Origin of the sequence: Bacillus sp. N5-665 (genome assembly GCF_022637375.2) — a bacterium.
Taxonomy (GTDB): Bacteria; Bacillota; Bacilli; order Bacillales; family Bacillaceae_G; genus Bacillus_A; species Bacillus_A wiedmannii.
On record NZ_CP093325.1, the window covers coordinates 5,255,001 to 5,367,500 of the forward strand.

At 37.1% G+C, this 112,500-nt stretch carries 99 protein-coding genes, 23 tRNA genes, 5 rRNA genes, 3 pseudogenes and 5 riboswitches (2 of these 135 running past the window's edge); of the genes and pseudogenes, 27 read left to right on the forward strand and 103 right to left on the reverse strand.

Going from position 1 to position 112,500, the window contains the following annotated elements; translation table 11 throughout:
* From MNO09_RS29420 to groES, 6 genes are all read right to left on the reverse strand, one after another.
* Positions 1-1,347, reverse strand: the 5' portion of a protein-coding gene (locus MNO09_RS29420; RefSeq protein WP_088106790.1) for a sensor histidine kinase. The gene continues 159 nt to the left of window position 1, outside the view; 1,347 of the gene's 1,506 nt are visible here — the first part of the coding sequence; its start codon is at positions 1,345-1,347; its stop codon lies beyond the left edge, outside the window.
* Complete coding sequence (locus MNO09_RS29425) at positions 1,331-2,032, reverse strand: response regulator transcription factor (RefSeq protein WP_000190041.1); 702 nt, start codon at positions 2,030-2,032, stop codon at positions 1,331-1,333. The genes MNO09_RS29420 and MNO09_RS29425 overlap by 17 nt, the downstream gene beginning before the upstream one ends.
* A gap of 145 nt (positions 2,033-2,177) precedes the next feature.
* Entirely contained in the window at positions 2,178-3,503 is a 1,326-nt protein-coding gene (locus MNO09_RS29430) for an NCS2 family permease (RefSeq protein WP_000833102.1), read from the reverse strand.
* A gap of 128 nt (positions 3,504-3,631) precedes the next feature.
* Positions 3,632-3,733: riboswitch (purine riboswitch) on the reverse strand.
* A gap of 154 nt (positions 3,734-3,887) precedes the next feature.
* Positions 3,888-5,426 (reverse strand): glutamine-hydrolyzing GMP synthase, encoded by a 1,539-nt coding sequence (gene guaA / locus MNO09_RS29435; RefSeq protein ID WP_000743915.1) that lies wholly within the window; start codon positions 5,424-5,426, stop codon positions 3,888-3,890.
* A gap of 165 nt (positions 5,427-5,591) precedes the next feature.
* Positions 5,592-5,693, reverse strand: a riboswitch (purine riboswitch).
* Positions 5,694-5,833: 140 nt separating this feature from the next.
* Positions 5,834-7,468 (reverse strand): chaperonin GroEL, encoded by a 1,635-nt coding sequence (gene groL, locus MNO09_RS29440; RefSeq protein ID WP_001029985.1) that lies wholly within the window; start codon positions 7,466-7,468, stop codon positions 5,834-5,836.
* Between the two features lie 38 nt (positions 7,469-7,506).
* On the reverse strand, positions 7,507-7,791 hold the full coding sequence (gene groES / locus MNO09_RS29445) for a co-chaperone GroES (RefSeq protein WP_000917306.1): 285 nt from the start codon (positions 7,789-7,791) through the stop codon (positions 7,507-7,509).
* A gap of 401 nt (positions 7,792-8,192) precedes the next feature.
* On the opposite strand from groES, the gene MNO09_RS29450 reads away from it, so the two are divergent.
* Together MNO09_RS29450 and MNO09_RS29455 are read left to right on the forward strand one after the other, a co-directional pair.
* Positions 8,193-8,942, forward strand: coding sequence for a CPBP family intramembrane glutamic endopeptidase (locus MNO09_RS29450; protein WP_000745348.1), 750 nt, complete (start codon positions 8,193-8,195; stop codon positions 8,940-8,942).
* Entirely contained in the window at positions 8,939-9,130 is a 192-nt protein-coding gene (locus MNO09_RS29455) for a YdiK family protein (protein ID WP_001246201.1), read from the forward strand. Before MNO09_RS29450 ends, MNO09_RS29455 begins: the two co-directional genes overlap by 4 nt.
* A gap of 29 nt (positions 9,131-9,159) precedes the next feature.
* Here the strand turns inward: MNO09_RS29455 and MNO09_RS29460 are convergent, their stop codons facing one another.
* Positions 9,160-9,789: a redox-sensing transcriptional repressor Rex gene (locus MNO09_RS29460; protein ID WP_000372703.1), complete on the reverse strand. Its 630-nt coding sequence runs from the start codon at positions 9,787-9,789 to the stop codon at positions 9,160-9,162.
* Between the two features lie 187 nt (positions 9,790-9,976).
* Here MNO09_RS29460 and MNO09_RS29465 point away from each other — a divergent pair, with 187 nt between their 5' ends.
* On the forward strand, positions 9,977-11,911 hold the full coding sequence (locus MNO09_RS29465; protein ID WP_000602169.1) for an ABC-F family ATP-binding cassette domain-containing protein: 1,935 nt from the start codon (positions 9,977-9,979) through the stop codon (positions 11,909-11,911).
* 407 nt (positions 11,912-12,318) lie between these two features.
* Here the strand turns inward: MNO09_RS29465 and tsaD are convergent, their stop codons facing one another.
* The 22 genes from tsaD to MNO09_RS29575 form a co-directional block, all read right to left on the reverse strand.
* Positions 12,319-13,335 carry a tRNA (adenosine(37)-N6)-threonylcarbamoyltransferase complex transferase subunit TsaD gene (gene tsaD / locus MNO09_RS29470; protein WP_000414581.1) on the reverse strand — a complete coding sequence of 339 codons (1,017 nt, stop codon included), beginning with the start codon at positions 13,333-13,335 and terminating at the stop codon, positions 12,319-12,321.
* Positions 13,335-13,778 carry a ribosomal protein S18-alanine N-acetyltransferase gene (gene rimI / locus MNO09_RS29475; RefSeq protein ID WP_000367199.1) on the reverse strand — a complete coding sequence of 148 codons (444 nt, stop codon included), beginning with the start codon at positions 13,776-13,778 and terminating at the stop codon, positions 13,335-13,337. The genes tsaD and rimI overlap by 1 nt, the downstream gene beginning before the upstream one ends.
* 13 nt (positions 13,779-13,791) lie before the next feature.
* Entirely contained in the window at positions 13,792-14,484 is a 693-nt protein-coding gene (gene tsaB, locus MNO09_RS29480; RefSeq protein ID WP_000865751.1) for a tRNA (adenosine(37)-N6)-threonylcarbamoyltransferase complex dimerization subunit type 1 TsaB, read from the reverse strand.
* The gene (tsaE, locus tag MNO09_RS29485) at positions 14,465-14,938 is read right to left on the reverse strand and encodes a tRNA (adenosine(37)-N6)-threonylcarbamoyltransferase complex ATPase subunit type 1 TsaE (RefSeq protein ID WP_000049636.1); all 474 of its coding nucleotides are present in this window, start codon (positions 14,936-14,938) and stop codon (positions 14,465-14,467) included. Before tsaE ends, tsaB begins: the two co-directional genes overlap by 20 nt.
* Positions 14,939-15,112: 174 nt before the next feature.
* A tRNA-Asp gene (locus MNO09_RS29490) sits at positions 15,113-15,188 on the reverse strand.
* A 3-nt stretch (positions 15,189-15,191) separates the two neighbouring features.
* Positions 15,192-15,268: transfer RNA gene (locus MNO09_RS29495), tRNA-Met, on the reverse strand.
* Between the two features lie 12 nt (positions 15,269-15,280).
* A 5S ribosomal RNA gene (gene rrf, locus MNO09_RS29500) occupies positions 15,281-15,396 on the reverse strand.
* A gap of 101 nt (positions 15,397-15,497) precedes the next feature.
* Positions 15,498-18,419 (reverse strand): 23S ribosomal RNA (locus tag MNO09_RS29505).
* Positions 18,420-18,565: 146 nt separating this feature from the next.
* A 16S ribosomal RNA gene (locus MNO09_RS29510) occupies positions 18,566-20,117 on the reverse strand.
* Together the 16S, 23S and 5S rRNA genes with 14 tRNA genes alongside form the textbook arrangement of a ribosomal RNA operon.
* Positions 20,118-20,194: 77 nt before the next feature.
* A tRNA-Gly gene (locus MNO09_RS29515) sits at positions 20,195-20,265 on the reverse strand.
* 1 nt (position 20,266) lies between these two features.
* Positions 20,267-20,343 (reverse strand) — tRNA-Pro (locus tag MNO09_RS29520).
* Between the two features lie 3 nt (positions 20,344-20,346).
* Positions 20,347-20,423, reverse strand: a tRNA-Arg gene (locus MNO09_RS29525).
* A 97-nt stretch (positions 20,424-20,520) separates the two neighbouring features.
* Positions 20,521-20,603 (reverse strand) — tRNA-Leu (locus MNO09_RS29530).
* Positions 20,604-20,619: 16 nt separating this feature from the next.
* A tRNA-Lys gene (locus MNO09_RS29535) sits at positions 20,620-20,692 on the reverse strand.
* Between the two features lie 5 nt (positions 20,693-20,697).
* Positions 20,698-20,772 (reverse strand) — tRNA-Gln (locus MNO09_RS29540).
* An 87-nt stretch (positions 20,773-20,859) separates the two neighbouring features.
* A tRNA-Asp gene (locus MNO09_RS29545) sits at positions 20,860-20,935 on the reverse strand.
* Positions 20,936-20,938: 3 nt separating this feature from the next.
* Positions 20,939-21,015, reverse strand: a tRNA-Met gene (locus MNO09_RS29550).
* Between the two features lie 24 nt (positions 21,016-21,039).
* Positions 21,040-21,115 (reverse strand) — tRNA-Val (locus tag MNO09_RS29555).
* 4 nt (positions 21,116-21,119) lie between these two features.
* A tRNA-Glu gene (locus MNO09_RS29560) sits at positions 21,120-21,194 on the reverse strand.
* An 8-nt stretch (positions 21,195-21,202) separates the two neighbouring features.
* A tRNA-Ser gene (locus MNO09_RS29565) sits at positions 21,203-21,293 on the reverse strand.
* 3 nt (positions 21,294-21,296) lie between these two features.
* Positions 21,297-21,371 (reverse strand) — tRNA-Asn (locus MNO09_RS29570).
* 114 nt (positions 21,372-21,485) lie between these two features.
* Complete coding sequence (locus MNO09_RS29575) at positions 21,486-21,944, reverse strand: SprT family protein (RefSeq protein ID WP_000344252.1); 459 nt, start codon at positions 21,942-21,944, stop codon at positions 21,486-21,488.
* Between the two features lie 195 nt (positions 21,945-22,139).
* Between MNO09_RS29575 and cmpA the strand changes: the two genes are divergently transcribed.
* Positions 22,140-22,256, forward strand: a complete 117-nt coding sequence (gene cmpA, locus MNO09_RS29580) for a cortex morphogenetic protein CmpA (protein ID WP_001143642.1) — start codon at positions 22,140-22,142, stop codon at positions 22,254-22,256.
* Between the two features lie 59 nt (positions 22,257-22,315).
* Here cmpA and MNO09_RS29585 read toward each other — a convergent pair whose 3' ends face one another.
* The 6 genes from MNO09_RS29585 to acpS form a co-directional block, all read right to left on the reverse strand.
* The gene (locus MNO09_RS29585) at positions 22,316-24,484 is read right to left on the reverse strand and encodes a Tex family protein (RefSeq protein ID WP_000426249.1); all 2,169 of its coding nucleotides are present in this window, start codon (positions 24,482-24,484) and stop codon (positions 22,316-22,318) included.
* A 68-nt stretch (positions 24,485-24,552) separates the two neighbouring features.
* Entirely contained in the window at positions 24,553-24,903 is a 351-nt protein-coding gene (gene ndoA, locus MNO09_RS29590) for a type II toxin-antitoxin system endoribonuclease NdoA (protein WP_000635963.1), read from the reverse strand.
* Positions 24,904-24,907: 4 nt separating this feature from the next.
* Positions 24,908-25,195, reverse strand: a complete 288-nt coding sequence (locus MNO09_RS29595; protein ID WP_000004570.1) for an antitoxin EndoAI — start codon at positions 25,193-25,195, stop codon at positions 24,908-24,910.
* A 309-nt stretch (positions 25,196-25,504) separates the two neighbouring features.
* The gene (alr, locus tag MNO09_RS29600) at positions 25,505-26,674 is read right to left on the reverse strand and encodes an alanine racemase (protein WP_000398151.1); all 1,170 of its coding nucleotides are present in this window, start codon (positions 26,672-26,674) and stop codon (positions 25,505-25,507) included.
* 118 nt (positions 26,675-26,792) lie between these two features.
* Positions 26,793-27,743 carry a LolA family protein gene (locus MNO09_RS29605; RefSeq protein ID WP_002096914.1) on the reverse strand — a complete coding sequence of 317 codons (951 nt, stop codon included), beginning with the start codon at positions 27,741-27,743 and terminating at the stop codon, positions 26,793-26,795.
* Between the two features lie 156 nt (positions 27,744-27,899).
* Positions 27,900-28,259, reverse strand: a complete 360-nt coding sequence (acpS, locus tag MNO09_RS29610; protein WP_000635044.1) for a holo-ACP synthase — start codon at positions 28,257-28,259, stop codon at positions 27,900-27,902.
* Positions 28,260-28,351: 92 nt separating this feature from the next.
* On the opposite strand from acpS, the gene MNO09_RS29615 reads away from it, so the two are divergent.
* Positions 28,352-28,924, forward strand: a complete 573-nt coding sequence (locus tag MNO09_RS29615; RefSeq protein WP_000906923.1) for a rhomboid family intramembrane serine protease — start codon at positions 28,352-28,354, stop codon at positions 28,922-28,924.
* Here the strand turns inward: MNO09_RS29615 and uvsE are convergent.
* The 14 genes from uvsE to MNO09_RS29685 form a co-directional block, all read right to left on the reverse strand.
* Positions 28,917-29,879, reverse strand: coding sequence for a UV DNA damage repair endonuclease UvsE (gene uvsE, locus MNO09_RS29620; RefSeq protein ID WP_000961177.1), 963 nt, complete (start codon positions 29,877-29,879; stop codon positions 28,917-28,919). The genes MNO09_RS29615 and uvsE overlap by 8 nt on opposite strands.
* 93 nt (positions 29,880-29,972) lie before the next feature.
* Complete coding sequence (gene cshA / locus MNO09_RS29625) at positions 29,973-31,556, reverse strand: degradosome RNA helicase CshA (protein ID WP_000206597.1); 1,584 nt, start codon at positions 31,554-31,556, stop codon at positions 29,973-29,975.
* A 305-nt stretch (positions 31,557-31,861) separates the two neighbouring features.
* Complete coding sequence (murF, locus tag MNO09_RS29630; RefSeq protein WP_000610688.1) at positions 31,862-33,238, reverse strand: UDP-N-acetylmuramoyl-tripeptide--D-alanyl-D-alanine ligase; 1,377 nt, start codon at positions 33,236-33,238, stop codon at positions 31,862-31,864.
* Positions 33,239-33,298: 60 nt separating this feature from the next.
* Positions 33,299-34,384, reverse strand: a complete 1,086-nt coding sequence (locus MNO09_RS29635) for a D-alanine--D-alanine ligase (protein ID WP_000161438.1) — start codon at positions 34,382-34,384, stop codon at positions 33,299-33,301.
* 369 nt (positions 34,385-34,753) lie between these two features.
* Positions 34,754-36,025 carry an MDR family MFS transporter gene (locus tag MNO09_RS29640; RefSeq protein ID WP_000799711.1) on the reverse strand — a complete coding sequence of 424 codons (1,272 nt, stop codon included), beginning with the start codon at positions 36,023-36,025 and terminating at the stop codon, positions 34,754-34,756.
* 108 nt (positions 36,026-36,133) lie between these two features.
* On the reverse strand, positions 36,134-37,549 hold the full coding sequence (bcaP, locus tag MNO09_RS29645; protein ID WP_000809356.1) for a branched-chain amino acid transporter BcaP: 1,416 nt from the start codon (positions 37,547-37,549) through the stop codon (positions 36,134-36,136).
* A gap of 230 nt (positions 37,550-37,779) precedes the next feature.
* Positions 37,780-38,952 (reverse strand): homogentisate 1,2-dioxygenase, encoded by a 1,173-nt coding sequence (locus MNO09_RS29650; protein WP_000499910.1) that lies wholly within the window; start codon positions 38,950-38,952, stop codon positions 37,780-37,782.
* Positions 38,918-39,874, reverse strand: coding sequence for a fumarylacetoacetate hydrolase family protein (locus MNO09_RS29655; protein ID WP_000674018.1), 957 nt, complete (start codon positions 39,872-39,874; stop codon positions 38,918-38,920). Before MNO09_RS29655 ends, MNO09_RS29650 begins: the two co-directional genes overlap by 35 nt.
* A 66-nt stretch (positions 39,875-39,940) precedes the next feature.
* Positions 39,941-41,059, reverse strand: a complete 1,119-nt coding sequence (gene hppD / locus MNO09_RS29660) for a 4-hydroxyphenylpyruvate dioxygenase (protein WP_088106814.1) — start codon at positions 41,057-41,059, stop codon at positions 39,941-39,943.
* A gap of 310 nt (positions 41,060-41,369) precedes the next feature.
* Positions 41,370-41,480 carry a DUF3948 family protein gene (locus MNO09_RS29665; protein WP_001083700.1) on the reverse strand — a complete coding sequence of 37 codons (111 nt, stop codon included), beginning with the start codon at positions 41,478-41,480 and terminating at the stop codon, positions 41,370-41,372.
* Between the two features lie 42 nt (positions 41,481-41,522).
* Complete coding sequence (locus MNO09_RS29670; protein WP_000654250.1) at positions 41,523-41,639, reverse strand: DUF3948 family protein; 117 nt, start codon at positions 41,637-41,639, stop codon at positions 41,523-41,525.
* A 35-nt stretch (positions 41,640-41,674) separates the two neighbouring features.
* On the reverse strand, positions 41,675-41,791 hold the full coding sequence (locus MNO09_RS29675) for a DUF3948 family protein (protein ID WP_000654250.1): 117 nt from the start codon (positions 41,789-41,791) through the stop codon (positions 41,675-41,677).
* 35 nt (positions 41,792-41,826) lie between these two features.
* Positions 41,827-41,934: a DUF3948 family protein gene (locus MNO09_RS29680; RefSeq protein ID WP_000664237.1), complete on the reverse strand. Its 108-nt coding sequence runs from the start codon at positions 41,932-41,934 to the stop codon at positions 41,827-41,829.
* Positions 41,935-41,975: 41 nt separating this feature from the next.
* Entirely contained in the window at positions 41,976-42,083 is a 108-nt protein-coding gene (locus MNO09_RS29685) for a DUF3948 family protein (protein WP_000664237.1), read from the reverse strand.
* 451 nt (positions 42,084-42,534) lie between these two features.
* Between MNO09_RS29685 and MNO09_RS29690 the strand changes: the two genes are divergently transcribed.
* On the forward strand, positions 42,535-43,407 hold the full coding sequence (locus MNO09_RS29690; RefSeq protein ID WP_000766409.1) for a Cof-type HAD-IIB family hydrolase: 873 nt from the start codon (positions 42,535-42,537) through the stop codon (positions 43,405-43,407).
* Positions 43,408-43,444: 37 nt separating this feature from the next.
* Here the strand turns inward: MNO09_RS29690 and MNO09_RS29695 are convergent, their stop codons facing one another.
* From MNO09_RS29695 to MNO09_RS29720, 6 genes are all read right to left on the reverse strand, one after another.
* Positions 43,445-44,410 carry an ABC transporter ATP-binding protein gene (locus MNO09_RS29695; RefSeq protein ID WP_001294493.1) on the reverse strand — a complete coding sequence of 322 codons (966 nt, stop codon included), beginning with the start codon at positions 44,408-44,410 and terminating at the stop codon, positions 43,445-43,447.
* Positions 44,407-45,387, reverse strand: coding sequence for an ABC transporter ATP-binding protein (locus tag MNO09_RS29700; protein WP_000030797.1), 981 nt, complete (start codon positions 45,385-45,387; stop codon positions 44,407-44,409). The genes MNO09_RS29695 and MNO09_RS29700 overlap by 4 nt, the downstream gene beginning before the upstream one ends.
* Positions 45,388-45,397: 10 nt before the next feature.
* Complete coding sequence (opp4C, locus tag MNO09_RS29705) at positions 45,398-46,321, reverse strand: oligopeptide ABC transporter permease (RefSeq protein WP_000451061.1); 924 nt, start codon at positions 46,319-46,321, stop codon at positions 45,398-45,400.
* A 12-nt stretch (positions 46,322-46,333) separates the two neighbouring features.
* Complete coding sequence (locus MNO09_RS29710; RefSeq protein ID WP_000860699.1) at positions 46,334-47,290, reverse strand: ABC transporter permease; 957 nt, start codon at positions 47,288-47,290, stop codon at positions 46,334-46,336.
* A 103-nt stretch (positions 47,291-47,393) separates the two neighbouring features.
* On the reverse strand, positions 47,394-49,121 hold the full coding sequence (locus MNO09_RS29715) for an ABC transporter substrate-binding protein (RefSeq protein WP_048563008.1): 1,728 nt from the start codon (positions 49,119-49,121) through the stop codon (positions 47,394-47,396).
* Positions 49,122-49,361: 240 nt separating this feature from the next.
* Positions 49,362-51,062, reverse strand: a complete 1,701-nt coding sequence (locus MNO09_RS29720) for an ABC transporter substrate-binding protein (protein WP_088106813.1) — start codon at positions 51,060-51,062, stop codon at positions 49,362-49,364.
* 237 nt (positions 51,063-51,299) lie between these two features.
* Here MNO09_RS29720 and MNO09_RS29725 point away from each other — a divergent pair, with 237 nt between their 5' ends.
* Positions 51,300-51,497 (forward strand): hypothetical protein, encoded by a 198-nt coding sequence (locus MNO09_RS29725; protein ID WP_000369259.1) that lies wholly within the window; start codon positions 51,300-51,302, stop codon positions 51,495-51,497.
* A 245-nt stretch (positions 51,498-51,742) separates the two neighbouring features.
* Here MNO09_RS29725 and abc-f read toward each other — a convergent pair whose 3' ends face one another.
* Positions 51,743-53,623, reverse strand: coding sequence for a ribosomal protection-like ABC-F family protein (abc-f, locus tag MNO09_RS29730; RefSeq protein ID WP_088106812.1), 1,881 nt, complete (start codon positions 53,621-53,623; stop codon positions 51,743-51,745).
* A gap of 124 nt (positions 53,624-53,747) precedes the next feature.
* Positions 53,748-53,882, reverse strand: a complete 135-nt coding sequence (locus MNO09_RS29735) for an RAxF-45 family protein (protein WP_282914464.1) — start codon at positions 53,880-53,882, stop codon at positions 53,748-53,750.
* A 421-nt stretch (positions 53,883-54,303) separates the two neighbouring features.
* On the opposite strand from MNO09_RS29735, the gene MNO09_RS29740 reads away from it, so the two are divergent.
* Both MNO09_RS29740 and MNO09_RS29745 read left to right on the forward strand, forming a co-directional pair.
* Positions 54,304-54,432 (forward strand): hypothetical protein, encoded by a 129-nt coding sequence (locus MNO09_RS29740; RefSeq protein WP_002096919.1) that lies wholly within the window; start codon positions 54,304-54,306, stop codon positions 54,430-54,432.
* Between the two features lie 134 nt (positions 54,433-54,566).
* Complete coding sequence (locus MNO09_RS29745; RefSeq protein ID WP_241950079.1) at positions 54,567-55,337, forward strand: DUF4931 domain-containing protein; 771 nt, start codon at positions 54,567-54,569, stop codon at positions 55,335-55,337.
* An 11-nt stretch (positions 55,338-55,348) separates the two neighbouring features.
* On the opposite strand, the gene MNO09_RS29750 is transcribed toward MNO09_RS29745, so the two are convergent.
* Positions 55,349-55,882: a transglycosylase SLT domain-containing protein gene (locus MNO09_RS29750; RefSeq protein ID WP_033657844.1), complete on the reverse strand. Its 534-nt coding sequence runs from the start codon at positions 55,880-55,882 to the stop codon at positions 55,349-55,351.
* Positions 55,883-56,132: 250 nt separating this feature from the next.
* Between MNO09_RS29750 and MNO09_RS29755 the strand changes: the two genes are divergently transcribed.
* The gene (locus MNO09_RS29755; protein ID WP_088106810.1) at positions 56,133-57,782 is read left to right on the forward strand and encodes a DUF2334 domain-containing protein; all 1,650 of its coding nucleotides are present in this window, start codon (positions 56,133-56,135) and stop codon (positions 57,780-57,782) included.
* 35 nt (positions 57,783-57,817) lie between these two features.
* On the opposite strand, the pseudogene MNO09_RS29760 reads toward MNO09_RS29755, so the two are convergent.
* From MNO09_RS29760 to MNO09_RS29785, 6 genes and pseudogenes are all read right to left on the reverse strand, one after another.
* A pseudogene (locus MNO09_RS29760) lies at positions 57,818-59,167 on the reverse strand (DL-endopeptidase inhibitor IseA family protein); the annotation flags it as partial.
* A gap of 200 nt (positions 59,168-59,367) precedes the next feature.
* The gene (locus MNO09_RS29765) at positions 59,368-60,165 is read right to left on the reverse strand and encodes a TatD family hydrolase (protein ID WP_088106809.1); all 798 of its coding nucleotides are present in this window, start codon (positions 60,163-60,165) and stop codon (positions 59,368-59,370) included.
* A 744-nt stretch (positions 60,166-60,909) separates the two neighbouring features.
* A complete protein-coding gene (locus tag MNO09_RS29770) occupies positions 60,910-61,266 on the reverse strand; it encodes a YxeA family protein (RefSeq protein ID WP_000728427.1) in 357 nt (118 codons plus the stop codon).
* A 139-nt stretch (positions 61,267-61,405) separates the two neighbouring features.
* A complete protein-coding gene (locus MNO09_RS29775; protein ID WP_000248056.1) occupies positions 61,406-62,242 on the reverse strand; it encodes a YitT family protein in 837 nt (278 codons plus the stop codon).
* 117 nt (positions 62,243-62,359) lie between these two features.
* The gene (locus tag MNO09_RS29780; RefSeq protein ID WP_001004213.1) at positions 62,360-62,689 is read right to left on the reverse strand and encodes a PH domain-containing protein; all 330 of its coding nucleotides are present in this window, start codon (positions 62,687-62,689) and stop codon (positions 62,360-62,362) included.
* 147 nt (positions 62,690-62,836) lie between these two features.
* A complete protein-coding gene (locus MNO09_RS29785; protein WP_070169279.1) occupies positions 62,837-63,814 on the reverse strand; it encodes a LacI family DNA-binding transcriptional regulator in 978 nt (325 codons plus the stop codon).
* A gap of 305 nt (positions 63,815-64,119) precedes the next feature.
* Between MNO09_RS29785 and MNO09_RS29790 the strand changes: the two genes are divergently transcribed.
* Entirely contained in the window at positions 64,120-64,215 is a 96-nt protein-coding gene (locus MNO09_RS29790) for a DUF3948 family protein (RefSeq protein ID WP_001060007.1), read from the forward strand.
* A 73-nt stretch (positions 64,216-64,288) separates the two neighbouring features.
* On the opposite strand, the gene MNO09_RS29795 is transcribed toward MNO09_RS29790, so the two are convergent.
* A complete protein-coding gene (locus tag MNO09_RS29795; RefSeq protein ID WP_000277785.1) occupies positions 64,289-64,894 on the reverse strand; it encodes a lysophospholipid acyltransferase family protein in 606 nt (201 codons plus the stop codon).
* Positions 64,895-65,230: 336 nt separating this feature from the next.
* On the opposite strand from MNO09_RS29795, the gene MNO09_RS29800 reads away from it, so the two are divergent.
* Positions 65,231-65,326: a DUF3948 family protein gene (locus MNO09_RS29800; protein WP_001060007.1), complete on the forward strand. Its 96-nt coding sequence runs from the start codon at positions 65,231-65,233 to the stop codon at positions 65,324-65,326.
* Positions 65,327-65,386: 60 nt separating this feature from the next.
* On the opposite strand, the gene MNO09_RS29805 is transcribed toward MNO09_RS29800, so the two are convergent.
* Both MNO09_RS29805 and MNO09_RS29810 read right to left on the reverse strand, forming a co-directional pair.
* Entirely contained in the window at positions 65,387-65,527 is a 141-nt protein-coding gene (locus MNO09_RS29805) for a YrzO family protein (protein ID WP_000894064.1), read from the reverse strand.
* 21 nt (positions 65,528-65,548) lie between these two features.
* A complete protein-coding gene (locus MNO09_RS29810) occupies positions 65,549-66,517 on the reverse strand; it encodes a DMT family transporter (protein ID WP_001225442.1) in 969 nt (322 codons plus the stop codon).
* Positions 66,518-66,645: 128 nt separating this feature from the next.
* Here MNO09_RS29810 and MNO09_RS29815 point away from each other — a divergent pair, with 128 nt between their 5' ends.
* Both MNO09_RS29815 and MNO09_RS29820 read left to right on the forward strand, forming a co-directional pair.
* Complete coding sequence (locus tag MNO09_RS29815; protein ID WP_000423062.1) at positions 66,646-67,512, forward strand: LysR family transcriptional regulator; 867 nt, start codon at positions 66,646-66,648, stop codon at positions 67,510-67,512.
* A gap of 427 nt (positions 67,513-67,939) precedes the next feature.
* Positions 67,940-68,020, forward strand: a pseudogene (locus tag MNO09_RS29820) (DUF3948 family protein); the annotation flags it as partial.
* A 65-nt stretch (positions 68,021-68,085) separates the two neighbouring features.
* On the opposite strand, the gene MNO09_RS29825 reads toward MNO09_RS29820, so the two are convergent.
* Entirely contained in the window at positions 68,086-69,033 is a 948-nt protein-coding gene (locus MNO09_RS29825) for a substrate-binding domain-containing protein (RefSeq protein WP_000657105.1), read from the reverse strand.
* Between the two features lie 132 nt (positions 69,034-69,165).
* Between MNO09_RS29825 and modA the strand changes: the two genes are divergently transcribed.
* From modA to MNO09_RS29860, 7 genes are all read left to right on the forward strand, one after another.
* Complete coding sequence (gene modA, locus MNO09_RS29830) at positions 69,166-69,972, forward strand: molybdate ABC transporter substrate-binding protein (RefSeq protein WP_001032227.1); 807 nt, start codon at positions 69,166-69,168, stop codon at positions 69,970-69,972.
* 5 nt (positions 69,973-69,977) lie between these two features.
* Complete coding sequence (gene modB / locus MNO09_RS29835) at positions 69,978-70,652, forward strand: molybdate ABC transporter permease subunit (RefSeq protein WP_002096926.1); 675 nt, start codon at positions 69,978-69,980, stop codon at positions 70,650-70,652.
* Between the two features lie 300 nt (positions 70,653-70,952).
* Positions 70,953-71,804, forward strand: a complete 852-nt coding sequence (locus MNO09_RS29840) for a GRP family sugar transporter (protein WP_000353549.1) — start codon at positions 70,953-70,955, stop codon at positions 71,802-71,804.
* A 212-nt stretch (positions 71,805-72,016) separates the two neighbouring features.
* Positions 72,017-72,820 (forward strand): pyrroline-5-carboxylate reductase, encoded by an 804-nt coding sequence (gene proC, locus MNO09_RS29845; protein ID WP_000956271.1) that lies wholly within the window; start codon positions 72,017-72,019, stop codon positions 72,818-72,820.
* A gap of 1 nt (position 72,821) precedes the next feature.
* Complete coding sequence (gene pgoN, locus MNO09_RS29850) at positions 72,822-73,655, forward strand: glyoxal/methylglyoxal reductase (RefSeq protein WP_000060175.1); 834 nt, start codon at positions 72,822-72,824, stop codon at positions 73,653-73,655.
* Between the two features lie 153 nt (positions 73,656-73,808).
* Positions 73,809-73,913: riboswitch (SAM riboswitch) on the forward strand.
* Positions 73,914-74,045: 132 nt separating this feature from the next.
* A complete protein-coding gene (locus tag MNO09_RS29855) occupies positions 74,046-75,686 on the forward strand; it encodes a peptide ABC transporter substrate-binding protein (RefSeq protein ID WP_000726490.1) in 1,641 nt (546 codons plus the stop codon).
* A gap of 407 nt (positions 75,687-76,093) precedes the next feature.
* Positions 76,094-77,734 carry a peptide ABC transporter substrate-binding protein gene (locus MNO09_RS29860; RefSeq protein WP_000731055.1) on the forward strand — a complete coding sequence of 547 codons (1,641 nt, stop codon included), beginning with the start codon at positions 76,094-76,096 and terminating at the stop codon, positions 77,732-77,734.
* A gap of 41 nt (positions 77,735-77,775) precedes the next feature.
* Here the strand turns inward: MNO09_RS29860 and MNO09_RS29865 are convergent, their stop codons facing one another.
* From MNO09_RS29865 to MNO09_RS29875, 3 genes are read right to left on the reverse strand one after another with little or no spacing between them, the layout of a single operon-like run.
* Entirely contained in the window at positions 77,776-78,123 is a 348-nt protein-coding gene (locus MNO09_RS29865) for an ABC-2 transporter permease (RefSeq protein ID WP_000156937.1), read from the reverse strand.
* Complete coding sequence (locus tag MNO09_RS29870) at positions 78,120-78,311, reverse strand: hypothetical protein (RefSeq protein WP_000922555.1); 192 nt, start codon at positions 78,309-78,311, stop codon at positions 78,120-78,122. The genes MNO09_RS29865 and MNO09_RS29870 overlap by 4 nt, the downstream gene beginning before the upstream one ends.
* A gap of 11 nt (positions 78,312-78,322) precedes the next feature.
* On the reverse strand, positions 78,323-79,222 hold the full coding sequence (locus tag MNO09_RS29875; RefSeq protein ID WP_000544212.1) for a helix-turn-helix domain-containing protein: 900 nt from the start codon (positions 79,220-79,222) through the stop codon (positions 78,323-78,325).
* Between the two features lie 172 nt (positions 79,223-79,394).
* Between MNO09_RS29875 and MNO09_RS29880 the strand changes: the two genes are divergently transcribed.
* On the forward strand, positions 79,395-79,862 hold the full coding sequence (locus tag MNO09_RS29880; RefSeq protein WP_001221562.1) for a YusW family protein: 468 nt from the start codon (positions 79,395-79,397) through the stop codon (positions 79,860-79,862).
* Between the two features lie 16 nt (positions 79,863-79,878).
* Here the strand turns inward: MNO09_RS29880 and MNO09_RS29885 are convergent, their stop codons facing one another.
* From MNO09_RS29885 to MNO09_RS29905, 5 genes are read right to left on the reverse strand one after another with little or no spacing between them, the layout of a single operon-like run.
* The gene (locus MNO09_RS29885; RefSeq protein ID WP_070169278.1) at positions 79,879-81,489 is read right to left on the reverse strand and encodes a peptide ABC transporter substrate-binding protein; all 1,611 of its coding nucleotides are present in this window, start codon (positions 81,487-81,489) and stop codon (positions 79,879-79,881) included.
* Between the two features lie 13 nt (positions 81,490-81,502).
* A complete protein-coding gene (locus tag MNO09_RS29890) occupies positions 81,503-82,276 on the reverse strand; it encodes an ABC transporter ATP-binding protein (RefSeq protein ID WP_070169277.1) in 774 nt (257 codons plus the stop codon).
* Complete coding sequence (locus tag MNO09_RS29895; RefSeq protein ID WP_000531251.1) at positions 82,273-83,283, reverse strand: ABC transporter ATP-binding protein; 1,011 nt, start codon at positions 83,281-83,283, stop codon at positions 82,273-82,275. The genes MNO09_RS29890 and MNO09_RS29895 overlap by 4 nt, the downstream gene beginning before the upstream one ends.
* Positions 83,240-84,244, reverse strand: coding sequence for an ABC transporter permease (locus MNO09_RS29900; RefSeq protein ID WP_000501543.1), 1,005 nt, complete (start codon positions 84,242-84,244; stop codon positions 83,240-83,242). Before MNO09_RS29900 ends, MNO09_RS29895 begins: the two co-directional genes overlap by 44 nt.
* A gap of 17 nt (positions 84,245-84,261) precedes the next feature.
* Positions 84,262-85,179 (reverse strand): ABC transporter permease, encoded by a 918-nt coding sequence (locus tag MNO09_RS29905; protein ID WP_000289321.1) that lies wholly within the window; start codon positions 85,177-85,179, stop codon positions 84,262-84,264.
* A 134-nt stretch (positions 85,180-85,313) separates the two neighbouring features.
* Positions 85,314-85,419, reverse strand: a riboswitch (SAM riboswitch).
* Positions 85,420-85,601: 182 nt separating this feature from the next.
* On the opposite strand from MNO09_RS29905, the gene MNO09_RS29910 reads away from it, so the two are divergent.
* Positions 85,602-85,763, forward strand: a complete 162-nt coding sequence (locus tag MNO09_RS29910; protein ID WP_098656609.1) for a DUF3951 domain-containing protein — start codon at positions 85,602-85,604, stop codon at positions 85,761-85,763.
* Between the two features lie 18 nt (positions 85,764-85,781).
* Here the strand turns inward: MNO09_RS29910 and MNO09_RS29915 are convergent, their stop codons facing one another.
* The 6 genes from MNO09_RS29915 to MNO09_RS29940 form a co-directional block, all read right to left on the reverse strand.
* Positions 85,782-86,285 (reverse strand): hypothetical protein, encoded by a 504-nt coding sequence (locus MNO09_RS29915; protein ID WP_000756531.1) that lies wholly within the window; start codon positions 86,283-86,285, stop codon positions 85,782-85,784.
* A 247-nt stretch (positions 86,286-86,532) separates the two neighbouring features.
* Entirely contained in the window at positions 86,533-87,783 is a 1,251-nt protein-coding gene (locus MNO09_RS29920; RefSeq protein ID WP_001014693.1) for a multidrug effflux MFS transporter, read from the reverse strand.
* A 126-nt stretch (positions 87,784-87,909) separates the two neighbouring features.
* Positions 87,910-89,628 carry a DUF3981 domain-containing protein gene (locus tag MNO09_RS29925; RefSeq protein ID WP_241950205.1) on the reverse strand — a complete coding sequence of 573 codons (1,719 nt, stop codon included), beginning with the start codon at positions 89,626-89,628 and terminating at the stop codon, positions 87,910-87,912.
* Between the two features lie 78 nt (positions 89,629-89,706).
* A complete protein-coding gene (locus tag MNO09_RS29930; protein WP_000222364.1) occupies positions 89,707-90,240 on the reverse strand; it encodes an MFS transporter in 534 nt (177 codons plus the stop codon).
* Positions 90,237-91,673, reverse strand: a complete 1,437-nt coding sequence (locus tag MNO09_RS29935; protein ID WP_000746270.1) for an FAD-binding oxidoreductase — start codon at positions 91,671-91,673, stop codon at positions 90,237-90,239. Before MNO09_RS29935 ends, MNO09_RS29930 begins: the two co-directional genes overlap by 4 nt.
* Before the next feature lie 112 nt (positions 91,674-91,785).
* Positions 91,786-92,550, reverse strand: coding sequence for a DUF6612 family protein (locus MNO09_RS29940; RefSeq protein WP_000750885.1), 765 nt, complete (start codon positions 92,548-92,550; stop codon positions 91,786-91,788).
* Positions 92,551-92,695: 145 nt separating this feature from the next.
* Between MNO09_RS29940 and MNO09_RS29945 the strand changes: the two genes are divergently transcribed.
* From MNO09_RS29945 to MNO09_RS29960, 4 genes are all read left to right on the forward strand, one after another.
* Entirely contained in the window at positions 92,696-93,604 is a 909-nt protein-coding gene (locus MNO09_RS29945; RefSeq protein WP_000643894.1) for an NAD(P)-dependent alcohol dehydrogenase, read from the forward strand.
* Positions 93,605-93,685: 81 nt separating this feature from the next.
* Positions 93,686-93,800, forward strand: a riboswitch (SAM riboswitch).
* Between the two features lie 85 nt (positions 93,801-93,885).
* Positions 93,886-94,698 (forward strand): MetQ/NlpA family ABC transporter substrate-binding protein, encoded by an 813-nt coding sequence (locus MNO09_RS29950; RefSeq protein WP_000756983.1) that lies wholly within the window; start codon positions 93,886-93,888, stop codon positions 94,696-94,698.
* A gap of 12 nt (positions 94,699-94,710) precedes the next feature.
* Entirely contained in the window at positions 94,711-95,751 is a 1,041-nt protein-coding gene (locus tag MNO09_RS29955; protein WP_000571344.1) for a methionine ABC transporter ATP-binding protein, read from the forward strand.
* Entirely contained in the window at positions 95,726-96,394 is a 669-nt protein-coding gene (locus MNO09_RS29960) for a methionine ABC transporter permease (RefSeq protein WP_000527134.1), read from the forward strand. The genes MNO09_RS29955 and MNO09_RS29960 overlap by 26 nt, the downstream gene beginning before the upstream one ends.
* Before the next feature lie 103 nt (positions 96,395-96,497).
* Here MNO09_RS29960 and MNO09_RS29965 read toward each other — a convergent pair whose 3' ends face one another.
* From MNO09_RS29965 to MNO09_RS30065, 21 genes and pseudogenes are all read right to left on the reverse strand, one after another.
* Complete coding sequence (locus MNO09_RS29965; RefSeq protein WP_000028730.1) at positions 96,498-98,117, reverse strand: S-layer homology domain-containing protein; 1,620 nt, start codon at positions 98,115-98,117, stop codon at positions 96,498-96,500.
* Positions 98,118-98,502: 385 nt separating this feature from the next.
* Entirely contained in the window at positions 98,503-99,069 is a 567-nt protein-coding gene (locus MNO09_RS29970) for a DUF4256 domain-containing protein (protein WP_000138388.1), read from the reverse strand.
* Between the two features lie 151 nt (positions 99,070-99,220).
* Positions 99,221-101,191: pseudogene (locus MNO09_RS29975) on the reverse strand (S9 family peptidase).
* A gap of 285 nt (positions 101,192-101,476) precedes the next feature.
* The gene (gene glmS, locus MNO09_RS29980; RefSeq protein ID WP_000334152.1) at positions 101,477-103,279 is read right to left on the reverse strand and encodes a glutamine--fructose-6-phosphate transaminase (isomerizing); all 1,803 of its coding nucleotides are present in this window, start codon (positions 103,277-103,279) and stop codon (positions 101,477-101,479) included.
* Positions 103,280-103,291: 12 nt separating this feature from the next.
* A complete protein-coding gene (locus MNO09_RS29985; protein WP_001208183.1) occupies positions 103,292-103,477 on the reverse strand; it encodes a hypothetical protein in 186 nt (61 codons plus the stop codon).
* A gap of 286 nt (positions 103,478-103,763) precedes the next feature.
* Positions 103,764-105,110: a phosphoglucosamine mutase gene (gene glmM / locus MNO09_RS29990; RefSeq protein WP_000521480.1), complete on the reverse strand. Its 1,347-nt coding sequence runs from the start codon at positions 105,108-105,110 to the stop codon at positions 103,764-103,766.
* The gene (locus MNO09_RS29995) at positions 105,103-106,578 is read right to left on the reverse strand and encodes a CdaR family protein (RefSeq protein ID WP_000359562.1); all 1,476 of its coding nucleotides are present in this window, start codon (positions 106,576-106,578) and stop codon (positions 105,103-105,105) included. Before MNO09_RS29995 ends, glmM begins: the two co-directional genes overlap by 8 nt.
* Positions 106,571-107,392 carry a diadenylate cyclase CdaA gene (gene cdaA / locus MNO09_RS30000; RefSeq protein ID WP_001115707.1) on the reverse strand — a complete coding sequence of 274 codons (822 nt, stop codon included), beginning with the start codon at positions 107,390-107,392 and terminating at the stop codon, positions 106,571-106,573. The genes MNO09_RS29995 and cdaA overlap by 8 nt, the downstream gene beginning before the upstream one ends.
* 249 nt (positions 107,393-107,641) lie before the next feature.
* Positions 107,642-108,535 carry an arginase gene (gene rocF, locus MNO09_RS30005; RefSeq protein ID WP_000711562.1) on the reverse strand — a complete coding sequence of 298 codons (894 nt, stop codon included), beginning with the start codon at positions 108,533-108,535 and terminating at the stop codon, positions 107,642-107,644.
* Positions 108,536-108,744: 209 nt separating this feature from the next.
* Positions 108,745-109,890, reverse strand: a complete 1,146-nt coding sequence (locus MNO09_RS30010; protein ID WP_000869597.1) for a glycerate kinase — start codon at positions 109,888-109,890, stop codon at positions 108,745-108,747.
* Between the two features lie 115 nt (positions 109,891-110,005).
* A tRNA-Ala gene (locus MNO09_RS30015) sits at positions 110,006-110,078 on the reverse strand.
* Between the two features lie 10 nt (positions 110,079-110,088).
* Positions 110,089-110,160: transfer RNA gene (locus MNO09_RS30020), tRNA-Gly, on the reverse strand.
* 5 nt (positions 110,161-110,165) lie between these two features.
* Positions 110,166-110,241 (reverse strand) — tRNA-Lys (locus MNO09_RS30025).
* A 5-nt stretch (positions 110,242-110,246) separates the two neighbouring features.
* Positions 110,247-110,321, reverse strand: a tRNA-Gln gene (locus tag MNO09_RS30030).
* 65 nt (positions 110,322-110,386) lie between these two features.
* Positions 110,387-110,470, reverse strand: a tRNA-Tyr gene (locus MNO09_RS30035).
* Between the two features lie 17 nt (positions 110,471-110,487).
* Positions 110,488-110,563 (reverse strand) — tRNA-Val (locus MNO09_RS30040).
* Between the two features lie 5 nt (positions 110,564-110,568).
* Positions 110,569-110,643 (reverse strand) — tRNA-Glu (locus MNO09_RS30045).
* 22 nt (positions 110,644-110,665) lie between these two features.
* Positions 110,666-110,738, reverse strand: a tRNA-Thr gene (locus MNO09_RS30050).
* Between the two features lie 4 nt (positions 110,739-110,742).
* Positions 110,743-110,817, reverse strand: a tRNA-Asn gene (locus MNO09_RS30055).
* 9 nt (positions 110,818-110,826) lie between these two features.
* Positions 110,827-110,942 (reverse strand): 5S ribosomal RNA (gene rrf / locus MNO09_RS30060).
* A gap of 50 nt (positions 110,943-110,992) precedes the next feature.
* Positions 110,993-112,500, reverse strand: a 23S ribosomal RNA gene (locus tag MNO09_RS30065); it runs 1,414 nt beyond the window's last position.

Below are 112,500 nucleotides of genomic sequence, written 5' to 3' on the forward strand. Positions count from 1 at the left end.
AAAGCGTTCAAACAAACTCCCTAACTCTTCTCTCGTAAACTCTTCACTATGATTCGCAATTACAATTTGTATATCCCGGCGCTGCCTTTGAAGAGAAACTTTTATCTCCCCATCATCTTTACTATACTTAATCGCGTTCATTAATAGATTATCAAATACACGAACCATCTTTTCCGAATCAATCGCCGCATAGGTACGTTCCTCAGGAAACTTCTTAACAAACGTAAGTCCATGCTCTTCCGCCTGCGGTACTAACTCTTCTATTAATTGCTCCAATAACTCATTTATACAAACCTCTTGTTTTTCTAATATAACTTGCTCGTTTGTTAACTTCGTATACTCAAATAAATCTTCTATTAAATTTTTTAACTGCTCCGACTTTGCAAAAGCAATTCTCGTATATTCATCATGTTGTTCTTTATTTTCATATTTAGAATCTCGAAGTAACCGCAAGTAACCCATTATAGAAGTCAATGGTGTACGTAAATCGTGAGATACATTCGTAATAAGCTCATTCTTTTGCTTCTCTAATTTACGTTCCTTTTCTATATTATTCATAAGCTCTTCCGCCATATTATTAATATTCTCGGTTAAAGACGCAATCTCATCTTCACCTTTCTTCTCAATACGGTACGCTAAGTTACCTTTTTCTATTTCCTTTACACCTTGTGCCATCGCTTCAATTTGCTTCATCTTTCTCTTTGTTATATAGAAGAAAGAGAAAATAAATACAAGTACACCTATGAAAAATGGAAACGGTCCTTCTTGCGTATCATATATTACTTCACCTTCCGGAATCCCACTAACAAACATGTATAAATTCTTATCTTCTATTGTAATAGGTGCAAAAGCTATAAATTCTTTTCTCGTACTTTCAAATTCTTTTCTACCATTCATATAATTAATCGCAAACGATGATGCATTACGAATTGTATTATGCAAATCAATTTGTTCTTCTTGCGCCTGCTTCGTCTTATATAAAACTTTTCCACTCTCGTCAGTAACCAACACTTTTAAAGCTCTAGAGTTTTGTTCTAAATTTTGATTCTCTATTTTAATCATACTTGATATAGCTTCTAATTTATTTTCATGAACTGAACTATTTGCCACACTTTGAGCTTGTTGATTAATTTGCTCCATACCAGACCGATAATCGATTGTCGCCTGCCGATTCGCATTCTCAAAAAAAGGTGCTGCTGCTTTTGCTGACAAAATCCCTAACAACGCACAAGCAGTAAACGCAGTAATAAGTTGAATGCGTACACTCCGCTTCACCCTCTTCACTAGCTTTTCAATTAATTCTCTAGTTTTCCTAATATAAGTAAATGGATTAAATATCTTTTTCAATCTTATATCCCACTCCCCATACAGTTTTTATATATCTAGGCTTCCTTGGATTCTCCTCAATCTTCTCACGCACTTTCCGAATATGAACCATTACCGTGTTATCCGACTGGAAAGATCTTTCATTCCAAACCTTTTCATAAATTTGTTCCGCACTAAAGACCATACCCGGGTTACGAGCTAGTAATTCTAAAATTGAAAATTCCCTCGGTGTCAGTTTCACTTCTTCTCCATCCACAATAACTTTATGGGTTGAAATATTTATTTTCATCTCTCCAATTTCTAACTCGTCCTCATTTTGAATAGCAAAACCATTCATCTTCATATAACGACGTAACTGAGATTTAATTCTTGCGATTAACTCTAACGGATTAAATGGTTTCGTTACGTAATCATCTGCACCTGTTGTTAATCCTAAAATTTTATCCATATCTTGCGTTTTCGCAGAAAGCATAATAATTGGCATTTCTTTCGATTCTCTTACTTTCATACACATATGGATACCATCTACCTTTGGCATCATAATATCTAATACGACTAGATGTACTTCATTTTCTTCTAGTAAACGTAATCCTTCTTCTCCGTCTCCTGCTTGCAATACTTTATATCCTTCATTCTTTAAATAGATTGTAATAAGATTCCTAATTTCTTTTTCATCATCTACGACAAGTATTGTTTCGGTTGCCACAATATCTCCCCCATCACTTTTTTAATCCCTAACTTCTATTATAGGAAAACTTCTGAAGAAAAACGCTCGGAAATCCTTAAGATTTTCTGAAGACGCAAAAAAGGTCTAGACTCCCCTTAAGTCTAGACCTTTCAAAAAACCCCTTTTATTTACGAACGTAGATGAAATATAGTACGAATAAAACTCCCATAACATACATAATTGGATGAATCTCTTTACGACGACCACTTACTACCATTGTAATTGGATAGAAGATAAACCCGATTGCAATCCCTGTCGCAATACTATACGTAAGTGGCATTGAAATGATTGTAAAGAATGCTGGTACTGCAATCTCGAATTTCTTCCAATCAATTTCGCCTAAAGATGAAACCATCAAGATCCCTACAATAATTAATGCTGGCGCTGTTACAGCTGGTGTTACAACGCTTAATAATGGCGAGAAGAATAGTGCCAGCAAGAAGAATCCTGCTGTTACAACTGCTGTAAATCCAGAACGTCCACCCGCTGCTACCCCAGCAGAAGATTCAATGTAAGACGTTGTTGTTGATGTACCTAAGATTGCACCGATTACAGTTGCAATCGCATCTGCAAATAATGCTTTTCCTGCACGTGGTAATTTATTGTTCTTCATTAATCCAGCTTGATTCGCAACCGCTACAAGTGTACCTGCTGTATCAAAGAAATCGATGAAGAAGAACGTTATAATAACAATCACCATTTGAACAGTGAAAATATCTCCGAAGTGAGTTAACGCCACACCGAACGTTGGTTCTAGACTCGGTATTGCTCCCACTACCGCTTTCGGAGTATCAATTAATCCTGTCGCTACTCCTAAGATTGCTGTAAGAATCATACCGTAGAAAACTGCACCATTTATTTTCTTAATCATGAAGATGATTGTCGTAACAACCCCGAAGATTGCTAGTAACGTTGTGCCCTTTGTTAAATCCCCCAACCCAACAAGAACAGCATCATTTTTCACGATAATTCCGGCATTTTGGAATCCAAGGAAAGCAATGAACAATCCGATACCTGCCGCTACTGCAAACTTTAACTCTGTTGGAATTGCATTAATGATTTTTTCACGAATACCTGAAGCTGTAAGAATAATAAAGATAATACCTGACATTAATGTTCCAGCAATTGCTGTTTGCCACGGAATACCCATCGTTAACACTGCCGTATAAGCAAAGAACGCGTTAATTCCCATCCCCGGCGCCAAAGCAATCGGATACTTCGCGAAGATCCCCATAATTAACGAACCAATCGCCGCTGCTAATGCTGTAGCAACGAATACTGCACCTGGATCCATTCCTGTACCTGCTGGTAACCCTTTAACATTTCCAAGTGACAGCGTAGCAGGATTGACAAATAATACATAAGCCATAGATAAAAATGTCGTTAAACCCGCTATGAACTCTGTTTTATAATTTGTACCGAGTTCATCAAACTGAAAATAGCGTTTCATCTTACGTTTCCCCCGTTATATGATTACTCGCCGTAATCTCCCTAGCCCTCTTTTATCTATTAAAAATAAAAAAGGCTTCCATTGCATATACGTGGAAGCGTTCTATGAATAAAGACAAGTTTCCCCTCATCTTTATCTAAACGCCTCGTAGTCAAGCCATTTACGGTAGCTAGGTAGAAACTTTCGGGCCATATCCCCGATATTATACGACGGCATAATATTCACTTTTCGTTTGAATTACATACTCATATTAACTCGATGAAGTAGTTTTGTCAATTTAAAAGCGAACGTTTTTATAAAATTTTATACTTTTGTTCGTATTAAGAGTAGAAATACAAAAGATCCATCTATGCATGAGCACTAGATGGATCTTTTTTTATAATACTATTCCCACTCAATAGTTGCTGGTGGCTTACTTGTTATATCATACACGATACGGTTAACGTGTTTTACTTCGTTTACGATACGTACAGAAATTTTCTCTAATACGTCCCAAGGGATACGTGCCCAGTCAGCTGTCATACCGTCGATAGATGTTACTGCGCGGATACCTACTGTGTAATCGTAAGTACGCTCGTCACCCATAACACCTACGCTACGCATACCAGGAAGCGCAGTGAAGTATTGCCAAACTTCACGGTCTAAGCCTGCTTTAATAATTTCTTCACGTAAAATCGCATCAGATTCACGAACGATTTCTAATTTCTCTTCTGTGATTTCACCTAATACACGAATACCAAGACCAGGGCCTGGGAATGGTTGACGCCATACGATTTCATCAGGAATTCCTAATTCTGATCCTAATACACGTACTTCATCTTTAAATAACGTGTTTAAAGGCTCGATTAATTTGAACTGCATGTCTTCTGGAAGACCACCAACGTTATGGTGAGATTTAATTGTTTGTGCAGTCGCTGTACCACTCTCAACGATATCTGTATAAAGTGTACCTTGTGCTAGGAAGTCCATACCTTGTAATTTAGAAGCTTCATCATCAAATACGTAAATGAATTCATTACCGATGATTTTACGTTTTTGCTCTGGATCTTCTACACCTTTTAACTTGTTCATGAAGCGTTCTTGTGCATCCACTTTAATAACATTCATGTGGAAGCCTTCGCTGAATGTTTTCATAACGCCTTCTGCTTCACCTTTGCGAAGTAAGCCGTGGTCAACGAAAATACATGTTAATTGATCGCCGATTGCTTTATGAATTAATACTGCTACAACAGAAGAGTCTACACCGCCGCTAAGTGCGCATAGTACTTTTTTGTCTCCAACAGTTTCACGGATTTTCTCTAATTCTACTTCGATAAAGTTCTCCATGTTCCATCCTTCAGAACAACCACATGCGCCGAATACGAAGTTTTTAATTAAATCGTTACCGTGCTCAGAGTGACGTACTTCTGGGTGGAATTGTACACCGTATAAGTTTTGCTCTTCATTGCTCATACCAGCAATTGGACAAGACTCACTTGTTGCATCTACTACGAATCCTTCAGGTAAACCAGTTACTAAGTCACCATGGCTCATCCATACAACTTGCTCTTCTGGAAGGTTCGCATATAATTTTGATTCGTTCTCTACTTTAAGAACAGCTTTTCCGTACTCACGGTGGTTTGCACGTTCTACTTTCCCACCGAAGTGTTGCGTCATAAGCTGCATACCGTAACAAATACCGAAGATCGGTAATCCTAGTTCAAAGATTTTTTCATCACAATGTAATGCGCCTTCACCGTATACACTATTTGGTCCACCAGAGAAGATAATCCCTTTTGGATTCATTGCTTTAATTTCTTCTGCAGTAATTGTATGTGGATGAAGTTCACTGTATACACCGAACTCACGAATTCGACGTGCTATTAACTGATTGTACTGACTCCCAAAATCTAAAACGATAATTGTATCATGCTGCTTCTTCAAAATAATCACCCCAACGTTAGTTCTCGTATATAAATATTTTCACCAATTTGGCAAAAAGCATTACTAATATAATAAAAAAAGCCAGTCCTCCGCCTCTAGTCTCATAACAAAGAAAAGGCAGGGGTCTGGCTTTATAAAGAAAGATAGTCTTCCGCTCTTTATAAATATAAGACGCACTGCCTTCATAGTCAGGTTGTTTACGGTAACCCGGTAGAGACTCTCAAACCATATCATCGAGGATATATGAAGGATTGTTTTATATTATCTTCCTAGATTCTAACAATGAAGTATCCGTATGGTCAAGAGAGAAAGCGACAAAATTCTACAGAAATTCATTTCCTTTTCTAAAAAACATAAAAAAAACATCCATTTCTATATAGAAATGGATGTTTTTCGAGCAAACGGAATTACATCATTCCGCCCATACCGCCCATGCCCATGCCGCCCATGTCAGGCATTGCTGGTGCATTTGGTTCTGGCTTGTCAGCTACTACAGCTTCAGTCGTTAAGAACATAGCTGCAACAGATGCTGCGTTTTGAAGTGCAGAGCGAGTTACTTTAGCTGGATCTACGATACCAGTTTCAAGCATGTTAACCCACTCGCCAGTAGCTGCGTTGAAACCAACGCCTACTTTTTCGCCTTTTAGACGCTCTACAACTACAGATCCTTCTAGACCAGCGTTGATTGCGATTTGACGAACTGGCTCTTCTAATGCACGAAGTACGATGTTGATACCTGTTGCTTCGTCGCCTTCAGCTACGATAGAAGCTACTTTCGTGTATACGTTCATAAGTGAAGTACCACCACCTGCAACGATACCTTCTTCTACTGCTGCACGAGTTGAGTTAAGTGCATCTTCAATACGAAGTTTGCGCTCTTTTAACTCAGTTTCAGTTGCTGCACCTACTTTAATTACCGCTACGCCACCTGCAAGTTTTGCAAGACGCTCTTGTAATTTTTCACGATCGAATTCAGAAGTAGTTTCTTCTAATTGCGCACGGATTTGACCGATACGAGCTTCGATTTGTTGTGAATTTCCGATACCTTCAACTACAGTTGTGTTTTCTTTCGTTACAACGATTTTACCAGCACGTCCTAAAGATTCAACTGTAGCAGATTTTAAGTCACGACCTAATTCTTCAGTGATTACTTCGCCACCAGTTAAGATTGCGATATCTTCTAGCATTGCTTTACGACGGTCACCAAATCCAGGAGCTTTAACAGCTACTACATTGAATGTACCACGAAGTTTGTTCACTACTAATGTAGCTAAAGCTTCGCCTTCTACATCTTCAGCGATGATAAGAAGTGGTTTACCTTGTTGTACCACTTGCTCTAATACTGGTAAGATTTCTTGGATGTTAGAAATCTTCTTATCAGTAATTAAGATGTATGGGTTATCAAGAACTGCTTCCATTTTGTCAGAATCAGTAATCATGTAAGGAGATGCATATCCACGATCAAATTGCATACCTTCTACTACGTCTAATTCTGTTGTAAATCCTTTAGATTCTTCTAAAGTAATAACGCCGTCGTTACCAACGCGCTCCATTGCTTCAGCGATTAATTGACCTACTTCTTCGTCAGCTGCAGAAATAGCAGCTACTTGTGCGATAGAAGATTTACCTTCGATTGGTTTAGAAATCTCTTTTAATTCTGCAATTGCAGCAGTAACAGCTTTTTCGATACCTTTACGAAGACCCATTGGGTTCGCACCAGCTGTTACGTTTTTAAGACCTTCACGAATCATTGCTTGTGCTAATACAGTTGCAGTTGTCGTTCCGTCACCAGCTACATCATTTGTTTTGCTAGCAACTTCTGCTACTAATTTTGCACCCATGTTTTCGAATGCATCTTCTAATTCGATTTCTTTTGCGATTGTTACACCGTCATTTGTAATAAGTGGTGAACCGAATTTTTTCTCAAGTACAACGTTACGACCTTTTGGTCCAAGCGTTACTTTAACTGCGTTTGCAAGAGTGTCGACACCGCGAAGCATCGAACGACGTGCTTCTTCACTAAATTTAATATCTTTTGCCATAATAATTGACCCCCTTGAATTTTTTAAGATTTATATAATTAACCAATAACTGCTAAAATGTCACTTTCACGTAAAATCAAGTAGTCAGTACCTTCGTATTTTACTTCAGTACCTGCATATTTTGAGAAGATGATAAGATCACCTGCAGCTACCTCTAAAGCAACACGCTCACCATTTTCAAGCACTCGACCAGTACCTACTGCAATAACTTTACCCTCTTGTGGTTTTTCTTTTGCAGTGTCTGGTAATACAATACCACTTGCTGTTTTTTCTTCTGCTTGAACAAGCTCAATTACAACGCGATCACCTAATGGCTTTAGCATGAACAATAACCTCCTCATTTTGTTATGTAAATTTTATTTATTAGCACTCAAGTCACCCGAGTGCTAACACACTTATAATAATAAATAATCTCAATTTCTTTTGCAAGTAAAAAAATCATAATTTTTTCGCAAATTAAGCTATACACTTTTCTATATAGAGTCCCTCTTCTTCTACCTTTACTATATGAATCGTTGTTTCCACTACTCGTATGTTACAATATGAAAGGACACCCTAAGTTGTTTTCGCTATACACACAACTTTCTCCTGTCTTCTATTATAATTTCAAATAAGGATTTACGAAAAAAACATAATTTAAGTGAAGTTTATATCGTAGGTAGCATACTTACATGTTATCCTACCTTATCTCATACACTAGAGTTAGAAAGGATGGTTAAACCATTTGAAAAAACAATATTGGTGGGTTATCGTTACATACATTTTAATGCAGTTATCATCCATTGCTGGATTACCACTTCTGCTGAAAACTGGACTTTATGATAACAGAGGATTTACTAGAGAAGAGAAATTTCAACTCATAACTGGCCACTGGGCAATCATTAGCTTCTTTATTGCATTATGTATCGTACTTTGGTTACTTAGAACAGATATTCGTGACAGACGTTTAGATACAATGCGCTCTACTGTTCCAGCTACGATTGGTTGGATTTTTATTGGGTTCTTCCTAGCATTTTTCTCACAAAGTATTGCCGGTATGATAGAAATGCGTGTATTAGGAATTAAACCTGGATCAGAAAATACAGCAAGACTTATGGATATCGCAAGAACGACACCTTGGTTCCTTATCGTTATCTCTATAATAGGACCTATTTTGGAAGAAATCGTATTTAGAAAAATTTTATTTGGTACACTTTATAAGAAGTTTAACTTCTTTATTGCTGCTATCATTAGTTCTCTTGTATTCGCAGCAATTCATTTTGATTTCACTCACTTATTGGTATACACTTCTATGGGACTCGTATTCGCCTTTTTATATGTAAAAACGAAGCGTATTATCGTCCCTATCGCGGCTCATGTTGCAATGAATACATTAGTTGCAGTTGCTCAAGTTTTAATGAGCAATGAACAAATTCAAGAAATGATTAAAGAAGCTGAAAAAATGCAAGGCTTTATCGGAGGATTTTTAGTATGAGGAACTCACCATTGTTCATGGCTGCATTGTACTTCCTTCTAGGATGTATCTTTACACGCTTCGCCATTACGAACGTAACAGATACAATCTGGAATATGTGGACAATACTATTTGCAGTTATGGCAACAATTGATTTTAATTTGGCACTTCGCCTTATCTTAGTTAAATTCACAAAGAAAAAACAATAATAAAACGCAGAGGTCGCTTCCTCTGCGTTTTATTGTGGATAATTCTTTAAAAAGTAAACAAGTGTTTGTAACTCTACCGCTAAATCAATATGGTGAATTCTTATATTATCTGACACATTTAAGCGCGCTGGTGTGAAATTTAAAATACCATGCACGTTCGTTTCTGCCAATCTATCTGCTACAGATTGTGCTACTGTAGCGGGTACTGTTAATATTGCCACTTGTATATCAGTTGATAAACGTTCTTCTAATTCATCTAAATGATATACAGGAATGCCCCCGATTTCTGTCCCGACTTTCTCTTCACTAACATCAAACGCCATTTCAATTTTTGTATTATTGTTTTTCGTGAAATTATAATGTAAGAAAGCGGTCCCTAAATTACCTACTCCAATAAGTGCTACACGTGTTATATCATCTTGGTCGAGTGTTTCACGGAAAAATGATAATAAATAATTTACGTTATATCCATAACCTTTTTTCCCTAACGCTCCAAAATATGAAAAATCTCTTCGAATCGTTGCGGAATCAACTTTTACCGCTTCGCTCAATTCGGCTGATGAAACACGTTGCTTACCAGAAAGAGATAAGTTTTGGATAAATCGATAGTATAGAGGCAATCGTTTGGCAGTGGCCTGTGGAATTTTTTGCTGATCCATATAACCTCTCCTCTCTTCCTATCTTTATTCATATACTTGAATCAAATACAGAAGTTTAGCACTCATGAATTTCCCTGTATAATAAAGAGAAGAAGTATTCTCTCTTTATTTTAAACTATACACTATTTTTAGTATGATTGAGAAATATAAACATGGCAAAGTTAAGAAATTATTTGAGGTGAAAACATTGATTTTATTACAAGTAAACGCGCTTACGAAATTATACGGTGCAGAAACGATTCTTGCAAACATAAAATTAGAAGTTCAAACGAAAGATCGTATCGCATTAGTCGGACGAAATGGGGCCGGAAAATCTACATTATTAAAAATAATAGCTGGTGAGCTATCTCATGATGGTGGCGAAATTATAAAACCGAAAGATGTCTCAATCGGATATTTAGCTCAAAATACCGGGTTAGAAACATCTTTAACAATTTGGGATGAAATGTTAACCGTCTTTACACACTTGCAGCAAATGGAGACAAAACTTCGAAGGCTAGAGCAAGAGATGGGAAAAGAAGAAAACTTTTCAAACGAGGCTACATATGAAAGATTATTAGCTGATTATGACCAATTGCAATTAGATTATAAAGATCAAGGTGGATATCAATATGAAGCAGATATTCGCTCGATTTTAAGTGGTCTTGGCTTCCCAGTTGAAACGCACCAGACGACGATTTCTACATTAAGTGGTGGACAAAAAACACGATTAGCTCTCGGTAAATTATTATTAACGAAACCAGACCTACTTATTTTGGACGAGCCTACAAACCATTTAGACATCGAAACATTAACATGGCTTGAACAATATTTACAAGGCTATCCTGGCGCAATACTAATCGTTTCTCATGACCGTTATTTCTTAGATAAACTCGTTACACAAGTATATGAAATTTCGAATAAAGAAAGCAGACGATTTGTTGGTAACTACAGTAAATATTTAGACTTGAAATCAGCATTATACGAGCAAGACATGAAACGTTATGAAAAACAACAAGATGAAATCGCTAAGCTTGAGGATTTCGTTCAAAAAAATATAGCTCGCGCATCTACGACAAAACGTGCTCAAAGCCGTCGTAAACAATTAGATAGAATGGAATTATTGACTAGACCTTTAGGTGATTCTAAGTCAGCATCCTTCCACTTCGATATCGAAAAACAAAGTGGAAATGATGTTTTACAAGTAAAGGATGCAACTATCGGCTATGATGATGATCCGATTATTGAACATGTAACTATGCGCTTAACTCGCGGGGATAGCGTTGCTTTAGTTGGTCCAAACGGAATTGGGAAATCCACATTATTAAAATCACTTGTGAATAAGTTACCACTATTAAATGGTGATGTTTCTTTCGGATCCAATGTATCTGTTGGTTATTATGATCAAGAACAAGCAAACTTAACATCTTCTAAGCGAGTTTTAAATGAGTTATGGGATGAATATCCACTGCAGCCCGAAAAAGAAATTCGCACGATATTAGGTAACTTCTTATTCACAGGGGATGATGTACTAAAACCAGTATCTTCTCTTAGTGGTGGACAAAAAGCTCGATTAGCTCTTGCAAAACTTATGATGCAAAAATCGAATTTATTAATTCTCGATGAACCTACGAACCATCTTGATTTAAATAGTAAAGAAATTTTGGAGAATGCTTTAATTGATTATCCAGGCACCCTTCTATTTGTTTCACATGACCGCTACTTTATTAATCGTGTAACGACGACCGTTGTTGAGTTGTCAACAGAAGGTGCACAAGAGTATTTAGGCGATTACGATTACTATGTGGAGAAGAAAAATGAAATGATTGAACGTGCAGCATTTGAACAACAAGAACAGCAAGAAAACCAAGCACCTGTTCAAAAAACTGTAGCTCAAGAAAAATTAAATTATCTCGAAGAAAAAGAGCGTAAACAATTAGAACGTCAACGCACTCGAAAAATTGAGGAGCTAGAACAAAATATTGTAGAATTTGAAGAAGAAATTGCTACGTTAGAAGATCAACTTTGCTTACCAGAAATATACGCAGATTATGAAAAGGCTAGTGAAATTACAACGAAAAAGCAAACACTACAAGAGCAACTTGATGCTTGTATGGCAGAATGGGAAGAATTACATTTATAAGAGTATGAATAAGAAGGATGTCTCATAAGTCGGGATTTTTGACTATGCGACATCCTTTTTATCTTCTAGCTGGGGTATAAACGATTCGACACGACATACCGATTTACCGACAAAGTTTGACAATGTTGGCTCGCCCCTATAATAAGGGCACATTTCAAAATGTTTTTTAGAGATATCTTTTTGCGATTTATTTCCCAAAAAAGAATACATTCAAAGGTCAGACTTCACCTACTTTATCCACAGGTTTATACACATATCCACCTTTATAAAATAAACCCCAAAATAACTTTTCCACATTATCCACAACTAACAAAAAAGTTATCAACATTTTATATACACAATAAAACCCATATTATCAACAGATAATATGGGTTTTATCCACAAGCTGTGGTTAATTTTGTGTATAACTATGCTTCAATATCTAATCCTGGATTTGCATTTAAAGCTAATGTAGCACGTTTTCCTTGTTCATATGCAATTGTACCTGCGGCTGCAATCATCGCTGCATTATCGGTACATAAAGATAGTGGAGGAATAATTAGCTCAATATTTTCTTTTGTCGCAAATTCCGCTTCCAAACGTGCGCGAAGTCCTTTATTCGCAGCTACTCCACCAGCAAGAAGCAGTTGCTTTACGTTATACGCTTCTGCTGCACGAGATGCTTTCGTTACAAGCACATCTATTACACTCGCTTGGAAACTTGCTGCTAAATCTTCCGGTGCAATTTCTATCCCGCGTTGTTTTGCGTTATGCACAGTGTTGATAACTGCTGATTTCAATCCACTGAAACTGAAATCATACGAATCAGGTTCTAGCCATGCACGAGGCAAATCGATTGTCGGTTCCCCTTCATGTGCAAGGCGATCAATGTGAGGACCACCTGGATATGGCATGGATAACGTTCGAGCTACTTTATCATATGCCTCTCCAGCTGCATCATCTCTTGTTTCACCAATCACTTCGAATGAACCATGTTCTTTCATATAAACAAGCTCCGTATGTCCACCAGATACAACAAGTGATAGTAGTGGGAATTGAACTTCTTTTACTAAACGGTTCGCATAAATGTGCCCAGCGATATGATGAACACCCACTAGAGGAATATCATGTGCAAAAGCCACTGCTTTCGCTGCATTTACCCCTATTAAAAGCGCTCCTACTAACCCAGGTCCTTCTGTTACAGCAATTGCATCAATATCATCAAATGTGATATTTGCTTCTTTTAAAGCTTCTTCTAACACAACTGTAATTTCTTCTACATGATGACGGGATGCAATCTCTGGTACAACTCCGCCAAAACGTTTATGACTTTCAATTTGTGATGCAACGACATTCGCAATAATTTCCGTTCCATTTTTAACAACTGCTACTGCTGTTTCATCACAACTTGTTTCAATACCAAGTATAATCGTATTTTTTTCCATTATATATTCACCCACATTACGAGACCATCTTCCTGATTGTCTGCATAGTATCGTTTACGAATTCCACCATTTTGAAATCCGTATTTTCTGTATAACTGTTTTGCTACTTCATTTGATACACGTACTTCAAGCGTCATCGTTTTTACCCCTAAATCTTTCGCTTCGGAAATAACTTCTTTCAATAAAGCATCCCCTAGCTTTTGACCTCTGTATTCTGGCAAAATAGCTATATTTGTTATATGTGATTCATCAATAATTATCCACAATCCACAATACCCAATTACACGACCATCTTTTTCTAGCACAACATAATGTGCATGTTCATTCGTCGTTAACTCACGGTGAAAGGCATCTGCAGTCCAAGGAGTTGAAAAAGACGCTTCTTCAATAGCTACAATTTGAGCGATATCATCGAGTTCCATCTTTCTAAATATCATATCCATCTTCTGGAGACTCCTACTTGTTTTGACTTTCTAACCACTTTGTTTCAGCTTCAGCTAAACGAAGATAACTAGGAACAAATGAATGTACATCTTGTTCTTCTTTTTGTAACCCTAAGAAAGCTAACTCACTTGGTCTTGGGTTATTTTTAGTGAAGGGAGCAAATACAGCTTGTTCGCCTAAATGTTCGATAATCGTCTCTTTGTGCAGTTTAACATCGTTACCAATAAATAAAACAGGCTTTCCTGTATCTTTTAACATTTGCAACCAGTCTACAATAAGGATGATTCGGTCTTCTTCTATAGAATTTAAATGCTCTCCTTCATATGTATATAACCCAGTATAAATTTGTCCACGTCTTCCATCGAATAAAGGACAGATCAATCCATTAAAATTAGCACCATTTGCAGCCACTACTTCTAAACTTGATACACCTACAATTGGTATTTGAAGTGACCAAGCTAATGTTTTTGCAGCTGTCACACCTATACGAACACCTGTATATGATCCAGGTCCAGCAGCTACAACGATTTTAGTTAATTCTTTCGGTTTTACACCACATTCTTTTAACAATTTCTCTACAGCTGGCATAAGACGTACAGAATGGTTTTTTGTTAAGTTTGTAATGATTTCCCCAATTACGTTTCCTTCCTCAATAAGGGATACACCCATTACGTAATTTGAAGTATCAATTGCTAGTACTTTCATCTTGTAATAGCTCCTCACATAATCTAATATATCGATCTCCAATTGGCTCGAGTACAATTTTCCTTGTATCATCTCCAGCATGGAATAAACTAATTTGTAACTTCTCATTTGGTAAAAATGCTTCTATTAAATGAGCCCATTCTACTACGGTAATTCCTTCACCGTAGAAATACTCATCAAAACCTAAGTCCTCTTCACTTTCCGCTAAGCGATACACGTCCATATGATATAGCGGCAATCTCCCTTTATATTCTTTAATAATATTAAAGGTAGGACTATTTACAACTCTTTTCACTCCAAGACCTTTTGCTAGCCCTTTTGTAAAAGTTGTCTTACCAGCCCCTAGATCTCCTTCTAAAATAATTACATCTTGTGCACCGACAAGTCCACCTAGTTTTTCTGATAATCTTTGTGTTTCCTCAGAAGAGTTTGTTGTTATTTCATATTTACTCACAGACTTCACCTACTTTACTCACAATGTTCTCTGCTCTTTATTATACAGGTTTTGAATATATAAAAAAGTCCTTAGGAGTTTTCCTAAGGATAGTTTGACTGTCTTTATTAGTTTTTTGTTAAAACAAATAAAAAAATACGAAACAACATGTTTCGTTCTTTTCTTTATATAAAATGGCGGTCCCGACCGGGGTCGAACCGGCGATCTCCTGCGTGACAGGCAGGCATGTTAACCACTACACCACGGGACCATTTGGTTGCGGGGACAGGATTTGAACCTGCGACCTTCGGGTTATGAGCCCGACGAGCTACCGTGCTGCTCCACCCCGCGATGATATAAATAGCCTGGCAACGTCCTACTCTCACAGGGACAAGGTCCCAACTACCATCGGCGCTAGAGAGCTTAACTTCCGTGTTCGGTATGGGAACGGGTGTGACCTCTCTGCCATCATTACCAGACTGTATTCATTTAAGACAAGAATCATCATAACTTATTTAACTTTTAAAGTCAACAAGTTTTTTATATTCTTTCAAAACTAGATAACATTGCTTCATATTATATGGTTAAGTCCTCGATCTATTAGTATTCGTCAGCTCCACATGTCACCATGCTTCCACCTCGAACCTATCAACCTGATCATCTTTCAGGGATCTTACTAGCTTACGCTATGGGAAATCTCATCTTGAGGGGGGCTTCATGCTTAGATGCTTTCAGCACTTATCCCTTCCGCACATAGCTACCCAGCTATGCCCTTGGCAGAACAACTGGTACACCAGCGGTGCGTCCATCCCGGTCCTCTCGTACTAAGGACAGCTCCTCTCAAATTTCCTACGCCCACGACGGATAGGGACCGAACTGTCTCACGACGTTCTGAACCCAGCTCGCGTACCGCTTTAATGGGCGAACAGCCCAACCCTTGGGACCGACTACAGCCCCAGGATGCGATGAGCCGACATCGAGGTGCCAAACCTCCCCGTCGATGTGGACTCTTGGGGGAGATAAGCCTGTTATCCCCGGGGTAGCTTTTATCCGTTGAGCGATGGCCCTTCCATGCGGAACCACCGGATCACTAAGCCCGACTTTCGTCCCTGCTCGACTTGTAGGTCTCGCAGTCAAGCTCCCTTATGCCTTTGCACTCTACGAATGATTTCCAACCATTCTGAGGGAACCTTTGGGCGCCTCCGTTACACTTTAGGAGGCGACCGCCCCAGTCAAACTGCCCACCTGACACTGTCTCCCGGGTCGATAAGACCCGTAGGTTAGAATTTCAATACATTCAGGGCGGTATCCCACCAGCGCCTCCACCGAAGCTAGCGCTCCGGTTTCAATGGCTCCCGCCTATCCTGTACAAAATGTACCAAAATTCAATATCAGGCTACAGTAAAGCTCCACGGGGTCTTTCCGTCCTGTCGCGGGTAACCTGCATCTTCACAGGTACTATAATTTCACCGAGTCTCTGGTTGAGACAGTGCCCAAATCGTTACACCTTTCGTGCGGGTCGGAACTTACCCGACAAGGAATTTCGCTACCTTAGGACCGTTATAGTTACGGCCGCCGTTTACTGGGGCTTCAGTTCAGAGCTTCGCTTACGCTAACCCCTCTCCTTAACCTTCCAGCACCGGGCAGGTGTCAGCCCCTATACTTCGCCTTACGGCTTCGCAGAGACCTGTGTTTTTGCTAAACAGTCGCTTGGGCCTATTCACTGCGGCTTTCCGTTAAGAAAGCACCCCTTCTCCCGAAGTTACGGGGTCATTTTGCCGAGTTCCTTAACCAGAGTTCTCTCGCACACCTTAGGATTCTCTCCTCGCCTACCTGTGTCGGTTTGCGGTACAGGCACCTTTTATCTCACTAGAAGCTTTTCTTGGCAGCGGGGAATCAAAGACTTCGCTCCATAAGGAGCTTCCCCATCACAGCTCAGCCTTCACGATAAGCGGATTTGCCTACTTATCAGCCTAACTGCTTGGACGTGCACAACCAATCGCACGCTTCTTCTATCCTTCTGCGTCCCTCCATTGCTCAAACGATAAAGAGGTGGTACAGGAATATCAACCTGTTGTCCATCGCCTACGCCTGTCGGCCTCGGCTTAGGTCCTGACTAACCCTGAGCGGACGAGCCTTCCTCAGGAAACCTTAGGCATTCGGTGGACGGGATTCTCACCCGTCTTTCGCTACTCATACCGGCATTCTCACTTCTAAGCGCTCCACCAGTCCTTCCGGTCTGACTTCACTGCACTTAGAACGCTCCCCTACCACTGATACCATTGGTATCAATTCGCAGCTTCGGTGGTGTATTTAGCCCCGGTACATTTTCGGCGCAGAGTCACTCGACTAGTGAGCTATTACGCACTCTTTAAATGGTGGCTGCTTCTAAGCCAACATCCTAGTTGTCTAAGCAACTCCACATCCTTTTCCACTTAATACACACTTTGGGACCTTAGCTGGCGATCTGGGCTGTTTCCCTCTTGACTACGGATCTTATCACTCGCAGTCTGACTCCTAAGGATAAGTCATTGGCATTCGGAGTTTGACTGAATTCGGTAATCCGATGAGGACCCCTAGTTCAATCAGTGCTCTACCTCCAAGACTCTTACACTTAAGGCTAGCCCTAAAGCTATTTCGGGGAGAACCAGCTATCTCCAGGTTCGATTGGAATTTCTCCGCTACCCACACCTCATCCCCGCACTTTTCAACGTGCGTGGGTTCGGGCCTCCATTCAGTGTTACCTGAACTTCACCCTGGACATGGGTAGATCACCTGGTTTCGGGTCTACGACCACGTACTAAACGCCCTATTCAGACTCGCTTTCGCTGCGGCTCCGCCTCTTCAGCTTAACCTCGCACGGGATCGTAACTCGCCGGTTCATTCTACAAAAGGCACGCCATCACCCATTAACGGGCTCTGACTATTTGTAGGCACACGGTTTCAGGATCTCTTTCACTCCCCTTCCGGGGTGCTTTTCACCTTTCCCTCACGGTACTGGTTCACTATCGATCACTAGGGAGTATTTAGCCTTGGGAGATGGTCCTCCCAGATTCCGACGGAATTTCACGTGTTCCGCCGTACTCAGGATACATTCAAGAGAGAACGAAGTTTCGACTACGGGGTTGTTACCCTCTACGACGGACCTTTCCAGGTCGCTTCGTCTACCTCGTTCCTTTGTAACTCCGTATAGAATGTCCTACAACCCCAAGAGGCAAGCCTCTTGGTTTGGGCTATGTTCCGTTTCGCTCGCCGCTACTCAGGAAATCGCATTTGCTTTCTCTTCCTCCAGGTACTTAGATGTTTCAGTTCCCTGGGTCTGTCTTCCTTACCCTATGTATTCAGGCAAGGATACCATACCATTACGTATGGTGGGTTTCCCCATTCGGAAATCTTCGGATCAAAGCTTACTTACAGCTCCCCGAAGCATATCGGCGTTAGTCCCGTCCTTCATCGACTCCTAGTGTCAAGGCATCCACCGTGCGCCCTTTCTAACTTAACCAAACTAAAATTAAAAAAATATGAGCTACACTGTTATCTAGTTTTCAAAGAACATACATTTATATATGAGAGATAGTTCTCTCAAAACTGAACAAAACGAAACACGGAAACTTATATTGATGAACAGCGTTCATCAATTCTCCATAGAAAGGAGGTGATCCAGCCGCACCTTCCGATACGGCTACCTTGTTACGACTTCACCCCAATCATCTGTCCCACCTTAGGCGGCTGGCTCCATAAAGGTTACCCCACCGACTTCGGGTGTTACAAACTCTCGTGGTGTGACGGGCGGTGTGTACAAGGCCCGGGAACGTATTCACCGCGGCATGCTGATCCGCGATTACTAGCGATTCCAGCTTCATGTAGGCGAGTTGCAGCCTACAATCCGAACTGAGAACGGTTTTATGAGATTAGCTCCACCTCGCGGTCTTGCAGCTCTTTGTACCGTCCATTGTAGCACGTGTGTAGCCCAGGTCATAAGGGGCATGATGATTTGACGTCATCCCCACCTTCCTCCGGTTTGTCACCGGCAGTCACCTTAGAGTGCCCAACTTAATGATGGCAACTAAGATCAAGGGTTGCGCTCGTTGCGGGACTTAACCCAACATCTCACGACACGAGCTGACGACAACCATGCACCACCTGTCACTCTGCTCCCGAAGGAGAAGCCCTATCTCTAGGGTTTTCAGAGGATGTCAAGACCTGGTAAGGTTCTTCGCGTTGCTTCGAATTAAACCACATGCTCCACCGCTTGTGCGGGCCCCCGTCAATTCCTTTGAGTTTCAGCCTTGCGGCCGTACTCCCCAGGCGGAGTGCTTAATGCGTTAACTTCAGCACTAAAGGGCGGAAACCCTCTAACACTTAGCACTCATCGTTTACGGCGTGGACTACCAGGGTATCTAATCCTGTTTGCTCCCCACGCTTTCGCGCCTCAGTGTCAGTTACAGACCAGAAAGTCGCCTTCGCCACTGGTGTTCCTCCATATCTCTACGCATTTCACCGCTACACATGGAATTCCACTTTCCTCTTCTGCACTCAAGTCTCCCAGTTTCCAATGACCCTCCACGGTTGAGCCGTGGGCTTTCACATCAGACTTAAGAAACCACCTGCGCGCGCTTTACGCCCAATAATTCCGGATAACGCTTGCCACCTACGTATTACCGCGGCTGCTGGCACGTAGTTAGCCGTGGCTTTCTGGTTAGGTACCGTCAAGGTGCCAGCTTATTCAACTAGCACTTGTTCTTCCCTAACAACAGAGTTTTACGACCCGAAAGCCTTCATCACTCACGCGGCGTTGCTCCGTCAGACTTTCGTCCATTGCGGAAGATTCCCTACTGCTGCCTCCCGTAGGAGTCTGGGCCGTGTCTCAGTCCCAGTGTGGCCGATCACCCTCTCAGGTCGGCTACGCATCGTTGCCTTGGTGAGCCGTTACCTCACCAACTAGCTAATGCGACGCGGGTCCATCCATAAGTGACAGCCGAAGCCGCCTTTCAATTTCGAACCATGCAGTTCAAAATATTATCCGGTATTAGCCCCGGTTTCCCGGAGTTATCCCAGTCTTATGGGCAGGTTACCCACGTGTTACTCACCCGTCCGCCGCTAACTTCTTGAGAGCAAGCTCTCAATCCATTCGCTCGACTTGCATGTATTAGGCACGCCGCCAGCGTTCATCCTGAGCCAGGATCAAACTCTCCAATAAAGTTAGTTTGTCTAGCATCTAAAAATAAAAATTGACGTTTCACGTTGTTTGTTTCGTTCAGTTTTCAAAGAACTAAAAGCGGGTGAAGAGAATCGAACTCTCGACCAGAGCTTGGAAGGCTCTTGTTTTACCACTAAACTACACCCGCGTGGTCGGGAAGACAGGATTTGAACCTGCGACCCCCTGGTCCCAAACCAGGTGCTCTACCAAGCTGAGCCACTTCCCGTTATGGCGCGCCCGAGAGGAGTCGAACCCCTAACCTCTTGATCCGTAGTCAAACGCTCTATCCAATTGAGCTACGGGCGCTTATTCATGATGTTTTTTCGTCGTTGTATTTTGGCGACTCGATTATCTTATCATACTACATTTTCAAATGCAAGTACTTTTTTGAAAGATTTTTTGATGCGGCCGAGAGGACTTGAACCTCCACGGGGTTTCCCCCACTAGGCCCTCAACCTAGCGCGTCTGCCGTTCCGCCACGACCGCGCGGAAAAAACAAAAGTGAGCCATGAAGGATTCGAACCTTCGACCCTCTGATTAAAAGTCAGATGCTCTACCAACTGAGCTAATGGCTCGTAAATGGCTGGGCTAGCTGGATTCGAACCAGCGCATGACGGAGTCAAAGTCCGTTGCCTTACCGCTTGGCTATAGCCCATCGAAATATTTATCTTCTTTTCAAAGACAAATGTTATTGTAACATAATGCCCAATAAAAAACAACTGCCAAATAGCAGAAGTTAAAATGGCGGTCCCGACCGGGGTCGAACCGGCGATCTCCTGCGTGACAGGCAGGCATGTTAACCACTACACCACGGGACCATTTGGTTGCGGGGACAGGATTTGAACCTGCGACCTTCGGGTTATGAGCCCGACGAGCTACCGTGCTGCTCCACCCCGCGATGATACTATTTATATAATTTATATGGTGGAGGATGACGGGATCGAACCGCCGACCCCCTGCTTGTAAGGCAGGTGCTCTCCCAGCTGAGCTAATCCTCCGAAGTGGTGACCCGTACGGGATTCGAACCCGTGTTACCGCCGTGAAAGGGCGGTGTCTTAACCACTTGACCAACGGGCCAGTATGTATGGCAGAGAAGAAGGGATTCGAACCCTCGCACCGCGTTAGCGATCTACTCCCTTAGCAGGGGAGCCCCTTGAGCCACTTGGGTACTTCTCTGTATGGCTCCGCAGGTAGGACTCGAACCTACGACCGATCGGTTAACAGCCGATAGCTCTACCACTGAGCTACTGCGGAATAATAATGACAATTTGTATCTTATAAAATTTCTTATCGTAAGTCAAGATGTTTTTTCACAACATCTTGTACAAACGTGACATGTTTATAATATACTGGATTGCGTTTTCACTGTCAAGATGTTTTCTTTATCAGGTTCAGTTTCCCTTTACACTTTCCGCAGACATATCTTTTTGTATTTATTTGACGTCTTCTTACATATTGAAGCAAACAGCCCATACATTCATACGTATAAACCTTTTTTTCCTTCTCTTCATTAATTATTCGTTTACAAAAGCGTGGCGCATCAACTTCTTTTAACAATTCACGAAAATCTCTATCCCGGTGCTTATAGCCCCTTCCTGTAATATGTAAGTGATAATGACAAAGCTCATGTTTAATGATTCCGACTAACTCTTCTTTCCCATACATTTCGTAATATCGATAATTCAGTTCAATATTGTGTGTATTCAATAGATAACGTCCACCAGTTGTACGCAACCTACTATTGAACATAGCTCTATGTAAAAATGGCATTCCGAAGTATTGTAGTGATACTTCTTCCACCAGACGCTGTATTTCTTGCTCATCCACTCTCATTCCTCCTAAACTAAAAAATATTTTTACACTTTTCTCCTCCCTTATACATATATTAAATAGTACATATACCCATCCTCATTCAAGAAGCGTGGTTTCTAAAAATATAGCATGAATAGAAATCCACTCACCAACCTCTCATCAATAGTACCTTAGATTTTTGAGAGTAGGATTAAACAAGGAGGGATTCCTATGCCTACGTGGCTAAAAAAACAAATGCAACGCGCATATTTTGAAAAAAACCGGTATCAAATTAAATTACTAAATGAATGCTGGTTTTATTATAGCAAAATACATCAAAGCTCATAATCCATTACACGTTTTATCCCATAAAAAAAGAGAGCAGTTTCATCTGCTCTCTTCTCTTACTATTCTATCGGCAACATGGATAGTGCAACGCGACCTTTTTTCGTATCAATATCATCTACCCATACCTTTACGATTTGTCCGACAGATACAATATCTAACGGATGCTTCACATACTGTTTGCTTAGTTTAGAAATATGTACTAAACCATCTTGTTTTACACCTACATCAACAAAAGCACCAAAATCAACAACGTTACGAACTGTTCCTTCCAGTTCCATACCACGTTTTAAATCTTCTAATTTCAAAATCCCTTTTTTCAGAAGCGGTTTAGGCAACTCATCCCTCATGTCTCGCTCTGGACTAATGAGCGCATCTATAATATCAACTAACGTTGGCTCCCCAACTCCCGTTTCTTGCGATAACTTAGAAATCTCCACTTCTTCTAAGCTCTTTTGTAATTGCAATTGCCCTACGTCATCTTTTGATAACCCTAGACTCTTCAATAACAATTCAACATTTTTATATTGTTCTGGATGAATACCCGTTCGATCTAACGGATTTGCCCCTTCTAATATACGTAAGAAACCTATGCATTGTTCATATGTCTTCGCACCTAGACGCGGTATTTTCTTTAAGTCTGTTCGTTTTGTAAATTTCCCTTCTTCTTCACGCTTTGCCACAATATTTTTCGCAACAGTTTTCGATAAACCCGAAACATATTGCAATAACGCAACTGAAGCTGTATTTACATTCACACCGACTTGGTTAACTGCCGTCTCTACTACAAATGTTAATGATTCATTCAACCTCTTTTGAGATACATCATGTTGGTATTGTCCAACCCCAACTGATTTAGGATCAATCTTCACAAGTTCAGCAAGTGGATCTTGCAGACGTCTCCCAATAGAAACAGCACTTCTTTCTTCAACCTGTAAATTCGGAAATTCCTCACGAGCTAAATCAGAGGCCGAATACACACTCGCACCAGCTTCGTTCACAATAATATAGAAGACTTCTTGTTTCACATTTTGTAATACATCAACTATAAATTCTTCCGATTCTCTAGAAGCTGTACCATTCCCAATCGCAATCATTTCAACTTGATATTTATCTATAATAGAAAGAACTTTCGTTTTTGCATCTTCATATTTACGAACAGGTGGATGCGGATAAATAACATCAATATATAGAACCTTCCCCGTATCATCTACAACAGCTAATTTACAACCCGTTCTATATGCAGGATCTACAGCTAACACAACCTTTCCTTTCATTGGAGGTTGTAATAACAAATTACGTAAGTTCTCAGAGAAAATATGTATCGCTTGTTCCTCAGCTGTTTCTGTTAATTCTTTTCGAATCTCTCTTTCAATGGAGGATTGAATTAATCGTTTATAACCATCCTCAATTGCTAACTTTACATAATGTGCACTTTTAGAATCGTTATCACGAATTACTCTCTTATATAAGAAAGTTACTATCTCATCTACTGGTGGAACAACAGAAACTCTCAATATATCTTCTTTCTCACCGCGATTCATCGCTAATACACGATGCGGCACTACTTTCTGCAACGGTTCTTCATAACTGTAATACATTTCATATATATTCTTTTCATCTTTCTCTTCATCTTTTACGGACGAAGACATAACACCTTTTCTAAAAGTAACATTCCGAATCCAACTACGATAAGCTGCTTCATCTGAAACGATTTCCGCAATAATGTCTTGGGCACCTTGTAATGCTTCTTCTGCAGATTGCACTTCTTTCTCTGCATTAATAAACTCCACTGCCTTCTGATTTGGATCTTCTTTCTTATATAACAATAACCATTCAGCTAACGGCTCTAGTCCTTTTTCTTTTGCAATCGTTGCTTTCGTTCTTCTTTTCTCTTTATATGGACGATATAAATCTTCTACTTCTTGCAACTTTACAGCTTTAACAATTTGCTGACGTAACTCTCCTGTCAGTTTCCCCTTCTCATCAATAAGACGAAGAACCTCTTCTTTCCTATCTTCAAGCTGCATCATATATTGCCATCTCTCTAAAATTGTACGAATTTGCACCTCATCTAAAGAGCCTGTCCATTCTTTTCGGTAACGAGCAATAAATGGAACTGTGTTACCTTCTTCTGTTAATTGAATAACATGACGAACTTGCTTTTCGGTAAAGCCTAATTCCTTCACTAACATTTTCATTAACGCTTGTCGATTATCTACCATTTCCATATACAACCGTAACCTCCTCTATAATAAAAAAAAGTTGCCCTGTAAAGAGAGCAACTTAAACTGCCGATTTAAAAATCTATTAGTCCTAAACTAATTTGTAGCGCTTCATCTACACGAATCATCATCACTTCATCTAAGTGAGTGATTTTGTCCGTTAAGCGCTGCTTATCGATTGTTCGAATCTGCTCAAGTAAAATAACAGAATCTCTCTCAAAACCGTACTTTTTCGCATCAATTTCCACATGAGTGGGTAATTTAGCTTTTTGAATCTGTGCAGTAATAGCCGCTACAATCACCGTTGGACTAAAACGATTTCCGATGTCATTTTGAATGACAAGAACCGGACGAACGCCTCCTTGCTCAGAACCAACAACTGGGGAAAGGTCTGCAAAATACACGTCGCCGCGTTTTACAATCAAAATATTACCCCCCGCTAACTAAGCGTTCTACTGTATGAGCTGCTTCATACTCTGCTAAGAAAGCTTCCGATGCAATACCAAGATTAATTTTTCCCATTTCAATGTACCCACGTCGCATTGATTCATGTTGGTAGCGTTTCTTCGTCTTATGTTGACGCAATAACAGTTGTGTTGCCTGGCAAATTAGTTCATGGCGATTCTTATTCTCTTGTTTTCCAATTCCGTCCAATTCCGTTACCATTTGCTTTGGCAACCGAACCACGATTTCAGTAGTTACACTTGATTCGGACACAAAAATACACCTCCACCGTCAACTACACACCCAAATATATATATGACACCTATTGTAATAATACCATTGTATGGAGCCTGTTGCAAAGACTTCCTTATTCCTTGCTTATGTTTTCCAATTCACAAACAAAACATTCATATTCTTTTATTTTTATCTTATTACAAACAAGAAACGCAAGAGTTTCCCAGCAAAATTCACATTAAATTATGTTAAAAGTAATGATAAGTAAAAAGCTTCTCATCAAAAATGAGCTTATTCTTAACCAATGAACAGTCCTCTCAAATGACAAGAAGCAAATCATACTACCTTCTATATATTATTCAAATAATTGATTACTTCTACAACCTTGCCGTGCCGTATGAATATTCTCGGCACACGGAAGCTTATCGTTGCAATAATTTCATAATTAATAGTCCCAGAATATTCAGCAACCTCAGTAGCACTAATATACTCATCACCTTGTTTTCCAATGAGTGTAACTTTCGTACCAAGCGGCACTTCACAAGGAAGGTGTATCATGAATTGATCCATTGTTACTCGACCTACAATCGGTACCCTTTTACCATTTATAAGCACTTCGAACCCTTGTAATCTTCTAAGCCAGCCATCTGCATATCCAATCGCAACAGTTGCAATCCATTCTTCCGTTTTGGTTCGGTAAGTGACGTTATAACTAATCCCATCCCCTTTAATCACCTGTTTAATATGAGCAACTTTCGTATGCAATGATAGCGCTGGTTCTAATTTAAACGGTAAAAAAGGGCGTATTTCTACAGACGGGGATAATCCATACATCGCAATGCCAATTCGTACTGCATTAAATGTAATCCCTTGAAAACGTAGCGTTGCAGCACTATTAGCTGTATGGACAAACTTAGGATCCACTCCGAACTCTTTCAACCAACTTAACTGCTGCAAAAATGTGTTATATTGCTTATCAAAGTAAGAAGTCTCCACCTCATCCGCTGTTGCAAAATGTGTATAAACTCCTTCTAATTCTAAAAATGGTGCACCTTCTAAACTCTTTAAAAATCCTTTTAATTCTTTTCGTTCGCGTATTCCAATTCTCCCCATACCACTATCGAAATTAATATGGTATTTCATTGTAGATGAACCATCCCAAAGTTTGATCGCTTCATCCACCCATTCTTTTTGAAAAACAGTTAACGCTACATCATTTTCAGCAGCTACATTGACATCACGAGGCGGGGAAGGACCTAACACTAAAATCGGCACAGTAATACCAGCCCTTCGAAGCACTAGAGCTTCATCTAAAAAGGCAACCGCTAACCTTGTCGCCCCTGCTTCTAATGCCGTTTTAGCTACCGGTACATAATCATGTCCATATGCATTTGCTTTGACTACAGCAAAAATCTCTACATCACTTGGAATGAAATCTTTAATGTGTGTAATATTGTTATAGATCGCATCTAAATCCACTTCCACCCAAGTGTCACGATAAAATGGTGCTCCTTCCATAAATACACTTCCTTATACACGATATGCGACGCTTATTCTTTTATATGCTTCTTTTATGAAATCCACCCTTCAAACTAAGAAAAGACGTGGTGCACATATATCACCACGTCTAAGAAGTTTACTTCACTTGCTTCTCTGTAACTGAACGAGCAACCATTAATAGCTCCTTCGGCTCTAAACCTTTAGACACGAGCATATATTCTACTCCGTTATGCGACCACGTTAAAGAATCTTTCGTCAATGCCCCAATTGTAAAGCCAAGATCAACCAATTCTCCGCTCACACTTATCGCTGACGAAGCCTCTGCAACTTTTGCCTTTTCTTGTATCAAAGTAAAGGATTTCTTACTTCCAGTGTATGTGAGTATCGCACGCTTGCCACTGTCTGTCTTCAACTCTTTTTCATCTTTCAAAACCATACCTTGCGGCGTATCACGCGGATACAAAATAGCAAATGGTTTGTCTTCTTTCGCTGTTGTTTGAACATCTACTTGCGCTCTAGACATATTTTGTTTCGTATCAAATGCACCTTTATCAAATTTCGCATCAAATTTCACTTTTGAGAAATCTACTTTCACAAGAACATTTTGATCATTATCCATTAACTTCACCGAAACTGGTGTTAAATCACTTTTCTTCAATGTAATCTCTTGTTTCGGCAACATGTTTTGATGTTGATAGTTTGTTTTTGTTTTAAAAATATAATACTTATCTGTTTTTTCAAAAGTAAGGTTTTTCTTATCCTGCAAAATATCTCTCACAAGGGATTCATATAAATAAGCCTGGCTACTATTTTGCGGCCAATCACTTTGGAAACGGAAACTCTTATTAAGTGCTGGCGTTAATACAAATACCCCTTCTTCATTTCTTAAAATAATTTGGCTTTGATCTTTTTTCGCATTCTGCAAATTCACACGATAAAAAGAAGGTTCCTTATGCCATATTTCTACCTTGTACTCCTGAGGCTCATTCCCTGTTTTAATAGATAATTTTGCTTCAGCTTGATAACTTTTCATCCCTTTTACTTTCGCCTCTAAATCTCTCACAACATCATCTTGTTTCTTTTCCATACAACCCGCCAACACAAAAACGGTTAATAAACCGACAAGAACTAAAAACAGACGCCTTTTCATCACTTCAGCCCCTTTGCCCCTATAAATGAATGGAAGATGTACCTTCCTTATCGCTACATCAAATATATGAGACAAAGATATAAAATATGCAGACTAGCGTGACGAGCTTTCTAAAACAACTTGAGCAACAGCAAATTCCTTACTATGACTAATTGATAAATGAACAATATGCTCTGTACTTGTAACGAGAATCGGCTTACCTCTATCATCATTCCTTACTTCAATATCTAAAAAACTTACTTCTTTTCCAATACCAGTTCCTACCGCTTTTGAATACGCCTCTTTCGCTGCAAATCTTCCAGCTACAAACTCTGTAAGGCGACTTCCCTTCAGCTCCTTAGCAACATTACGTTCACTTTCAGTTAAAATACGCTCCATAAATTTAAGTTTTCCATCTAGCATTTTTTCAATTCGATTCAATTCAATAATATCGATTCCAATCCCTACAATCATTTCAAAATCCCCTTCTTCTATTTAGCTTTCTTTTTTCATATTGTAAGAATAACAGAGAATCTTTCTGATGCAAAAGGAGTGATACTCACAACATGCTAATACCTTCTGCCCGCATTTCCTTACAACCAATCGTCATCGCTTTACTTCTCATACAATTAGTCATGATTATGTTAGGCGACTTTCTTCTCTTTCCCATGGCATCCTACAATGAATATATCGCTAAAGGAGAATGGTGGCGTCTCATAACTTCCTTACTTGTACATGTAGACTTACAACATTTCCTTTCTAATAGTATTTGTTTATTTGTGCTTGGCTCTTCTATTGAAAAACAACTAGGGCACTTTTCTTTCATCATTATTTTTTTCCTTTCTGGCATTCTTGGAAATATTTCTTCTTATCTCATTATGCCTCTTGAATATATTCATGCCGGGGCATCTGGTGGTATTTTCGGATTGCTAGGTGCACAATTATTTCTATTGTATAGTCGATATCGTTCTTCCAATCCAAGAGACATTGCCATTTTTTCAATCATGATATGTATATTACTACTATTCACTTTCTTCAATCCCTCCGCTAACCCTATAAGCCATTTAACAGGATTGATTATTGGTGGTATTTGCACTCCTTTATTAACAAAAAAATTCGATGGTGCAGAGCTTATTTAATATAAAAGCTCGCACCATCGACAATTTCTACATCTGTTTGTTTACTTAAATCTCTCATTAGTTGAAATAAAGACTCATCCTTCTTCTTCGCCTCAATCATACAATCAATTTGCGAAACACTTCCCTTTATCTTTTTTAAAAAAGATAAAAAAGTATCTACATCAATAAAGTCCGCATGCGCTCTCGGGTCTTTTCCCTCTCTAGGACTAGAAATGTGCATTTTCACTGGTAACAAAGACGATTCCCACGTATGTACAACACGCGCCCAATCTTCATGCCAATCTTCTCGATCATTATTCATCATATGGTGATGCAAATCAAACACGACTGGAATATCTAATTTTTCACCTAAATACAATGTTTCTTCTAAAGAAAAGGTCGTATCATCATTTTCTAATATGACCATCTCTTGGATACTTCTTGGAACATTTGACCAATTTTCTATAAAGCGTTCTAATGCGAGTTCCTTATCTTTATAACCTCCACCCACATGTAATACGCATCGTTGCTTATGTTCAATCCCCATACCTTTTAATAATTTTTTATGCATCTGCAATGTCTTTACAGATTGTTTAAAAATATTCTCTTCAGGTGAATTCAGCACAACGAAATGATCTGGATGAAAATCAATACGCATATTCATTCGAATAGCGTAATCACCTAGTACTTTTAAATTTTCTTTTAAGGGGCGAATATAGTTCCACTCTAACAACTCCTCATGATTCGCTAAAGGAACAAGCTTGGAACTAAGCCGAAAGAAAGATATATCATGCCCTTTATTATGCTTTAATAACCGTAAACAATTTTCTAAATTCGAATTAGCAATTCTTTCGAGTTTACGAATTGCAGCCTCCCTATCATCAATTCGTTGAAACTGCGCATATGTCATCGTTTGAGATGGAGATGCATTCTTTAAATGTACACTCATCGCAACATACCCAAGTCTTACAAGCATGTAGCACCTCTTTTCTACACAAGTTATTATGTAGTATGTACAATTACAGAAATAAAAAAAGAGAATGCCGGCAAAGGGCATTCTCTTTTTTTATTAAGCTTGTGGACGGCTATGATGTTTTCTTTCGCCACGTCCATTTGAAGATCCAGGGCGACCTTGACCTTCACCTTTACGACCACGGCTACCACCATCACGATTACGATCACGGTTACGGCCATCGCCACCACCGCGTCCGTCACGATTGCGATCACGGTTACGACCATCGCCACCGCCGCGTCCGTCACGACTACGATTACGGTTACCATCACGGTATCCGCCTCCGTTACCGCCGCGTTTTTTAGAACCGCCACCTCTTGAAACAACTGGTGGTTCTGATGTTAAAGCGATTGGAGTTGTATCTGGCTCTTTTGTCATCATTTTTAAAGCAGCAGCTACTACTGTTACAGAATCATTCTCTTCTAACATTTCTTCTGCAATACGCTTGTAGTATGATAAATTATCATTTTCAATTGTGCTTTGAAGTTTTTCAGCGATTAAACGTTGTTGACCTTCTAATGCCTCGTCAAGTGTCGGTGCTTCCATACGATCAACTTTACGTTTTGTAGTGCGCTCGATATTTTTTAATTGTCCTGATTCACGTGGTGTTACAAATAACATTGCAATACCTTTTTTACCTGCACGGCCAGTACGACCGATACGGTGAACGTATGATTCTGGATCTTGTGGGATATCGAAGTTGTATACATGTGTTACGCCTGAAATATCAAGACCACGTGCAGCAACGTCTGTTGCAACAAGAACTTCAATAGCACCTTCTTTAAATTTACGTAATACAGACATACGCTTCGCTTGTGTTAAGTCACCGTGAATACCTTCTGCTGCATAACCACGTAAGTTTAATGCTTCTGATAATTCATCAACACGACGCTTTGTACGACCGAATACGATTGCAAGCTCTGGAGATTGAATATCTAATAAGCGTGTTAACACGTCAAACTTTTTCTTTTCTTGCACTTCTAAATAGAACTGCTGAATGTTTGGCATTGTTACTTCTTTTGCTTTTACTTTAATGTGTTGAGGCTCAGTCATGAAACGCTCAGCAATACGACGGATTGGATCTGGCATTGTCGCTGAGAATAATAATGTTTGATGTGTATCTGGCACATCTGTTAAAATCGCTTCAATATCTTCAATGAAGCCCATGTTTAACATTTCATCCGCTTCGTCAAGAACAACTGTCTCTACGTTTTGTAAGCGAAGTGTTTTACGGTTAATATGATCTAAAATACGACCCGGCGTACCAACAATAATGTGTGGGTGTTTTTTTAGAGCACGAATTTGGCGGTTAATATCTTGACCACCATAGATTGGTAAAATACGAACGCGTTTATGTTTACCAATTTTGTACAGCTCTTCTCCAACTTGAATTGCTAATTCACGCGTTGGCGCGATAACAATACCTTGAACTGCTTCTTTATTTGTATCCACTTTATCTAATAGTGGTAATCCGAATGCTGCTGTTTTCCCTGTACCTGTTTGCGCTTGCCCAATAATATCCTTACCTTGCAATGCATGTGGAATTGTTTCAGCTTGAATCGGCGTAGCCTCTTCAAAGCCCATACTTTCAACAGATTGTAGTAAAGACTCACTTAATCCTAATTCTCGAAATGTTGTCAATGTTACTTCTCCTTTTCTATCCTATACTTATCATTTAAAAAAAGGCGTTTTCCGAATTTGCGGAAAAGCCCTTTTCCTGAATGCTCACGTATATAAACGGGCGTATATTCTTCGCGAAAATACTTCTAAACGTTATTACACTTTATCAATTATAAGTTTTGTATGTGCAAAAAGCAAACCCAACTGTTACCTTATTTTCATATTCAGAGTTTTTTTCTTCACTTTTATTTTTTTATATTTACTGTAAGCGCTTATTATAAGTTTCTTCTATTTTCGCATCTATCATCCCTATTTATATACACCAATTATTTCAACATCGTAATTACTTCTTCCAATTTCATGCCACGAGATGCTTTTATTAATACAACATCTTTCACATCAACTACTGCTTGTAACTCTTTTACTAGCTCTTCTTTATTATCATACGCTTTTACACGCTCAATAGGGAAATTAATTTTCGCTCCTTCAGCAATTTGAGCCCCTAATTTACCATATGTGAACACATATGCAATTTTTGCTGGATCGATTAATTTACCGACTTCATAATGAAACTGTACTTCTTGATTTCCAAGCTCTAACATATCACCGAGTACAACGATCTTCTTAGCAAATCCATCTAAACCGTTCATTAAGTCGAATGCTGCTTCCATAGCTGTCGGACTTGCATTATAAGCATCATTGATAATTGTTAATCCACTATCCGTTTTTACAATTTCCATACGCATGCCCGTCATTTGAAGTGTTACTAAACCTTGTTTCATTTCTTCCCATGTTACACCAAAATGTTTCGCAATTGCCATTGAAGCAAGCGTATTATACACATTATGTTTCCCCAATACTGGTAAGTAGAATGAAATATTTTCATCTCTATTCATTTTAAAATGTGTCCCAGTCGCCTGTAATGCTACAGTCGTTGGATAATAATCATTTGCTCTAGCATCACCAAACGTAACTGTTTCAGCTATTAAATTCATTTCAGGAACACGATTTGTTAATAATGGCTCATCTCCGTTATATACGAATACTCCACCTTCTTGTAATCCTGTCACAATTTCTAATTTCGCTTCAGCAATTGCTTCACGAGAGCCTAAATCCATTAAATGCGCCTCACCGATGTTCGTAATGATAGCTGCATTTGGACGTGCTAACTTAGATAAGAATTCAATTTCCCCTCGGCTCGACATACCCATCTCTAATACAGCTACTTCTGTATTTTCTTCTAAGTTTAAAATAGTAAGAGGTAACCCAATATGGTTATTGAAGTTTCCTTCTGTTTTTTGAACTTTGAATTTAGTCGCAAGAAGACTTGTTACAATATCTTTTGTAGATGTTTTACCATTACTCCCTGTCACACCAATAACTTTCACATCCAATTGATCGCGATAGTTTTTCGCTAACATTTGTAATGCCGATAGCGTGTCTTCTACAAAAATAACGGGAAGGTTCTCAGGTGGATTTGCTACATCTTTCATCCATAATGTCGCCACAGCTCCATTTTCAACGGCTTTATCTACAAAAGCATGTCCATCGAAACGTTCACCTTGAATCGGAACATATAGGTTGCCTTTTTCGACTTTTCTCGTATCAATAGACACTCCTTGTATAGTAATTCCCTCATATTGCTCTGCTAATCCCGTACCATTTACCATCTGTTCTACTTGTTTTAACGTTCGATTTATCATGAGAACACTCCTTACATAGAGGAAGCACTATTCCTGCGAATAGTGCTTCCTCCTTTTTTGTTAGATTGTATATTTAATTTTTTGTTTTTCTTCGTGACGCTCAATCGCTAAACGAATTAGCTCTTCAATTAATTCCGGATACGGTAATCCAGTATGTTGCCATAGTAGAGGGAACATACTAAACGGCGTAAACCCTGGCATCGTATTCACTTCGTTAATATATACTTCTCCATCTTTCGTTAAGAAGAAATCAGCTCTTGTTAAGCCAGCACTATCTAACGATTGGAATGCAATAATTGCATCTCGCTTAATGACATTAGACTCTTCTTCTGTCATTTCAGCCGGAATAATTAATGCTGTATCGCCATCGATATATTTCGACTTATAATCATAGAAGTCCTTTTTCGGTACGATTTCACCTACAACTGAACATTTCGGTTCATCATTACCTAATACACCAACTTCTACTTCACGTCCAACGATATTTTCTTCTACAATAATTTTGCGGTCAAATTGGAATGCCTCTTCAAATGCATTCTCAAGCTCTTCACGATTTTTACACTTATTAATACCAACACTTGAACCAAGGTTTGCTGGTTTTACGAAGCAAGGATATCCTAAAACTTCTTCTACTTTTTCATATGCTGTTTCACAATCTTTTTCCCACGCACTACGAATAAACGATGCATACTTCGCTTGTTTCAATCCAGCTTCTGCGAAGATGTTTTTCATAACAACTTTATCCATACCAGCAGCAGATGCTAGAACACCATTTCCTACATAAGGAATGTTCATTAATTCTAATAATCCTTGAACCGTTCCATCTTCACCATTTGGTCCATGTAATAATGGGAAAATAACGTCGATAGCATTTTCCTCAGAAGCTGCAGATGGAATGATTTCTGTGCTTAATGATAACGGAGAAATCGCATTTTCTGCGCCGCTCATTTTTAGAACTTCAACATCTGTTACTTCACCTTCAATACGCTCACCGCGAACCCATTGACCTTGTTCTGTAATATAAATTGGATGAATCTCGAATTTATCTTGATTTAATGCTTTAATAGCAGCAAGAGCCGTTTGTAGCGAAACTTGATGCTCAGCTGATTTTCCACCATATAATAAACCTAATTTAATTTTTGTCACTGAAATCACCCTAACCAATTGTTTTCATTTTTCTATTTTAGCACTTTTTATAAAAATAGGTAGTTCCTATTTGAAATAAAATGTAACTTCCACAAATAATTAAATGACACCACTTATTGGTTTTCTATACTTTTTCTACTTAACTTTCTTCATAAATATACAAAATTAAATTCTAAAATACAGTGAAACTTTAATTAACAAGGGGCCATCCCCACTAATTATCAGCCCGCACCAATCGGGCAGTTATCTCCCGCCGAATTTTGAGGTGGAATTCTTACTGCCCACAAATAGCGGGATAAAATTGTAATCCAATCTAGTTATGTACCTAAAATATGTAGAAATCCCCTTTTTGTGTATGTCATCTACTCATTAAGAAGATTGTTTGGTCAGTGTGCCTTTTTGCCTTTGCTCAACGAGACGATCTAAAGAAACATATACAATACCTGCAACTACACATCCTACAGCTAAAATTGTAAATAGAAAGTGGCCAAGTAATCGATCCAATAAAAAACCGCCAAGAAGTGGACCGAATGCGCCTCCTGTAATCCACTGCAAACTGGCAGCTCCCATATAAGTCCCTCTCAAGTGCTCAGGGGCCAAATTCGCTACAAACGTCATCTGTACAGGCGACATAATCATCTCACCTAACGTATATATGGCATAAACGAACAGCAACGTTATTAAAATAATCGTAGCATTTGCATCATATTCTCCAAACCACTTCGGTAACCATCCTATAAAGAACAAACCAACTCCGAACAAACATGCACCATATAACATCGTCTTTCCGACAGGTTTATCTGTGGCCCATTTTGAAATTTGAAATTGGAACAACACAACTAATAGTCCATTTAAAGCCATTAAATATGGATATGGATTGTTAGTTCCAAAAATGCCTTTCATTTCATTATCAAAGTGCAGCGGCAACATGCCTTCTGTTTGAGAAAATCCCATCGAAATAATGATACCTGCTAACAAATAAATCATTAGTGCCTTATCTCTCATTACAATTTTCCAAACCACCCCTGATTCCTTTTCTTTATTCTCTTCTTTATTCGCACTCTTTGGCATTGTCTCTTGAATAAGAATGAATACAAGTAATGCATAAAATAACATCGTAGACGAGGCAATAATAAACACAAGGTTCTTCGACAACATAACTACTGAAGCACCCATTATCGGGCCAATTGCAGCACCTATATTGTGCCCCATTCGTAATAAACCATATGCTTCTGTTCTTTTTTCAGGTGCTGTTACATCCGCAACCATTGCTGATGCAGCGGGATGGAATAATGAATTACTGAGCCCTAAAAAAATAGATAAAATAGCATAAGGAATAAATCCTTCTATAAATAAAAAACCTAGCATGAACAAAGCATTACTCACCATTGAAAAAATCATTATTGGCTTTCTTCCATATATATCAGCAATCCTCCCACCAAGAAGAGAACCGAAACTTGCGGCAATCGGAGAAAGTGCCATAATAACCCCTACTTCCAATAACGAATCCACCTTATCTTTTAAATATAGTGCAAAAAAAGGCATCAACATCATCATTGCAATTCCATTTAACGTTTCGCCAATAAACCGAATCCATATGTTTCGGTCCATCTCCCTTAACTCACGCCACGTATTTTTCATACATTCCCCCCTCAGTTCCCCAACAATTATATTATATACACAATCAGAAAAATGTAAATTTTCAGAACAAAAAATCCATCCTAACAGAATTAGAATGGATTTTTCAACTTATAAATTTGCTGCATCTTCTTCGTCTTTACTATTATTTAAAGCACTATGTTTTCGGCTATATAAGAAGTAAACCGCAATACCGATAACCATCCATACCCCAAAACTAATCCAAGCAGTTCCGGATAACTGAAGCATTAAATATAAACAAAAAATCACCGTTAATGCTGGTAAAAATGGTACAAGCGGTGCCTTAAATGCTCTTGGTAAATCCGGATGAGTTCTTCTCATTACAATAACAGCAACAGCTACAAGTGCAAAGGCTGATAAAGTCCCCATATTTACAAGATGCGCTAACACATTTAAATCTATTAATCCTGAAATAAGTGCTGCAATAATTCCTGTTGTCCATGTATTTAAAAATGGTGTTTTAAATTTTGGATGGACTTTAGCAAGGCGCTTCGGCAATAATCCATCTCTACTCATTGCATACGAAACACGTACTTGCCCATACATCATAACTAACATTACTGTTGTGATTCCTGTAATTGCTCCTACTGAAATTACTCCCGCTAAACTATCTTGTCCAATAAATTGAAGTGCAAAAGCAACTGGATCTGATATATTTAACTGTCCGTATGGAACAATTCCTGTCAAAATAAGTGAAACAACAATATAAAGAACCGTACAAATTAATAAAGATGCAATAATGCCAATTGGTAAATCACGTTGTGGACGTTTCACTTCTTCTGCTGCCGTTGAAACTGCATCAAACCCTATGAATGCAAAAAACACTGTAGCAGCTCCAGCCATTACACCATCTAAGCCAAACGGCATAAAAGGTGTCCAATTTTCAGGTTTTACATAATTAAAACCAGCAAAGATAAATATGAGAACAACCGCTAATTTAATAAACACCATAATGTTATTTATTCGTGCACTTTCACGAACACCTCTAGATAAAAGAACTGTCATCACTAAAATAATTAGAACCGCAGGCAAATCAATTATTCCACCCTTTCCTGTACCAGGGGCCGAGGAGAGAATGGTAGGAATATGGATCCCAAATCCCTTTAATAAAGATTGAAAATAAGCGGACCAACCGTTTGCTACAGCAGATGTAGCGAGTAAATACTCAAGCATTAAGTCCCATCCAATTAAAAATGCGAATACCTCTCCCATCGTCGCATATGTGTACGTATACACACTGCCTGAGACAGGAACTGAAGAAGCGAATTCAGCATAACAAAATGCAGCAAAGGCACAGGCTAAAGCGGCTATCGCAAATGATAATATAATAGCTGGTCCAGAATGTTTTGCTGCTACCACGCCCGTTAGAACAAAAATACCTGTTCCAACAATTGCCCCGATTCCAAGCATAGTTAAATCCAATGCACCCAATGTTCTTGCTAACGTCTTTTGCTTACTCTCTTGCATTAGCTTTGCAATAGGCTTCTTTTGAAAAATTTGCTTCATAGCATGCTCCTCCAAGTTTTAAATTTTCTGAAAATTTTTAATTCGCTTTTTATTTTACTCATTGCACTTTCCCCAGTCAATACTTTTGTCGAAATAAGTAGAAATCTTTCGGAACATACAATATCCTTATCGTTGTTTCTATATATCTTTCCGTAATTTTTTTTGGTATTATTATACATGTCGATTCCACAAAAGAGGCATGCTCACTTATTGAGCATGCCTCTTTTTACCTATTTCACAGTATGTGAACCTTCTTCAATCCAGCTATACATATATTTTTCATCTTCTGTTTCATGTGCTTGCTTTACAATACGAAGCGGACGGAACGTGTCTATCATAACAGCTAGTTCAAGTGTTTCTTTCTTCCCTATACTTCCCTCTGTTTTTCCAGGATGCGGCCCATGAGGAATTCCGCTCGGATGAAGTGTAATAGAACCTTCTTCCACACCTTTCCGGCTCATAAAGTTTCCTTCTACATAGTACAGTACTTCATCACTATTCACGTTACTATGATAATATGGTGCCGGAATAGATTCTGGATGATAGTCGTATAAACGTGGTACGAAAGAACAAATAACGAAATTGTGACCTTCGAACGTTTGATGTACTGGAGGTGGCTGATGAATACGACCTGTGATTGGTTCAAAGTCCTCTACATTAAAGACCCACGGATATAAATAACCATCCCAACCAACAACATCTAACGGATGGTGCCCTAAAACATGTTTATGCATATACCCTCGCGACTTTGTCATTACGACAAACTCACCTTTTTCATCATACGTCTCTAATTTTTCAGGACCACGAATATCTCTCTCACAAAACGGACTATGCTCTAACAATTGTCCATATTCATTCCGATAGCGACGCGGCGTTGTGATTTGACTATTTGCCTCTACAACGAGAAACTTAGTCTCTCCTTCATCTGGAATAACACGATAAATCGTTCCAATTGGGATTGTTACATAATCACCTTTTCGATAGTGAATCGTTCCAAACATCGTTTCAATTTTCCCTGTTCCATAATGAACAAATAACATTTCATCACCATCACCATTACGGTAGAAATAGTCCATTTTTTCTGTTGGAGCCACTACTCCAATTAATAAATCCTCATTCCCAAGCATAAAATTCCTTCCGCTTACTGCATCGCCAGTTTTTTTATTTTCTTTTGTGCGAAAATGACGATGAGCAAGAGCTACATCTTCTTCATACTGCAACTGACAAGAATGAGATAATGCCGCATGACCTACTTCCGTTGGCATATAATGATGGTACAAAATAGATTGCGTACCAGAAAAACCTTTTGTTCCCATTACCTGTTCGCGATAAAGCGACCCATCTTTTTTACGGAATTGTACATGTCGTTTATGAGGTAGCTCCCCCATGTGACGATAAAACATGCCCATCACCTGCTTCCATTTCTTTTTTGACCGTATTACATAACGTACCTAAACCAGTAATCGTAAGTTCTACAACATCCCCATCTTGCAGCCACTCTTCCGTACCCAGTTCTAAAACACAACCTGTTCCTACTGTCCCAGAACCAATCACATCGCCTGGATATAACGTAACGTCTTCCGAAGCACGTTCAATCATTTCAGCAAATGTATAATAAATATCTTGGAAGTTCCCCTTTGATAATAGCTTTCCATTTACATGAGCAGTCATCTCTAACGCATAACGGTCACCGTTACGGTAAACATCCAATTCCTCTTTCGTAACAAGGTGCGCTCCTAATGAAGTTGCAAAATCTTTTCCTTTTGCTGGACCAAGTCCTACCTTCATTTCTGTTGCTTGTAAGTCCCTTGCACTCCAGTCGTTCATAATACAATAACCAAAAATGTATTCCTCTGCTTGCTCACGAGAAATATTTCTTCCTTCTTTCCCAATTACGCAAGCGATCTCTAACTCATAATCAAGCTTTTTAGATTTCTTCGGACCAATTACAAAATCATCCGGACCAATTACAGCACGATGGTTCGTAAAATAAAAAACCGGGATATCGTACCATTCAGGTACAACATCTAGCCCTCTCCGGCCGCGGGCCGTTTTTACATGCTGTTCAAACGCGTAAAAATCCCGAATACTACTCGGATTAGGAATTGCCGCCGCTAATTGCACTTCCTCTAAGGAATATATACCCTTTTCTGGATTCTCTATATTGCGCAATACTTCTACATACTCATCCGCTTTCTCTAAAAAGGCGAACATAGAAGAAGGTAATTTTCCATCACTAGCAAGATTCATATCAATTACTTTGTCACCTTCCAGCCATCCAGCTCGCATTTCTTTCGAAGGAAGACGAAATGTAACAAATTTCATCATGATTCCTCCCTATAAAAATGAAATTTCCACCAGCAAAGAGACTTTTGCTGGTGGATACAAATCTTATAAGTTTCCGCGACGTTCCTGTTCTCTTTCAATTGATTCAAATAATGCTTTAAAGTTCCCTTCTCCAAATCCGCGAGAACCTTTACGTTGAATAATTTCAATAAATAAAGTTGGACGATCTACAATTGGTTTCGTAAAAATTTGTAGTAAGTATCCTTCCTCATCGCGATCTACTAAAATCTTTAATTCTTTTAACCTATCAATTTCTTCATCAATTTTCCCAACTCGCGCACTTAACTCATCATAATAAGTATCAGGTGTATCTAAAAACTCCACGCCATTTTCACGAAGTGCTTCCACTGTTTTAACGATATCGCTTGTTAATAAAGCAAGATGTTGTACACCTGCTCCATTATAGAATTCTAGATATTCTTGAATTTGCGATTTTCTCTTGCCATCTGCTGGCTCGTTAATAGGGAACTTAATACGACTTCCATTTGTCATAACTTTCGACATTAATGCTGAATACTCTGTACTAATATCGTCATCATCAAAATGAATCATTTGTTTAAAGCCCATAACATTCTCATAATAGCTAACCCATTCTTCCATTTTCTCAACATTACCAACTACGTGGTCTACAGCAATTAAACCTGACTCTTCAAACGGAATATTAAACTCCACCTGTTGGAATCCTGGCATAAATGTTCCTTTATAATTTTTACGCTCTACAAGCGTGTGAATTGTATCACCATACGTACCAATAACTGCTTTTTTCAATGTACCGTTCTCGTCTGTTAATTCCACAGGTGGAGCAATCGCGACGGCACCACGTTTCACAGCTTCCGAGTATGCTTTGTCAACATCGTCAACAAGTAAAGCAACATCTTTTACACCATCACCATGTGTCTTTACAAATTCTGCGATACGATTATCGCTACTTAAAGCTCCAGACACAACAAAACGCATATTTTTTTGCACAAGAACATAAGATACCTTTTCACGGTTACCAGTTTCTAATCCAGAGTAAGCCACAATTTTGAAACCGAATGCTCTCGCAAGGTAATAACTTGATTGCTTTGCATTTCCTACGTAAAATTCCAAATGATCTACATCACGTACCGGAAAAAAGTCCTCCATTTGTGCAGCTAGCGTATCTATAGATTTTTGTTTCATAAAATCCTCATCCCCCTGTAAATAGATTAAATGGTCCATACTTAAAACCAACCGAAAACGCTTCCAACATCAATTAATAGAAATTAGTTAGCAAGCTAACAAATTCTGACCTTTAAAATTTTCTATCTTTTCTGTCAAATTCCTCTTTTTTTCTTACATATAAAATTCGACTTTTTTCTCTTTACATGACGGAGGGAATATTAATACTTGAAGATATATATGAGAGGAAAACAAAAAAGACCCCAACATATTAACTACTTACTAATATGCTAGAGTCTTTATTTTTTTTGAATGATTGTATTTATATGTCTCATACTAATACATTTGCAAGGAATAAAATAAATGATGTTAATACTACCGCTCCACCTAATGATCCTAATAAATCTGTTTTTGTTACTTGTAACACTTGTTCACTGTTCATATTCCTCATTCTCCTTTCATTTTGTATGATTTAAAACTTCTATTATACTAATACACTTGATAGAAATACGATTAATGCCGTTAATACTACTGCTCCACTTGCTGATCCTACGAAGTCACCTTTTGTTACTTGTAATACTTGCTCTTTCATATCTTTCATTCTCCTCTCTTTTTTCTTTTGTTACAAAACTTCTATTATACTAATACGCTTGATAGAAATACGATTAATGCCGTTAATACTACTGCTCCACTTGCCGATCCTACGAAGTCACCTTTTGTTACTTGTAATACTTGCTCTTTCATATCTTTCATTCTCCTCTCTTTTTTCTTTTGTTACAAAACTTCTATTATACTAATACGCTTGATAGAAATACGATTAATGCTGTTAATACTACTGCTCCACTTGCTGATCCTACGAAGTCACCTTTTGTTACTTGTAATACTTGCTCTTTCATTTTGCATTCTCCTCTCTTTTTCTTTTATTACAAAACTTCTATTATACTAATACGCTTGATAGAAATACGATTAATGCTGTTAATACTACTGCTCCACTTGCTGATCCTACGAAGTCACCTTTTGTTACTTGTAATACTTGCTCTTTCATTTTATGTATCCTCCTTTTTAATAAGTTATCTATATGTAATTTCTAAGAAATGTTTATTTCATAGTTTTTATGTTAGCGTTACATTAAAGTTATTAACGTAACGTTTGTAACATTAATGTAACATAACTATTGTTACGTTGCAATATAATTACGTAAATTTTATTACACTTTTTTTACGTTTTTTTATAAACACCCTTAAAAACCTTGTTTTAATGCACTTTCTACTAAGTTGGCGTTTGTAATGTTATTGTAATATTACAGTCATATAACGAAACACCCTCATACCTACCTCTATTTTTATTACAAATTAAAGTGCATATTCAAAGTAATAAGATGGCGCCTATCAAATTTTTACTGACGGTTCACGCAAGATAAAATACGATCTTTCCAAGATAAGTTTATATGTTTCCTCTATATAACTATGTATAATAAAAGCAAAGAGGTGGTCATTTTGAAATTAATCGCATTAGATATGGATGGTACGCTACTATCATCTAATCTTGAAATCTCCAAAGAGAACTTACAAGCTATCCAAACTGCAAAAGAGGCTGGTCATATAGTCATGATTTGTTCTGGTCGTGCAAAAGAGGATGCTTTAAAATTATTGGAAGAATATAAACTATCTCTTCCAGTTGGAGCGAGCAATGGGGCAATTGTTTATGTGGATGGAAAAGTAATTAACTCGCGTTGTTTACAAAACGATAAAGTATACAAGCTTGCAAAATTACTAGAATCTGAAGGTTTTCCTTATAAGCTATATACGAATAAAGGAGTTTATTCTCCATATACATGGCAAGATCAAGTCATGCAAGCGTTCGAAGAAAACAAGCATGCACTAGATGTTACACTTGAAGAACTTGAAAGAATTACAGAAAAACAAAAGAAATCAAACTTAATTACTGATTTCCAAAAAATCGAAGATGTTGTAAATAATCCAGAATTAGAAATATCTAAATTCTTCATTTTGACATTTAATGCAGCGCATCGTGCACAGCTATTAAGCATGTTACAAGAAGACACTGATATTTCAGTTACGGCATCAGCTCCTACTAATGTAGAAATTATGGATAAGCATGGTCATAAAGGGAACGGTCTACAAGAAATGGCTGCTTATTTCAATATACCAATTGAGGATACTATTGCGATCGGAGACAACTTTAATGATGTGCCAATGTTACAAGTAGCTGGCTTATCAGTTGCAATGGGAAATGCTGAAGAAGATGTAAAAAAACTATGTGATGTCGTAACATTAACAAATAATGAGCATGGTGTTGCTCACGCAATCGAGAAATTTGTATTGAAACAAACTTCATCTAGTAAATAAAAAAAGGACTCTTTCAATTTGAAAGGGCCCTTTTCTTTTATACATGATGACAAGCAACAAAATGCTCTTCACCAACATTACGGAATTCTGGTACCGTTTGTTTACAAATATCTGTTGCAAACGGGCAACGTGTATGAAAGCGACAACCCGAAGGTGGATTTGCTGGACTTGGAATATCACCCTCTAGTATAATCCGCTCTCGCTTCACTGTTGGATCTGGTATTGGCACAGCTGATAACAATGCTTTTGTATACGGATGCAGTGGGTTCGTAAATAACTCATCACGCGGCGCTGTTTCCACAATCGTTCCTAAATACATAATTCCAATTTTCGTACATAAGTGCTCTACTACGCTTAAATCATGTGAAATGAACAAATAAGATAGTCCCTTTTTCTCCTGTAACTCACTAAATAAATTAATGATCTGTGCTTGAATAGATACATCTAGTGCTGCCACAGGTTCGTCAGCTACTATAAATTCCGGATTTAATACCATAGCTCTTGCGATAACGATACGCTGACGTTGTCCACCAGAAAACTCATGAGGATACCGGTCAATATGATATGGGGCTAAGCCACATAACTCTAATACTTCTGTCACTTTTTCACGAACATTTTCTTTCGTCGCTAGTCCGTGAGCCAACATCGGCTCGCCAAGTGCTTCTCCAATTCTCATTCTCGGATTTAATGAGCTAAATGGATCTTGAAACACAAGCTGCATATTAGGACGATGTTTTCTCAATTCCTCTTTTGATAGAGAATGAACATCGTGTCCTTTAAACTTCACTTCTCCCTCCGTTTTTTGAACGAGACGTAAAATTGTTTTTCCTATCGTCGTTTTTCCGCTTCCTGATTCACCAACGAGACCGAACACTTCGCCTTTATTAATAGTAAAACTTACTCCATCAACTGCTTTCACATGTCCAATCGTTCTACTAAATATGCCGCCTTTAATTGGGAAATATGTTTTTAAGTTTTTTACTTCTAATAATGGTTCACTCATTGTCCCGCACGCTCCTCATATAACCAGCAAGCTACTTTATGATTCTCATCATGTACATTCAGATTTGGCGCTTCTTCTTTACATATTTCCATACAATGCTCACAACGACCGCTGAAGTAGCAGAATTCATCCAAACCAACTAAATTAGGAACTTGCCCTGGAATAGAATATAATTTATCTATTCGTTTTCCCATCACCGGTTTTGATTTCAACAACCCTTTCGTATACGGGTGTTTCGGATTTTGGAATATTTCTAGTACTGGTGCCTCTTCAATAACTTTCCCGCCATACATAACGACAACGTAATCAGCCATCTCAGCTACAACACCTAAATCATGTGTAATTAATAAAATGGATGTTTTAAATTCTTCTTTTACTTGTCTTAATAAGTCTAATATTTGGGCTTGAATCGTAACATCAAGAGCCGTTGTCGGTTCATCCGCAATTAATAACTTCGGATTACAACTAAGTGCAACAGCAATCATAATACGTTGTAACATGCCACCACTCAGTTCGTGCGGATAAGAATGGACGATTTCATCCGCACGAGCTATACCAACTTTACGAATTAACTCAATCGCCTTCTTATACGCTTCATTTTTGCTAAGTAATTCATGCTCTCTTAACGTCTCTACAATTTGTTCACCTACAGTGAAGACAGGATTTAGCGATGTCATCGGTTCTTGGAAAATCATCGCAATATCATTTCCTCGTAAACTACGAAGCTCTTTCTCTTTCATTCCTAAAAGACTTTTTCCTTCATATAAGATATCTCCACCTACTACACTGCCTGATTCAGCAATAAGTCCCATAATAGATAAAGCTGTTACACTTTTCCCGCAACCCGATTCGCCTACAACACAAACCGTTTCACCTTCTCGAACTGTAAAACTAACATGATTCACAGCCTTTACTGTTCCTTCTTCTGTCTGAAAGTGTGTTTGTAAGTCTTTCAGCTCCACTACCGCTTTACTCATACCTTCTCACCTACCGTCTCATCTTTGGATCTAACGCATCACGAAGTGCATCACCAAGTAAATTAATGGATACAACTGTTATAAAAATTGCAAAACCAGGCGGAATCCATAACCAAGGACGCTTTTGGAAATCAATTAACGAGTTAGCTGCACTAATCATATTCCCCCATGATGGTGTAGGTGGAACGACGCCGAGACCTAAGTAACTTAGTGCGGATTCCCCTAAAATAGAACCTGCAACGCCTAATGTGGATACAACAATTAATATCGGTAAAACATTAGGAATTAAGTGATAGATAATTTTTCGGTAATCTTTTATTCCTAGCACATCAGCAGCTTGCATAAACGCTTGCTCTCTAAGCGATAAAATTTGACCTCTTACAAGACGTGCAAGCCCCGGCCAACCTACTAAACTTAAAATAATCATAATGACATACAGACGATAATCAGACGGTACTTTCCACTCTGATAAAATCGCCCCCATTATAATAAGTAACGGTAATCCTGGCATCGACATTAAAATATCTGCAAGACGCATAATAATATTATCAACGATGCCACGATAAAATCCTGCAATAGCCCCTAATACAGCTCCTAGTATTACTGATAGAACCATTGAAGCTAGGCCAATTGTTAATGAAATTCGTCCCGCTTGCATAAGTCTCGTTAAAATATCTCTTCCTAATTGATCTGTACCGAGCCAATGAGAAAAACTAGGTGGTTTGTTAATTAACGCAACTTGTATTTTCCCTGATGCATATGGCGAAAAGAATGGACCGATAAAACAAAATAAAAACATAAAAATTAATGCATACAATCCTACGAGTGCCATCTTATTTCTCTTTATCCGTTTAATAGCTTGTCGCCATGGTGATGATTCATTTTTTCTTCTCTTTTTTTCTTTCTTCTCTGTAATCGCTGTAACAGTTTCCATCTCGTTCCCCCCTTACTTCAACCGAATTCGTGGATCAACAACTGCATATACGATATCTGCGAAAAAATTTGAAACGATTGTTAAACAAGAAAGAAACATCGTAAATGCCATCAATACTGTATAATCACGGAAATTTAGTGCTTCTAATTGAATACCACCAATCCCTGGCCAGTTAAAAATTTGTTCAATAATAATTGCCCCAGAAAACAATCCAGGTAACTCAAACGCAAGCAATGTAATAGCCGGTAAAATGGCATTTTTTAATGCATGCTTATAAATAACAGTCTTCTCTTTTAACCCTTTTGCTCGTGCTGTTCGTATGTAATCTTGTCTTACAACCTCTAACATACTCGTTCTAAAATAACGAGTTAATGAGCCCACACCAAGAAGAGTCAAAATAAATACCGGTAAAACCATATGCTTTGCAACTTCTATCACATAAGCGAATCCGGTTGAATTACTACCAACATCAATCATTCCACCTATTGGCAATAACTTAAGATCAACTGCGAACACCTTAATTAGAAACAGACCTATAAAAAATGAAGGAAATGACATTGCTGCAAAGATACCAATTGTTACAAGCTTATCGAATAAAGAATGTTGTTTTGTCGCTGAAAATACACCGATAATAAGTGCAATTAACCAAATAAAAAACAATGCAATAATTGCTACACTAAAAGAGTTCCAAATAAATTTATTTAATAATGATGTTACAGGTTCTTGATATTGAAGCGAAAAACCAAAGTCTCCTTGTAACGCATTACCTAACCAATGAAAATAGCGCTCAACAATTGGCTTATTTAATCCATACAATTCCCGAAGCTCTGCCGCCCTTTGCGGTGTAATCTTAGGATTCGAATCAATATAATCCCCTGGAAGAAGTGCAAACAGGAAAAAAATAACAACTGACGTTCCCAAAAGTGTAGGAATCATTTGTAACAACCTACGAATGATATACGTTTTCACCCTTTTTCTCTCCAATCTTATGCTTAAAATAGAAGAACATTTTTTCGAATCAGCATATTACTAGCCGAATGAAAAAATGTCTTCTACTTATACATTCTTCTCGTTATTTTTCAATAGATAATACTGGCGAGTTCGAACTAATACTGTCATACTTCTCAGGATCAATTCCTTTAATGTTTCCATTGTAAGCTGTGATGATTCTACGATAATTTAATAAAATTACTGGCGGATCCTCACTTAGTTCTTTGTACAGTTCTTTGTAAATCGGTTTACGTTTCTCAATATCTACAGTTTCAATTCCTTTTTTAATTAATGCATCTACTTTTTCGTTTTTATAACCTAGGGTATTATCATCACCTTCCGAGGAGTAACCACTTACAGTTTCACTTGGATCTGTTGTAATTGGTGTTGCAACAGAAGCTAAATCATAATCGCCTTTTTTCACTTTTGATAGCATCGTATTAAAATCCATAAATTCAGGATTGAACTCAACACCTAATTCTTTATAGTTCTCTTTTGCTATCGGAATAAATAAATCACCTTCTTTTGCTGAGCTTGCACCATAATACGTTAATTTAAGTTTTTGACCATCTTTTTCACGAATTCCGTCTGAACCAGCTTTCCATCCAGCTTCATCTAATAATTTCTTCGCCTTATCTAAGTTATATTCGTACTTATTAATGCCCTCTTCTGTATAAGCCCAAGATGTTGGATGAATTGGAACATTTGCTACCGTACCGTATCCTTTCAAAGCTGTATCTACATATTTTTTACGATCCAATCCATAAATAAGAGCTTGACGAACTTTCTTATCTTTTAAATACGGTTTTTTACTATTCATTCTTATATAACTAAATGAAGCAGCTGTCTCTATTTCAACATTTGCAAACTGCAAACTCTTCACTTGTTCTAAAATTTCATCCCCGTAGCCTACTCCTGTATAATCTATCTCACCTGTTTGGAATAATTGGAATTTTGTATCCGGTGAAGTAATCTTATAAATAAAGTTTTGGATTTTTGGTTTACCTGCATAATAATTTTCATTTGCTATAAAACGAACTTCCTGTCCTGGGATATACTTTTCAAACTTATATGGCCCCGCAGCTATCGGTTTTCCATATAACTCTTTTAAATAATCTAAACTAGTATTTTGTTTATACTCTTTTCCATAATAAGCTTTCGATAATACTGGACCACCTAAAGCAATTAGCGCTTGTGAGTTAACTTTTTCGGTCGTAATTTTAATTGTTTGTGGATCCACAACTTGAATTCCTTCAATAGACGTCGCTTTTCCTTCTTTATATTCCTTTCCACCTTTAATTGCATATTGTGAAATATCATCTCCGCCTTCATACGCTTTATCATGTAGAAGTGATAATGTAAATGCTACATCGTCAGCGGTTAATGGCGATCCATCACTAAATTTCAAGTCTTTGCGTAAATGAAATGTATATGTTAATTGGTCTGAAGAAACATCCCACTTCTCAGCAAGATCTGGTATAGGTTTTCCTTGTTTATCTGTTGTAACAAGGGAAGCAAAAATAACCGATGTCACATTGCCATCCCAGCCGTTCTCTTGAAAGTAAGGTAAGAAAACTCCCCCAGGCTTTGAGATACCAGAAATAAACGTATCTTTTCTATTTTTTGCCTTATCAGGTACTTTCGTCTTATCTGTAGCCGCAATTTTTTCAACTTTTATATTTTTTAAATCTTGCTGTTTAACCGGTTCTGTAGAAGCCGTATCCTCCTGTCCCCCACAAGCAGATAACACAAGCGAACTACTCAGTAATACCGAAAATACACCAGCCCATTTTTTTGTCTTTTTCTTCATTGTCCCCACCCTAACTGTTTAATAGTTATACCCTTCGAACTTATTAGCTTATGTATGCCTCCCACAGCACATTTATAGCCAATCGGAAAAGTCGGTTTTAATCGTAAAAAATAGATGTTTTTGAGGGGTAGCAATCCTATTCCGACCTTTCCGGTAGACTTTATGGTTATTAGCTTATATCGTCCGTTATATTTTGTCAATTCTTTCTAAATAAATATTTTGAGAATTTTTTAAAAATTATTATTCTATCTTTAATTTAGGTAAACTTAATAAAATACCGTTATAGTTATCTTCTTGTAATCCTTGAATTCGTGCATGATGTGCAGACACCACTTTGCTATTATTCAAGAAGATTACAGGCGGGTCTTCACTTAACTCTTGATATAACTTTTTATAAATTTCTTTTCGCTTTTCAATATCCAACGTTTCTAATGCTTGCTTAGCTAATTCATCTACTTTCGGATTATAATATCCATCATAATTTCGTTTACTTGTTGAAACAAACTCTTCAATCGTTCCGCTCGGATCATCAATCATTGGCGTAGATACCATTGCTAAATCATAATCACCTTTTATCACTTTTGAAATCATCGTATTAAAGTCCATATATTCTGGGTTAAACTCTACACCCAACTTTTTATAATCTTCTTTCATCACAGGAATCATTACATCATTTATTTTACTTGCTGATGAGGCAAAATAACTTACTTTCAATTTTTGTCCATCTTTTTCACGAATTCCATCCGAACCTGCTTTCCATCCAGCCTCATCCAGTAATTTCTTCGCCTTCTCTAAATTATACTCATATTTATTAATGCCCTCTTCTGTATACGCCCATGAAACTGGCGTAATCGGTACATTAACGAGTGACGCATATCCTTGGAAATACGTATCAATAACCTTTTGACGCTCTAATCCGTAAATAAATGCTTGGCGGACACGTTTATCTTTAAAGTATGGCTTCTTATAATTCATTTTAATGTAGCCATAAGAGCTTCCTGTATACACATTAATATTAGCAAAACCTAAATCTTTTAATTGCTCAATGGTCTCCACGTTTGTCGTAAAACCATCATAATCTACTTCTCCTGCTTGAAATTGTTGTAACTTCGTATCACCCTTTGTAATTTTATAAATAAAGTGCTCAATCTTCGGTTTTCCTTCAAAATAATTTTCATTTGCTACAAATCGAACCTCTTGACCAGGAATATATTTATCTAACTTATAAGCTCCTGCTCCCACCGGCTTCCCATACAACTCTTTTAAATACTCCAAGTGTCCTTGTTTATACTCTTTCCCGTAATACGCTTTAGATATAACTTCTCCACCGATTAATGATAGCGTTTGAGCATTTACCTTTTCAGTCGTAATCGTAATTGTTTTCGGATCAATGACTTGAATTCCCTCAATAGAATTCGCTTTTCCTTCTTTATATGCTTGCCCACCTTTTATTGCTGTTTGGCTTATATCAGTCGCACCACTATAAGTTGGATCATGTAATAACGTTAATGTAAATGCTACATCCTCCGCAGTTAACGGTGTACCATCACTAAACTTCAAATCATCTTTCAAATGGAATGTATATGTAAGCTGATCCTCCGAAATATCCCACTTCTTCGCCAAAATGGGAATTGGTTTCCCTTCCTTATCCAGTCCAACGAGAGGCGCAAAGATAGCTTGCGTTATATTACCATCCCATCCATTCTCCATAAAGTGCGGAAGGAATATCCCTCCAGGGCTCGGCATTCCAACTACAAAAATATCTTTTCTTTCATTTACTTTTGTAGGACTTTTTGATTTGTCGCTCGCCTTAATAAATTCATCTTTTACTTTTAGTACGTTCCCGGCTTCATTTGTACTTGCTTCCTCTTGACCACATCCGGCTAGTAATACTGACACACTAAGAAATGTAGCAAGTGCTCCTTTAAAAGCATTTTTCATTGCCCTCTCACCTTTACCTTCCTAATTTTTATCGATGCAGGAACATAGGCCTCCTCCCTGTAACTATCTTTATTTTTCCTATAAAAATAGTATGAATTAATTTCAAGATTATTCCTTTCCTTTAAACATGTCAATCGTTCTCTTTTATTTCGTATTAAAAAATTAAAAATTCACTTCTATTCGTTCAGTATGAAACATAGAATACTAATAACCAATTACCAAAAAGGGGGCGAAAACATGGACAACCTATTCCAATACGTCCTGCACTACGTATTATTAACAATTATGATAGTCGGGGCTCTATTACTATTCCCATTCTTCCCAAAGTTCGTCCTCTTTTTAGCTTTTTTTATTATGCTCGGGATCGCCATTATCATTTCAACAAGGGAAGATACGACACAAAAAGAAAGCAGAGTTCAGCGCGTAAAGCTGTAACTCTGCTTTTTTATTTTCAATCCTGATCCGCCGTTTCACATACTTATGTCTCGGGAAATAAGTAACCGATCCAAAAAATCCCTAATATCATTTATGTTTTACAATCTATGTAAATTACAGAACAAAGATGTATCAAATTTACTGTTTCACGTGAAACACAATTTTTATTTTTCTCTTAAAGTAAAATATCAGTATAAAAAAAGCGAATCCTTTCAGCAAAGCTGAAAGGATTCGCTTTCTACTTTTTACTCCACAATATTCTCTAACTCATTATATAACTCCGCTCGTAACAACTCTTTCTTCGTTTTTTCTTCATACAATTGTTCAAGCATTTCAACATCAACTACATGTTCCATCTTACACTCAAGCATATATATATCCTCTTCTACATGCATTAACTCCGTTTCAATATCCTCAACATTCCTAACTTCTTTCTTTTTTACAGGAGCTGTTTCCATACTTTTTCTTCCTTGGCGTTGCTGCTTTATTACTTGTTTCTCGAGCTTTTCTTCCCACTTTTGACGAGCCCATGCGTAGTTCCCTGCAAACTCAAATAATTTATGCTCATCAATCCAATACGTCTTTTCAAATAACTTATTTAAAAAATAACGATCATGTGAAACAGCTAAAATCGTTCCATTATATTGCTCAAGAGCTTCCTCTAAAACTTCCCTTGATTCAATGTCGAGATGGTTTGTCGGCTCATCTAAAATTAAAAAATTGATATCTTGATACATAAGTTGCGCAAGTCTTAACCTCATTTTTTCTCCACCGCTCAGTTGCGTTACTTTCTTAAACACCGCTGGACCATAAAATAAAAACTTAGCTAATATATGTCTCGCTTCTCCCTCTGTTACAGCTACATATTCCCTGAAAGCCTCTAATACATTACTCTTCATATTTCCGTACGCATGTTGTGATAAATAACCGATTTTCACACTACTACCAATCCGAATTTCTCCAACGTCTGGCTCTATTTCTTCTAATAATAACTTTAGTAGCGTTGTCTTTCCTGTACCATTACGACCAACGATCGCCGCACGCTCTTGAAAACGAACATGTAAATTCGCTTCGTTAAATAAAGGGTGGTCAGCAAACCCTTTACTCACTTCTTTCATTACAACAACATCTTTCCCACTTCTCTCTTGCCCTTCAAACTGAAGTCCCATTTGTTTTCGTTCTAAAATAGGTTTCTTTAGTTTCTCTATACGTTCCAGTGCACGTTCCATACTTCTCGCTCTCTTATGCAATCCTTCATTCGGAGGATTCGCCTGATTTGCCCATTCACGTAGTCGCTTAATTGCTTCTTTCATTTTCTTTATTTTCTTTTGCTGTTCTTGATAAGCCTGAAACTCCTGAAGCAACCGTTCTTCCTTTTCCTCAACAAACTGAGAATAGTTCGTATGATACACGTGAATCTCTCCATCTTCTAAATCAAAAATCTTCGTTACAACTTCATCAAGAAAATAGCGATCATGTGAAATGACCATAACCGTTCCATTGTATTCTTTTAAAAATTGCTCTAGCCATTCTACTGCGAATAAATCTAAATGATTGGTTGGTTCATCTAATAGAAGTAAATCTGGTTTCTGCAATAACATGTATGCAAGACTTACCTTTGTTTGTTCCCCACCACTTAACTCCAAAAATGATCGTGGAAATAGTTCTGTCACCTGTAGACCATTTGCTACCTTCATCAAGTTCGCTTCTATTTCATAACCACCAAGAAACGCAAACTTTTCTTGGATTACTCCGTATCTCTCCATTAATTTTTGTAAAGCAGATGGTTCCCGTTCTTCCGCCATATTTTTTTCTAAAGCACGCATTTCTCTTTCTAATTCCTTTTCTGTTTTAAAAGCGGAACTCAATACATCATATACAGTCATACCCTCATCAAATTTCGGAATTTGTGCCACATGACCAATACGTGTACCTTTCTTCATATGAATGGCTCCTGCATCCAAACTTTCCATTCCAGTTAGAAGCTGAAAGATTGTTGTCTTCCCACTACCGTTACGACCAACTAATCCAACACGTTCACCATTCTTTATTTCAAGCGATATATTTTCAAATATGATGTTTCCACCAAAAGATTTCGTTACATTATTCACACTACAAATTGTCATTTTCCGTACTCCTTTCAATATAAAAAACCATGGGAAAGAAACATTCCCCATGGTTTTCGACATAGAAAAAGGAAGCCAAATAGCTCCCTTTTCACACGTTTATTAAAAATGGGTGAAGAGATATCTATCGTTCAATAGCTACTATGCAATTGTTAAAAAAGGACAGACGTACCCCGTTAACAACTACATCATGAAAAATCGCACGACAAAAATAGATATAATCTAAAAATTTGGCACGTGCAGCTAAAGAACGTTTCATCTCATTCACCTCTTTCGTACGGAATTTAATACTTACTTCTTTATTATACTTTCCCATTTCATGTTTGAATAGTCATTTTTCTGAAAATAATGAAGATAGACTAAACATTTCAATAAGTGACATCAAATCTTACAAAACTGTTATGTTCACGTAATGGAAAGCGATAGTACGAAAAGATGCCTCCCTATACAATAAAGATGTAAACAAGAGAGCCAAACAAAAGGAGGAAACGATCATGATGAAAGAAATCGTAAAAGCAATCTTTGAGGTATTAGTGAACGGACAAGCAGTTGTAAAAGAACTAAATGAACTATAAAAAGGAGTGAAGGAATATGATGAACATGGTAAAAATGATTTTACATGCTCTAGTTGATGCAAAAGCAGTTAGCCAAGAATTAAACCAACAATAAAAAAGGGGTAAATGAATATGAAGAAAGCCATTATTGTAATCGCAAGTACAGCAATTGCCTTATACACAATAAAAAATAGAAAAAAGAAACATAATAAAAATGCTTTATATTATCCATACACATTATTAAAGAAAAAATAAAAGACAAGGTACCCTGTTGTAATGAGGATATCTTGTCTTTTATTTTTCCTATTCCTTTTAAAGGATTTCCTTCTCCTTTTCCCGAATGTATTAAGCGGGATTTTTACACATATTTTAAAGGGGCATATATACAAATGGATACACAACAACTATACTTTTTAAACGATATTGGCAAACAAAAACCAGAAAGCATTCGGAATAGAAGCGCTGCATGTCCTTTTTGTGACAGAGAAAACTTAACGGATATTTTAGCAACTGAGGGCTCAATTATTTGGTTAAAAAACAAATTTCCTACATTAAAAGATACATTTCAAACGGTGCTAATCGAAACAGATAATTGTGAAGAACATATGAGATCGCTAATTCGTTTCTCCATTCAACATTGGTTAAACTTACAGAAGAATGAAGAATTCACATCTGTGATTTTATACAAAAATCACGGTCCATTCTCAGGCGGGAGTTTGCATCATGCACACATGCAGATTATCGGAATGAAATATGTAGACTATCTCGGTAACGTAGAACCGGACAACTTCCGAGGAGTCATTGTACAAAAAAACGAACGCATTGAACTCAATATTTCAGATCGTCCTATTATCGGTTTTACTGAATTTAATATCATTATTGCAGATATTGGATACATAGATGAACTGGCAAATTATATTCAGCAAACTGTACGTTACATACTGAAAGATTTCCATAAAGGATGTAGTAGTTATAACTTATTCTTCTATTACTTAAACGGAAAAATCATTTGTAAAGTTGTTCCTAGGTTCGTCGTTTCACCGTTATATGTAGGATATAAAATACCGCAAGTTTCTACAAAACTAGAAGAGGTAAAAATACAACTAGCGGCGTACTTCACGAGCGAAAAAGATGCAATTATTCATAAAAAAACAGAGTAGGTATAGAAAACCTACTCTTTGATTACACCTTTATTTCGATAGTACACATCTTCTAATCCGATGTTATACTTCATGTTATTATCCGTCCACTCTGGACCCAGATTACCTGGCCATCCAGATGTATTTGCTACATATTTTAGTAATGCAAAATCCGTCAAACCTTTTTGCACCCCGCGCTTATATCCTTTCATTAAATGCGGCATTGCAATTTGCGCATTTGCGCGCGGATCTTTCAACTCTTCATCAGTTAAATGATCTGGTGCAAGCCCACCGCCACGGTGCAATTGAAACAATCCGAATGAAGTTCCGTTATCTCCAACACTTCTTGGATTTAACCGACTTTCATGTTCGGCAATTGTAAGAGGTATCCATTCTGGAAGATTGACTTTCTTTGCTTCCTCTATAATAATTTGTTTCACCTGTTTTGCTTCTTCTGAGTCAACATAGCTTGTCTCATTCACTAACTTGCCCATTCCTTCAGACTTTCCTTGGAAATATAAGTACACCCCAAGAACAACTAAAAATCCTACAAAGAATTTCTTCACTACCACTACCTCTTTCTCCGCTGAAATTTGTCCCCTTTCAGCCTTCTTCCCTTTACAATTACCCACATTCTATCATTCTCTTACCCTTTTATCATAGCAAATAACTATATATATTATCATCATGCTTTAGACCGATTTTGTGAAAAAACAGCTGGTAAATACGTGCAAAAATGTAACTTTCATAGACTACAACGTATTTCTTGTATATAATTGTAAACTGAACTCTACATATAGAATAGGAGCAGACCAAATGAAAAAGTGCATAATACTCTTGTTCAGCATTTTACTACTTATCCCTATCCACACCTCTGCACAAACATCATCAAAACCAAAAGTACTTGTTTTATACAGTACAAAAGACGATAAAATTACAAATAACATTCAAATCCTTAATACTCAATTAGGACATTTTACAAACGATATAACTACGAAAAGTTTAAAAAAGGCTAATGAAATTACTAATTCATCTTCTTATACACATATTGTTTATATCGGTGAACAAAAAGAAGAGTTTCCTATTGAAACAAAGCAACTTCTAGAAAATTTCTCAGGCCCAGTATTAGTTTTAGGACAAAATGTTGAACAATTATCTAATCGCTTTTCTTTCATTACCCTAAAGGCTGATGATATACGAGTTAATAAAATCGAATATCCAAGCCATAAGCTTAAAAACACTTTAGAAGAGGAACGATTGATTCAATCTTTTGATACAAATGGAACTGTTCTTGCTAACGCTGTAAGTTCAAATAGCAAGAACCCACTAATCGTTCAGCATGAAACATCTTATTACGTGGCAACGCCACACCTCTTTGACTGGATGTCTCATTACGTTGGTGAAATGTTATTTTCTTACTTTGGACAAAAGCCAACGACAAATAAAGTAGAGGCTTATTTGCGTCTTGAGGACGTTCATCCGGCCGCAGATATAAATCAATTAAAAGAAATTGCTGAATTACTAAAAGAGAAAAAGATTCCTTACATGATCACTGTTATTCCTGTATATACAGATCCCGAGACAGGTAAAACACTGCATTTAAAAGATAAACCCGAACTAGTCGATCTTTTACGCTCTATGCAAGATGATGGTGCAGCAATTATTATGCATGGTTATACGCATCAATTTTATGATAGTGAAACTGGGGAAGGTTTTGAATTTTGGGACGTAAAAACAGATCAACCAATTCGTCAACCGAAGCATGAAAAACCAAAAACAAAAGATGACTTCCCTAATGTCGAAGCATATAATGCATATGTAAAAAAAGGGGAAGAGTTTGAAGAAAAGTATACGACTGATCATATTGAAAAAGGTATTCAAGAACTTGTAGATGCCAAACTATATCCTGTCGCATTTGAAGCACCTCATTACACGATGTCTCAAAAAGGATATGAAATATTATCAAGGTACTTTTCAACTTATGTAGGACAACTACAGTTAAGTGATACAACTTGGAAATCCATGCACTCACCATTCTATACAAGTACCCCATCATTTTTACACGGGATGAAATTAATGCCTGAAACAGTTGGCTTTATTGAAGAAGATAAGCCACAAGCTATTGCAAAGATGAAAGAACGTACTGTATCTGTTGCTAAATTATCCGATGGAGTTATTGGTGCATTCTATCATCCTTACTTAGGTGTGAAACCATTAAAAGAAGTATTAAAGGATCTAGAAAGCATTCCAAATATAGAATGGATTGATTTACAAAAAGAAACAAATGAAGTAAAAATGCAAGATATTCATATTACTACTAATAAAGACGGCATTCACGTTGAAAAACCAACAAGTGCAAGCGACGTAATGGACTATGTAAAACAATATGGATTCTTCCTTATACTTGGTTTCTTCATCATTGTCTTTCTATTGTTATTAAGACGTGCGAAAAAATTAGAATCCTAAAATAAAACCACCAAGCATCTTGCTTGGTGGTTTTTTTAACTTAAACCAAAACGCGGCATATTATTAATAACCCATTGATTATTTTCATAAATAAATTCAACTTCTACTTTTTCTGTTACATTATCATAGTCATTATACGTTTCTACCTGCGCTTTTATTTTTCCAACCTTTAGCTCGGCAGAAATAATTTTTGTGAATTTAGTTGCTGCTTTTGATCCTGGATCTCCAATAACATAGTGCATTTTCCCATTTAATTCTTTAAGGTACTTACTCTTCATATACTCTGCTATAAATGGTTTTGAGAAGTACGTAGATAGCGTGGCCTCTAAAGTGTCCTTCGTATTATAAGCAGGATTCACTAATTCCCCGTACGAAAAATCCCCTACTCGTTTTGGGTTTCCTGTTAGTGCAGCCATTTGAATATTAGTAAGTTCCTTCTGTGCATTCCATACTTTCTGTAACATAACCTCATCTACTAGCTTCTTATCTTTTACTTCATTTGATTTCTTTGTATCTAGATTTAAAATAGTTCCATTATCCGTATAAAGATACATATCTCCTGCTACAAAATATAAATAGGATTTAGTTGGTTCAACCGCTTTATTATAAATTACTTTTTCATTTCCGCCATTCATTTTCTTCTTATATACTCCATCCTTTTTTAAATAATAAAAGGTATCCCCTTTCACATTCATCTGCAAGGCATCCTTTACTAATAGCTTTTCATTATTTTGTTGAATGTCTATTTCATATATGCCATGCTCAGCTTCATTTGTTTCAAAAGGTAACGAAAAGTCGACAACAGCATATAATTTTTCATTATTATAAGTAGCACTAGATATTGTTGCATAATTTTCTTTTGACCAAGTTTTATTATCTTTTGTCACTTGTGTTCCACGATTTTTATTCCAATGTAAAATACTATCGTCTATCGTTTGAGACCAACCTGAGTTTTTAAATGCCGCTTCTTCTTCCTGCCCCGTTTTCAAATCCATTTTTACTATCCCTACAATATCAAAACCACCATGCTCAGAATATTTTTTCGGATAAAATAAAGTTTGGTCTTTTATATAAACATAATATGTATCCGCTTTTAAAGTGTCTAGCTTTTTGTTAGCTATATCATACTTCATTAAAGAAGATAATCCCGCATTCTTATCTTCATCCGTATGAATAAAATATAAAGCTTTGTTTTTTATATTTATGTAAGAAGCATTTACACCTTCCACTACACGTTCCGAAGTCTGAAATTGATCTTTCGTACGATAAATGCCTCCTGTATTTTTATTACCATTTACTGCATAGTAAACCCATCCATCACTCTCTGCCATCTTCCCTTTATTAGAACTGTTTCCAACCGTATTCCCATTTTCTTCCCCTACTTTCTTCATCAAATTAAACACATCATAAATTATAGAAAATATTAGAAAAAATATCCATAATAAAAAGGATAAGAGTAACTCTCCTATCCTTTCAAATAAAATGAAACTTTAATCAGCGGGGGTTTTGTCCATCCCCCACTGATTATCAGCCCTCACCAATCGGGTTTTTACGGGCAGTTGATTTCCCACCTAACTCCTCCGCATTAGTCGAATTTTGAGGTGGGAGTCTTACTGCTCGTTAATACGGGGTAAAATTGAATCGTATTTTCATATATCGTTTTCGCAACCTTATCAACAGATATATTTTTTATAACACTAATTTCCTTTAATACCTCTCGAATCATTCTCGGATGCATCATAACGTCCTCGTGAAATTCCCACGGCCCATCTGTTTCTACCATCATATATTCAAGTGGATAATACGAAACAACTTTTCTAATCTTCTCCTTATATAAAACATCTGGTGTGATAGAAATATAATAACCGTTCCTCATCATCCGTTTCATTGTTGTTTCACTTCCTTTAAACCAATGAAAGTGTACACGTGAAACTTTATATTTCTCCAGTAAATCACATACAATATCAGCATCTTCATACACTGCATGCAATATAATTGGTAAATCATATTTACTAGCTAGTTCAACAAACCGTTGCAACACTGATATATATGAATTGACAGTAATGCGCTCATCTTCTTTTCTTAAATAATACGGTAAGCCTACTTCACCAATCGCAACTATGTCTTCTACATGCTCTTCAATTAATTTATAAATTTGCTCACATTCTTCTTTATGAATCGGTTGCTCCGGATGAAAACCTATTGCTGGATGTACAAAAGGATATCGCTTTGCTAAAGATAAAGTTTCTTTACATGATTGATAATTCATAGATACCGCGATAAGCCCCTGTATCTCTTTACTATGTTCCACATCTTTAAGTAATCTACTTTTTTCTTCATCCTTATATTGGTCAACATGTATATGACTATCAATCCATTTCATCTTTATTCCCCCATAAAAAAAACAAGAAAGGATCTCCCTTCTTGTTTTATCATCTATATTATTTAACAATTAAGTTTGTTATGATATCAAATAATCCAATACATACTACGGCAACAGTAAAGTAGCTACAGAAATCTTTAATTGGAAACTTCACTACTTCTTCTTTACGCATCCCAGTTTTCTCCCTTCTTACTACATCCCTAATTATTTTATCTATTTGTATCTATTATGCAAAAAATATGACAAATTTACTATCGAATTAACTTACGTAAACCTTACAATGTTGTAAGGTTTATAAAAAGAGCCTCATCTAAATACAGATGAGGGCTATTAAAAAGTAGTTGGTTTTTCATTCTTCATTAATATTACAAACAGAAAGTAATACAGTGAGACTTTCTAATTACACTATATGAAATTCACTATCTTTTAACCATCGAATTACATTACAGAAGACTTACATGTTTGTAAGCTATGTGTAATGTAATTCGATAGTTTCTCTTACCTACATCTCGTACAATAAAGTTAGAAAGCAAGCCAAATAAGAAGAACACTCACATAACCAAATTATATTGCTAGTAGCTACTCTTCTTATACCTTTCACTCATGCTACTACAATGTACCCCCTTCCCCTTTATATAATAAAGAAAGCCTTAGTCCATATGGACTAAGGCTTTCTTACACATTTCAAAATACCCCTACCTAGTATTTTTATTTTCGACAAAAAATAGGTGGGGGTATAATTCGCTATCTCATCGCTAAAAGTTTACTCTTCGCATTAATAGGAATATTTACAGCTTCAATTTCTTCAATTGCCTCGCCATAGCGTCCTTTTGCATACACCTTTAACGCTTCATCTCTCTTTAACATATGCTTAACAGTCTTCTTTATTTTTTGTTCTCTTCCACGTTCGTCAAACGCAATAAATTCATATTCATACCACTCATCACCAATATGCTGACCAATTGTATTCACGACCGTATAGTATTCTTTCGTCTTATAAAGTGGATTATATTTATCGATAACTGGTCCAAGTTTCGTAGGCAGTAACATTACTACTATCACTATCATCGCTATTATAGTAGTGATCATTTTTTTCTTCATAATCAATCTTCCTCCTCTGCAGGATATATATACATCCATTTTAAAAAGAAGGAATAAAATCTACTATTGAATCTCATTACATTACACTTACATTTTTGTAAGAATTAAAAAAAGGTGAACGAATTTACTCGTTCACCTTTTAGCTCGCTTTAAAGCCACCGCCAAGTACATCACGTACATCATGAATAACAACGAAAGCATCTTCATCTACTCGACTAATAACCTGCTTTAACTTAACAAGCTCTTGTTTATTTATAACAACATATAACACTTCTTTATTTTTACCAGTATATCCGCCGCGTCCTTCTAATACAGTGACACCGCGTGTCATGTTTTTCGTAATAGTTTCACGTATTAAATCTGGTTGATTTGAGATGATTGTAACAGCTGTTTTTGTATCCATTCCTTCTACAATGAAATCAATCACTTTCGCTCCGATAAATACTGCAACAAGTGTGTACATTGCTTTTTCTTGTCCTATGATAAATACTGAACCTGCAATTACAACAATATCAATAATAAGTACGCCTTTACCAACGCTCCACCCTAAATATTGATTTGCTAACTGAGCTAAAATTGCCGATCCTCCTGATGTACCTCCAGCTTTGAACATACAGCCTAATCCGACACCGACAAATAAGCCAGCGAATAGAGCCGCTAATAACGTATCACTATTTACATGATACTCAATATGTTCCGTAACATATAAAAACAAGGATGTTTCTACAATCCCTAAAATTGTATAAACCATCGTTTTTTTATCAAAAAATTTATAACCAATAGCTAGTAAGATTGCATTTATAGCAAAGTTCACAATTCCCGGCGACCAATCAAATAAATAGTACGTAACAACCGTTACACCAATAATTCCACCCTCTGATAAACGGTTTGGAATTGCAAAGTAATTAATACCAATTGCGAATAATAATGAACCAATTGTAATTAGTGTTATTTCCTTTATACGTTGATTAACCATAGTTCATACCTCCCCCCATTTGACATTGTATCACTATCTCCTAGAGGTTTAGAAGTTGTTTTTATTGCGCATTTTTACTCTTAAAGATCGGGATATTATGTTTAAACAAAGGGGTGATTAATTATTCATATTCGCTCTAACTGTACGGACAAATCGCTCCACATTCCCCTTCTGAATATACTTAGCTCGAATGGTTTCATGATTACAAGTACATTCGAAATGCGGACGAAAATCTATGCTATCTATATGCAAATATGAATAATCTTTAAATGTTGCAGGATAGTATGGAAACTTTCCATAAAAGAGAAGACGTCTAGTAGTAGCAGCAAAAATCCCATGTTGATACGATAGCGTAAAATTATCCTTCTCAAATATCCCTACAACAAAAGCCAAAATCTTTTCATCATCTTCTATATACTTTTTCATACTCAATAAAAGTTCATTCATGCATATCCCTCCAAATACTATTCTTGAAAAGAATCCATGGATTATTACAGACCGGTGTAACTCCTTTATAAAGTATGAAACGCGTTTTCTGTCAAAGATATTTCAAAAAAACAATCCGTTATGTGATTTACACATAACGGATTGAAGCTAAACGGTAGAGCGTTCCACAAGTTCATATGGAATTTCCACCTTTTCTTGTTTAGAACTTTCATCACGTATTTGCCTGTAAAACATTTCAAAGGCCTTTTTACCTATTTCCTTTAAATTTTGATCAATGGTTGTAAGTTGTAACACTTGCGAAATAGGTTGATTATCAAAGCCAATAATCGCTAAATCCTCAGGAACTTGAATACCTAATTTTTCAGCTTCTGTCATAACCCCAATCGCAACTTCATCTCCTGCTACTATTAATGCTTCAGGAAGATGCTGCATCCCCTTTAATTTATGAGCCACTTTCACACCATCTTCTAATGTAAAACATTCTGTGAAAATCCATTCTTCATTCAATTCTTCATCTATAGATTGCAATTGCTGTTTATAAACATCAAAACGTTTTTGACTACTCGGACCTAATTTCCTTCCCGTACAATAACCAATTTTTTTATAACTTTTCTTAATCAAATAATCCATTCCTAATTGAAAAGCTGCCGAATGATTCGTATATACACTTGAGATATTTGAAATATCATTATCTTCACAAGCAACGATCGTCCCATAGGAAGCATACGGCTCTATCGTTTCCCAATCATTCGCACGAGAACAAATAATAAGGCCATCCAATTGTTTTGTTTTTAACATATGTAAACTTTTCATTTCTTCTTTTTTATTATAATTCGTTTGGCAAAGTAGCACTCTGTAATTATGAGCTAACGCCACCTCCATCATCCCGCCCACCATCGCATCAAAACATGGATGATTAATATACGGTAAAATTACACCAACAATATTCGTTTTCCCTTTTGATAAATGAACAGCATTTGCGTTTTGTGAGTAATTCAACTTCTCAACTATCTCCATAACCGCTTTCCTTTTTTCTTCACTTACATATGGGTGATCATTCAACACTCTCGAAACAGTTGTAACTGAAACTCCCGCCATCTTTGCAATATCTTTAATATTGGCCATACACTCACCTCTACTTTTAACTTAATGAATTCCACGAACATATGTCAAACTTTCTCATCATTACACCTTTATTCGTTTTTCTTACAAAAGTGTAATTTTCCTGTAAGCTAATTCGATAGTTACTCTCCTCAATATTTCATACAATTAAGTCAGAAACAGGACAACAACTATTCGAAAAGGAGCGGATTCATATGATGAACAAAATAAAATCAAACAATTTTTTAAATACAATGGGCATGGTATTTTCTGCTCTAATCGATGCTAAAGCTGTTGCTTCCACATTAAACAAGTAAGGAGAATTCATTATGAACAATATCACTTTTAACAAATTAGATTTTTTAGGACTAGCTAGCGGCTCTCTTCTTCTTACTGCTTTTATTTACGCCGCTACGCTTGTATAACTTTTGTGTCCCCTTTCCCCTTTATTATAAATAGTAATAAAAAAGACGACCGTCTATGCCCGGTCGTCTTTTCTTACTTTTGATTTGATTGCAAAGTTTCCTTTAGCTCATCAAACTTTTCATTTAATTGATCTGTCATCATTTTCATAGCTGTCTTTCGATCTATTTGTTCTTCAGCATCAATTTGAATTGGGTCTCCAAAAATCAATTGCGCCTTTTTCCCTTTTATTAATTCTTTTATACTTGATGGACCAACATAAGCTGCCGGTACTAACGGAACGTTAGAACGCAGAGCAATCGTAACAGCCCCAGCTTTTAATGAAACGTCTTCTGTTGATCGTGTTCCACTTGGGAAAATCCCTACTACTTTCCCTTCTTTTAATAGGCGTGATGGAATTTTAAGTGTACTCGGTCCTGGATTCGCACGATCTACAGGGAATGCATTCACATTTTTAAAGAACCAATTTTTGAACTTCCCTTCAAATAACTCTTTTTTTGCCATGTAATGAATTTGGGTCGGGTACATCCCTGTAGCTAACATTAATACATCCATAAAACTTGTATGTGTACATGCAACAACATATGGGCCACCTTCTGGTAACTTTTCTCTTCCTTGCACTTCTACTTTCCCAGCTGTTTTAAATATATATTTCAACAAAAATGTAATTGGTTTATACATTTGTTTCGTTCCTTTCTGAATATCCGAATTATAATCATTCTCTTACAACGATTATAACACTAAGTTTTAGGAGTTGGTAATAATTTTAAGTATTAATTGTTACATTTCAATTCTTACAAAAGTGTAATTTTCTTGTAAGCTAATTCGATAGTTACTTCCCCAAATATTTCATACAATTAAGTCAGAAAGAAACAACAACTATTCGAAAAGGAGCGGATTCATATGATGAACACGATGAAAACGAACAATTTTTTAAATACAATGGGCATGGTATTTTCCGCTCTAATCGATGCAAAATCTGTTGCTTCCACATTAAACAAGTAAGGAGAATTCATCATGAATAACATCACTTTTAACAAATTAGATTTTTTAGGATTAGCTAGCGGCTCTCTTCTTCTTACTGCTTTTATTTACGCTGCTACGCTTGTATAACTTTGTGTCCCCTTTCCCCTTTATATAGAAAAAGACGACCGTCTATGCCCGGTCGTCTTTTTACATTTTTCTTTCTTTCAATTCTTTTAAAAGCTGTATCAGCTCAGCTTGTTGTTTTATCTTTTTACGACCATTTCGGTTAATTGCTGCAAGCTCGCAGGCAACTCCGACGGCGAAGAAAAACAATAAACTTTCTAACATGTGAAATCCTCCAATTGCTTATTAAACAGCTTGACGTAATTGCTCTTCTTGTAAACTTCGCTTGTTTATATTTTCTTCTTTTCTCTGACAAACGTTATTGCGAATAAGTGCTGCAATAACAAGTAAAGTCCCTATAATATCAAACATTGTTATTCGATATCCTTGCATCATCATAATAACTAAAGTCGTGATTGGTACAAAATTAATAAATAAAATCCCATTAATGGACGATAAAATTTTCACACCATAGTTCCAAGCAAGTAACGCTACGATACCTGGTAATGTCATCATAAACAATAAATCATATTTCACGATAGAAATCGTTCCCATACTCGGAACCGATACGTATCCAAACGATGTAATGATTACAGTTATAATCCCTGTGACAGTCGTACCAAATACACACGTCAACGTAGAATAACGTAATGTTGACCAATCGCTACACGTTTGACCACCCATCGTATAAATAACCCAACCTACAACACCAACAAATATAAAGGCCAGTGAAAACATGTTATCTTTCAATGTTAAAAAGAAACTCATATCACCTTTCGTAATAACGAATACAGCTCCTACAAAGGCGATAATCATGCTCGTTATCATATACTTTTTCGGTTTTACATGCTTATATCCCCATAGAATACAAATAGAAATCATCGGCATCAGTGCTTCCATAATAGAAGCAACCATCACGCCTGATTTCCCCATTAACATTTGACCTAAAAATATAAGTACATTATATACAGTAAACGCCATCGTTCCGAAAAAGACGAGTAACTTTCCTCTTCCCTCTAAACGAAATGCCTGTTTTCCTTCTTTCATTAACAACAATACAATAAGTACGATCGCCACCGCTCCATAGCGAATGAGCGAAAAATAAAATGGATCTATGTATTCTAGCGCATGATCAGCAACCGGAAACATTGCCCCCCATGACATACTTGCAATTAAACATGCTAAAGCCCCTATTATCATTTGACCTTTTCTCAACACAATTCCCCCGCTTCTTTCTATTTGCACAAAGAGAATTGTAAAAGAAAAAATATATCACGTAAAATGATTCAAAATGATGTTAACTATCACTTATAATGATAGTTAACATCAAGGAGGATCATACTATGGAATTAAGAGACTTACAAATCTTCCAAAGCGTTGCCGACCGCGGTAGTGTAAGCGGTGCAGCAAAGGAATTAAACTACGTACAATCAAATGTAACTGCACGTATTAAACAACTGGAAAACGAGCTAAAAACACCGCTCTTTTATCGTCATAAACGAGGCATGACTCTCACAGCTGAAGGAAGAAAAATGCTCGTTTATGTTAATAAAATTTTGCAAGATGTTGACGAGCTAAAACAAGTATTTTTAGATAGTGAAACTCCCTCTGGCATATTAAAAATCGGTACAGTCGAAACAGTAAGTACATTACCTACCATTTTATCTTCTTACTATAAACGCTATCCGAATGTCGATTTATCATTACAAGCGGGTCTAACAGAAGCATTGATTAGAGAAGTACTTGATCATCAATTAGATGGCGCCTTTATATCAGGGCCTATTAAACATCCACTAATTGAACAATACGATGTTAGTACAGAAAAATTAATGCTTGTAACACAAAATAAAGCTTTTCATATAGAAGAATTTACAACAACGCCCCTACTCGTTTTTAACCAAGGATGTGGATACCGTTCCAAACTAGAACGATGGCTTAAAGATGAAGGTTTGCTCCCAAAAAGAATTATGGAATTTAATATATTAGAGACAATATTAAACAGTGTTGCACTCGGCCTTGGAATTACACTCGTACCACAGTCTGCTGTCCATCATCTTTCTAAAGCAGGTAAAGTACATTGTCATGCAATTCCTGAAAAATACGGTAGTATTTCAACAGTTTTCATACGCCGTAAAGATAGCTACATGACGAATTCAATGCGCAGCTTCTTAAAAACAATTGAAGAGCATCATCATATCAATATGCTTTAACGGACATTCTTACATGAATGTCTTTTTTTCTTACACAAATGTAAGTCTCCCGTAAGCTAATTCGATAGTTGCGGGCCATCATATTTCCTATAATTAAGACATAAAGCAGGGCAACAACAATTCGAAAAGGAGCGGATACGCATGATGAGCAAAATGAAATCAAACAAATTTTTAAATACAATGGGCATGGTGCTATCCGCACTTGTCGATGCAAAAGCCGTCGCAACTACATTAAACAAATAAGGAAAGATTATAATGAACAACATTACTTTCAACAAATCAGACTTTTCCCCGCATTAACGGGCAGTACGACTCCCACTTCAAAATTCAACGAAATCAAAGAAGTTAGGTTTGGGATCAACTGCCCGTAAAAGCCCGATTGGTGAAGGCTAATAATCAGCGAGGGATACCCCGCCCTCACTGATTAAAGTTTCACTTTATCGGACTTGCAAGTGGAGCTACTCTTCTTACGGCCTTCATTTATACACTTGCTCAAGGTCTTGTTTAATACTTTGTTTCCCCAAACCCCTTTATATATAAAAAAAGCTGCTCGTCTTATAGACAAGCAGCTTTTTAGTTTGTTTCATATATAATTTGGCCTGTTTTCGTCATATCGTATCCGCCAATCGCTTTTAATTCATTATGAAATTCTTCCGATTGCAGAATATCTTTCACGACTTCGATCAGCTCTTCATTTTCTTTATTCTTCAAAATCACTAAATCATACTGTTCTTTCATGATTGGAATAAAGTCTACATTTACAATCTGTGAAAACTTTTCTGAACCTACTCCTACGTCAGCTTTTCCATTTGCGACTTGCGTGGCAACACCAAGATGATTCGACTCTTCCCATTCATATCCACTAATACGCTCTTTATTTAATTTTTGAATGCGCAATTGTTCATCCACTAACACCCTAATGCCAGAACCTTTTTCTCGATTTACAAATCGTATAGATGATTGAGATAAATCAGCCCATGTTTTTATATTTTTTGGATTTCCCTTTTGCACATAAAACCCAACGTTTCTTGCTAATAAATTAATCATCGTACATGGTTGTCCAACTAAAATACGTTTTACATACGGAACATTATATGTACCTGTTTCTCCATCAAACAAATGCAGACTAACGATACTTCCTTCTCCTTGATACATTTTTACTAAACTCGTTAAACTACCTTGATATGCCCTTAATATATTTGAACTTGGCAAGCGATTTTCTATACGTTTTGCCAACATATCTAACGTTAGTTCTTGTCCGCTAATAATACATGTATTCAAGCCTCTACTATCTTCGCTCTTTACAGGAGTACCTTGTATTTTCCCTGTTTTCATTTGCTTTATATATTGTTCTAAATCCGTTGCATCAATGCGCATCTGTCTACCAATTCTATAAGAAGGCAGTTCTCCTTTTTTAATTAAATCGTATACAGTTAATTTTGATACTTTTAATCGCTTCGCTACTTCTTCCGTTGTGTAGGAATGATGATCCATAGACGATTCCTCACTTTCTTCCTTCATTGTAACAAAGAAAAGAATATTTCTCCTATATTAAAAACAACTACATCGTTCAAATTATATTCAATTATAACTAGTTATATCTAGTTATAATTAGTTATAATTAATTATGTCAAAACGAAAGGGGATTTTTTTATGAACAAGTTTACATTACGATCCATCGGGGCACTTATACTTTCTTTTCTTCTTATATTTAGTGCTGCATGTACAAGCGGAGATAAGAAAGAGAAATCAACTGCTAAAGAAGGAAAAGCAGTAGAACTTACTATATCAGCTGCTGCAAGCTTACAAGATGCACTAAAAGAAATTGAAACAAAATATAAAGAAAAAGAACCTAATATTAAACTTTCTTTTAACTTCGGTGCTTCTGGTGCACTTCAACAACAAATTGAACAAGGCGCGCCTGCTGATTTATTCTTCTCAGCAGCCGAAGATAAATTCCAAACCCTTGTTAAAAAAGGATTTATTAATGAAAAAGAAGGGAAAAATCTTCTTGGAAATGAACTCGTTCTAGTTGTCCCAAAAGATAGTTCTCTTACAAAAATTCAAGATTTAAAAGATGAAAAAATTAAGAAAATCGCACTTGGTACACCTGAATCAGTACCTGCGGGAAAATACGCAAAGGCTTCTCTCACACATGAAAATCTATGGAATGACATTCAAAATAAAATCGTATTTACAAAAGATGTTCGCCAAGTGTTAACATATGTAGAAACAGGTAATGTCGATGCTGGTATTGTATACAAAACCGATGCTCTTATTTCAAACAAAGTAAAGATTGGCGAGACAGCAGCAGCTACTTCGCATGAGCCAATCCACTATCCTTTAGGTGTTATAAAGGAATCTAAGCATAAGAAAGAGGCGACTTCATTTTATGAGTATTTGCAGTCAAAAGATGCACAATCTATCTTTAAGAAATATGGATTTACAGTCCTGTCATAATTGCCATGAGCTTTGATGCCATTTTGTCACCAATCTTTCTATCTTTACGAGTAGCTGCATGCGCCACCATTATCGTTACAATTTTAGGGACGATTATCGGGCGAGCGCTAGCACGCTCCTCATGGAGATATAAAATAATATTAGAAACTATTTTCTTATTACCAATGGTACTTCCACCAACTGTAATCGGCTTTTTTCTCATTATCATTTTTGGAAATAATAGTCCCATTGGAACATGGATAGAATCAATATTTCAGCAGTCCATGATGTTCACATCTACTGCTGCAATCATCGCTTCTACAGTTGTTGCATTTCCGCTCATGTACCAATCAGCAAAAACAGGGTTTTCTATTGCGAATGTACAAATTGAGGAAAGTGCTCGTGACCTTGGTGCGAGTGAATATCAAGTTTTTCTACACGTCACACTTCCGCTTGCATTTCCTGCATTACTAAGTGGAATGATTTTGAGCTTTGTTCGTGCACTAGGGGAATTTGGTGCTACACTCATGTTTGCTGGGAACATTCCTGGTAAAACACAGACAATCCCAACTGCAATTTATATGGCGATTGATGCAAGTAATATGCAGCTCGCCTGGACACTTGTAGTTATCACTATTAGTATGTCACTCCTATTTCTGCTATGTATTCAGCTTATTAATAAAAGAATTACTAACCCTTAAAGCAGCTTTTTTCGAAGCTGCTTCTTTATTTCTCAGGAAATAAAATATACCGCCGGGAAATAACTGAATTTTACCTTTTATTAAAATATACATTTTATTTGAATTCACTTTCTAAAATAGGCAATTTCCTGTTATTATATGGAGGTGTTTCAAAAAATGAAGAAATGAAAACGCATTTATATCGTGAATTCTTCATCCTGTTTTAGCGATCGGTAATCTTCTACTCTATTAGTGGGGCATTACCGATCGTTAGAACGATATGTAATTATATTGGTATAGAAAACCGAAGGGAGTCTTGTAATGGACATTTTATTAGCGCTTCTTCCTGCAATTGCATGGGGAAACATCTTATTAGTAAGCGTAAAAATGGGCGGTGGTGCATATAGCCAAACGGTAGGTATGACAATCGGCGCTCTATTCTTCGCAACAATTATGTATGTATTTACTCAACCAGCTTTAACAATGACAGTCTTGATTGTTGGTTTTATTTCAGGTTTATTCTGGGCTTTAGGACAAGTAAACCAATTAAAAACAGTTGAAAAACTAGGTGTTTCAACTACTGTAACGATTTCTACTGGTATGCAACTTGTTGCAACTTCTATCTTTGGGGTTATCGCTTTCCGTGAGTGGACTACTACAACAACGATTGTTCTGGGAACGATTGCAATCCTATTAATCGTAGTTGGTGTTGTATTCACATCACTAGATGACAAAGAAAATGCACAGCCACCAGGACAATTGAAAAAAGGACTTCTTACTTTAATTGTTTCTACTTTCGGTTACCTTGTATATGTAATTATTATTCGTTGGTATAATATCGATGGTTGGTCTGCTATTTTACCACAAGCAGTTGGTATGTTTGTTGGTGCGGTTGTATTGACATCTAAACATAAACCATTTAACAAATATGCAATCCGTAATGCTTTATCTGGTTTACTATGGGGAACTGGAAACTTATTCTTACTTCTTTCATTACCACGTGTCGGAGTAGCAACAAGCTTCCCATTATCTCAAACTGGAATCGTTATCTCAACATTCGGTGCGATTGTCTTCTTAGGTGAAAAGAAAACAAAACGTCAATTGATCTTTATTGCACTAGGTAGTGTTTTAATTATCGGCGGCGCTGTATTGTTAGGTATGACAAAAGCATAAACTTATAATCTATCAATCCCTGAAGCTTAGCTGCTTCAGGGATTTTTTATTACAACTATTTTTTAAATATAATAATTTTTATAGCCTTATTTGTATCACCTCTCCTCCCTCACATTTCATTCTTTTCACTACAAGTCTTTTCTTTTTACAAAATTCTCTTAAAGATGGTATCGTTTTTTATAACATATCTTCACTAGAAAGGAATAAAGGATATGCTAACTAAACATCGAATTCTATTTATTGGTGCTGGTCGTATGGCAGAAGCTATATTTTCCGGATTACTTAAAACAAGCAAAGAATACATCGAAGAAATTATCGTTTCTAACCGCAGCAACGTAGAAAAGCTAGAACAATTACGAGCGCGATATAATGTGTCTACTGCAACAGATTGGAAGCAGCATGTTACATCTGTTGATACGATTGTTTTAGCAATGCCACCTTCTGCACATGAAGAATTATTAGCAGAATTATCTCCGTTACTATCGAATCAACTTGTCGTAACGGTAGCCGCCGGCATTGGCCCATCTTATTTAGAAGAAAGACTTCCAGAGGGAACACCTGTTGCTTGGATTATGCCAAATACAGCTGCCGAAATTGGAAAGTCTATCTCTTTATATACAATGGGACAATCAGTAAACGAGATGCATCAAGAAACCCTGCAACTACTTTTAAGAGGCATTGGCACTTCGCAACTTTGTACTGAAGAAGAAGTTCATCAGCTTACCGCAGTTACTGGAAGTGCACCTGCTTTCCTTTATTACTTTGCTGAAAGCTTGATTGAAGCAACAAAAAGTTATGGCGTCGATGAAGCAACCGCAAAACACCTTGTCATTCAAATGATTTCTGGCTCTGCTTCTATGCTTGAACAAACGCAAGATCCGGCTAACCTCCGCGAACAAGTAACAACGCCAGGTGGTTCCACAGCTGAAGGTCTCAAAGCTTTATATGAATATAATTTTTCAGAGGCAATTCAAAAAGCAGTAGAAGCAACAAACAAAAAAGCTAGGGGGAAATAATATGAGTTTAACAAGTTTAAAAGACTATACAACATTACATAACGGTGTGAAAATGCCTTGGTTCGGTTTAGGTGTTTTTAAAGTAGAAGATGGTTCAGAAGTAATTGATTCTGTAAAATCAGCAATTAAAAATGGCTACCGCAGCATCGATACTGCAGCAATCTATCAAAACGAAGAAGGCGTTGGACAAGCGATTCGTGAATCAGGTGTTTCACGTGAAGAATTATTTGTTACATCAAAAGTATGGAATAGCGATCAAGGATATGAAACGACACTTCAAGCATTTGAAACTACATTAGAGAAATTAGGTCTAGAATATTTAGATTTATATTTAGTACATTGGCCTGTAAAAGAGAAATATACTGAATCATGGAAAGCGTTAGAAAAACTTTATAAAGATGGCCGTGTTCGTGCTATCGGTGTGAGTAATTTCCACATTCACCACTTACAAGACGTATTTGAAATCGCTGAAATTAAGCCAATGGTCAACCAAGTGGAATACCACCCACGTTTAGCACAAGAAGAATTACACGCTTTCTGTAAAGAACATAACATCCAGCTTGAAGCTTGGTCACCATTAATGCAGGGACAACTACTTGATAACTCAACATTACAAGACATTGCGACAAAATATAATAAATCAACTGCACAAATTATTTTACGCTGGGATTTACAAAATGAAGTTGTAACAATCCCTAAATCTATTAAAGAACATCGCATTATTGAAAATGCAAATATCTTTGATTTTGAATTAAGTGCTGATGACATGAAAGCAATTCAAGCTCTAAATGAAGATCGTCGCGTTGGTCCAGATCCAGATAACTTTAACTTCTAGTAGAAAAACCACTGCCATATGCAGTGGTTTTTCCCGTTGAAGAAAACTGAAAATTTAAACTATATTCCAATTGGTTGACACTTCATTATCCGAGGTGTAAGATTTTGAATTATCAAAGAAACACAAAAATTAATAAAATTTATTCGTTTACTCATTGTATCAAGAGAGGTGGAGGGACTGGCCCTTTGAAACCTCGGCAACAGGTTCATTTTGAATACTGTGCCACTTCCTGCAAGCTTTGTGCTTGAAAGATAGAATGAGGGACTTCGTTTATATACGGGTGCATAACTTGTACGTAAAAATCCCTCTTTCTCAATATGAAAAGAGGGATTTTTTATTTTTCATTTCCCTCATCATCATCCAAACTTAATTATTTAGGAGGAAAATCAAATGAAAAAGAAGTTTGTACCCGGTATTGCATCAGTTGTAGGAGTAAGTATTTTATTAACTGGTTGCGGTAGTTATAAAAATGAAGCAAGCGGAGCAAATGCAAAAGACGAGGCGCCTAGTAAACAGGTTTTGAACTTATCTTCACCTACTGAAATACGAACAATGGATACAGCTCGTGCTACAGATACTGATTCTGGTCAAGTAATGAGAAACGTATTTGAAGGTTTGTATAATCTTAGTGAAGGTAACAAACCTGTCCCTGGTGTTGCAAAATCTCATGAAGTAAGTGGTGATAAAACGAAATACACATTCCATTTACGAGATTCAAAATGGTCAAACGGCACTCCTGTCACAGCGAAAGATTTTGTCTTCGCTTGGCAAAGAGCTGTTGATCCAGCAACAGCCTCTGAATATGCATTTCTATTCTTTGATATTAAAAATGCAACAAAAATTAACAACAAAGAACTTCCAGCCGATCAACTTGGTGTAAAAGCAATTGATGACCATACGTTTGAGGTAGAATTAGAACGTCCTGTTCCGTACTTTATTAGCTTAACAGCGTTCCCAACATTTCTACCAATTAACGAGGAATTCTTTAAATCACAAGGTGATAAGTACGCTTTAGAAGACAATACAATCTTGTACAACGGAGCTTTTACACTAAGCGATTGGAAGCACGAACAAAGCTTTAAATTCAAGAAAAACCCTACCTATTGGGATAAAGATACTGTCAAACTGGAAGAAATCAATTTTAACGTCGTAAAAGAAAAATCTACAGAAGTAAATTTATTCGAGTCAAAACAATTAGATCGTATCAAACTAACATCTGACTTCGTTGATAAATATAAAAAGGATGCTAACTTTAAAGAACGGCCAAACGTAGGGGTACAGTTTCTACGTATGAATCAACAAAACAAAGTACTTCAAAACGTTTCTGCACGCCAAGCAATCGATCAAACAATTGATCGAAAATCCTTTGTAAATACGTTATTAAATGACGGCTCTACACCAACCTCTAGTCTCGTGCCGAAAAACTTTGCAAAAGGACCTGACGGAACAGATTTCCGTGCTGCAAACGGCGATTTAACAAAGGTTGATACAAAATCTGCTCAAGAATTATGGAAAAAGGCAAAACAAGAACTTGGGTCTGAAAAAATAACGTTAGAACTATTAACAAGTGACGGTGACCTTGAAAAGAAAACTGGTGAATTCTTAAAAGGACAACTAGAAAAGAATTTAGATGGCTTAACGGTAAATATAAAGCCGCAACCACGTAAACAACAAGTTTCACTTTTATTAAAAGGTGACTACGAAATTGGAATTGACGGCTGGAGCCCTGACTTTGCGGATCCAATTACATTCCTTGAGCTATTTACAACGAATAACCCTTACAACTTAGATCATTACTCTAATAAGGAGTTTGATGAAACAATAGCAAAAGTAAAAACAACTTTAGCTGGTGATGAAAAAGCTCGCTGGGAAGCATTACTAGCATCCGAGAAAATATTATTTAAAGACTCTGTTATCGCTCCTCTTTACCAAAAAGGCGAATCTTATTTAGAGCGTCCTTATGTGAAAGGAATTGTGCAAGTAGACTTTGCAGGTCAATTAAACTTCAAATGGGCAAAAATTGAAAAATAAAGCGAAACTTTAATCAGTGGGTTTTTCTTCATCCCCACTGATTATTAGCCCACACCAATTGTTTTTTTAGCAAAACATATGAAAAGCAGATTCCCTAATACGAGGAAATCTGCTTTTTTAATATATTATTCTAAGAAATTAACAATCTATTTTTATTATTGACATATAGTTATTTCCAGTGTTAATATTCTAAATAATCAAATAAACGAAATATTTCACCATCAAAATATAACGTCTACTACGTTGAAACATATAACGATAGATTATAGTTCAACATGTATATACATATAGAACACCTGATTACCTACATACACATATCTATAATAGGTTTTCTCTTCTTCTATAGCTACACTTCAAAACGTGGACATTACGACGTTACGAACAACACATTTAGGGAGGAACGAACAATGAAGAAAAAAGTTGTACCTGTTGTTGCATCTGTTTTAGGGGCAAGTCTATTACTAACTGCTTGCGGGGGAAATAAAGATCATGCAAGCGGAGCGAAAGCAAATGATAAAGCACCTGATAAGCAGGCAATTAACTTATCATTCGCTTCAGAAATTCCAACAATGGATGTTGCAAAAGCAACGGATGGGGAATCCATGAGCGTAATGCGAAATGTTTTTGAAGGTTTATATGCAATGGGAGAAGATAACAAACCAATTCCTGGTGTTGCTGAGTCGGTTGACCTTAGTCCCGATAAAACAAAATATACATTCCACCTGCGTGATTCAAAATGGTCAAACGGTACTCCAGTTACAGCAAAGGACTTTGTCTTCGCTTGGCAACGTGCCGTAAATCCTGATACAGCAGCTGAATATGCATTCTTATTCTTCGATATACAGAATGCGAAACAAATAAGCCAGAAACAATTACCAATTGATCAACTAGGGGTCAAAGCTCTTGATGATAAAACGTTAGAAGTACAACTAGACCGTCCTGTTCCCTACTTCTTAAGCTTAACGACATTCTCAACATTCTTACCAATTAATGAAGATTACTTAAAATCTCAGGGCGATAAATATGGTTTAGAAACAAATCATTTAATTTACAACGGTGCTTTCACATTAGATAACTGGAAACACGAGCAAAGCTTCCAATTGAAGAAGAACCCTAACTATTGGGATGCTAAAACTGTAAAATTAGAAGAAATCAACTTCAATGTCGTTAAAGATAAGTCTACAGAAGTTAACTTATACGATTCAGGACAAATTGATCGTGTTGCTTTGACTGCGGAGTTTGTTGATAAATATAAGGGTGATCCAAATTTCAAAGACCGCGCTGAAGTTGGCATTCAATTTTTACGACTCAATCAAAAAAATGAAACATTAAAAAATCAACATGCACGCCTTGCTATTAACGGAGCAATGAATAAAAAAGCATACGTAGAAACAATTTTAAATAACGGCGCTGTTCCAGCTGAAGGAATGGTTCCTGCAAAATTTGCAAAAAGTCCAGAAGGCAACGACTTCCGTAAAGAAAATGGAAACCTAGTCAAAGATGATGTGAAAACAGCGAAAGAAAACTGGAAAAAAGCGAAACAAGAACTTGGTACTGACAAAGTAACAATCGAACTATTAACAAGCGATAATGCTTTAGCTAAAAAGACTGGTGAATATTTAAAAGGTGAACTAGAAAAGAATCTAGATGGATTAACAGTGAATTTAAAACCACAACCACGTAAACAACAGTTGAAACTACTATTAAGTGGTGATTATGAAATTGGAATTGATGGCTGGGGCCCTGACTTCGCTGATCCAATTACATTCTTAGATTTATTTACAACAGAAAGTGCTTATAACTTCGATAAATACTCTAACAAAGAGTATGATGAGCTCATTCATAAAGTGAAAACAGATTTAGCTGGTGATGAAAAGGCTCGCTTTGAAGCAATGAAGCAAGCTGAAAAAATCCTATTACAAGACGGTGCTGTCGCTCCTTTATACCAACAAGGTCGTTCTTACTTACAACGCTCTTTCATTAAAGGACTTGTAACAACTGACTTCGGCGGTGAATTTAACTACAAGTGGACAGAAGTTGCAAAATAATAAAATAAAAACGGTATCCTTCGGCGGATACCGTTTTTATTTTATACTTCTTTAACTACATGACTTCTTCTCTTTACTATTTCTTTTATAGATACAGTAATTACTGCTACCAATTGTGTAACTAATATAATGACTAATAACGAAATAATATTTTCTCCTAAACTAACTCCCCCAAATATTATTGTATAATAGCCATTCGCTGCATATGTTGCGGGAAATAATTCGCCGATTGTTTGATATGTTTTAGAAAGCATCTCATGTGGTACAATTACACCCGAACTTACAAGTTGTAGCGATAGTGAAATTATATTAAAGATCATACCTGCATTTCCGAAAACAGTTATGAACATTTGTGTTAATGAAAGAAAGGCGAAGAAGACTATTGTCAATAATCCTCTCCCCCTTCTTTTTGCATTGAACTAAAACTCATCATAAATATAACGATAAATATCAAATATGTTCTCCACGTCAAAGAAGGTATATGCCCTGACCAAAGATAGCTAATTAAATAGTTAATTCCCATAATACAAGACGATACTACTAAACTAATACTTATTAGTTTTACATATTTGAGCATATCTTTTCTCCTTACTTTTCTATCTCTTCAAATTGCAGATTTACCGGCTCTTCTAGTAGTGTTTCATAAAAGTTTTCAGCCAAATCTGTTGAAGAAATTTTTTCATCCACTTCATCAAATCGAATACTATCTAGCCACACACAACCTTCTCCTGATAATAAGACACCAAATGCAATACCAAGCGCTCCTTCTTTTATATCTAATACAACCGAATACGATTGCCAGTTATTCGTATTTTTAATTGGGCGATTTTGCATGTTATCCATAGCGAGTGGTTCTGTATCTTTTCCGTCTACTCGCATCCACAATCCTGCCCAATCTCTTACGTTCTCACTCTTAATAAATGCTGTTAAACGTAATCTTTTACCTATATATTTATCCGCTCGAAACATTTGCATTAATGTTGAAAATCCTCCATGTGTAACATTCTCTTTTGCCTTTATGTATGCAGATACTTTTCCTTGATGGGCAACTTCATAGTCTAAACCCATCTCATATTCAGCAGGATGACTTCCACTTAAGATCCATCCTTTCGGTATACCTTTTTGCATTGAAACACCCTCTCTTTCTATATAAAATGACTGGAAGTACTTTCGATATTTCTTCGGTGGCAATTGAAACATTCTTTTAAAAGCTCTCGTAAATGCCTCTTGTGAGGAAAAGCCGTATTGTACTGCAATATCAATAACAGCCCTCTCCGTTGACACTAAGACTTGCGCAGCATGAGTTAACCTTCTCTTTCGAATATAATCCGTTACACTCATCCCAATATACCTTTGAAAAATACGATGAAAATGGTACATCGATACCGCACTGTGAGAGGCCACTCTTTCTGTTGTAAGCTCCTCATGTAAATGCTCCTCTATATATTCAATTGCTTCCTTTATCATCTCTTTATATTCTTCATGCATTTTAGCACCTCCTCACAACCTTAATTTACCATATACATACAAATCATTTTTGATTTAAATTGCGGATTAAACTTTGTGGATACAAGTTAATAATTTATTTTCAACACATACATAATTACATGATTTTGGGAAAAACTTGTATAGAACGAATTTACATAAGGAGGAAATTATAATGAGAATTTTACTATCAGTTTTATTAGCGCTTATGCTAGTACCTGTATTAACAGGATGTAAAGCTCCTGCAAAAGAAGATACAACTTCTAATAAGAAAACTACTGAAGAAGCAAAAAATGAAGCTCCTGCTGATTTAAAACTTAACTTCAATGAATTTAGTTTAGATGCAGACTATCAAGATACGAAGAAAGACTACGAGGCTGATTATAAGAATGTAGCAGCTGATAAGAAAATGGAAGCAAAACTTGAAGACCACAAATCAAATGCAAAGTTTACAGGTGACGAGGCTATTACAAAATTAAGCCCACTTCTACAAGAATTAAAATTTGATAAAGATACTCCTGACCAAGAAGTAATCGATCAAGTAGTAAATGTGTTCAAACTTGATAAAGACTACCAAAAGTTTGATTTAGAAGTTGTCTTCTCTGATGGAACGAAAAAAGAATATAAAAGAGAAATAAAATAAAGAAGTAGGCGGTTGCCTACTTCTTTATTTTTGCATATCTTAAATCTGGTTTAGATCCAACATAATATTGAAGTCCAGATACTGATCCTTTTTGTAAGTAAGAATCAGAAGGGAATATAATTGGAATTAACGGTGAATCTGTAAACATAATATCTTCTGCTTTATGCAATAAATCAAAACGCTTATCTTCATTTTGTTCAACTTCTGCTTCTTTGATTAAAGCGTCAAATTCTTTATTATGCCATTTTGCATAGTTGTTTGGACCATCACCTGCATATAAATCTAGTTTAGTAATTGGGTCTAATAAAGAACCGCCCCATCCCATATAAGCTAATTGGAAATCACTTTGCTTATATGTATCGATGTAACTCTTCCACTCTTTATTTTCTAATTTAATATCTACACCAAGATTTTTCTTAAACATTTCCTGCATTGCTTCTGCTACTTTTTTATGCTGTGTATCCGTTGTGAATTTTAATGTTACTTCAGGTAATGTAGACCAACCTTGTTCTTTCATACCCTCTTCTAATAATTTTTTCGCTTCTGTTGTATCAAATTTTACGTAATCACCTTTTTCTTTACGGAAATCACGACCACTTTGTGTTTTTGCTCCTTCTGGAACGAATGCATATGCTTCTTGCGCATTATTCTTATACAGTTTTTCAACGATAAACTTACGATCAACTGCTAATGAAAATGCTTTACGTACTTTCGCATTTGTAAATGGCTCTTTTTCTACGTTAAACGAGTAAATATAAGATGAGAATCCTGCAACACGTTTATATTCCTTATTCCCTTTTTCTTTCTCAATCATCTCTTGTGGTAAGCCACTTAATAAATCTAATTCTTTTGATTTGTACAATTGATACGCCGTTTTAGAGTCTGGAATAATACGAAACTCAATTTCTTTTAATGTTACCTTTTTATCATAGTATTCTTTATTTTTTTGTACTGTAATTGCTTGGTTATGCTTCCATTCTTTTAACGTGAATGGTCCATTTGTAATTAACTCTTTTGGATCTGTTTTTAATTTATTGTTATCATCAATTGATTTTTTAGATAATGGAATAAATAATGAACTCGCTAATTTTTGTTTAATAGAAGCAACTGGGTGCTCAAGTGTTACCTTTAATGTTTGAGGATCAACAACTTGAATACCAACTTGGCTTTCTTCACCTTTTCCAGTATTATACGCCTCTGCACCTTTAATAAAGTACATTTCTGTCCCATTCATAGAACCCGTTTTCGGATTTAATAATCGCTTCCATGCAAATTCAAAATCATTTGCTGTAATAGGAGAACCATCTGACCATTTAATATCTTTCTTTAAATGGATTGTATATTCAGTTCCATCTGCATTTACTTCTTCTTTCTCTGCTAATTCATTTTGATATTTCCCATCACTATCTTGCGTATATAAGCTTGAGAATAAATGTCCAATTACATAACCTGATGTGCTATCTGTTGCAATTGCGGAATCGAGTGTATATGGATCGCTACCAATATTCGTTACTAATCGATCTCCTTCCCCCTTACCAGCACTCGCCTTTTGCGCCTCTTTTTTACCGCAAGCGACAGAAGTAATTGCTAATACGGTCATAATGACAAATAATAAAAATTTCTTCATCCTACATTCTCCTTTAACCCGAAATTTTTGGTGTTGATGCTAATAATGTTTTTGTATAAGAATGTTGAGGATTACGGAATACTTCATCCGTATTTCCAAATTCAACAAGTTCTCCTTTATATAAGACAGCTACCTTTTCACATAAATAGTGAACCATCGGCAAATCATGCGCGATAAATAAATATGTATAACCTTGTTCCTTTTGAATCTTTTGCAACAAGTGCACAATTTGGATTTGAAGTGAAACATCTAACGCTGAAATTGGTTCATCCAGAATTAATACTTCTGGCTCACATAATAACGCCCTTGCAATAGCGATCCGTTGACGTTGTCCTCCGCTAAATTCGTGTGGGTATCGATCAATATATCGTCTATCTAATCCAACACGTTCTAGCGCATCACCTGCTACCTCATCTTTCAATCCTTTATCACCTAAACCGAATGAAATATATCCTTCTGTTACGCTATCGCGTACTTTCCAGCGCGGATTTAATGCAGCTGTTGAATCTTGAAAAATGAATTGTACTTTCTGCAAGAAATCTCGCTTCTGAGCTGATTTCAACTTGTGAACAACTTGACCGTTATAATCAATTTGACCAGACGTTAGGCTCTCGATCCCAGCTATGAGCTTACCAAGTGTTGTCTTTCCTGAACCACTTTCTCCAATAATGCCAAGCGTTGTTCCTTTCGGGATAGAAAGTGATATATCTTTTAGCGCTATGATTTCTTTCTTTTTACTTCCATACGTTTTCGTTACTTGCTTTACAGTAATTAAATCTGTCGTCATGAGGCATTCACCTTCTCTTTTGATTTCGCTTGGTCATGCTCTAGAACATGTTGCCAACAATGTGAACTGTGTTCCCCAGAATATGCTGTTCTATCAGGGAAACGATGAACACATTCTTGTATTGCTACTGGGCATCTATTTACAAATGGGCACCCAAAGCTATTTAACGTTTCAATTGATGGTGTTGTTCCCTCAATGGCCCTAAGTACCTTTTCAGAATCATCCATATTCGGAATAGCTTGCAATAAACTTATCGTATATGGGTGCTTAGGTGAACCTATCACTTCTTGTATCGTCCCTTTTTCAACAACACGTCCCCCGTACATCACAACTACTCGATCTGCTACTTCACGTACAAGTGCCAAATCGTGGGTAATTAATAAAATACTCGTATTTTGTTTTTCTTTTCGCTCTTTTAATAACCCCATAATTTGCTTTTGAATCGTTACATCTAATGCAGTTGTAGGCTCATCTGCAATAACGAGCTTTGGGTGACACGCAAACGCAATTGCTAAACAAATACGTTGCCTCATACCTCCGCTTAATTGATGTGGGTACTGTTCAAAACGTTTCTCTGCTTCATGTATCCCTAAATCATTTAATAAGTTAATCGCAATTTCTTTTGCTTCTCTTTTCGATTTTTTCTCATGTTGCAAAATCACTTCTGTAATTTGCCTTCCTACTTTCATCGTCGGATTTAAAGAGGACAGAGGGTCTTGAAATATAAACGAAATATCTTCCCCTCGAATTTGATTCCATTCTGATTCTTGTAAATTCGTCAATCCTTGAGATTGGAAAGAGATGCTTCCGTCATCAATGTGAATAGATTCTTGATTTAATCCGACAATAGATTGTGCTGTAACACTTTTTCCTGAACCACTTTCTCCTACAAGTGCAACGATTTCACCTTCATTAATAGAAAAGGAAACATGCTTCACAATTGCTTGCTTACTATTCTCTTTTTCAACGGCCAATGTTACGTTTTCTAAAGATAAGAGCTGTCCCATGTTTTTTCTCCTTTCGATTCCGTTTTACAATCTTCGGATCAATTGCATCTTGCAAACCATCACCAATTGCATTAAATGCAAACATAATGAGTGCAATCATGATTGCTGGGAAGAATAATTGCCACCATTCTCCGCTTAGTAGTGTCCCGAGTGCATCGTTCGTCATCGTTCCCCAGCTCGCTGCTGGTGATTGTACTCCGAGTCCGATAAAGCTTAAAAATGATTCTGAGAAAATAGCTGCTGGAATTGTAAATGATAAATTTACGATAATAATGCCTGTTAAATTCGGAATGATATGTCCGTATATAATCTTCATATGCGATGTACCTAATCGCTCTGCTGCAATAACAAATTCTCTTTGTTTTAAAGACAAGACTTGCGCTCTAACGAGACGTGCCATGCCAATCCATCCTGTTAACGCAAGAGCAATTATAATTGTAAAAAGTCCTGGTTTCATCACGATCAATAGTAAAATAACAATTAATAAATATGGGATACCATATAACACTTCAATCCCTCGTATAATCCATTCATCTATTAACGTTCCAAGACGATTACGCCCTCTTACATATCCGCTAAAACCTCCGATCAGTACACCAAGACCTATGTCTAGCGCTGCTGCTACTAATCCAACTGTTAGTGAAATTTTTCCACCAGCCCAAGTACGCGCCCATATGTCTCTTCCTAAATCATCAGTTCCGAACCAATGCTCGCTACTAGGAGGTAAATTAGTTGCTTCTTTCACTTGTTCACTCGCAGTAAATGACGTTAAACTTTCGCCAACCAGTGAGAAAATAATAATTAGTAATAACGTCACTGCCCCTAAAACTGCTATAGGGTTTGATATAAACTTGCGAAACACTTCCTTCTTTCGACTAATCGTTTGCTGATCTTTATTTATCGTTAATTCTTTTTTCTCCTCATTCGTTAATAACTGTTTATTGATTTCATAAGCTCCCATTTAAATGTCCCCCCTCCTTACGTAATAGAACGAATACGCGGATCAACAATACGGTGAATAATATCTGTAATGAAAATACAAGAAATTAATAATGCACTATAGAAAATCGTTGTTCCCATAATGACCGGATAATCCCGGTTAAAAATACTATCTACAAAATATTTTCCTAGACCAGGAATGGAAAATATTTTTTCAATAACGAAAGTCCCTGTTAAAAGTCCAGCCATTAACGGTCCAACAAATGTAAGTACTGGAACAATCGCATTTCGAAGAGCATGTCTTATAATGATTTTCTTAATTGGTATGCCTTTCGCTCTCGCTAGCTTAATATAATCACTCTGCAAAACTTCAATCATATTAGAGCGAACAAATCTTGTAATAACCGCGATTGGTCCTAACGCTAATGCAAAGGATGGCAATACCGTATGTTCGAATGTGCCCCAAGACGCTACTGGTAAAAGTTCAAATTGAATAGCAAATACTTGTATAAATAGTGGTGCTAAAATAAAACTTGGAATAGAAATACCGAGAATCGCGAGTAAGCTCACACTATAATCAATTACTTTCCCATGATATAGAGCTGCAAATGTACCTGCTGCAATTCCGACTAATAATGAAATAACAAGTGCTTGTAAACCAATAATCGCTGATGGACCAAATCCTGTCGTTATAATTTCTGATACACCTTGACCTGTGGATTGAACAGATTCACCAAAATCAAAATGAACTACGCCATCTAAATAAGCAACATATTGATTCCATAACGGTTCATCAAGGTGATACTTCGCTCTCATGTTTTGTATCACTTCTTCAGGAAAGATTTTCGCATCTGATGAAAATGGATCCCCTGGAATGATATGCATAATCAAAAATGTTACTGTTGTAATGACCCATAGCGTGAACACCATAACCGATAGTTTTTTAATAACATACACTTCAATAACCCCCTAAACAAATGTATTTACTTTGTTTTATTGACATATTTGTTCCTATTACTTTTCCGCTTCTTAAAACACAAAAAGCCTTGATCTTAAAAAATAAGATCAAGGCTGAATAAACGAAGGCCCATCACTTATCTTTCAAGACTTGCTTGCTGGAATTAGCACGGTGTTCCTGTTACAGAACCCGCTGCTGAGGTGTCATAGGGCCAGTCCCTCTACCTCTCTGGATAAGTAAATTGCTATATTATTATTTGGTTCAAATTGTATATTTTGAATTATAATTCTGAAAAAATGAAAAGTCAATTAAATTGGATATATTTAGAAAAATCAGTTTTTATTTCTTACTACTATAGAGTTACCCTTAACAATCCGTTATACTTGTCATCATCGGCTTCTATAAAGTGAAACTTTAATCAGTGGGGGTTTTACGGGATAAACTCTTTATTAAAAAGAAACGTATCATTTCTTTTTATACTCCATTCGATAATATTACCGGACAAATAACCTCTGCATTTCACGAAGAACAGAATGTATTAGTATCCGAGAATGAAGACGGAGATGGTAAGAAGAAAAAATAACCTTGCGCGTGCGCAAGGTTATTTTTTCGTTTCTGCTTGAAAACGTTTATAGTATGTTGATGCTGTTGCAAAGTTAATTTCTATATCACGAATCAATGATGAGTCTTCTTCTTTAGCTAACTTCTGTAATTTTTTCATTGCTTGTTCCGATTCATTCAAGAAACCAGCGTATACCTCATGTTCTTGCTCTTTCGACTTTGGAACACGAATTTCTTTACGTATATTATCAATATCTTCTAGCATGCTAGTCGTTACTTTTTGCACATCTTCTTTATAGTTAGCATTCGTTATTTCCTTACCGCCCTTTTCTTTTGCCACTTCAAATAACTGTAGTGCTTTATTAATTTCTTTATTCATTTTCATATCGTATTTTTCATGTACTGCACGGTATTCTTTCATCTCTTCTGTTTGCTCAGTAGATTGCTCTACCTTTTCTTTCGGTTCTTTCGTATCTTTATTTCCATTACATCCTGCTAGAAGGATCATACTTCCCATTACAGCAATACCCAAAACCTTCTTCATCTCTTCTTCTCCTTTTATCTACAGCTACTACTCATTATAGTTTCTTTTATCTCCACTTGTTATTATACCGAGAACATCCTACTTTTTACACTTAAGACGCTACCTTAATATACACACCAACATTTTTGTCACAGTATCGTCACTTTATGCAAATAACTTTTGCATCACCTTACAACACTGTATAAGTTATTTCAAAGAAATGAAAAAAGAGCTGATTCAACACATGTTTGAATCAGCTCTTTTTTTATTAAGCCTCTAAATTTTGTCTTTGTTGCAGTTCAAACTGCTTCTCACTTCTTCTGGCCATAAATAGATAACATAACACAGCACCAATTTCACAAAGAGCTATCACAACCCCCATCGGTAATGCGGTGTTGCTTCCACCAATACCTACTAACGGTGCAACAAGTGCTCCTGAAATGAACTGTAATAAACCTAATAAAGCCGATGCCGTTCCTGCAGCTTGTTTCTGGTTTCTCATCGCTAATGAGAAACCAGTTGTTGATACAACCCCGACACTTGATACAACAAGGAATAACGAACATAAAACACCAATTAAACCTATTCCTAGTACAATTGTCAGTAGTAAAGATAAACCACCAACAGCTGCAATAATAATACCGGAAACGAATAAAGTTTTCTCATTCACTTTCCCCGCTAAACGACCCGTAACCTGACTAGCAATAATAATACCGATACCATTAATCGCAAAGAATAAACTAAATTGCTGTGGTGATGCTCCGTATATGTTCTGCAACACAAATGGTGAGCCCGAAATGTATGCAAACATTGCCGCCGTTACTAGCCCTTGTGACAATGCATATCCCATAAACAGACGATCCTTTAACAGTTTTCCGTACGTCGCCAACGTCCCTGACAATCCACCTGTTTCTCTTTCTTCAGGAGGTAATGTTTCACGTAATACGAAAGTAGCTGATATTAACATAAATACACTAATTGCCCCAAGAACGATGAAGACACCGCGCCATGTTGTGAACTGTAGTAATTGTCCCCCAATAATCGGTGCTAAAATAGGCGCTGCTCCGTTTACTAACATGAGCAACGAGAAAAACTTTGTCATTTCAGAACCTGAATACATGTCACGTACCATTGCACGTGATATAACAATCCCAGCCGATCCTGAAGCTCCTTGTAAGAAGCGTAATAACACTAAACTCCAAATAGATGGTGCAATAGCACAAAGTAAAGAAGAAGCAACATAAATAATAAGAGCGATAATAAGAGGTTTGCGCCTTCCGTAAATGTCACTAATTGAACCAACAAATAATTGTCCTACTGAAAGCCCAAGCAAACAAGCTGTCAATGTAAGCTGTGCAAGAGATGCGCCTGTTTGTAAATCATCCGTTAATTTTGGTAAAGAAGGCAAATACATATCAATAGATAATGGCCCAATCGCCGTAAGTGTCCCTAATACAAGAATCATCCATAACCTATTTGTCTTTACAGGTTTATATATTTCGTGATTAACTCCATTCACTTTTTCCGTTCACCCTTTCCGATAAATACTAAATCGTAACAATTATAGTTACAACATAAACATACGTCAAGTATAGTGCATTTTCCTGTTTCATACAGTAAAAAAAGCGATAGAATTTCTATCGCTTTACTTTTTCAAATTGCTATTTGTAAATTTAGATACGGAAGACATCGCCTCTCCTGTATCTAAATATGTGATTTGAATTGGATCTCCCACTTCTGTAAACATAGCATATGGGAATTTCTTCACCGGTATCATAAATACTTTTTGTTCATTCTCTAACAGTACATACACAATTGTATTTTCACCTGATTTTTCTTTATATACACGTTGTACAACGCCTTCTTTTTGTGCTTCTTTACCATTTGAAGTCGGTCTAAATGAATCTCCACTTCCACTCAGCGCATTTTTATAATTCTCAAGCGCTTCTTTTTGCGTCGAACCTGTTGCAAATATTTTCGCATTAGAAGCATAGATAACTGTATGAGCACGTACTAATCCCCCGTCATCAATAACAGGTACAATCCAAGAAAGTTTACCATACACGTTATAAATAACCGGCATCGTTCCATGCCATTTCTCTCTCTTAAAGGAATTATCCACTACTTCCGAAGCAGCTGAACCATCCATAATTCCCTTCACTTCTTTTCCGTTATAGTAATACAACTTACCTGTACGCGCATCGATAAGCGAGTAACCTAACGCAGAATCTACTCCCTCTTTCGGGGAGGTGAAATCAGTAAAGTAATATAACGTTCCATCCTTACCGAATATTGGTGTAACTCCTTCTTTCGTTCCCCACTCAGTCGGAATCTTCATATCCGTTTGCGAGAATTTCGTATTCCAAAATCCGTGAATATATTTACCGAAGTACGTATTTAATGTAGATGCGGTCTCGTGATTTAATACACCATCAACAAATTTAGGCGCTTTTCCTTTATCATATCTTTTCACTTCACCTGTTTGTGCATCTACTACTACAACGCCCTCTACCTCAAATCCAGATCTTCCTGAAATAAATTCACCATACGTCATTGTATAATACGGTTTCCCTTTATCATCCACTTCAAATTTAGGTTTCCCTTTAAAGATTAGATTTGGTTCGGCTTGCCTTACAACACGCTCTAAATTATTCCCGAAGAACATGCTTGGCACATATTTCATTTTATAACCAAGGTGCAGTTTCGCTTCCGCATCAGGATTCGTACCTGACATCGTTACGTACCCTGGAATTGTTTCAGCTTTACGTGCTTTAAAAAAGCCTGAAACTTCAATCGGTGCTACATATAAAGCCTCACCATTTACCATTTGTGGCGTTAATTCCCCTAGCTCAAAATAAGCTACTTTCGGAATATCCCCAAATACTTTTTTCATTTTATTCTCCGCTGTCTTTGGCGGCACTGTAAACGGTTGATCATTTTCAGTAAACGGCTCTGAAATATCTTTCTCGATCTTCACAACAGAATCATATTTTTTTTGCGTGATTACTATATCATGTAAATAACCAAAATAGCCGTAACTTGCGAGTAAAACAAACATTAGAAGTCCTTTTAACGTACCTTCTAATTTCCCTATTTGATTTTGTGAAAATAAAACAAGCCCAATTAAAACTGCTACTGCAACGGCATAATGAGTAAGAATCGAATCTGCTCGATCATCGATTAGCCAAAGATATTCATAGATTGCAATACCTATCCAAAATAATACAGGAATAACTAAAATGGATGATTTCTTACCCTTTACAACCTTCTCATCCCCTTTCTTATCCACTGCTCGAAGTTTACTACCGCTTCTTGTCCATGGAATCAAAAACAAAGTGAGAATAGCTAAAATTAAAAATTTCATCAAAGGCAATGTCCCCTTTTCTTTTATTTTCCCTTTTAGTATAACAAATAAAGGGTATTCAGGTAAAAATGGGGATGATTATATTTTTTTACTACTTAATACAATCCCACTCACTACATATAAGATAGATGCAATATAAAAAATGGTGCCAATCGTAAAGAAATCTACTAAATATCCCGTTGCAATAATTGCTACCGCTCCTCCAATCGATGTCCACACATGATATTTCCCAATCTCATAACCAGCATTTTCTTGCACAACCTTTCGTGCTAACGACGTCTTCTCGGTATTACGCTGCACAGCACCTAAAACTCCCATTACAATTTGAAGAATATAAACATGCCATACTTCCGTGGCAATCGGGAAACAAAGCATTAATATTGCCATGGACCAAGCATATATAATTAATAATTTTTGATCGCCTACTCGATCAGACATCTTTCCTACTAATGGATATACAAGTGCTGAAGTTAAAGCAAATAAGCCATACGCCCAGCCAAACTGCGAGAAGCTATTCCCAACATTCCGAAGCAATAGAATGTAAAAAGGAAATACCATACTTCCCGCCATCATAATTATGCTTTGTGACGCTACAAATCTTCTATATGTCATTTCGTATACTCCCTATAAAATAAATTCACAAATCTCTCTTTTGGATCCGCTTCTTTTTTCTTCTGAAGAAATTCTTCTATACGAGGATATGCCCTCTTTAACTGCTCCTTCGTTGGATACGAATAGTACGGTAAATAATAACTACCATTATGTTTTAAAGTAACATCAATCATTTTCTGAATGACATCTTCTGTTTTCTTTATTTCACCCTCTGAGCGTCCTTGATTAATTAAAAGAACTAGCGCAAACATATCATCTTTCGCATAGGATAAAACTGCATTTTCATTCTTTTCCACATAACGAATCGTAATATTGAGCAAATTAAACTCTTCTTCATTTAATACTTTACGTAAATCATCTATGTATTCCGTGAAGAAATCTACAGGCACAAAGTATTCTTGTAACACTTCTGTTCTATTCGGATTTTCATATTCCATAAAGGCACTATCTGACCTCATAACATTATTTCGTGTCTCATACGTTCCATCTGTACGTTCAAAATAATTTCTTTGTATATCCCAAAATGTATTCTTTCCCCAATCGCTATAACGGGATAATCCGAGTAAAAATTTCGGTGCAGCTATAATATTTTCTTCTTTTAATTCACTGTACTCTTCCCTCATATTTTGATTTTTCGCCAATGTATAATCTGTCACATACATCTCTTTTAAAAATGAATTGGGGGCAACAGAAATACGGGCTAAGTGCATACGAACATTTTCATCTCTTTTCACTTTATCTTTGAAATAAGATGTGTATTCTTTATAATCTATCATTCTCGTATGCATTTCATATAATTCATCATCAGTTAACTTTAATGTCACATCTAAAATGACACCAAATAACCCGTAACCACCTATGACATATGGAAATAGCTCTGCATTTTCTTCTCTACTTACATTACGTACCGTACCATCTGCCATTAACAATCTGAATGACTCTACTGTATCAATCAATGCTTCATGACGAATATCACGCCCATGTACATTTACACTTAATGAACCACCAACAGTAAAAATATTTTGAGATTGCATCACTTGAACCGCAAGACCATATGGATTGATTTTTTTTTGAATGTCATTCCATGTGACACCGCTTTGCACCCTAATCCTCTTCTTCTCCATATCGAATTCTAATATTTTATTATATCCTTTCATATCAAGCATCGTGCCGTTTGGATAATACGTCTGTCCTCCTTGGCTATGTTGCATACCTGCAATGGAAATTTTCTCTCCAGAAGTATTTGCATCTTTCACTACCTGTTTTAATGAATGTTCATCCTCAGCATTTTCAACACGTTTAATTTTCGTTGGAAGCAACTTTCCTACATCGCTCATAATAGGATGATCTAGTTGCTCTTTATATGTATTTATAGATGTCGCAAGCAACACTGTATAAGCTACAATGACCGCCGCTATCTTTCTTTTTTTCAAATGACACTCTCCTCTTCTACAGTTTTCCCTCTTCATATTGTACCTATTTTCCTATAAAGAAAGTATACAAAAAAGAGGGCACCTTATTTTAGGTCCCCCCTCATCAAAACTGTTACTTTGCTGCCGGCAATTGTATTGGATCAAACTTTTCGTACGACGTATATTTTGCGTTCGTAATAATGTGTGCTTTATCCTTGCCGTTACTACTCATAATCATGTCTATCTTTGCTGATTCATATTTAAAATCTTTTGTAATAATATATTCTGCATCCACTTCTTCTATCTTCGCATTTTGTGCTTGTAACATTTTCTTCTGTGTTTCATCCATGCTAGTTAACATACTTTCTGTTTCTTGCCCTTTTAATGTAAATTTCAGTTTATATTTATCTCCGCTTTTCTCCATCTTCATTTTATCTAAAACTACTTCCGGTACTTCTAACTTATCTATAATATCTTGAGTCGCTTTCATTCCACCAGCGTTTAATTGCTCCTCTGGTACAGTTATAACTTCTCCTGTATTAGGGTTTTTCACCTCACCAGCAACTTTACCATCCACAGTATACACTACAACATCTGTACCGGAAATATTCATTTCAGAACGAGAATTCTTTGTCTTTGGCTCTAATTGCATCTTAGCCTTTAATATATCCATCTCTGTTCCCTCAGCTTTTACCCCTACACCATATGTCATCGTTACATGCTCTTCATTTTTAAAAGCTTCGTTCGTTTTCTTGAAAACATCCTTCGCGGCTAATTCCTTTTCTTTTTGAACTGATTCTTTTTTCGGCTCATCCGTCTTTGCTGTTTTTTCATTACTACACCCTACCCCTAGACTGATTGCAAGCACTAAACTTGAAATAAAAATAGTTTTTTTCATAATGTCGCCCCCTTTCCCAAAATAATATCACCTCTTTTCCTACGAAATCTATATAATTTTTAATCTTTATTCGCTATATAGCGACATGTTTGATGAAGGTTTTAAATATGATGTAAATAACAACAACTCATTTCAGGAGGTCATTATGAAGGCGATCATTTGCACACAGTATGGACCACCTAACGTTCTTCAACTTCAAAATATAGAGAAACCTACACCTAAAAAGAACGAAGTATTAATTAAAATTCATGCAACAAGTGTAACGACTGGAGATTGTAGAATACGCGGCTTTAATAGCCCCCTCTTATTTTGGATTCCTATGCGGATCATATTAGGTTTCAGAAAACCGAGAAAACCTGTACTCGGCGTAGAGTTATCCGGTGAAATCGAAGAAGTAGGAACAGATGTAACTCAATTTAAAAAAGGTGATCCAATTTTTGCATTAACAGAACTAAACCTCGGTGGTTACGCCGAGTACACATGCGTACATGAAAGTGGATTAATAACATTAAAACCTACCAATGTGACGTATGAAGAAGCGGCCATTATTCCTTTTGGTGGAACTTCAGCATTGCATTTCCTGAGAAAGGGCCGTATAAAAAAAGGGCAACAAGTGCTCATATATGGTGCCTCCGGATCAGTAGGAACAGCTGCTGTACAACTTGCTAAATATTTCGGTACGACCGTTACGGCTGTTTGTAGTAATTCAAATTTTGAACTCGTCCAATCTTTAGGAGCTGATAAAGTAATTGATTATACGAAAGAAGATTTTACTAAGCGGCGCGAGCGCTACGATATTATATTTGATGCAGTTGGGAAGTATAAAAAATCCCTTTGTACAAATACATTAACATCCAATGGAAAATATGTATCTGTCAATGGAATGATGGCAAAGGTAAGTAAAGAGGATATGATTCTACTAAAAGAACTAACTGAAACAGAACATTTAAAACCTGTTATTGATAGAACCTACCGATTAGAAGAAATTGCTGAAGCTCATATATATGTGGAAAAGGGACATAAGAAAGGGAATGTTTCTATTACCTTAAAATAAAATATATTCAGAAAATAACATTGACAATTCTTTTTGTAAGATTTACTATTAGTACCATATTAAAAAAACTACATACACATACTCTTATCAAGAGTGGCGGAGGGACTGGCCCGATGATGCCCGGCAACCGAGCTTATGATGTATAAGCTAAGGTGCTAATTCCTGCAAAACGAGTTTTCGTTTTGGAAGATAAGAGAGGAACCTATTTTGTCTATTCGGCACCTCTCTTATTTTTGAGAGGTGCTTTTTATTTTGGAACATATATGGAGGGGGAACTATAGATGAAAAAAGTATTATTGAGCATTGTAAGTGGAGCAGTATTATTATTAGGCGCATGTAGCGGGGGTTCAGATAAAGAAATAAAAGCGTTAGATGAGAAAAAGATTACTGTCGGTGTAACCGGCGGGCCGCATGAACAAATTTTTGAAAAGGTAAAAGAAGTTGCCGCAAAAGACGGTCTCGAAATTGATGTAAAAGTATTTAATGATTATGTAGCACCAAACGTATCCCTAGATGAAAAAAGCCTCGATGTAAATAGCTATCAAACGAAATCATATTTAGACGTATTTAAAGCTGAACGTAATATGAAATTAACTGAAGTATTTTCAACAGTAACATTCCCTATGGGTGTATATTCGAAAAGCTTAAAAGATGTAAAGGATTTAAAAGAGGGCGACGCAATTGCTGTACCAAATGATCCAACGAATGAACTTCGAGCTTTAAAACTATTTGAAAAAGCCGGTGTTTTAAAAGTGGATCCAAAGGCTACAGAAAAAGCGACTGCGAAAGATGTAATTGAAAATCCAAAAAACTTAAAGATTGTTGAATTAGAGGCATCTCAATTACCGACACAACTAAGTGAAGTAAAAGCAGCTGCGATTAATACAAACTTTGCATTAGGTGCAAAATTAAGCCCTGCGAAAGATTCTATCTTCCGTGAAGGAAAAGATTCACCATATATGAACTGGGTCGTTGTTCGTACTGAAAATAAAGATGATGCTGTTGTAAATAAATTAAAGAAAGCTTATCAATCTAAAGAAGTGAAAGAATTTATCGAGAAAAAATTTGATGGTTCTGTTTTACCGTCTTGGTAGGAGCTGACGATAATGATTGAATTAAAAAATGTATCCAAAGTATTCACAACAAAAAAAGGGAATGTGGAAGCTCTTAAACCTACCTCCCTTCAAGTAAAAAAGGGCGAAGTATTTGGAATCATTGGATATAGTGGCGCTGGTAAAAGTACATTAATTCGATGTGTAAATTTATTAGAAAAGCCAACGACAGGAAATATTATTGTAAACAACCAAGATTTAACAACTTTATCAGCAAAAAAACTCGCAAAAGCGCGACAAAAAATCGGAATGATCTTTCAAGGATTCAATTTACTTAAAACCGTGACAGTTTATGAAAATATCGCATTACCTTTACGCCTCGCTGGCATTCCAAAAGTGGAAATTGAAAAAAGGGTAGAAAAATACTTACGTATTGTCGATCTTTTCAATCGAAAAGATGCCTATCCGAGTGAACTTTCTGGTGGCCAAAAGCAGCGTGTTGCCATTGCACGCGCACTATCACATGAACCTGAAGTGTTATTAAGCGACGAAGCAACAAGCGCTTTAGATCCGGAAACAACCGATTCTATCCTTGACTTATTATTAAAAATCAATGAAGAAATCGGGATCACAATTTTATTAATTACACATGAAATGAATGTCATCCAGCGTATATGTGACCGAGTTGCTGTTATGGAACATGGAGCAGTAATCGAAAGTGGGACTGTGAAAGATATTTTCACCAACCCACAACATATAACAACGAAGAAATTCGTAAATAGTGCATTTGCAGCTAGAATTCCAGAAGAGGTACAAAAAGAACTACAAAGAACCGGAGAAATCGTAACACTTTCATTTATAGGAACTTCTTCTGGCGAACCAGCGTTAGCTATTGCTACAAAACGTTTTCAAGTGTATCCAAATATTTTATCCGGTAATATTACACAGCTAAAACATGAAGCATATGGGAAACTGGTTATTCATATGCAGGGTGAGAAAAATGAAGTAAACCGTGCTTTATCATTTTTACAAGAACAAGGGATCATCGTAGAAGGAGGTAGAACAGATTATGGGAAACAAGTCCTTTTTGGATGAATGGGGTAAAGTCATATGGGAAGCAACCATTCAAACATTTCAAATGACATCTATTTCACTATTCATCTCTATCCTTATTGCATTACCACTTGGCGTCACACTTGTTTTAACGAGACCTGGTGGGCAGCACGAAAATAAAATCATTTATCCGATTCTTAATACAATTATTAATATCATTCGCTCTCTTCCATTTATCATTCTATTATTCTTCATTTTACCTTTTACAAAGTTTCTAATGGGAACATCCATTGGCGTGCAAGGGGTTATCGTACCACTTGTCGTATTCACAGCTCCTTATATTGCACGATTAATGGAGACAGCATTATTAGAAGTGGATCGTGGTGTTATTGAAGCTTACCAAGCGATGGGCATTTCTACTATAAAAATCATCTGGCACGTTATGGTGAAAGAAGCTCGTCCCTCCCTTGTACTCGGCTTGACAATTGCAACAATTGGCTTAATCGGTGCAACAGCAATGGCTGGACTTGTAGGTGCTGGCGGTCTTGGTGATTTAGCATATCGATTCGGACATTTACGCTACGAACCTGAAATAATGTATGCAACAGTCTTTATTTTAATTATCCTCGTTCAAGGGCTACAGTCTTTAGGAAATGGTGTTGCAAGAAGATTGAAGAAAGATTAAAAAAGAAGGTATCTCACCGAAATGAGATACCTTCTTTTTTATCTTTTAAATCCACCTTCAAAATGAATAACTTGTCCAGTAATCCATTCTGCTTCTTAACGACTTAATTTTTATCCTTCTTATATACCATGTAACTAGGTTCATTATAAACCCACTCACCTGTACCAATTCTTAACCAGCCACTCTTCTCTTCATATACTGTAGCTTTTTCACCTTTGCTGGCTTTTCTAACAACAGAGTAGCTAGCACCCGCTCCGCTACGAACATTTACCCCAATTCCATTAATTTCAACTGTACCAATTCCTTTTTGAACACTACCAGTTTCAATTACTTGAAGCATGTTTAAAATGAATGCTGCTGTTTCACCACGAGTCGTCGTTCCTTTAGGCACATACAGATTATCTCCCATACCTTTTACAATACCCAAACCGTATAATCTTTGTACTGCTTCTTTATAGATAATTTGATCTTTATCTGCAAATGGTAAGTTTGCCAATGGTCCATTTATTTTTTTATACTGTAAAGCTTTATTTACAATAACTGCAGCTTCTTCTCTTGTAATAGGTGTGTTAGGGTCAAAATTACCGTCTCCTCTACCAGAAATGATGCCTGCACTTGCAGTACGTTTAATACCATCTCGTAAAGTTGGATTTACATCATTTAAATCTTTAAACGTTGCATCTCCAGCTGGAAGACTTAGAGAATTAGAGATTAATTGAGCAAACTCAGCTCTTGTTACAGATCTATTAGGCGCAAAAATACCGTTTCCTTCTCCGACCATAATACCTCTTCTATTCAAATCACGAATAGCTGGCTCATACCAACCTCCTGTTATATCGTCTGTTGGTTGATAAAATTTATTATAATACCCTTCAACACCATTTACGAATGGAACCCATTGTCCACTGTTAATCATAATAGCAGGGCAGATTTTACCACTCCATTTTTGATGTTTTACAATATTATTTAATGGTACACCTGTTTCTTTCATTAAATAAGCTGCAAGTTTCTTAGCGTTATCTACTGCCTTATTATAGTCACCATCACTGTTAACTGCAATTTCAATTGCAATAGATTCTCTATTACCTGGTCCATCACCGTCTCCTGCGTGCCATCCGTTTTCGTTTAATGGTAAGTGTTGATAAATCTCTTTATCATCTACTGTAAAGTGCCATGATGCAGCTCGATCTGTTTGTCCTACTGCTTGGTTATATAAGTATTGAGCGTGGTTTTTAGCTCCTGCTCCTACACTTTTATTGTCAGTCTCGTGAATTGTAATATACTTTGGAACCATATGGTTTTGAGGACGAATATTCTCGTTACCAGTTGGGACAATCCATTCAGTGAATGGGACGCCATTTATAGTACTAGAAACTTTAGGAGCTGAAAAAGAAAGACTACGTTTTGTTCTATTTGAATTGTTAGGAACCGTTAATGTACCTGTTTCTTCATACATACCTTCTGAACCTTGAAGACTGTCCACTTTCTTATTATCGACAGTACCTCCACCACGTCCGTCTACTCCTTCAAAACTCTCTTCAATACTTTTTAAAGCCTGTTCATCTGATACCTGAAGTTGATCTGTTCCACCTTGTTCCAGAGCACTTATAGATTGATAGTTATTTACTGATTGTTGTTCCTCTGCGAACGATACCATAGATGAAGATAATACCGTTAGTCCTGCTGTTAATGCTACTACCTTTTTATGAAATGTAATACTCATGTTTAATTTGATATATCTTGCTATTTTAGATATATCTTCCTCCTTTAATAGACTTATAAAAATTCGCGAAAAGAACCTCCAAAATACCCTTTTGAATGTTGAAAACAATACTTAACATTTTACTCGATATCCCGTTTGTTTTCTATGAAATCTCTAAATTCTTTAAAAATCCTGACAACAAATAAAAAAGAACTCCTATTTTTAGAAATCCTTTTTTTCTACACCTCTGGGTATAAGTTTACTAATATGCTAGATATTAATTAATTTTACATAGTATTATAGTTCTTACATAGGTTAAACCAATATGAATAACTCTAAGTAACAATTATAGAAAAGAGCATGTTTTAAAAAGATTAATTAAAACATACTCTTACTTTTTTCAAATTTAGACCTTTAGCGAACCACGAAATCCTCTAGCAGCATAATAGGAATCTGCTCCATTGTGGTACACGAAAACGTGTCCGAAGCGATAATCGCAAAATAGAGCACCGCCAAGTTCTCGAATGTCTGAAGGTGTTTGTACCCAGCTTGATGATTTCATGTCAAAATCCCCAAACTGTTGCAACTCTCGATATTGTTCTTCCGTTAATAATTCAATGCCCATAGCAGTTGCCACATCAATAACGTTATTTTCTGGTTTATGTTTTTTTCTTGCCTCTAACGCTTCAAGATCATAACAAAGACTTCTGCGGCCTTTAGGACTCTCCTTTGAACAATCATAGAAAGTATACTCGTCCTTCTCTTCATCATAACCAACAACATCCGGCTCACCGCCAGTTACTTCCATTTCATGAATTGACCACAACTTTTCAGTATTAGTAGCCAGTTTTGCTTCAATCTTAGCCCATTCAAGACCTTCATGGCGGTTCACGTTTTTCTCAAAACGAGCTTGTAATACTTTTAATAGTTCTTCACGTTGTTCTACAGATAACTCATTTTTATTCTCTGTCATATTAGTCCTCCGAATTACGTTTCCTTATAATCATTTAAATCTTTTCAATAATAGTTTGCATACAGTTTACAACAAATTATATAATTTGTTGTATCTCTTTTTCAACAATCTAATCCGATTGCACAACGAAAAATCCCTGTGTGGATATCCATTATATAGTACGAAAATCTTTCATACTTTCACCAAGAATATAGTGTGAAAACCACATCAAATTCTGTTTCATAATAGCTACATTCATTCCTGGCTGATTAGGACTATATGCCATTCCTTTAAGTATAATTAACTCTGTATCGACTTCCATGTCTCTTAACCCTTCATATAGCTCATATGCATTTGTAGTTGGAATTCTTACATCCTTTTCCCCATGTTGAATTAAGGTAGGCGTACAGGCTGATTTAATATATGTCATTGGTGAAGTTTTCTTATATATCTCTGGATCATTCCATGGAGCATCTCCTAAATACATCCTAATAAAGTAAGGGATATCTGTATTTACATAATGGGTACTCCAGTTTGTAATTCCACCTCCAACTGAAATAGCTTTAAATCTACTACTAAATGTAGAACAGAAAGCTGATATATATCCTCCGTTACTCCATCCCATAACTCCTACTCTATCTTTATCTACAATCCCTTTTTCAACTAGTTCATCCACTCCAGATATAATATCATCATAATCAGCAATTCCTTGTTTTCTATAGTTTGCTTTTAAAAATTCATTACCATAACCAGAACTTCCTCTATAGTTTGGCTCTAAAACGATAAAGCCTTTTTCGATAAACTGTTCAATCGGATATTTTTCATTAAAACAGTCTGAAAATATCGGAAAGGATGCCCAAGATGGACCACCATGGATTACTACTAATAAAGGATATTTTTTATTTACGTCAAACTCTACTGGGGTTGATAAAACACCTTCTATTTCAAGACCATCACTACTTTTCCATGAGATGATTTCTCTGTTACTTTTAAGCCTTCCTTCGAAAAAGCTATTTTCATTCGTTACTTTTTTATCATCCAAATAGATTTCAAAGGTTTCATTTGTTATAGTTATAGCCTTAGTATATGTTATATGATTGCCATCCCTTGTTATAGAGGCATCCATTATAAACCCATCTACTGTTTCGCTTAACATTTCCACAGTGCCATCCTCACATAACAAGCCAATACGGTAATTCGTTTTATCCTGCCATCTAATTAAAATTCCTTTAGCTGTCCACTGTAATGGCATAACCGTACTATCAAAATTTGTTAAAGGTTGAATTACCTCTCTAGTATTCATATCATATATCTCTAATGTATTATCTTGTATATGATTTCTATAGTAATCCTTCTCTCTTATGCTTGCTGAGTAACATATTTTATCGCCCTCAGGAGAAAAGCAGACGCTCGCTCCTAACAACTTATCTATATTCATCTTTTGTAGTTCCCCAGCTTCAACATCTAATATGTATAGATCACCATTCATATAATCGTTTAAACTTGGTGTAGCCATACATACAACCTTTTTCCTATCATTTGAAATATCAAAGTTATGTATATAAAAATCCTTACCGTCCGTTAGTTGATAAACACCGCTAACCTTCCGTTCCTGTTTATCGTTTTGTTTCACTTTTTCTATTTCAATTTAGTATAAACAATTATTCTGATGTTCCTTACCTACATGATGGAAATCTCCATATCGTTCCTTACGTTTCTTTATCTCCTCACATTCTTTTGACTGTGCAATATAATAAAAACCTTTACCAGTAGGCTCCCATTTGAATGTATTAACTCCTTCCTTCTCATCCGTAATTTGAACCTCACTACAACCGTCTATTAACTTAACAAAGATCTGATTTTTATTAGCTCCGTCACCGCCTGGACTAAGGTATGCAATGCTCTTAGAATCTGGAGACCATACTGGATGTGTACTATCTATATCCCCATCTGTTAGTGGGTAACTCTGCCCTTTATCTTTCTCATATATCCATACATGATTTCTATACGTATTGTCTTCCCAGTTAGCTGTCTTCTTTACAAATGCTACGTTTTTTCCATCATCACTTATATTTGCACTTGATACGGCCGGTAATGAAATAATCTCTTCTATACTTAAATATGTTTTTGCTTTCACTTTCATATAATAAGCCCCCTTGTAATGTCCATGAATCTATCGTCTCTTCTCTTCATAATAAAGAAAATTGTTCACTGATACTTAAAATAGTAACGGAAAATTCAGATAAATAAAAGTGGTTCTATTCCAAATCCGATAAAGTAAAATTTTAATTAGTAGGATTCTATCCACTTAGCAATTTTAGATGTTCTTTTTCGGCACAAAAATACCCCTTTAGATAACATATCTAAAGGGGTACAAATTCGTAAATTTATTTCAAATCCACACTATATTTATTAACCTACCAATCTCCTACTCAACAGTAACAGACTTAGCTAAGTTACGTGGCTTATCAACGTCACATTCGCGGTGAAGTGCCGCGTAGTATGAGATAAGTTGGAATGGAATAACTGCTACTAGCGGTGCTAGTGCTTCGTGTACAGCTGGTAATACGAAGCTGTCACCTTCCATTTCTAAGCCTTTCATTGAGATGATACATGGGTTAGCTCCGCGTGCTACTACTTCTTTCACGTTACCACGAATTCCAAGGTTTACGTGCTCTTGTGTAGCAAGTGCGATAACTGGTGTACCATTTTCGATTAAGGCGATTGTACCGTGTTTTAATTCTCCTCCAGCAAATCCTTCTGCTTGGATGTAAGAGATTTCTTTTAGCTTTAACGCACCTTCTAATCCTACGTAGAAGTCTACGCTACGTCCGATGAAGAAACAGTTACGAGTTGTTGCTAAAAATTGTTTTGCTAATGCGTCCATTTCTTCTTTTTGATCACAAAGTTCTACCATTGCATTTGCTACAATTCCTAATTCGTGTGTTAAATCGAAATCAAGAACTTCGCCTTTTGCTTTAGCAATGTCCGCAGCTAAAATTGAAAGTACTGCAAGTTGTGCTGTGTAAGCTTTCGTTGATGCAACTGCGATTTCTGGTCCCGCGTATAACGGAAGTGTGTAATCAGCTTCACGAGAAAGCGTAGAACCAGGTACGTTTGTAATCGTTAATGCTTTATGACCCATTTCATTTGTTTGCACAAGTACTGCACGGCTATCAGCTGTTTCACCACTTTGTGAAATGTAAATGAAGAATGGTCTTTCTGTTAATAATGGCATGTTATAAGAGAATTCACTTGCTACATGCACTTCAACTGGCATTTTTGCAAACTTCTCGATAAATTGTTTTCCAACAAGACCTGCATGATAACTTGTTCCACATGCAATGATGTAAATACGATCGCTATCTAAAATCGCATTGCGGATGTCTGCATTCAGTTCAATCTCGCCATTTTCATCTTGATACTTTTGAATTATATTACGGATTACAAGTGGTTGCTCATCGATTTCTTTAAGCATGAAATGAGGGTATGTTCCTTTTTCAATATCACTTGCGTCTAATTCCGCTGTAAACGGTGCACGTTCAATCGTTTCACCTTGTAAGTTTTTAATTGTAATACTTTCTTTCGTTACGATTACAATTTCTTTATCCATTAACTCAATAAATTGATCTGTAACTTGTAACATCGCCATAGCGTCGCTCGCCACAACATTAAAGTTGTCACCAACACCTACTAATAGCGGGCTTTTGTTTTTAGCAACATAAATCATGTTTGGATTTTCAGCATCAAGTAATCCGATCGCATAAGAGCCATGTAAAAGAGATAGCGTATTACGGAACGCTTCTTCTACACTTAATCCTGTGCTCACTTGTTGTTCCATAAGCTGTACGATAATCTCTGTATCCGTTTCACTTACGAACGTTACATCTTGTAAATATTCTTTTTTCACTAATTCATAGTTTTCAATTACACCGTTATGAACTAGTGTAAAGCGTTTTGATGTACTTTGATGCGGATGCGCGTTTACTTTGCTTGGAACACCATGTGTAGCCCAGCGTGTGTGACCGATTCCCACGCTTGCTGCTACGTTCTCATCTACGATTTCGCGAAGTTTTGCAATACGACCTTTTTCTTTGTATACAACAACACCGTTCTCTGCTTGTACTGCAATACCTGCTGAATCATATCCACGATATTCTAGCTTTTCTAAACCTTTTAATAAAATTTCCTTTGCATCTTGCTCTCCAATAAATCCTACGATTCCACACATGTTTAGTCGCCGTTACAAATGCTTACATTGCTCTGCGAACATGTAACGACATAGTCCGATACCATTTTTATTTATACTAAAAAACGGATTACATATTGCTAGCCCTGTAAGCTTGTAACGGCTTTCACCTTCCTCTCGATTGGGTTTAAGTCCGTATATACTTATACAGCTAGTTTGTATCCGTTCCTTTTCTCTCATCACACTTTCACCTTTGTCCACTAAGTCACCTTAATGATTTAAGTAAAAGCTTGCGGTTGTGATGAACAACCGAGAGTCATCCGCCGAAATCTCGATAAACTCCACCTCGTCAACTACACTACTTGTAGTTCTGGCGCTTCTATAATTTACAATATTTCCTTTGAGAAAAAGAACAAGACCATCTTATAACAAACATAGATAAACCGTCAATGAAATTTTTTTCATCGTCTATAAAACATATGAAAAAGGAGCACTTCTTGTGCTCCCTTTTCATAAATTTATTGAATTATTCAGCGCCAACTTCAGCTTTCACAACTTCTACAATACGATGTACATATGCGTCACAAACTTCTTGTGTTGGTGCTTCTGCCATTACACGAATAAGTGGCTCTGTTCCAGATGGACGAACAAGAATGCGGCCATCACCGTTCATTTCTTCCTCTACAACACGAATAATATCTTTAATTTTTTCATTTTCTAATGCTAGTTTTTTATCTGTTACACGAACGTTTACTAGTAATTGTGGGAATTTTGTCATCTCACCTGCAAGCTCAGATAATGGTTTTTTCGTCATTTTCATGATGTTCACCAATTGAAGTGCACTTAACATTCCATCACCAGTTGTAATGTAATCAAGTAAGATAATATGACCCGATTGTTCTCCACCTAAGTTGTAACCACCACGCTTCATCTCTTCCATTACGTAACGGTCACCAACTGCTGTTTTATCACTTGTGATATTGTTAGCTTCAAGTGCTTTGTAGAAACCTAAGTTACTCATAACAGTTGAAACGACTGTATTATGCTTTAATTGACCAGTTTCTTTCATGTACTTCGCACAAATAAACATAATTTGATCGCCATCAACGATGTTTCCTTTTTCATCTACAGCGATTAAACGGTCACCATCACCATCAAAGGCAAGACCAATATCAGCGCCTTTATCTTTTACTAATTTAGCTAATACTTCTGGATGCGTAGAACCTACTCCATCGTTAATGTTCATGCCGTTTGGTGAAGTTCCCATTGTTGAAATATCAGCCTCTAAATCCGCAAATAAGTATGGAGCTAAAGAAGACGTAGCACCATGCGCACAATCTAAAGCGATATGTAAACCAGAGAAATCTTCCTCTACAGTTTGTTTAATATATTGTAAATATTTTTGTCCGCCTTCAAAATAATCACTCACTTGTCCAAGGTTCGTACCTGTTGGACGTGGTAACTCATCAACATCTTTGTCTAATAAAGCTTCGATTTCTGCTTCTTGCTCATCTGTTAATTTAAAACCGTCTGAACCGAAGAACTTGATTCCGTTATCCTGTACTGGATTATGAGATGCAGAAATCATAACACCTGCTTGTGCATCTAACGCTTTTGTTAAATAAGCAACACCTGGTGTAGAAATAACACCAAGGCGCATTACTTCTGCTCCAGTTGATAATAGACCTGCTACTAAAGCTCCTTCTAACATATGTCCTGATATACGTGTATCACGGCCGATAATTACTTTTGGACGATCTGTATCTTTTGTTAATACATAACCACCAAAACGTCCAATTTTGAACGCTAATTCAGGTGTTAACTCCTGGTTCGCAACCCCACGTACTCCATCTGTACCAAAATATTTACCCATTATGATTCGCTCCTTTTTCTGGCTCTTTTTGATTATCTACTGTTGGCTCTTGACTAGTTTCTTGTTCTTTATTTTGTTCCTGTTCCTTTTCCGGGTCAGGCTTAGGCTTATGTTCAGGTTCAGGATTTTTTGGTTTTTCAGTTTGATTATCTTGGTTATTATTTGAATCTGGTTTTTCACCGTTACCCTGTACTTCTTTATCTGGATTTTCTTTCTTCACAATTGTGACTTTGGCATTTTTTTGCTTTGGCTCTATTGAAATATTACCAGGACCGCTCACTTGAATAGAAACATCCTTCGTCCCCGGAGATACATTTTGCAGATTAATGGCTGCTGTTATTTGAGCAGCTGTTATTTTATCTACTATACTTGTTTCTCCTGAAATATCAACGCTTATCTTCCCATCTTGCGGCGAAAGTAGCTGGGCCGTAACATCTTTAGAAAGTCCATTTTTTTGAATTGATATACCATCAATCGTTCTTGTTTTCGTTTGTTTTGTTTTTTGCACTCCTACCGAAACCTTCACTTGATTCGGTTTTGCACTTGTTACACCCTTTGGCAATAAAACAGAGGTATCGAATGTTGTAGACTCTGTCAATTGACTAAGATCTACTTCGACCCCCTCTATCGATTGTATATTATCCAATATATCTTTTGGACCTGCTATCGTTACTTCTCTCGGCTCAATGCTAATATTTGTAACGGCCAATCCTTCTGGTAAACTCCCCTTTTTCGTATACGTTACAGGAACAGTTTTTTCAGTATTATTGGCCGTAGCTTGCGTCGCCACATTCAATGTTACACTAATTTTAGATGGACTCGTTCTTACATTTAAACGTTTTCCTTCTCTATTGTATAATGTAACTTCGGCTGTTTTTGTAACAGTTTTATTAACACCTTTTAAATCAATATACGCCTTAGCAGATGAAATACTTTCAATTTCTTCTTTCGTCCCAACTACCTCAACAGTATCAGGTTTAATGTTTGATTTTTCAAGAGTTGAACCCGCTGGCATTTGATCCTCATTTGATAATTTTAAGTCTACATGAACGTATTTTCTCGCTTTTTCATGTAGAGTAATTTTAATTGTTGATGGCTGAACTGTTCCTTTCACATCATCTGGAAGCCCGTTCGTTTTCAAAGAAACTTCATAAGTTCCTTTTTCGCTATCTCTCAAATCAACTGGTATATCAAATTGTTTTTTTGCTTTTGCTGTAGCAACTGCTGCTTTTGGGCCCTCTAACTTCACCTTAACGCCCTCTGACGGAATACCACTTACAATATATTTCTCTTCATCATACTTAAGGTTAATGGCATAATTAGTTAAGGTTTCTTTCGCATCATTTGCGAAAGGTATTATCCCCGATGTCGTATTTTTTTCAGTTAAAGTCGCTGACATAAAAAGCATACACGCCAATAGTAATGAGATCCCTTTTAAAAACCAATGATTCTCCATTAACTTATCCATGACGCTTTCTCCTCCAATTCCATAAAGACGAAGAAGTCGTTTTTTCGCTCGCACTAAATTCAGCTAACAACATATCTTTCAATTGTTCTGTCTTCAAATCACGATGCAACTTACCATTTTTCGTTAAAGAAATTTGACCTGTTTCTTCCGACACAACTACTGTGATACTATCAGTAACTTCACTAACTCCCATTGCAGCGCGATGCCTAGTTCCTAACTCCTTAGAAATAAACGGACTTTCCGATAACGGAAGATAACACGCTGCTGCTTTAATGGTACTTCCTTGCATAATAACCGCTCCATCGTGAAGAGGTGTATTAGGAATGAAAATATTAATAAGTAATTCCGATGATACGTGTGCATTTAGCGGAATACCCGTTTCCACATAATCACCCATACCGGTCTCTTTTGACAAAGTAATTAATGCACCAATTCTACGTTTCCCCATATATTCCGTTGCTTTCGCTATCGCTGTTGCAACGATTTCAGGTTCATCATCCTCATGAGTTCCAACACGCGAAAATAAACTCCCGCGTCCTAGCTGCTCAAGTGCTCTTCGCAATTCTGGCTGGAAAATAATAATAACGGCTAAAAATCCCCACGTTAATACTTGCTCAGTTAGCCAATAAAGCGTATGCAATTCAAGGAAAATACTGATCATCCGAACGACAATAATAACTGTAATCCCTTTTAAAAGTTGAACAGCTTTCGTCCCTCGGATTATGAGAATTAGCTTATATATAATAAACCATACAACGGCAATATCTAATACCGTACTAAGATATTTCAAAATGGTCGTATCTTCAAAAGGCATGCTAACCCTTCCTCCTACTTACGAGCAATTCTATCCATATATTGAAATATTGTTTTATGCTCTATCTGTATGTATTTCCAACAACTAGTTAATTATACCATACATGAAACAAACGACAATTACAAACAACCCTCCTTTAGTCTAAATTGGTAAGATGTCAAACATTATTATCGTACAGTATAATATAAATCATTATTATACGCTTATTTTCAAATAAAAAAAGCAACTTCTCAGTTGCTTTTCTTACATTTATTTTAGTTTTTCACCGAATAAAGAACCCATTAAAGCAACTGCTGTTGTTGCCGTTCTGTTTCGCTCATCTAAAATCGTATTTACTTCAACAAACTCAGCAGATGTAACAATATCAGCTTCCGCTAACATTTCCATTGCTAAATGGCTTTCACGATAAGATAGGCCACCAATTACAGGCGTGCCAACTCCTGGTGCATCATGAGGATCAAGACCATCTAAATCTAATGATAAATGTACACCATCAGTATGAGATAAATAAGCGATTGTTTCTTCCATAACAGCCGTCATACCCATACGATCAATCTCGTGCATCGAGAATACTTTAATACCTTCATTGCGAATAAAGTCTTTTTCTCCTTCATCTAATGCACGTGCACCGATAATTACAACATTCTCTTTTTTCACCTTTGGATATGCCCCGTATAAATCTACAAGCGTTTGATGTCCATACCCTAGACTTGCTGCAAGTGACATGCCATGAATATTTCCAGATGGTGAAGTTTCTTCTGTATTTAAGTCACCATGTGCATCGTACCAAATAACACCTAAATTTTTATAATGTTTCGCAACACCAGCTAATGTACCAATTGCGATACTATGGTCACCACCTAATACAAGTGGAAAACGTCCCTCTTCTATAATATGATCCACCTTACTTGCTAATTCGTTACATACAGTTGCAACTTGTGTAAGGTTTCTTAAGTTTGTATTTACATCTACTTCTTTTTCTCTCTCTATACGTATATCTCCTATATCTTTAACGTCATATCCAATTTCTTCAATTCTTTCAATTACGCCTGCATAACGGATTGCACTCGGCCCCATATCTACCCCGCGACGCATCTGTCCTAAATCCATTGGAACTCCAATAACTGAGATTTCTTTTTTCATAGATAGTATCCCCCTTTTATGCCTTCACTAAATATTTTAAATCTTTTATATAGTCTGACTCAACTCAACATTTTTCTGTATGGATATACAAATTATTCACTTGTATTCGCCTTAAAAACCCAATTTCAAGACTATTCTATGTATAAAGTTAACTTAATGAAACAACTACCATCATTATTATTAAATAATAATAAAAAACACTCCTACATTTAGAAGTGTTTTTCTGATGCTATTTTCCATACTGCGGCAATATTCTTTGCTGTCATTTCGATATTCTCTTCCGCTACTTTATATGCCTCTTCTAATGTCATAGGACTCGCTGTAATACTAAATACTGCATCGATTCCTTTTTCATGAACAGCTGGATAATTCGGAGATACAGATCCTCCAATAGCAATGACAGGAATACGAAAATGCTTTGCACGCTCCGCAACACCTACAGGGGCCTTTCCATATGCTGTTTGTTCATCTATTCTCCCTTCGCCAGTTATAATTAAATCTGCACCTTCTATATGCTTATCAAAATTTGTATAGTCTAATACAATTTCAATTCCTCTCCGCAAGTTTCCCTTTAACACTGCAATAACAGCTGCTCCCATTCCTCCTGCGGCTCCTGCGCCAGGTATTTTAGATACGTCGCAAGATAAGTATTGTTTAAGGATATTCGCATAATGCTTTAAATTCTCATCCAACTCTTTCACCATCTCTGCATTCGCACCCTTTTGCCTCCCAAATACGAAAGATGCTCCCCTTATTCCAACTAACGGATTATCTACATCACATGCTGCTTCTATCTTTATATGCAGTAAGCGTGAATCCATGCATGAAAAATCAATAGCGACAATCGAATGTAATGTTCCTCCAGATGGCTCTATTACTTCCCCTTTTCCATTTATAAACCTGACCCCTAAAGCTGACAGCATACCTGCTCCACCATCATTTGTAGCACTTCCGCCAAGTCCTAAAATAATGTGCTCAGCTCCTTCGTCTAGCGCATGTAGTATAAGCTCTCCGGTTCCTTTAGTCGTTGTAATAAGTGGGTTTCGCTTTTTAACCGGAACGTGTTGTAATCCTGATGCTGCTGCCATTTCAATAAACGCTGTCTTTTTATCTTTAGACATACCGTAAAAGGCTTGTATACGTTCTCTAAGCGGCCCTGTCACATGAAGAGGTATCATTCTTCCATCAGTAGCATCCACAAGTGAATCAACCGTTCCTTCACCTCCATCTCCAATTGGTATTTTTACGTACTCTGCTTTAGGAAAAATTGCTCCAAATCCTCTTTCAATAGCTTCACATACTTTTATAGCTTTTAAGCTTTCTTTATATGAATCAGATGCAATAACAACTTTCACAATTATCCCCATCCTTTATTTTCGCGTTTTCTCCATTTTAAATGACAAATATGAAAGTTGTCTTTTTAAATACAAAAAAAGCTTACATCATATGATATAAGCTTTTTTATTTAGATGGAGCCTAGCGGGATCGAACCGCTGACCTCCTGCGTGCAAGGCAGGCGCTCTCCCAGCTGAGCTAAGGCCCCTTAGTAATAAAGCGGAAGACGGGATTCGAACCCGCGACCCCAACCTTGGCAAGGTTGTATTCTACCACTGAACTACTTCCGCGAAAATGGTGAGCCATGAAGGATTCGAACCTTCGACCCTCTGATTAAAAGTCAGATGCTCTACCAACTGAGCTAATGGCTCGTAAATGGCTGGGCTAGCTGGATTCGAACCAGCGCATGACGGAGTCAAAGTCCGTTGCCTTACCGCTTGGCTATAGCCCATTAATATTTACTAGTATGGTTATCTTTTCAAAAAAATAAACCCTCTCAGGTTATTTTAAAGAAAATGGTGGAGGGGGGCAGATTCGAACTGCCGAACCCGAAGGAGCGGATTTACAGTCCGCCGCGTTTAGCCACTTCGCTACCCCTCCGACATTTAAAATATATATGGTGGAGGATGACGGGATCGAACCGCCGACCCCCTGCTTGTAAGGCAGGTGCTCTCCCAGCTGAGCTAATCCTCCAAAAGTGGTGACCCGTACGGGATTCGAACCCGTGTTACCGCCGTGAAAGGGCGGTGTCTTAACCACTTGACCAACGGGCCAAAAATTTCAAAACTCTTCCCAAGCTTCCAACCGGGCTTGAACCGGTGACCTCTTCCTTACCATGGAAGTGCTCTACCAGCTGAGCTATGGAAGCATAATGGCTCCGCAGGTAGGACTCGAACCTACGACCGATCGGTTAACAGCCGATAGCTCTACCACTGAGCTACTGCGGAATAATATAAGCCTGGCAACGTCCTACTCTCACAGGGACAAGGTCCCAACTACCATCGGCGCTAGAGAGCTTAACTTCCGTGTTCGGTATGGGAACGGGTGTGACCTCTCTGCCATCATTACCAGACTATTGAAGGTATATTCCTTCAAAACTAGATAACATTTGCTACATATTATATGGTTAAGTCCTCGATCTATTAGTATTCGTCAGCTCCACATGTCACCATGCTTCCACCTCGAACCTATCAACCTGATCATCTTTCAGGGATCTTACTAGCTTACGCTATGGGAAATCTCATCTTGAGGGGGGCTTCATGCTTAGATGCTTTCAGCACTTATCCCTTCCGCACATAGCTACCCAGCTATGCCCTTGGCAGAACAACTGGTACACCAGCGGTGCGTCCATCCCGGTCCTCTCGTACTAAGGACAGCTCCTCTCAAATTTCCTACGCCCACGACGGATAGGGACCGAACTGTCTCACGACGTTCTGAACCCAGCTCGCGTACCGCTTTAATGGGCGAACAGCCCAACCCTTGGGACCGACTACAGCCCCAGGATGCGATGAGCCGACATCGAGGTGCCAAACCTCCCCGTCGATGTGGACTCTTGGGGGAGATAAGCCTGTTATCCCCGGGGTAGCTTTTATCCGTTGAGCGATGGCCCTTCCATGCGGAACCACCGGATCACTAAGCCCGACTTTCGTCCCTGCTCGACTTGTAGGTCTCGCAGTCAAGCTCCCTTATGCCTTTGCACTCTACGAATGATTTCCAACCATTCTGAGGGAACCTTTGGGCGCCTCCGTTACACTTTAGGAGGCGACCGCCCCAGTCAAACTGCCCACCTGACACTGTCTCCCGGGTCGATAAGACCCGTAGGTTAGAATTTCAATACATTCAGGGCGGTATCCCACCAGCGCCTCCACCGAAGCTAGCGCTCCGGTTTCAATGGCTCCCGCCTATCCTGTACAAAATGTACCAAAATTCAATATCAGGCTACAGTAAAGCTCCACGGGGTCTTTCCGTCCTGTCGCGGGTAACCTGCATCTTCACAGGTACTATAATTTCACCGAGTCTCTGGTTGAGACAGTGCCCAAATCGTTACACCTTTCGTGCGGGTCGGAACTTACCCGACAAGGAATTTCGCTACCTTAGGACCGTTATAGTTACGGCCGCCGTTTACTGGGGCTTCAGTTCAGAGCTTCGCTTACGCTAACCCCTCTCCTTAACCTTCCAGCACCGGGCAGGTGTCAGCCCCTATACTTCGCCTTACGGCTTCGCAGAGACCTGTGTTTTTGCTAAACAGTCGCTTGGGCCTATTCACTGCGGCTTTCCGTTAAGAAAGCACCCCTTCTCCCGAAGTTACGGGGTCATTTTGCCGAGTTCCTTAACCAGAGTTCTCTCGCACACCTTAGGATTCTCTCCTCGCCTACCTGTGTCGGTTTGCGGTACAGGCACCTTTTATCTCGCTAGAAGCTTTTCTTGGCAGCGGGGAATCAAAGACTTCGCTCCATAAGGAGCTTCCCCATCACAGCTCAGCCTTCACGATAAGCGGATTTGCCTACTTATCAGCCTAACTGCTTGGACGTGCACAACCAATCGCACGCTTCTTCTATCCTTCTGCGTCCCTCCATTGCTCAAACGATAAAGAGGTGGTACAGGAATATCAACCTGTTGTCCATCGCCTA

Bases quoted from the DNA above. Each gene is read 5' to 3' on its own strand.
- MNO09_RS29430 (WP_000833102.1), bottom strand. From the start codon at position 3,503: ATGAAACGCTATTTTCAGTTTGATGAACTCGGTACAAATTATAAAACA.
- groL (WP_001029985.1), bottom strand. From the start codon at position 7,468: ATGGCAAAAGATATTAAATTTAGTGAAGAAGCACGTCGTTCGATGCTT.
- groES (WP_000917306.1), bottom strand. From the start codon at position 7,791: ATGCTAAAGCCATTAGGTGATCGCGTTGTAATTGAGCTTGTTCAAGCA.
- MNO09_RS29455 (WP_001246201.1), top strand. From the start codon at position 8,939: ATGAGGAACTCACCATTGTTCATGGCTGCATTGTACTTCCTTCTAGGA.
- MNO09_RS29460 (WP_000372703.1), bottom strand. From the start codon at position 9,789: ATGGATCAGCAAAAAATTCCACAGGCCACTGCCAAACGATTGCCTCTA.
- tsaD (WP_000414581.1), bottom strand. From the start codon at position 13,335: ATGGAAAAAAATACGATTATACTTGGTATTGAAACAAGTTGTGATGAA.
- rimI (WP_000367199.1), bottom strand. From the start codon at position 13,778: ATGGATATGATATTTAGAAAGATGGAACTCGATGATATCGCTCAAATT.
- tsaB (WP_000865751.1), bottom strand. From the start codon at position 14,484: ATGAAAGTACTAGCAATTGATACTTCAAATTACGTAATGGGTGTATCC.
- cmpA (WP_001143642.1), top strand. From the start codon at position 22,140: ATGCCTACGTGGCTAAAAAAACAAATGCAACGCGCATATTTTGAAAAA.
- MNO09_RS29585 (WP_000426249.1), bottom strand. From the start codon at position 24,484: ATGGAAATGGTAGATAATCGACAAGCGTTAATGAAAATGTTAGTGAAG.
- alr (WP_000398151.1), bottom strand. From the start codon at position 26,674: ATGGAAGGAGCACCATTTTATCGTGACACTTGGGTGGAAGTGGATTTA.
- MNO09_RS29605 (WP_002096914.1), bottom strand. From the start codon at position 27,743: ATGGAAAAGAAACAAGATGATGTTGTGAGAGATTTAGAGGCGAAAGTA.
- acpS (WP_000635044.1), bottom strand. From the start codon at position 28,259: ATGATTGTAGGGATTGGAATCGATATTATTGAATTGAATCGAATTGAA.
- MNO09_RS29615 (WP_000906923.1), top strand. From the start codon at position 28,352: ATGCTAATACCTTCTGCCCGCATTTCCTTACAACCAATCGTCATCGCT.
- uvsE (WP_000961177.1), bottom strand. From the start codon at position 29,879: ATGCTTGTAAGACTTGGGTATGTTGCGATGAGTGTACATTTAAAGAAT.
- murF (WP_000610688.1), bottom strand. From the start codon at position 33,238: ATGATAAATCGAACGTTAAAACAAGTAGAACAGATGGTAAATGGTACG.
- MNO09_RS29640 (WP_000799711.1), bottom strand. From the start codon at position 36,025: ATGAAAAATACGTGGCGTGAGTTAAGGGAGATGGACCGAAACATATGG.
- bcaP (WP_000809356.1), bottom strand. From the start codon at position 37,549: ATGAAGCAAATTTTTCAAAAGAAGCCTATTGCAAAGCTAATGCAAGAG.
- MNO09_RS29650 (WP_000499910.1), bottom strand. From the start codon at position 38,952: ATGTTTTATCGTCACATGGGGGAGCTACCTCATAAACGACATGTACAA.
- MNO09_RS29655 (WP_000674018.1), bottom strand. From the start codon at position 39,874: ATGAAATTTGTTACATTTCGTCTTCCTTCGAAAGAAATGCGAGCTGGA.
- hppD (WP_088106814.1), bottom strand. From the start codon at position 41,059: ATGAAACAAAAATCTATAGATACGCTAGCTGCACAAATGGAGGACTTT.
- MNO09_RS29665 (WP_001083700.1), bottom strand. From the start codon at position 41,480: ATGAACAGTGAACAAGTGTTACAAGTAACAAAAACAGATTTATTAGGA.
- MNO09_RS29670 (WP_000654250.1), bottom strand. From the start codon at position 41,639: ATGAAAGATATGAAAGAGCAAGTATTACAAGTAACAAAAGGTGACTTC.
- MNO09_RS29675 (WP_000654250.1), bottom strand. From the start codon at position 41,791: ATGAAAGATATGAAAGAGCAAGTATTACAAGTAACAAAAGGTGACTTC.
- MNO09_RS29680 (WP_000664237.1), bottom strand. From the start codon at position 41,934: ATGAAAGAGCAAGTATTACAAGTAACAAAAGGTGACTTCGTAGGATCA.
- MNO09_RS29685 (WP_000664237.1), bottom strand. From the start codon at position 42,083: ATGAAAGAGCAAGTATTACAAGTAACAAAAGGTGACTTCGTAGGATCA.
- MNO09_RS29695 (WP_001294493.1), bottom strand. From the start codon at position 44,410: ATGAGTGAACCATTATTAGAAGTAAAAAACTTAAAAACATATTTCCCA.
- MNO09_RS29700 (WP_000030797.1), bottom strand. From the start codon at position 45,387: ATGAGTAAAGCGGTAGTGGAGCTGAAAGACTTACAAACACACTTTCAG.
- opp4C (WP_000451061.1), bottom strand. From the start codon at position 46,321: ATGGAAACTGTTACAGCGATTACAGAGAAGAAAGAAAAAAAGAGAAGA.
- MNO09_RS29715 (WP_048563008.1), bottom strand. From the start codon at position 49,121: ATGAAGAAAAAGACAAAAAAATGGGCTGGTGTATTTTCGGTATTACTG.
- MNO09_RS29720 (WP_088106813.1), bottom strand. From the start codon at position 51,062: ATGAAAAATGCTTTTAAAGGAGCACTTGCTACATTTCTTAGTGTGTCA.
- MNO09_RS29725 (WP_000369259.1), top strand. From the start codon at position 51,300: ATGGACAACCTATTCCAATACGTCCTGCACTACGTATTATTAACAATT.
- abc-f (WP_088106812.1), bottom strand. From the start codon at position 53,623: ATGACAATTTGTAGTGTGAATAATGTAACGAAATCTTTTGGTGGAAAC.
- MNO09_RS29735 (WP_282914464.1), bottom strand. From the start codon at position 53,882: ATGAAACGTTCTTTAGCTGCACGTGCCAAATTTTTAGATTATATCTAT.
- MNO09_RS29740 (WP_002096919.1), top strand. From the start codon at position 54,304: ATGAATATGAAGAAAGCCATTATTGTAATCGCAAGTACAGCAATTGCC.
- MNO09_RS29745 (WP_241950079.1), top strand. From the start codon at position 54,567: ATGGATACACAACAACTATACTTTTTAAACGATATTGGCAAACAAAAA.
- MNO09_RS29755 (WP_088106810.1), top strand. From the start codon at position 56,133: ATGAAAAAGTGCATAATACTCTTGTTCAGCATTTTACTACTTATCCCT.
- MNO09_RS29765 (WP_088106809.1), bottom strand. From the start codon at position 60,165: ATGAAATGGATTGATAGTCATATACATGTTGACCAATATAAGGATGAA.
- MNO09_RS29770 (WP_000728427.1), bottom strand. From the start codon at position 61,266: ATGAAGAAAAAAATGATCACTACTATAATAGCGATGATAGTGATAGTA.
- MNO09_RS29775 (WP_000248056.1), bottom strand. From the start codon at position 62,242: ATGGTTAATCAACGTATAAAGGAAATAACACTAATTACAATTGGTTCA.
- MNO09_RS29780 (WP_001004213.1), bottom strand. From the start codon at position 62,689: ATGAATGAACTTTTATTGAGTATGAAAAAGTATATAGAAGATGATGAA.
- MNO09_RS29785 (WP_070169279.1), bottom strand. From the start codon at position 63,814: ATGGCCAATATTAAAGATATTGCAAAGATGGCGGGAGTTTCAGTTACA.
- MNO09_RS29790 (WP_001060007.1), top strand. From the start codon at position 64,120: ATGAACAATATCACTTTTAACAAATTAGATTTTTTAGGACTAGCTAGC.
- MNO09_RS29795 (WP_000277785.1), bottom strand. From the start codon at position 64,894: ATGTATAAACCAATTACATTTTTGTTGAAATATATATTTAAAACAGCT.
- MNO09_RS29800 (WP_001060007.1), top strand. From the start codon at position 65,231: ATGAATAACATCACTTTTAACAAATTAGATTTTTTAGGATTAGCTAGC.
- MNO09_RS29805 (WP_000894064.1), bottom strand. From the start codon at position 65,527: ATGTTAGAAAGTTTATTGTTTTTCTTCGCCGTCGGAGTTGCCTGCGAG.
- MNO09_RS29815 (WP_000423062.1), top strand. From the start codon at position 66,646: ATGGAATTAAGAGACTTACAAATCTTCCAAAGCGTTGCCGACCGCGGT.
- MNO09_RS29825 (WP_000657105.1), bottom strand. From the start codon at position 69,033: ATGAAGGAAGAAAGTGAGGAATCGTCTATGGATCATCATTCCTACACA.
- modA (WP_001032227.1), top strand. From the start codon at position 69,166: ATGAACAAGTTTACATTACGATCCATCGGGGCACTTATACTTTCTTTT.
- modB (WP_002096926.1), top strand. From the start codon at position 69,978: ATGAGCTTTGATGCCATTTTGTCACCAATCTTTCTATCTTTACGAGTA.
- MNO09_RS29840 (WP_000353549.1), top strand. From the start codon at position 70,953: ATGGACATTTTATTAGCGCTTCTTCCTGCAATTGCATGGGGAAACATC.
- proC (WP_000956271.1), top strand. From the start codon at position 72,017: ATGCTAACTAAACATCGAATTCTATTTATTGGTGCTGGTCGTATGGCA.
- pgoN (WP_000060175.1), top strand. From the start codon at position 72,822: ATGAGTTTAACAAGTTTAAAAGACTATACAACATTACATAACGGTGTG.
- MNO09_RS29855 (WP_000726490.1), top strand. From the start codon at position 74,046: ATGAAAAAGAAGTTTGTACCCGGTATTGCATCAGTTGTAGGAGTAAGT.
- MNO09_RS29860 (WP_000731055.1), top strand. From the start codon at position 76,094: ATGAAGAAAAAAGTTGTACCTGTTGTTGCATCTGTTTTAGGGGCAAGT.
- MNO09_RS29870 (WP_000922555.1), bottom strand. From the start codon at position 78,311: ATGCTCAAATATGTAAAACTAATAAGTATTAGTTTAGTAGTATCGTCT.
- MNO09_RS29875 (WP_000544212.1), bottom strand. From the start codon at position 79,222: ATGCATGAAGAATATAAAGAGATGATAAAGGAAGCAATTGAATATATA.
- MNO09_RS29880 (WP_001221562.1), top strand. From the start codon at position 79,395: ATGAGAATTTTACTATCAGTTTTATTAGCGCTTATGCTAGTACCTGTA.
- MNO09_RS29885 (WP_070169278.1), bottom strand. From the start codon at position 81,489: ATGAAGAAATTTTTATTATTTGTCATTATGACCGTATTAGCAATTACT.
- MNO09_RS29890 (WP_070169277.1), bottom strand. From the start codon at position 82,276: ATGACGACAGATTTAATTACTGTAAAGCAAGTAACGAAAACGTATGGA.
- MNO09_RS29895 (WP_000531251.1), bottom strand. From the start codon at position 83,283: ATGGGACAGCTCTTATCTTTAGAAAACGTAACATTGGCCGTTGAAAAA.
- MNO09_RS29900 (WP_000501543.1), bottom strand. From the start codon at position 84,244: ATGGGAGCTTATGAAATCAATAAACAGTTATTAACGAATGAGGAGAAA.
- MNO09_RS29915 (WP_000756531.1), bottom strand. From the start codon at position 86,285: ATGAAGAAGGTTTTGGGTATTGCTGTAATGGGAAGTATGATCCTTCTA.
- MNO09_RS29925 (WP_241950205.1), bottom strand. From the start codon at position 89,628: ATGAAATTTTTAATTTTAGCTATTCTCACTTTGTTTTTGATTCCATGG.
- MNO09_RS29930 (WP_000222364.1), bottom strand. From the start codon at position 90,240: ATGACATATAGAAGATTTGTAGCGTCACAAAGCATAATTATGATGGCG.
- MNO09_RS29940 (WP_000750885.1), bottom strand. From the start codon at position 92,550: ATGAAAAAAACTATTTTTATTTCAAGTTTAGTGCTTGCAATCAGTCTA.
- MNO09_RS29945 (WP_000643894.1), top strand. From the start codon at position 92,696: ATGAAGGCGATCATTTGCACACAGTATGGACCACCTAACGTTCTTCAA.
- MNO09_RS29950 (WP_000756983.1), top strand. From the start codon at position 93,886: ATGAAAAAAGTATTATTGAGCATTGTAAGTGGAGCAGTATTATTATTA.
- MNO09_RS29955 (WP_000571344.1), top strand. From the start codon at position 94,711: ATGATTGAATTAAAAAATGTATCCAAAGTATTCACAACAAAAAAAGGG.
- MNO09_RS29960 (WP_000527134.1), top strand. From the start codon at position 95,726: ATGGGAAACAAGTCCTTTTTGGATGAATGGGGTAAAGTCATATGGGAA.
- MNO09_RS29965 (WP_000028730.1), bottom strand. From the start codon at position 98,117: ATGAGTATTACATTTCATAAAAAGGTAGTAGCATTAACAGCAGGACTA.
- MNO09_RS29970 (WP_000138388.1), bottom strand. From the start codon at position 99,069: ATGACAGAGAATAAAAATGAGTTATCTGTAGAACAACGTGAAGAACTA.
- glmS (WP_000334152.1), bottom strand. From the start codon at position 103,279: ATGTGTGGAATCGTAGGATTTATTGGAGAGCAAGATGCAAAGGAAATT.
- MNO09_RS29985 (WP_001208183.1), bottom strand. From the start codon at position 103,477: ATGAGAGAAAAGGAACGGATACAAACTAGCTGTATAAGTATATACGGA.
- glmM (WP_000521480.1), bottom strand. From the start codon at position 105,110: ATGGGTAAATATTTTGGTACAGATGGAGTACGTGGGGTTGCGAACCAG.
- MNO09_RS29995 (WP_000359562.1), bottom strand. From the start codon at position 106,578: ATGGATAAGTTAATGGAGAATCATTGGTTTTTAAAAGGGATCTCATTA.
- cdaA (WP_001115707.1), bottom strand. From the start codon at position 107,392: ATGCCTTTTGAAGATACGACCATTTTGAAATATCTTAGTACGGTATTA.
- rocF (WP_000711562.1), bottom strand. From the start codon at position 108,535: ATGAAAAAAGAAATCTCAGTTATTGGAGTTCCAATGGATTTAGGACAG.